The organism is Cumulibacter manganitolerans (assembly GCF_009602465.1).
GTDB classification, from domain to species: domain Bacteria; phylum Actinomycetota; class Actinomycetes; order Mycobacteriales; family Antricoccaceae; genus Cumulibacter; species Cumulibacter manganitolerans.
Genome location: NZ_WBKP01000004.1, coordinates 1 through 113,432, shown reverse-complemented (window position 1 = coordinate 113,432; position 113,432 = coordinate 1). Strand labels below are relative to the sequence as shown.

The 113,432-nt window shown below is 71.7% G+C and carries 110 protein-coding genes and 1 tRNA gene (1 of these 111 running past the window's edge); 55 read left to right on the top strand and 56 right to left on the bottom strand.

The genetic code is table 11. The features are described from left to right. The 5 genes in view from F8A92_RS02695 to tkt are tightly spaced (at most 22 nt apart) and all read right to left on the bottom strand, a layout consistent with a single transcriptional unit that may run on beyond the window. Positions 1-292, bottom strand: the 5' portion of a protein-coding gene (locus F8A92_RS02695) for a glucose-6-phosphate dehydrogenase assembly protein OpcA (protein ID WP_153503084.1). It extends 788 nt beyond the left edge of the window; the window shows 292 of its 1,080 coding nt (coding positions 1-292); it begins with the start codon at positions 290-292; its stop codon lies beyond the left edge, outside the window. 19 nt (positions 293-311) lie between these two features. Beyond that, positions 312-2,117: a glucose-6-phosphate dehydrogenase gene (gene zwf / locus F8A92_RS02690; RefSeq protein WP_228389142.1), complete on the bottom strand. Its 1,806-nt coding sequence runs from the start codon at positions 2,115-2,117 to the stop codon at positions 312-314. Positions 2,118-2,139: 22 nt separating this feature from the next. After that, on the bottom strand, positions 2,140-3,744 hold the full coding sequence (locus F8A92_RS02685) for a glucose-6-phosphate isomerase (protein ID WP_153503082.1): 1,605 nt from the start codon (positions 3,742-3,744) through the stop codon (positions 2,140-2,142). An 11-nt stretch (positions 3,745-3,755) separates the two neighbouring features. Next, positions 3,756-4,859, bottom strand: a complete 1,104-nt coding sequence (gene tal / locus F8A92_RS02680; RefSeq protein WP_153503080.1) for a transaldolase — start codon at positions 4,857-4,859, stop codon at positions 3,756-3,758. Further along, a complete protein-coding gene (gene tkt, locus F8A92_RS02675) occupies positions 4,859-7,045 on the bottom strand; it encodes a transketolase (protein WP_228389141.1) in 2,187 nt (728 codons plus the stop codon). Before tkt ends, tal begins: the two co-directional genes overlap by 1 nt. A gap of 315 nt (positions 7,046-7,360) precedes the next feature. On the opposite strand from tkt, the gene F8A92_RS02670 reads away from it, so the two are divergent. From F8A92_RS02670 to F8A92_RS02655, 4 genes are all read left to right on the top strand, one after another. Continuing rightward, positions 7,361-8,278 (top strand): heme o synthase, encoded by a 918-nt coding sequence (locus F8A92_RS02670; protein WP_153503076.1) that lies wholly within the window; start codon positions 7,361-7,363, stop codon positions 8,276-8,278. A gap of 131 nt (positions 8,279-8,409) precedes the next feature. Continuing rightward, positions 8,410-8,652 (top strand): hypothetical protein, encoded by a 243-nt coding sequence (locus tag F8A92_RS02665; protein ID WP_153503074.1) that lies wholly within the window; start codon positions 8,410-8,412, stop codon positions 8,650-8,652. Between the two features lie 4 nt (positions 8,653-8,656). Beyond that, positions 8,657-9,007, top strand: coding sequence for a hypothetical protein (locus tag F8A92_RS02660; RefSeq protein ID WP_153503072.1), 351 nt, complete (start codon positions 8,657-8,659; stop codon positions 9,005-9,007). Positions 9,008-9,131: 124 nt separating this feature from the next. Next, positions 9,132-9,698 carry a hypothetical protein gene (locus F8A92_RS02655; RefSeq protein WP_153503070.1) on the top strand — a complete coding sequence of 189 codons (567 nt, stop codon included), beginning with the start codon at positions 9,132-9,134 and terminating at the stop codon, positions 9,696-9,698. Here F8A92_RS02655 and F8A92_RS02650 read toward each other — a convergent pair. Further along, complete coding sequence (locus F8A92_RS02650; RefSeq protein WP_228389140.1) at positions 9,644-10,621, bottom strand: COX15/CtaA family protein; 978 nt, start codon at positions 10,619-10,621, stop codon at positions 9,644-9,646. The genes F8A92_RS02655 and F8A92_RS02650 overlap by 55 nt on opposite strands. A gap of 92 nt (positions 10,622-10,713) precedes the next feature. On the opposite strand from F8A92_RS02650, the gene F8A92_RS02645 reads away from it, so the two are divergent. The 9 genes from F8A92_RS02645 to F8A92_RS02605 all read left to right on the top strand — a co-directional run bounded on the left by F8A92_RS02645 (position 10,714) and on the right by F8A92_RS02605 (position 18,636). Then, entirely contained in the window at positions 10,714-11,139 is a 426-nt protein-coding gene (locus tag F8A92_RS02645; protein WP_153503068.1) for a CBS domain-containing protein, read from the top strand. A 73-nt stretch (positions 11,140-11,212) separates the two neighbouring features. Continuing rightward, positions 11,213-11,926, top strand: coding sequence for a helix-turn-helix transcriptional regulator (locus F8A92_RS02640; protein WP_228389139.1), 714 nt, complete (start codon positions 11,213-11,215; stop codon positions 11,924-11,926). Between the two features lie 68 nt (positions 11,927-11,994). Next, complete coding sequence (sufB, locus tag F8A92_RS02635) at positions 11,995-13,428, top strand: Fe-S cluster assembly protein SufB (RefSeq protein WP_153503065.1); 1,434 nt, start codon at positions 11,995-11,997, stop codon at positions 13,426-13,428. A gap of 91 nt (positions 13,429-13,519) precedes the next feature. Continuing rightward, the gene (gene sufD, locus F8A92_RS02630; RefSeq protein ID WP_228389138.1) at positions 13,520-14,692 is read left to right on the top strand and encodes a Fe-S cluster assembly protein SufD; all 1,173 of its coding nucleotides are present in this window, start codon (positions 13,520-13,522) and stop codon (positions 14,690-14,692) included. Positions 14,693-14,735: 43 nt separating this feature from the next. Then, complete coding sequence (gene sufC, locus F8A92_RS02625) at positions 14,736-15,500, top strand: Fe-S cluster assembly ATPase SufC (RefSeq protein ID WP_153503063.1); 765 nt, start codon at positions 14,736-14,738, stop codon at positions 15,498-15,500. Then, positions 15,497-16,762 (top strand): aminotransferase class V-fold PLP-dependent enzyme, encoded by a 1,266-nt coding sequence (locus F8A92_RS02620; RefSeq protein WP_153503061.1) that lies wholly within the window; start codon positions 15,497-15,499, stop codon positions 16,760-16,762. The genes sufC and F8A92_RS02620 overlap by 4 nt, the downstream gene beginning before the upstream one ends. An 11-nt stretch (positions 16,763-16,773) precedes the next feature. Continuing rightward, entirely contained in the window at positions 16,774-17,232 is a 459-nt protein-coding gene (gene sufU / locus F8A92_RS02615) for a Fe-S cluster assembly sulfur transfer protein SufU (protein ID WP_153503059.1), read from the top strand. Continuing rightward, on the top strand, positions 17,233-17,574 hold the full coding sequence (locus F8A92_RS02610) for a metal-sulfur cluster assembly factor (protein ID WP_153503057.1): 342 nt from the start codon (positions 17,233-17,235) through the stop codon (positions 17,572-17,574). Between the two features lie 9 nt (positions 17,575-17,583). Next, on the top strand, positions 17,584-18,636 hold the full coding sequence (locus F8A92_RS02605; RefSeq protein WP_228389137.1) for a potassium channel family protein: 1,053 nt from the start codon (positions 17,584-17,586) through the stop codon (positions 18,634-18,636). A 3-nt stretch (positions 18,637-18,639) separates the two neighbouring features. Here the strand turns inward: F8A92_RS02605 and F8A92_RS02600 are convergent, their stop codons facing one another. After that, positions 18,640-18,924: a hypothetical protein gene (locus tag F8A92_RS02600; protein WP_153503055.1), complete on the bottom strand. Its 285-nt coding sequence runs from the start codon at positions 18,922-18,924 to the stop codon at positions 18,640-18,642. A 44-nt stretch (positions 18,925-18,968) separates the two neighbouring features. Between F8A92_RS02600 and F8A92_RS02595 the strand changes: the two genes are divergently transcribed. Further along, entirely contained in the window at positions 18,969-19,499 is a 531-nt protein-coding gene (locus F8A92_RS02595; protein ID WP_153503053.1) for a hypothetical protein, read from the top strand. A gap of 82 nt (positions 19,500-19,581) precedes the next feature. After that, positions 19,582-21,180 (top strand): ABC-F family ATP-binding cassette domain-containing protein, encoded by a 1,599-nt coding sequence (locus F8A92_RS02590; RefSeq protein WP_153503051.1) that lies wholly within the window; start codon positions 19,582-19,584, stop codon positions 21,178-21,180. A gap of 4 nt (positions 21,181-21,184) precedes the next feature. Here F8A92_RS02590 and F8A92_RS02585 read toward each other — a convergent pair whose 3' ends face one another. Further along, positions 21,185-22,330 (bottom strand): hypothetical protein, encoded by a 1,146-nt coding sequence (locus F8A92_RS02585; protein WP_153503049.1) that lies wholly within the window; start codon positions 22,328-22,330, stop codon positions 21,185-21,187. 105 nt (positions 22,331-22,435) lie between these two features. Between F8A92_RS02585 and F8A92_RS02580 the strand changes: the two genes are divergently transcribed. Then, the gene (locus F8A92_RS02580; protein ID WP_228389136.1) at positions 22,436-24,319 is read left to right on the top strand and encodes an ABC transporter ATP-binding protein; all 1,884 of its coding nucleotides are present in this window, start codon (positions 22,436-22,438) and stop codon (positions 24,317-24,319) included. A 3-nt stretch (positions 24,320-24,322) separates the two neighbouring features. Here the strand turns inward: F8A92_RS02580 and F8A92_RS02575 are convergent, their stop codons facing one another. Together F8A92_RS02575 and acnA are read right to left on the bottom strand one after the other, a co-directional pair. Continuing rightward, complete coding sequence (locus F8A92_RS02575) at positions 24,323-25,042, bottom strand: sulfite exporter TauE/SafE family protein (RefSeq protein WP_153503048.1); 720 nt, start codon at positions 25,040-25,042, stop codon at positions 24,323-24,325. 76 nt (positions 25,043-25,118) lie between these two features. Next, complete coding sequence (acnA, locus tag F8A92_RS02570; RefSeq protein WP_153503046.1) at positions 25,119-27,902, bottom strand: aconitate hydratase AcnA; 2,784 nt, start codon at positions 27,900-27,902, stop codon at positions 25,119-25,121. 188 nt (positions 27,903-28,090) lie between these two features. Between acnA and F8A92_RS02565 the strand changes: the two genes are divergently transcribed. The 7 genes from F8A92_RS02565 to F8A92_RS02535 all read left to right on the top strand — a co-directional run bounded on the left by F8A92_RS02565 (position 28,091) and on the right by F8A92_RS02535 (position 35,382). Further along, a complete protein-coding gene (locus F8A92_RS02565; RefSeq protein WP_153503044.1) occupies positions 28,091-29,623 on the top strand; it encodes an AMP-binding protein in 1,533 nt (510 codons plus the stop codon). Between the two features lie 163 nt (positions 29,624-29,786). After that, a complete protein-coding gene (locus tag F8A92_RS02560) occupies positions 29,787-30,869 on the top strand; it encodes an AAA family ATPase (RefSeq protein WP_228389135.1) in 1,083 nt (360 codons plus the stop codon). Further along, complete coding sequence (locus tag F8A92_RS02555; protein ID WP_153503042.1) at positions 30,866-31,798, top strand: DUF58 domain-containing protein; 933 nt, start codon at positions 30,866-30,868, stop codon at positions 31,796-31,798. Before F8A92_RS02560 ends, F8A92_RS02555 begins: the two co-directional genes overlap by 4 nt. After that, entirely contained in the window at positions 31,795-32,751 is a 957-nt protein-coding gene (locus F8A92_RS02550) for a VWA domain-containing protein (protein ID WP_153503041.1), read from the top strand. The genes F8A92_RS02555 and F8A92_RS02550 overlap by 4 nt, the downstream gene beginning before the upstream one ends. A gap of 48 nt (positions 32,752-32,799) precedes the next feature. Further along, positions 32,800-33,519: a 3-oxoacyl-ACP reductase FabG gene (gene fabG, locus F8A92_RS02545; protein ID WP_153503038.1), complete on the top strand. Its 720-nt coding sequence runs from the start codon at positions 32,800-32,802 to the stop codon at positions 33,517-33,519. 35 nt (positions 33,520-33,554) lie between these two features. Then, positions 33,555-34,328, top strand: a complete 774-nt coding sequence (gene fabI / locus F8A92_RS02540) for an enoyl-ACP reductase FabI (RefSeq protein WP_153503036.1) — start codon at positions 33,555-33,557, stop codon at positions 34,326-34,328. Between the two features lie 10 nt (positions 34,329-34,338). Continuing rightward, positions 34,339-35,382 carry a ferrochelatase gene (locus F8A92_RS02535; RefSeq protein WP_153503034.1) on the top strand — a complete coding sequence of 348 codons (1,044 nt, stop codon included), beginning with the start codon at positions 34,339-34,341 and terminating at the stop codon, positions 35,380-35,382. Positions 35,383-35,399: 17 nt separating this feature from the next. Here F8A92_RS02535 and F8A92_RS02530 read toward each other — a convergent pair whose 3' ends face one another. After that, positions 35,400-36,182, bottom strand: coding sequence for a hypothetical protein (locus F8A92_RS02530; RefSeq protein ID WP_153503032.1), 783 nt, complete (start codon positions 36,180-36,182; stop codon positions 35,400-35,402). Between the two features lie 49 nt (positions 36,183-36,231). Between F8A92_RS02530 and F8A92_RS02525 the strand changes: the two genes are divergently transcribed. The 5 genes from F8A92_RS02525 to F8A92_RS02505 are packed head-to-tail and all read left to right on the top strand — an operon-like array spanning position 36,232 to position 40,630. Then, positions 36,232-37,056: a DUF3097 family protein gene (locus F8A92_RS02525; protein ID WP_153503029.1), complete on the top strand. Its 825-nt coding sequence runs from the start codon at positions 36,232-36,234 to the stop codon at positions 37,054-37,056. Positions 37,057-37,106: 50 nt separating this feature from the next. Beyond that, complete coding sequence (locus F8A92_RS02520) at positions 37,107-37,550, top strand: NfeD family protein (RefSeq protein WP_153503027.1); 444 nt, start codon at positions 37,107-37,109, stop codon at positions 37,548-37,550. A 16-nt stretch (positions 37,551-37,566) separates the two neighbouring features. Then, entirely contained in the window at positions 37,567-38,805 is a 1,239-nt protein-coding gene (locus F8A92_RS02515) for an SPFH domain-containing protein (protein ID WP_153503024.1), read from the top strand. Positions 38,806-38,826: 21 nt separating this feature from the next. Continuing rightward, positions 38,827-39,666, top strand: coding sequence for an aldo/keto reductase (locus F8A92_RS02510; RefSeq protein WP_153503021.1), 840 nt, complete (start codon positions 38,827-38,829; stop codon positions 39,664-39,666). Between the two features lie 4 nt (positions 39,667-39,670). Continuing rightward, on the top strand, positions 39,671-40,630 hold the full coding sequence (locus F8A92_RS02505; RefSeq protein WP_153503019.1) for a DMT family transporter: 960 nt from the start codon (positions 39,671-39,673) through the stop codon (positions 40,628-40,630). A gap of 472 nt (positions 40,631-41,102) precedes the next feature. Here F8A92_RS02505 and tgt read toward each other — a convergent pair whose 3' ends face one another. The 4 genes from tgt to F8A92_RS02490 all read right to left on the bottom strand — a co-directional run bounded on the left by tgt (position 41,103) and on the right by F8A92_RS02490 (position 44,930). Then, positions 41,103-42,323: a tRNA guanosine(34) transglycosylase Tgt gene (gene tgt / locus F8A92_RS18850; protein WP_228389134.1), complete on the bottom strand. Its 1,221-nt coding sequence runs from the start codon at positions 42,321-42,323 to the stop codon at positions 41,103-41,105. Next, entirely contained in the window at positions 42,320-43,021 is a 702-nt protein-coding gene (locus tag F8A92_RS18845) for a queuosine precursor transporter (protein ID WP_228389133.1), read from the bottom strand. The genes tgt and F8A92_RS18845 overlap by 4 nt, the downstream gene beginning before the upstream one ends. Before the next feature lie 68 nt (positions 43,022-43,089). Further along, the gene (gene gluQRS / locus F8A92_RS02495; protein WP_153503014.1) at positions 43,090-44,013 is read right to left on the bottom strand and encodes a tRNA glutamyl-Q(34) synthetase GluQRS; all 924 of its coding nucleotides are present in this window, start codon (positions 44,011-44,013) and stop codon (positions 43,090-43,092) included. Next, positions 44,010-44,930: an EamA family transporter gene (locus F8A92_RS02490; RefSeq protein WP_153503012.1), complete on the bottom strand. Its 921-nt coding sequence runs from the start codon at positions 44,928-44,930 to the stop codon at positions 44,010-44,012. Before F8A92_RS02490 ends, gluQRS begins: the two co-directional genes overlap by 4 nt. A gap of 69 nt (positions 44,931-44,999) precedes the next feature. On the opposite strand from F8A92_RS02490, the gene F8A92_RS02485 reads away from it, so the two are divergent. Continuing rightward, entirely contained in the window at positions 45,000-46,220 is a 1,221-nt protein-coding gene (locus F8A92_RS02485; RefSeq protein WP_153503010.1) for a serine hydrolase domain-containing protein, read from the top strand. Between the two features lie 4 nt (positions 46,221-46,224). Here F8A92_RS02485 and F8A92_RS02480 read toward each other — a convergent pair whose 3' ends face one another. After that, positions 46,225-47,424, bottom strand: a complete 1,200-nt coding sequence (locus F8A92_RS02480) for an MFS transporter (RefSeq protein WP_153503008.1) — start codon at positions 47,422-47,424, stop codon at positions 46,225-46,227. A 78-nt stretch (positions 47,425-47,502) separates the two neighbouring features. Here F8A92_RS02480 and F8A92_RS02475 point away from each other — a divergent pair, with 78 nt between their 5' ends. Then, a complete protein-coding gene (locus tag F8A92_RS02475; RefSeq protein ID WP_153503005.1) occupies positions 47,503-48,264 on the top strand; it encodes a sulfite exporter TauE/SafE family protein in 762 nt (253 codons plus the stop codon). Between the two features lie 15 nt (positions 48,265-48,279). Here the strand turns inward: F8A92_RS02475 and hrpA are convergent, their stop codons facing one another. Beyond that, on the bottom strand, positions 48,280-52,068 hold the full coding sequence (gene hrpA / locus F8A92_RS02470; RefSeq protein WP_153503003.1) for an ATP-dependent RNA helicase HrpA: 3,789 nt from the start codon (positions 52,066-52,068) through the stop codon (positions 48,280-48,282). Positions 52,069-52,170: 102 nt separating this feature from the next. On the opposite strand from hrpA, the gene F8A92_RS02465 reads away from it, so the two are divergent. Next, complete coding sequence (locus F8A92_RS02465) at positions 52,171-53,493, top strand: MFS transporter (protein ID WP_228389132.1); 1,323 nt, start codon at positions 52,171-52,173, stop codon at positions 53,491-53,493. A 65-nt stretch (positions 53,494-53,558) separates the two neighbouring features. Here the strand turns inward: F8A92_RS02465 and F8A92_RS02460 are convergent, their stop codons facing one another. Beyond that, positions 53,559-54,383 (bottom strand): DUF1206 domain-containing protein, encoded by an 825-nt coding sequence (locus F8A92_RS02460; protein ID WP_153502998.1) that lies wholly within the window; start codon positions 54,381-54,383, stop codon positions 53,559-53,561. Then, positions 54,380-56,080, bottom strand: a complete 1,701-nt coding sequence (locus F8A92_RS02455; RefSeq protein WP_153502996.1) for an AMP-binding protein — start codon at positions 56,078-56,080, stop codon at positions 54,380-54,382. The genes F8A92_RS02460 and F8A92_RS02455 overlap by 4 nt, the downstream gene beginning before the upstream one ends. A gap of 193 nt (positions 56,081-56,273) precedes the next feature. On the opposite strand from F8A92_RS02455, the gene F8A92_RS02450 reads away from it, so the two are divergent. Next, positions 56,274-56,951, top strand: coding sequence for a VOC family protein (locus F8A92_RS02450; RefSeq protein WP_194291330.1), 678 nt, complete (start codon positions 56,274-56,276; stop codon positions 56,949-56,951). A gap of 24 nt (positions 56,952-56,975) precedes the next feature. On the opposite strand, the gene F8A92_RS02445 is transcribed toward F8A92_RS02450, so the two are convergent. Together F8A92_RS02445 and F8A92_RS02440 are read right to left on the bottom strand one after the other, a co-directional pair. Then, positions 56,976-57,060, bottom strand: a tRNA-Leu gene (locus F8A92_RS02445). A gap of 58 nt (positions 57,061-57,118) precedes the next feature. Further along, entirely contained in the window at positions 57,119-58,603 is a 1,485-nt protein-coding gene (locus F8A92_RS02440; RefSeq protein ID WP_153502992.1) for a DEAD/DEAH box helicase, read from the bottom strand. Between F8A92_RS02440 and F8A92_RS02435 the strand changes: the two genes are divergently transcribed. The 4 genes from F8A92_RS02435 to F8A92_RS02420 are packed head-to-tail and all read left to right on the top strand — an operon-like array spanning position 58,592 to position 62,742. Continuing rightward, positions 58,592-59,575, top strand: a complete 984-nt coding sequence (locus F8A92_RS02435) for a DUF4573 domain-containing protein (RefSeq protein WP_153502990.1) — start codon at positions 58,592-58,594, stop codon at positions 59,573-59,575. The genes F8A92_RS02440 and F8A92_RS02435 overlap by 12 nt on opposite strands. Positions 59,576-59,579: 4 nt before the next feature. Further along, positions 59,580-60,905: a M20/M25/M40 family metallo-hydrolase gene (locus F8A92_RS02430; RefSeq protein WP_153502988.1), complete on the top strand. Its 1,326-nt coding sequence runs from the start codon at positions 59,580-59,582 to the stop codon at positions 60,903-60,905. A 10-nt stretch (positions 60,906-60,915) separates the two neighbouring features. Further along, positions 60,916-61,740 carry an SDR family oxidoreductase gene (locus tag F8A92_RS02425; RefSeq protein ID WP_153502986.1) on the top strand — a complete coding sequence of 275 codons (825 nt, stop codon included), beginning with the start codon at positions 60,916-60,918 and terminating at the stop codon, positions 61,738-61,740. Beyond that, complete coding sequence (locus F8A92_RS02420; RefSeq protein ID WP_153502984.1) at positions 61,741-62,742, top strand: NADPH:quinone oxidoreductase family protein; 1,002 nt, start codon at positions 61,741-61,743, stop codon at positions 62,740-62,742. An 84-nt stretch (positions 62,743-62,826) separates the two neighbouring features. Here F8A92_RS02420 and F8A92_RS02415 read toward each other — a convergent pair whose 3' ends face one another. Genes F8A92_RS02415 through F8A92_RS02405 form a run of 3 tightly spaced genes read right to left on the bottom strand, consistent with a single transcriptional unit; the run spans position 62,827 to position 65,967 of the window. Further along, positions 62,827-63,042 carry a DUF5703 family protein gene (locus F8A92_RS02415; protein WP_153502982.1) on the bottom strand — a complete coding sequence of 72 codons (216 nt, stop codon included), beginning with the start codon at positions 63,040-63,042 and terminating at the stop codon, positions 62,827-62,829. A gap of 10 nt (positions 63,043-63,052) precedes the next feature. Then, complete coding sequence (locus tag F8A92_RS02410; RefSeq protein ID WP_153502980.1) at positions 63,053-64,993, bottom strand: AAA family ATPase; 1,941 nt, start codon at positions 64,991-64,993, stop codon at positions 63,053-63,055. After that, positions 64,993-65,967 carry an aldo/keto reductase gene (locus F8A92_RS02405; protein ID WP_153502978.1) on the bottom strand — a complete coding sequence of 325 codons (975 nt, stop codon included), beginning with the start codon at positions 65,965-65,967 and terminating at the stop codon, positions 64,993-64,995. Before F8A92_RS02405 ends, F8A92_RS02410 begins: the two co-directional genes overlap by 1 nt. A gap of 66 nt (positions 65,968-66,033) precedes the next feature. On the opposite strand from F8A92_RS02405, the gene F8A92_RS02400 reads away from it, so the two are divergent. The 11 genes from F8A92_RS02400 (at position 66,034) to F8A92_RS02350 (ending at position 77,371) form a co-directional block, all read left to right on the top strand. Next, positions 66,034-67,080, top strand: a complete 1,047-nt coding sequence (locus F8A92_RS02400) for an LLM class F420-dependent oxidoreductase (protein WP_153502976.1) — start codon at positions 66,034-66,036, stop codon at positions 67,078-67,080. Next, positions 67,080-67,916 carry an undecaprenyl-diphosphate phosphatase gene (locus tag F8A92_RS02395; RefSeq protein WP_153502974.1) on the top strand — a complete coding sequence of 279 codons (837 nt, stop codon included), beginning with the start codon at positions 67,080-67,082 and terminating at the stop codon, positions 67,914-67,916. Before F8A92_RS02400 ends, F8A92_RS02395 begins: the two co-directional genes overlap by 1 nt. Positions 67,917-67,918: 2 nt before the next feature. Further along, positions 67,919-68,599, top strand: a complete 681-nt coding sequence (locus tag F8A92_RS02390) for an MSMEG_4193 family putative phosphomutase (RefSeq protein ID WP_153502972.1) — start codon at positions 67,919-67,921, stop codon at positions 68,597-68,599. A 10-nt stretch (positions 68,600-68,609) separates the two neighbouring features. Then, the gene (locus tag F8A92_RS02385) at positions 68,610-69,167 is read left to right on the top strand and encodes a DUF3090 family protein (RefSeq protein WP_153502970.1); all 558 of its coding nucleotides are present in this window, start codon (positions 68,610-68,612) and stop codon (positions 69,165-69,167) included. Next, positions 69,164-69,892, top strand: coding sequence for an SCO1664 family protein (locus F8A92_RS02380; protein ID WP_228389131.1), 729 nt, complete (start codon positions 69,164-69,166; stop codon positions 69,890-69,892). The genes F8A92_RS02385 and F8A92_RS02380 overlap by 4 nt, the downstream gene beginning before the upstream one ends. Before the next feature lie 96 nt (positions 69,893-69,988). Continuing rightward, on the top strand, positions 69,989-71,569 hold the full coding sequence (locus tag F8A92_RS02375; protein WP_153502969.1) for an ABC transporter substrate-binding protein: 1,581 nt from the start codon (positions 69,989-69,991) through the stop codon (positions 71,567-71,569). Between the two features lie 131 nt (positions 71,570-71,700). Continuing rightward, on the top strand, positions 71,701-72,933 hold the full coding sequence (gene mshC, locus F8A92_RS02370; protein WP_153502967.1) for a cysteine--1-D-myo-inosityl 2-amino-2-deoxy-alpha-D-glucopyranoside ligase: 1,233 nt from the start codon (positions 71,701-71,703) through the stop codon (positions 72,931-72,933). Positions 72,934-73,065: 132 nt separating this feature from the next. Next, positions 73,066-73,278, top strand: coding sequence for a hypothetical protein (locus F8A92_RS02365; RefSeq protein WP_153502965.1), 213 nt, complete (start codon positions 73,066-73,068; stop codon positions 73,276-73,278). Positions 73,279-73,707: 429 nt separating this feature from the next. Further along, complete coding sequence (locus F8A92_RS02360; RefSeq protein ID WP_153502964.1) at positions 73,708-75,249, top strand: HNH endonuclease signature motif containing protein; 1,542 nt, start codon at positions 73,708-73,710, stop codon at positions 75,247-75,249. 25 nt (positions 75,250-75,274) lie between these two features. After that, complete coding sequence (locus F8A92_RS02355; protein WP_153502962.1) at positions 75,275-76,216, top strand: 1,4-dihydroxy-2-naphthoyl-CoA synthase; 942 nt, start codon at positions 75,275-75,277, stop codon at positions 76,214-76,216. A 3-nt stretch (positions 76,217-76,219) separates the two neighbouring features. After that, a complete protein-coding gene (locus tag F8A92_RS02350) occupies positions 76,220-77,371 on the top strand; it encodes an AMP-binding protein (protein WP_153502960.1) in 1,152 nt (383 codons plus the stop codon). A gap of 195 nt (positions 77,372-77,566) precedes the next feature. On the opposite strand, the gene F8A92_RS02345 is transcribed toward F8A92_RS02350, so the two are convergent. Continuing rightward, positions 77,567-77,869, bottom strand: coding sequence for a DUF4229 domain-containing protein (locus F8A92_RS02345; protein WP_153502958.1), 303 nt, complete (start codon positions 77,867-77,869; stop codon positions 77,567-77,569). Positions 77,870-77,928: 59 nt separating this feature from the next. After that, positions 77,929-78,405, bottom strand: coding sequence for an Lrp/AsnC family transcriptional regulator (locus F8A92_RS02340; RefSeq protein WP_153502956.1), 477 nt, complete (start codon positions 78,403-78,405; stop codon positions 77,929-77,931). An 84-nt stretch (positions 78,406-78,489) separates the two neighbouring features. Here F8A92_RS02340 and F8A92_RS02335 point away from each other — a divergent pair, with 84 nt between their 5' ends. Continuing rightward, on the top strand, positions 78,490-78,735 hold the full coding sequence (locus tag F8A92_RS02335) for a hypothetical protein (protein ID WP_153502954.1): 246 nt from the start codon (positions 78,490-78,492) through the stop codon (positions 78,733-78,735). A gap of 9 nt (positions 78,736-78,744) precedes the next feature. Here F8A92_RS02335 and F8A92_RS02330 read toward each other — a convergent pair whose 3' ends face one another. The 15 genes from F8A92_RS02330 to F8A92_RS02260 form a co-directional block, all read right to left on the bottom strand. After that, positions 78,745-79,578: a siderophore-interacting protein gene (locus F8A92_RS02330; RefSeq protein WP_153502953.1), complete on the bottom strand. Its 834-nt coding sequence runs from the start codon at positions 79,576-79,578 to the stop codon at positions 78,745-78,747. Beyond that, entirely contained in the window at positions 79,575-81,623 is a 2,049-nt protein-coding gene (locus F8A92_RS02325; protein WP_153502951.1) for an iron ABC transporter permease, read from the bottom strand. Before F8A92_RS02325 ends, F8A92_RS02330 begins: the two co-directional genes overlap by 4 nt. Then, entirely contained in the window at positions 81,623-82,555 is a 933-nt protein-coding gene (locus F8A92_RS02320) for an ABC transporter substrate-binding protein (protein WP_194291328.1), read from the bottom strand. The genes F8A92_RS02325 and F8A92_RS02320 overlap by 1 nt, the downstream gene beginning before the upstream one ends. 72 nt (positions 82,556-82,627) lie before the next feature. Continuing rightward, a complete protein-coding gene (locus tag F8A92_RS02315) occupies positions 82,628-83,455 on the bottom strand; it encodes an ABC transporter ATP-binding protein (protein WP_153502947.1) in 828 nt (275 codons plus the stop codon). 58 nt (positions 83,456-83,513) lie between these two features. Beyond that, positions 83,514-84,425 (bottom strand): transglutaminase family protein, encoded by a 912-nt coding sequence (locus tag F8A92_RS02310; RefSeq protein WP_228389130.1) that lies wholly within the window; start codon positions 84,423-84,425, stop codon positions 83,514-83,516. Then, the gene (locus F8A92_RS02305) at positions 84,422-87,043 is read right to left on the bottom strand and encodes a circularly permuted type 2 ATP-grasp protein (protein WP_153502945.1); all 2,622 of its coding nucleotides are present in this window, start codon (positions 87,041-87,043) and stop codon (positions 84,422-84,424) included. Before F8A92_RS02305 ends, F8A92_RS02310 begins: the two co-directional genes overlap by 4 nt. 12 nt (positions 87,044-87,055) lie before the next feature. Beyond that, the gene (ccsB, locus tag F8A92_RS02300; RefSeq protein WP_153502943.1) at positions 87,056-88,084 is read right to left on the bottom strand and encodes a c-type cytochrome biogenesis protein CcsB; all 1,029 of its coding nucleotides are present in this window, start codon (positions 88,082-88,084) and stop codon (positions 87,056-87,058) included. Next, complete coding sequence (gene resB, locus F8A92_RS02295; RefSeq protein ID WP_153502941.1) at positions 88,081-89,664, bottom strand: cytochrome c biogenesis protein ResB; 1,584 nt, start codon at positions 89,662-89,664, stop codon at positions 88,081-88,083. The genes ccsB and resB overlap by 4 nt, the downstream gene beginning before the upstream one ends. Continuing rightward, positions 89,661-90,431 carry a cytochrome c biogenesis CcdA family protein gene (locus tag F8A92_RS02290; RefSeq protein WP_153502939.1) on the bottom strand — a complete coding sequence of 257 codons (771 nt, stop codon included), beginning with the start codon at positions 90,429-90,431 and terminating at the stop codon, positions 89,661-89,663. The genes resB and F8A92_RS02290 overlap by 4 nt, the downstream gene beginning before the upstream one ends. Then, complete coding sequence (locus F8A92_RS02285) at positions 90,428-91,003, bottom strand: TlpA family protein disulfide reductase (protein WP_153502937.1); 576 nt, start codon at positions 91,001-91,003, stop codon at positions 90,428-90,430. Before F8A92_RS02285 ends, F8A92_RS02290 begins: the two co-directional genes overlap by 4 nt. Next, complete coding sequence (locus F8A92_RS02280; protein ID WP_153502935.1) at positions 91,000-91,629, bottom strand: histidine phosphatase family protein; 630 nt, start codon at positions 91,627-91,629, stop codon at positions 91,000-91,002. The genes F8A92_RS02285 and F8A92_RS02280 overlap by 4 nt, the downstream gene beginning before the upstream one ends. Positions 91,630-91,631: 2 nt before the next feature. After that, the gene (gene hemL / locus F8A92_RS02275; protein WP_228389129.1) at positions 91,632-92,948 is read right to left on the bottom strand and encodes a glutamate-1-semialdehyde 2,1-aminomutase; all 1,317 of its coding nucleotides are present in this window, start codon (positions 92,946-92,948) and stop codon (positions 91,632-91,634) included. A gap of 58 nt (positions 92,949-93,006) precedes the next feature. Continuing rightward, positions 93,007-93,684 (bottom strand): hypothetical protein, encoded by a 678-nt coding sequence (locus F8A92_RS02270; protein ID WP_153502931.1) that lies wholly within the window; start codon positions 93,682-93,684, stop codon positions 93,007-93,009. Positions 93,685-93,701: 17 nt separating this feature from the next. Next, positions 93,702-94,286, bottom strand: coding sequence for a hypothetical protein (locus F8A92_RS02265; RefSeq protein WP_153502929.1), 585 nt, complete (start codon positions 94,284-94,286; stop codon positions 93,702-93,704). A 17-nt stretch (positions 94,287-94,303) separates the two neighbouring features. Further along, on the bottom strand, positions 94,304-94,900 hold the full coding sequence (locus tag F8A92_RS02260; protein WP_153502927.1) for a class I SAM-dependent methyltransferase: 597 nt from the start codon (positions 94,898-94,900) through the stop codon (positions 94,304-94,306). 60 nt (positions 94,901-94,960) lie between these two features. On the opposite strand from F8A92_RS02260, the gene F8A92_RS02255 reads away from it, so the two are divergent. Both F8A92_RS02255 and rocD read left to right on the top strand, forming a co-directional pair. After that, a complete protein-coding gene (locus tag F8A92_RS02255) occupies positions 94,961-95,611 on the top strand; it encodes a TetR/AcrR family transcriptional regulator (protein ID WP_194291327.1) in 651 nt (216 codons plus the stop codon). 14 nt (positions 95,612-95,625) lie between these two features. Next, the gene (rocD, locus tag F8A92_RS02250) at positions 95,626-96,798 is read left to right on the top strand and encodes an ornithine--oxo-acid transaminase (RefSeq protein WP_153502924.1); all 1,173 of its coding nucleotides are present in this window, start codon (positions 95,626-95,628) and stop codon (positions 96,796-96,798) included. Here rocD and F8A92_RS02245 read toward each other — a convergent pair. Next, on the bottom strand, positions 96,795-97,466 hold the full coding sequence (locus tag F8A92_RS02245; RefSeq protein ID WP_228389128.1) for a helix-turn-helix domain-containing protein: 672 nt from the start codon (positions 97,464-97,466) through the stop codon (positions 96,795-96,797). The two genes, rocD and F8A92_RS02245, sit on opposite strands and share 4 nt — an antisense overlap. An 89-nt stretch (positions 97,467-97,555) precedes the next feature. On the opposite strand from F8A92_RS02245, the gene F8A92_RS02240 reads away from it, so the two are divergent. Genes F8A92_RS02240 through F8A92_RS02230 form a run of 3 tightly spaced genes read left to right on the top strand, consistent with a single transcriptional unit; the run spans position 97,556 to position 99,900 of the window. Then, on the top strand, positions 97,556-98,002 hold the full coding sequence (locus F8A92_RS02240) for a hypothetical protein (RefSeq protein WP_153502923.1): 447 nt from the start codon (positions 97,556-97,558) through the stop codon (positions 98,000-98,002). After that, positions 97,999-98,634, top strand: coding sequence for a GTP cyclohydrolase I FolE (folE, locus tag F8A92_RS02235; RefSeq protein ID WP_228389127.1), 636 nt, complete (start codon positions 97,999-98,001; stop codon positions 98,632-98,634). The genes F8A92_RS02240 and folE overlap by 4 nt, the downstream gene beginning before the upstream one ends. A 48-nt stretch (positions 98,635-98,682) precedes the next feature. Beyond that, complete coding sequence (locus tag F8A92_RS02230) at positions 98,683-99,900, top strand: NAD(P)/FAD-dependent oxidoreductase (RefSeq protein ID WP_153502922.1); 1,218 nt, start codon at positions 98,683-98,685, stop codon at positions 99,898-99,900. On the opposite strand, the gene hemB is transcribed toward F8A92_RS02230, so the two are convergent. The 6 genes from hemB to F8A92_RS02200 all read right to left on the bottom strand — a co-directional run bounded on the left by hemB (position 99,883) and on the right by F8A92_RS02200 (position 105,703). After that, on the bottom strand, positions 99,883-100,869 hold the full coding sequence (gene hemB / locus F8A92_RS02225; RefSeq protein WP_153502921.1) for a porphobilinogen synthase: 987 nt from the start codon (positions 100,867-100,869) through the stop codon (positions 99,883-99,885). The two genes, F8A92_RS02230 and hemB, sit on opposite strands and share 18 nt — an antisense overlap. A gap of 73 nt (positions 100,870-100,942) precedes the next feature. Beyond that, on the bottom strand, positions 100,943-102,493 hold the full coding sequence (locus F8A92_RS02220) for a uroporphyrinogen-III synthase (RefSeq protein ID WP_153502920.1): 1,551 nt from the start codon (positions 102,491-102,493) through the stop codon (positions 100,943-100,945). Next, positions 102,493-103,416 (bottom strand): hydroxymethylbilane synthase, encoded by a 924-nt coding sequence (gene hemC / locus F8A92_RS02215; RefSeq protein WP_153502919.1) that lies wholly within the window; start codon positions 103,414-103,416, stop codon positions 102,493-102,495. Before hemC ends, F8A92_RS02220 begins: the two co-directional genes overlap by 1 nt. Then, complete coding sequence (locus F8A92_RS02210) at positions 103,413-104,720, bottom strand: glutamyl-tRNA reductase (protein ID WP_153502918.1); 1,308 nt, start codon at positions 104,718-104,720, stop codon at positions 103,413-103,415. Before F8A92_RS02210 ends, hemC begins: the two co-directional genes overlap by 4 nt. Continuing rightward, the gene (locus tag F8A92_RS02205; protein ID WP_194291326.1) at positions 104,717-105,397 is read right to left on the bottom strand and encodes a redox-sensing transcriptional repressor Rex; all 681 of its coding nucleotides are present in this window, start codon (positions 105,395-105,397) and stop codon (positions 104,717-104,719) included. Before F8A92_RS02205 ends, F8A92_RS02210 begins: the two co-directional genes overlap by 4 nt. A 54-nt stretch (positions 105,398-105,451) precedes the next feature. Then, complete coding sequence (locus tag F8A92_RS02200; protein WP_153502916.1) at positions 105,452-105,703, bottom strand: glutaredoxin family protein; 252 nt, start codon at positions 105,701-105,703, stop codon at positions 105,452-105,454. Positions 105,704-105,765: 62 nt separating this feature from the next. On the opposite strand from F8A92_RS02200, the gene F8A92_RS02195 reads away from it, so the two are divergent. Further along, positions 105,766-106,683 carry an HAD family hydrolase gene (locus tag F8A92_RS02195; protein ID WP_153502915.1) on the top strand — a complete coding sequence of 306 codons (918 nt, stop codon included), beginning with the start codon at positions 105,766-105,768 and terminating at the stop codon, positions 106,681-106,683. Between the two features lie 17 nt (positions 106,684-106,700). On the opposite strand, the gene F8A92_RS02190 is transcribed toward F8A92_RS02195, so the two are convergent. The 8 genes from F8A92_RS02190 to F8A92_RS02155 all read right to left on the bottom strand — a co-directional run bounded on the left by F8A92_RS02190 (position 106,701) and on the right by F8A92_RS02155 (position 112,484). Next, positions 106,701-107,627, bottom strand: a complete 927-nt coding sequence (locus tag F8A92_RS02190; RefSeq protein WP_153502914.1) for a lysophospholipid acyltransferase family protein — start codon at positions 107,625-107,627, stop codon at positions 106,701-106,703. Beyond that, a complete protein-coding gene (locus F8A92_RS02185) occupies positions 107,624-108,640 on the bottom strand; it encodes an NAD-dependent epimerase/dehydratase family protein (RefSeq protein WP_153502913.1) in 1,017 nt (338 codons plus the stop codon). The genes F8A92_RS02190 and F8A92_RS02185 overlap by 4 nt, the downstream gene beginning before the upstream one ends. 20 nt (positions 108,641-108,660) lie before the next feature. After that, entirely contained in the window at positions 108,661-108,759 is a 99-nt protein-coding gene (locus tag F8A92_RS02180) for a 30S ribosomal protein bS22 (protein ID WP_003948845.1), read from the bottom strand. A gap of 122 nt (positions 108,760-108,881) precedes the next feature. After that, the gene (locus F8A92_RS02175; protein ID WP_153502912.1) at positions 108,882-109,103 is read right to left on the bottom strand and encodes a helix-turn-helix domain-containing protein; all 222 of its coding nucleotides are present in this window, start codon (positions 109,101-109,103) and stop codon (positions 108,882-108,884) included. Between the two features lie 171 nt (positions 109,104-109,274). Next, positions 109,275-110,087 (bottom strand): pyrroline-5-carboxylate reductase, encoded by an 813-nt coding sequence (gene proC / locus F8A92_RS02170; RefSeq protein ID WP_228389126.1) that lies wholly within the window; start codon positions 110,085-110,087, stop codon positions 109,275-109,277. Further along, complete coding sequence (locus F8A92_RS02165) at positions 110,080-110,712, bottom strand: TetR/AcrR family transcriptional regulator (RefSeq protein WP_153502911.1); 633 nt, start codon at positions 110,710-110,712, stop codon at positions 110,080-110,082. Before F8A92_RS02165 ends, proC begins: the two co-directional genes overlap by 8 nt. Before the next feature lie 33 nt (positions 110,713-110,745). Next, on the bottom strand, positions 110,746-111,546 hold the full coding sequence (locus tag F8A92_RS02160) for a sugar phosphate isomerase/epimerase family protein (RefSeq protein ID WP_153502910.1): 801 nt from the start codon (positions 111,544-111,546) through the stop codon (positions 110,746-110,748). Positions 111,547-111,548: 2 nt separating this feature from the next. After that, positions 111,549-112,484 carry a Ppx/GppA phosphatase family protein gene (locus tag F8A92_RS02155; RefSeq protein WP_153502909.1) on the bottom strand — a complete coding sequence of 312 codons (936 nt, stop codon included), beginning with the start codon at positions 112,482-112,484 and terminating at the stop codon, positions 111,549-111,551. 64 nt (positions 112,485-112,548) lie between these two features. On the opposite strand from F8A92_RS02155, the gene F8A92_RS02150 reads away from it, so the two are divergent. Further along, positions 112,549-113,343, top strand: coding sequence for a hypothetical protein (locus F8A92_RS02150; RefSeq protein ID WP_153502908.1), 795 nt, complete (start codon positions 112,549-112,551; stop codon positions 113,341-113,343). Positions 113,344-113,432 lie beyond the last annotated feature (89 nt).

Here is a 113,432-nt window from a genome sequence, read left to right as displayed (position 1 = left end):
CGTACATCCGCATCACGATCGCCTCGCCGGGACCGAGCCGGCCGCCGACCAGGATCTCGGCGTCCAGCCGCGGCTGCGGGGCGTCGAGCTCGCGACGGACGACGATCAGCAGCCGGCAGGGGTTGGTGGCGGCGGCCTGGGCGGCGGCCCGCTCCGCGTCGGCGATGTACTTCTCGTCGACGACCACCACGAGGGTGAGCGCATTGCCCGAGGTCACGGCGCCGCCGGTGCGGCGCTCGGCAGCGAGCGCCTTCACGACAGCGGTTCCGGTGGTGTCCCACAGCGTGGTCATGGCTTCTCTCCTGGTGCGCTCAGGGCCGGCGCCAGGCGCGGCCGTCGCGGGCGAGCATCTCGTCGGATTCCTTGGGTCCCCACTCGCCGGCGCGGTAGGGCGCGGGCGGCTGCGAGGCCCAGAAGGCCTCGAGCGGGTCGATGACCGCCCAGGACGCCTCGACCTCCTCGTTCAGCGGGAACAGGGTCGCGTCCCCGAGCAGCACGTCCAGCAGCAGCCGCTCGTACGCCTCGGGGCTGGACTCGGTGAACGTCTCGCCGTACAGGAAGTCCATCGCCACGTCGCGGACCTCCATCACCGTGCCGGGGACCTTCGAGCCGAAGCGCAGCGTCACCCCCTCGTCGGGCTGCACCCGGATCACGAGCTGGTTGTGCCCGAGCTCCTCGGTGTCGGTCGGCGCGAACGGCAGGTGCGGCGCCTTCTTGAAGTTGAGCGCGATCTCGGTGACCCGGCGGGGGAGCCGCTTGCCGGTGCGCAGGTAGAAGGGCACGCCGGCCCACCGTCGCGTCTCGACGTGCAGCTTGACGGCGGCGTACGTCTCGGTCGTCGAGTCCTTGGGAATGCCGGGCTCCTCGGTGTACCCGACGACACGCTCACCGGCCAGCCAGCCTTGCTCGTACTGGCCCCGGATGGCGTGCCCGGCCAGCTTCGACGGCAGGCTGATCGCCCGCAGCGCCTTGAGCTTCTCGGTGCGGATCGCCGATGGGATGAACCGCACCGGCTCCTCCATCGCGGTGAGCGCGAGCAGCTGCAGCAGGTGGTTCTGCAGGACGTCGCGGGCCGCGCCCGTCGTGTCGTAGAACGCGGCGCGACCGGCGATGCCGACGTCCTCAGCCATCGTGATCTGCACCGAGTCGACGTAGTTGGAGTTCCAGATCGGCTCGAACATCATGTTCGCGAACCGGAAGGCGAACAGGTTCTGGACCGTCTCCTTGCCGAGGTAGTGGTCGATGCGGTAGACGTCGCGCCACCCGAACACGTCGTCGACGAGGCGGTTGAGCCGCTTTCCCGACGTCAGGTCGTGGCCGAACGGCTTCTCCACGACCACCCGGCGCCAGCCGCCGGACCGGTCGTTGTCGGCCATCCCGGTGCGGTGCAGCTGCTGCAGCACCGTCTCGAAGAACGCCGGGGGGATCGAGAGGTAGAACGCCGCGTTGCTCTGGATGCCGTGGGTGACGCTCAGCTGGTCGAGCGTGCGCGCGAGCCGGTCGAACGCCGCGTCGTCACCGAAGTCGCCGGGCACGAACTTGATGTTGTCGGCGAGACGGGCCCACACGCTCTCGTCCCAGGGGGTGCGGGCCGCCGCCTGCGCCGCGTCGTGCGCGAGCTGCGCGAAGTCGCCGTCGCCCCAGTCGCGGCGGGCGAACCCGAGCAGCACGAAGTTCGCCGGCAGCAGCCCGCGGTGCGCCAGGTCGTAGATCGCCGGGATCAGCTTCTTGCGGGCGAGGTCGCCGGTGATGCCGAAGACCACGAGCGCGCACGGCTCGGGGACCCGCGGCAGCCGCCGGTCCTGCGGGTCGCGCAGCGGGTTGGCGGGGCGGTACACCGAGGTCGCGGCGACGTACTGCTCGGACTCGCTCGGCGTGATGACCGGCATGGGCTCGTCCGCGTCGACGAGTCCGGGGACCGGATGCGCGTCGACCGGAGCGGTGAGCGGCGCCTCGGTGGGCGTGCTCTTCGCGGCGGAGCGCTTGGCCGGGGTCTTGCGGACGCGCTTCTTCGTCTCGGCCGTGCTCCCCGCGGCCTTCTTGGCGTCGGGCTTCCGGGCGGCCCCGGTGGGCTTCCGGGCCGTGGACTTCTTCGCGGGGCTGGGGGACGAGCTCACGAACGGCCTCCTGGATTCGGCTTCAGCGAGTGTGGACGGCGTCGAGCAACGCGCGGATGCCGGCGGCGCGGTCCTTCAGGTGCACCCTCAGCACGGGGCGGTCCCTGGCCGCGAGCACGGCACCGTCCCCGGAGGCCTGGGCGAGCTGGAGGGTGTGGAACGAGTACGGCCGGCCCGGCACCTGGAGGTCGACCGGCGCGTCGGCGGTGACCTGCAGGAACACCCCGTTCTGGTGGCCGCCCTTGTGGTACTGCCCGGTGGAGTGCAGGAACCGCGGGCCCCACCCGAAGGTGGTCTGCAGCCCGGTCCGGCGGGCGATCTCGTCACGCAGCGGCACGATCGCGGTGTCCGCGAGCCGGTCCAGGTACGCCATGATCGCGACGTACCCGTGCTGCGGCGCGGCGGCGAGCAGGGTGCCGATCGCCTCGGCCAGCGAGCCGGAACCGGCGAACCGGTCATCGGCGGAGTAGAGCGCGACCAGGTCGTCGGCGTACACCGGGGGCGCCTGGCCGTCGCCGGACGGCGCGTCGAGCAGCTCGCGCGCCATCGCCTTGGCCTCCTCGACATCGGGCTGGTCGAACGGGTCGATCCCGATCACCCGGCCGGCGACGGCCGTGGCGGTCTCCCACAGCAGGAACTGGGCGCCGAGCGGCCCGTCGCTGGCCACGGAGAACTCCGCGCCGCCGTCCGGGGCGGCGCCGGTTCCCAGGGCCACCTTGACCGCGTCCGGGCCGGCGTCCGCGAAGCCGGGGGAGTCCGGGCCGTGCACCGCGACCGGGAGGATGCCCAGCGAGTCCTTGCCGGTGGACTCGGCGATCAGCTGCTCCACCCAGTCGGCGAAGCCGTGGTTGGCCGTGCCGGACGGCGCGAACACCATCTTCTCCGAGCCGGCCGTCTCGGCCGCGCCCATGAGGGCGCCGAGCCGCAGCGCGGGGTTGTCCGGCGCGTCCTCGGCCAGTCGGGCGGCCACGTCGGCGGCGTCGTCCAGCAGCGCCGCGATGTCGGCGCCGGCGAGCCCGGCCGGGACCAGGCCGAACGCGGTCAGCGCGCTGTAGCGGCCGCCGACGTGCGGGTCGGCGAGGAACACCTTGCGGTAACCGGCGTCCTCGGCGAGCGTCTCCAGCGGCGACCCGGGATCGGTCACGACCACGATGCGGCGGGCCGGATCGATGCCGGCCTCCTCGAAGGCGCGCTCGGCCGCGCGCCGGTGCGAGTCGGTCTCGACGGTGCCGCCGGACTTCGAGGACACCACGACGACGGTGCGCTCGAGGTCCTCGGCGAACGCCGCGGCGACCTGCTGGGGATCGGTCGTGTCGAGGGTGACGAGCGGGACGTCGTCGGTGGCGCAGATGACCTCGGGGGCCAACGAGCTGCCGCCCATCCCGGCCAGCACGACGCGGCTGAGCCCCTCCTCGCGCAGCTCCGCCTGCAACGCCTCGATCTCCGCCAGCAGCGGGCGCGAGGTCTGCGGCAGGGTGACCCAGCTCAGCCGGCGCGCCGCCTCCTCCTCCGCCTCGGGCCCCCACAGCGTCGGGTCCTGCGCGGCGAGCTTGCCGGCGACGCCGTCCCCGACGAGTCGCTGCAGGGTGGTGCCCATCGCGGCCGGTCCACGGCACTCCAGGTGCATCGCGCTGCTCCCTACTTGTCGTCCAGCTCGGCGGCCACGGTCTCGTACAGCTCGGCCCACGCCTTCTCGAACTTCTCGACGCCCTCGCGCTCGAGGACGGCGAACACCTCGTCGAGGTCCACGCCGGCCGCCGCGACCGCGTCCAGCTGCCGGCGCGCCTCGCCGTAGGACTCCGTCACCGGCGTGCCGAGCTCGCCGTGGTCGGCGTAGGCGTCCATCGTCTTCTCCGGCATCGTGTTGACGGTGCCCGCGGCGACCAGCTGCGAGATGTACAGCGTGTCGCTGTAGTCGGGGTTCTTCACGCCGGTCGAGGCCCACAGCGGCCGCTGCCGGCGCGCGCCCTGCTTCTCCAGGCGCGCCCACCGCTCCGACCCGAAGACCTCCTCGTAGGCCTGGTAGGCGAGCTGGGCGTTGGCCACGCCGGCCTTGCCCTTGAGGGCGGTCGCGTCGCCGCCGATCTTGTCGAGCCGGGCGTCGATCTCGGTGTCCACCCGGCTGACGAAGAACGAGGCGACGGACTCCAGCGACGCGACCGAGCCGCCGGCGGCGAGGCGCCGCTCGATTCCGGTGAGGTAGGCGTCCATCACCTGCTCGTAGCGGCCGAGGGAGAAGATCAGCGTGACGTTGACGCTGATGCCCTCCGCGATCGCGTCGGCGATCGCCGGAATGCCCTCGTCGGTGGCGGGGATCTTGATGAACAGGTTGGGCCGATCGACCATCCACCACAGCAGCTTGGCCTCGGCGGTGGTCTTGGCCTCGTCGTGCGCCGAACGGGGATCGACCTCGATCGACACGCGGCCGTCGACCTCTCCCGAGGCGTCGTAGACCGGCCGCAGCACGTCGCAGGCCGACCGCACGTCCCGGGTGGTGATGAAGCGGACCGCCTCGTCGACGCTCATCCCGAGGGCCTTGCTGTCGGCCAGCTGCTCGTCGTACTGGTCCGAGCCGCCGATCGCGGCCTGGAAGATCGACGGGTTGGTGGTGACGCCGACGACGGACTTCTCCTCGATCAGCCGCCGCAGGCCGCCGGAGACGATACGTTCGCGGGACAGGTCGTCGAGCCAGACGGCGACACCCTTGCCCGACAGCTCCGCGAGATTCCGATTCGTGCTCATCACGCCTTCTCTCCTTCTGCGGTCTGGTACGAGTGGGCGTCCTGCTCCGGCTCGTTCACGACGTGATGCCCGGTGCCCGGTCCGCTGCCGGCGGCAGCGATGCTCTGGCGGGCCGCCTCGATCACCTTCTCGGTGGTGAAGCCGAACTCCTCGAACAGCACCGCCGCCGACGCGGAGGCGCCGAAGTGCTCGATCGCGATCGCGCGCCCGGCGTCGCCGAGGAAGCGGTACCAGGACTGCGCGACACCGGCCTCGACGGTGACCCGGGCCCGCACGGACGGCGGAAGCACCTCGTTGCGGTACTGCTCGTCCTGCGCGTCGAACCACTCGACGCACGGCATCGAGACGACCCGCGCCCGGGTGCCGGCGGCCTCGAGCTGCTCGGCCGCGTCGACGGCGAGGTGCAGCTCGGAGCCGGTAGCGATCAGGATCACGTCGGGGGTGCCGTCGGTGTCCTTGAGGACGTACCCGCCGCGGGCCACGCCGTCGGCCGAGGCGTACCTGGCGCGGTCCAGGGTCGGCATCGGCTGGCGGGACAGCGCCAGGCCCGCCGGACGGTCGGTGTGCTCGAGGATGGTGCGCCACGCGATGGCGGTCTCGTTGGCGTCACCCGGCCGGACGACGTCCAGGCCGGGGATGGCCCGCAGCGCCGAGAGGTGCTCGATCGGCTGGTGCGTCGGACCGTCCTCGCCGAGCCCGATCGAGTCGTGCGTCCAGACGTAGGTCACGGGCAGCTGCATCAGGGCCGCGAGCCGGACCGCGGCGCGCATGTAGTCGGAGAACACCAGGAACGTGCCGCCGTACACGCGGGTCCCGCCGTGCAGCGCGATGCCGTTCATGATCATGCCCATGGCGTGCTCGCGAATGCCGAAGTGCAGGGTCCGCCCGTACGGGTTGCCGGCCCACGCCTCGGTCTGGTTCTGGACCGGGATGAAGGAGGGCTCGCCCTCCATGGTCGTGTTGTTGGACTCGGCGAGGTCCGCCGAGCCACCCCACAGCTCCGGCAGCGGCTCGGCCAGGGCCGCGAGCACCTTGCCGGACGCCGCCCGGGTCGCGAGCCCCTTGGCGTCGGCCTCGAAGACCGGCAGGGCGTCGGTCCAGCCGTCCGGCAGCCGCCGGTCGCGCAGCCGGTCGTACAGCGCGGCCCGCTCCGGGTCGGCCGCTCGCCACGCCTCGAAGCGCTCGGTCCACTCCGCGTGCGCCCGCCGGCCGCGCTCGGTCACCTCGCGGGTGTGCGCCAGCACCTCGTCGGGGACGTCGAAGGTCTTGTCGGGGTCGAGCCCGAGAAGCTCCTTGGTGGCCTTGACCTCGTCGTCGCCGAGCGCGGAGCCGTGCGCCTTGCCGGTGCCCTGCTTGTTCGGTGCCGGCCACGCGATGATGGTCCGCAGGTTGATGAACGAGGGCTTGTCGGTGACGGCCTTGGCCTGCTCGATCGCCGCGGCGAGCACCTTGAGGTTCTCCTCGTACCCACCGTCGGTGATCCAGTCGACGTCGCTGACGTGCCAGCCGAGCGCCTCGTAGCGCTTGGAGACGTCCTCGGTGAACGCGATCTGCGTGTCGTCCTCGATCGAGATCTTGTTGTCGTCGTACAGCACGACGAGGTTGCCGAGCTGCTGGGTGCCGGCGATCGAGCTCGCCTCGTTGCTGACGCCCTCCTGAAGGTCGCCGTCCGAGGCGATCACGAACACGTGGTGGTCGAAGATGCTCTCGCCCTGCGGCGCGTCCGGGTCGAGCAGACCACGCTCGCGGCGGGCGGCCATGGCCATGCCCACCGCGGCAGCCAGCCCGGAGCCCAGCGGCCCGGTGGTGATCTCGACGCCGCGCGTGTGGCCGTGCTCGGGGTGGCCGGGGGTCAGCGACCCCCAGGTCCGCAACGCCTCGAGGTCGCTGAGCTCGAGGCCGTAGCCGCTGTAGAAGAGCTGGATGTAGAGCGTGAGGCTCGAGTGCCCGCAGGACAGCACGAACCGGTCGCGGCCGGCCCAGTCCGGATCGGAGGGGTCGTGCCGCATCGCCTGCTGGAACAGGTAGTACGCCGCGGGCGCCAGGCTCATCGCGGTGCCCGGGTGGCCGTTTCCGACCTTCTGCACGGCGTCCATGGCGAGTGCCCGAGCGGTGTCGATGGCCTTCTGGTCGATCGCCGACCAGCCATCGGGCAGGACCGTGAGGGGAACGCTGCGGTCGGTCACGAAAGAAGCTCCTTTGGTCGGCACAGATCCAGCGGGCCCGAGAGCGGGCCGTCGGGTCAAGCCTAGTAGCAGGCAGACCGCTCCCGGCACCGAGCGGCTCGGGTACGAGCGGTGCCGCACGGTGGTCTCACGGCGCTCGCGATCCGTGAGGCGAGCCACCCCGGCCGCGGGCTCCGTCCATGGACGGCGGCGCTAAGATGGGGTGTCGCCGCGCCGTTCGCGCGGCCACCGCCCATCGTCGATAGAAACGCGGCCTCTCGTGCTCGTCCCGGTCCATGCTCGCCCTCGGTGCGCTGCGCCGTCGAGGTGCGGCCGATGAGCTCAGGGACCCTGCACCGCGCCTCGGAGCGGCCCTCGCAGGCCGGCGCGCTCGACGTCGTCAAGGCCTACGTCGCGCTCACCAAGCCGCGCATCATCGAGCAGCTGCTGATCACGACGGTGCCCGCCATGCTGCTGGCCGCCGGCGGCGTCGGCTCGGTGTGGCTGATCGTCCAGACCCTCGTCGGCGGCATGCTCTCCGCGGGATCGGCGAACTCGCTGAACTGCTACGTCGACCGCGACATCGACTCGGTGATGCACCGCACGCGGCGCCGGCCGCTGGTGCGGCACGTGGTCGAGCCGCGCAACGCTCTCGTCTTCGGCATCGTGCTGGGTGCCGTGTCGACCGCGGTGTTCTGGTACTTCACCACGCCGCTGGCGACCGTGCTGAACCTGCTGGCGATCCTGCTGTACGTCGTTCTGTACACGATGGTGCTCAAGCGGCGTACTGCGCAGAACATCGTGTGGGGCGGTGCGGCGGGCTGCATGCCGGTGCTGATCGGCTGGGCCGCGGTCACCGGGTCGCTGGCCCTGGCCCCGGTGATCATGTTCCTGATCATCTTCTTCTGGACGCCGCCGCACTTCTGGGCGCTGGCCATCAAGTACCGCGACGACTATGCGGCGGCCGGGGTACCGATGCTGCCCGTGGTCGCCCGCCCGGCCACCGTCACCGCGCAGATGCTGGGGCACGCGATCGCGATGGTCGGGTGCTCGGTGTGGCTGTGGCCGGTGGCCCTGGGGCCGCTCTACGGGGTCACCGTGCTGGTCCTCGGCAGCTGGTTCCTGCTCGAGACGGTGCTCCTGCACGTGCGCACCCTGCGCGGCGCCCCGATCCGGCCGATGCGCGTCTTCCACATGTCGAACACGTACCTGACCTTGGTGTTCGTGCTCATCGCCGTCGACGCCGTCCTCTGACGTCTCGCCGGTCCGCGCCGGCCGCCAGTCTTGCGGCGCCGGTCATCTGCGCGACACGCGGCATTAACCGTCCGCACCACCGGCCCCGGCAGCATCGTCGCCATCAGCGCGACCAGGGACGGGGGCGGGGCGTGACCGAGGGACGAGGCCCGCGCGGCGGCACGGCCGACGGCCTGCTCGAGGCGCTGGCCGGGCTGGTCGCCGGCACGCTGCCGCTTCCGCCGTGCGCGGGGTCCGCGCGGCTGCGTGCCGTCCACGCGTCCGCGGCGCGGGGGGTGCAGGCCGCGGTCGCCGACCTGCTCGCCGCCCTGGAACGTCTCGGGCCGCCACCGCCCGGGGGTCACCGTCGGCGGGGCAGCGCCGGTCTATCCTGATCGCATGACCGACCCTGCCGACGACGTCCAGGCCACTGCCGCACCCGAGAGCGACCACTCCGAGGAGGCGGCGACCGCCGCGAAGCGGCTGTCCGCGTTCGCCGCTCGCCACGGGGGACCGGCGCACGTCTACCTCGAGCACGTCTCGGCCAACCGCACGCGGATCGTCGTGGTGGCCCAGGACGGCCGCTACGGCGACCAGGTCCTGCGCTCCCAGCAGGCGGCGATCGACGCGTGCGCGACCGCCGGCTTCACGGTGTCCGAGGGGGATTGGGAGCGCGAGGCCGTCGGCGCGGTGCGCACCACGGCGTTCGAGTGGGGCCTGATGGGCCACGGCCGGCCCGCCGGGAAGTAGCGCCGCCGGCGAACTCTGCGCGGCCTCCCGGTGAACTTCGCCGTCGCGCAGCGCACCGGGCTGCTCGCTGGACCTACGCTCGCGAGGAACCGTATCGGCGACGCACGGAACCGAGGTGTCCGACGTGAGCCCTCTGAGCAGCGGGTCGGTGCAGCCCGGTCGCGGCGGCCCGCCGCGGCCCCCGCAGATCGGCGCGCAGCGCGACGCGCTGGCGGCCGCCCGGCCGGCGCGTACGGCGCAGGTCGGTGAGCAGTGGGAGCTGGTGGCGGACCTGCTCGACGAGCTGGTCAGCCGCTACGACGACCTGCTCGAGGACGGCCCGTCGGCGCAGACCGCAACGGCGGCCGGCGCCGCTCTGCAGGACGTCATGGACGCGTTCGACGTGCTCGGCGCGGTGTCCCGGCACAACTCCGAGGTGCTGGACGACGTCGCGACCGAGCTCACGATCGCGCAGGCGCGGATGACGACCATCTGGAGCGACTACGAGGCCGAGCGGGCGGCAGGGGAGCTCGCTCAGCGCGCCGGCTCGATCGAGCGCCGCTATACCGCCCGGGCCGCGCGCGAGGTGTGGTACCCCCTCGACGGACACATCGCCGACGCGGCCCGCCGGCTCCGGCAGGCGCCGGCGCGGCCGGGTCAGCCGGCGACCGGCGCGTCGTGCTCGAGCGTCGTCCCGCTGCCCCGCCGCTGAGCCGCGGGCCGCGTGCCCACCGGCCGGTCGGCGCGCAGCGCCGGGACGTAGCGCAGCTCTTCCGCGACCACGGTCGAGGTGGCCATCACGAGGGCGGCGAGCACCAGGTGCGCGGCGACGAGCGCGAGCGGCAGCCCGGTGAAGTACTGCGTGTAGCCGACCACGGCCTGCCCGAGCTCGACGGCCATCAGCAGGGTGGTCGCGACGATCAGCCCTCGCCGGCCGACGATGCGGGCGTAGATCGTGACGCCCACCGACAGCCCGACGAGCAGGAAGACCGCGTCCGCGTGCAGCTGGGAGACCAGCGCGGGATCGAAGCCGGTGCGCCCGGCGTCCGGATCACCGGCGTGCGGCCCGGCGCCGGTCGCGAACGTGCCGAGCGCGAGGGTCAGGTAGGTGGCGATGAGCAGCGCGCGCGCCAGCCAGTGCGCGGCGCGCCCGCGGTAGTCCACGACCACCCGATCGAGGTGCCGGGCGCGGTGGTAGCTGACCGCCGCCCAGTAGATGAGCACCATCGTGATCATCATGTGCACCATGACCGTGTACGGGTTCAGGCCGGTGAGAACGGTGATGCCGCCGACCACGCCCTGGGCCGGGATGCCCATGCCGATCAGGAACGCCAGCCGGGTCAGGTCGGGGCGCCGCGGGCTCAGCCGGCGCAGCACCAGCCAGGTGGTCAGCGCGACCACGATCAACGCGAAGGTCAGGGTGCGATTGACGAACTCGATGTAGGTGTGGATCGGCGCCTCGGGCGTCGGCACGATGTTGCCGTCGTTGCACGTGGGCCATTCCGCGCAGCCGAGACCGGACCCGGTGAGCCTGACCAGGCCCCCGGTCAGCACGAGCGCGATGTTCGCGAGCAGGTTCGCCAGCGTCAGCCGGCGGGCGTTCTGGGCGGTCGGGGCGGGCAGGGTGAGGCGCACTCCTCCAGGGTAGCCGCGGCCCCGGCGGATCCTTGTGCCGCGTTCGTCACCGGACCTACGATGACGCCACCTCGAGCGAACGGGAGCGCGTCATGAAGATCAGCGACATCCTGCACCACAAGGGCGGCGACATCGTGACGGTGACGCCCGAGACGACGGTTCGCGAGCTCGTCACCGTGCTGGCCGAGCACAACATCGGCGCGGTCGTCGTCAGCGCCGACGGTGAGCGCCTGGACGGCATCGTCTCCGAGCGCGACATCGTGCGCAACCTGGTGACGCTCGAGCCGCTCAGCGGCCGTCCGGTGTCCGACATCATGACCGCCGACGTGCACACCTGCCGGCCGGAGGCCGAGGTCGACTCGCTGCGCACCCAGATGACCGAGCGCCGCATCCGGCACGTGCCGGTCACCGACGGCGAGCGGCTGGTCGGCATCGTCAGCATCGGGGACGTCGTGAAGTCGTCCATCGGGCAGCTGCAGTTCGAGCGCGACCAGCTCTCGAACTACCTCAACCAGTAGCCTCGCCGGGGTGGCCCAGGTCACGCGGCAGCCCTGACGCGCGCGGCGCCCCGAATTAGGTAACATGGGTGTTGTGAAATTCGGAGCGCCGGCAACCGCGCCCGACGCGCACGGCGCGTCGGGGGACGGCCGTACGCGCGCACGGATCACCACGCTGCTGCTCAACCACGGCTCGCAGTCCGTCGCCGAGCTCGCCGAGGCGCTGTCGCTTGCGCCGAACGGCGTCCGTCGGCACCTCGACGCGATGCTGGCCGAGGGCCTCGTCACCGAGACCGCCGGGCGGGCGGCCGGCCGTGGACGACCGGCCCGCCGCTACGGGCTCACCGACATCGCCCGCGACCAGCTGCCGCACACCTACGACGACCTGGCGGTCGCCGCCCTCCGCCAGCTGGTCGCGATCGGCGGGCGCGAGGCGGTCCGCGCGTTCGCCGACCAGCAGGTGCACGGCCTGGAGTCGCGGTGCCGCACCGCGATCGACGGCGCCGGCGACGACCCCGTCGCCCGCGCCGAGGCGCTGGCCGCCGCCCTCAGCGGCGAGGGCTATGCTGCCTCGGCGGAATCGCTCGCCAGTGGCGGCCAACTGTGCCAGCGGCACTGCCCGGTCGCCCAGGTGGCGGCCGAGTTCCCCGAGCTGTGCGAGGCCGAGACCGAGGTCATCGGGAGACTCGTCGGCAGCCACGTACAGCGGCTCGCGACCATCGCCCGCGGCGACGGCGTGTGCACCACCCACGTACCGGCCGGGGGAGTGCGCGCCGCGCACCCTCCCCTCGAGCGCCGGATCTCCTAGCCCACCGACCACCACCACGACCACGTCCCCCCGACGTACGCCGATAGAGAAGGATCAGAGGTTCTGATATGACCACGACCGATGGCGCGCCGATCGTCACGCAGGACGAGCACATCGAGGCTCTGAGCCGCTACAACTACGGCTGGCACGACAGCGACAACGCCGGCGCGATCGCCAAGCGGGGCCTGTCCGAGCAGGTCGTCCGCGAGATCTCGGCCCTGAAGAACGAGCCCGAGTGGATGCTCCAGACGCGGCTGAAGGCGCTGTCGCTGTTCGAGAAGAAGCCGATGCCGACCTGGGGCGCCGACCTGTCGGGCATCCACTTCGACCAGATCAAGTACTTCGTCCGGTCGACCGAGAAGCAGGCGACCACCTGGGACGAGCTGCCCGACGACATCAAGAACACCTACGACAAGCTCGGCATCCCGGAGGCGGAGAAGCAGCGGCTCGTCGCGGGCGTCGCCGCGCAGTACGAGTCCGAGGTGGTCTACCACCAGATCCGCGAGGACCTCGAGCAGCAGGGCGTCATCTTCGTCGACACCGACACCGGGCTGCGCGAGTACCCGGAGCTGTTCGAGGAGTACTTCGGCAGCGTCATCCCGGCCGGTGACAACAAGTTCTCGGCGCTGAACACGGCCGTGTGGTCCGGCGGCTCGTTCATCTACGTGCCGAAGGGCGTGCACGTCGACATCCCGCTGCAGGCCTACTTCCGGATCAACACCGAGAACATGGGCCAGTTCGAGCGCACCCTCATCATCGTCGACGAGGACGCGTACGTGCACTACGTCGAGGGCTGCACGGCGCCGATCTACTCGTCGGACTCGCTGCACTCGGCCGTCGTCGAGATCATCGTCAAGAAGGGCGCGCGCTGCCGGTACACGACCATCCAGAACTGGTCGAACAACGTCTACAACCTGGTCACCAAGCGCGCGAACGCGCACGAGGGCGCGACCATGGAGTGGATCGACGGCAACATCGGCTCCAAGGTCACCATGAAGTACCCGGCGGTGTTCATGCTCGGTGAGCACGCCCGCGGCGAGGTGCTCTCGGTCGCGTTCGCCGGCGAGGGGCAGCACCAGGACGCCGGCTCGAAGATGGTGCACCTGGCGCCGCACACCTCGTCCTCGATCATCTCCAAGTCGGTGGCTCGCGGCGGCGGCCGTGCCTCCTACCGCGGCCTCGTGCGGGTCAACCCCCGCGCGCACGGCTCGTCGTCGGTGGTCAAGTGCGACGCGCTGCTGGTCGACCAGATCAGCCGCTCGGACACCTACCCGTACGTCGACATCCGCAACGACGACGTCTCCATGGGCCACGAGGCCACCGTGACGAAGGTCAGCGAGGACCAGCTGTTCTACCTCATGTCGCGTGGCATGGAGGAGGACGAGGCGATGGCGATGATCGTGCGCGGCTTCGTCGAGCCGATCGCCAAGGAGCTGCCGATGGAGTACGCCCTCGAGCTCAACCGGCTCATCGAGCTGCAGATGGAAGGTGCTGTGGGATAACCGGCCGGCGCGGCGCCGCGGCCGGATCGGCCGGCTGCCGCGGAGGGCAACGAGCAACCACATCGAGCCAAGAATCGACGAAAGAAGAGAAGTGACTGTTACCGAGACCCCTGCCGTCGCCGGGGCGATCGAGACCACCGACAAGGTGCTCTCGCACCTGCACCCCGCCGGATCGCGCGACCTCGCCGACCACCCGGTGCCCAGCGGGCACGAGGAGATCTGGCGGTTCACGCCGATGCGGCGGCTGCGCGACCTGCACAAGGACGCGCCGTTCGGTGGCAAGCTGCGGCTCGACGTCGAGGCGCCCCCGGCCGTGGAGATCTCCGAGTCGGGCGCCGACGACCCGGTGCGCGGCAGCAGCGGCTTCCTGCCGACCGACCGCATCACCGCCCGGGCGTGGGACGCCGCCGCCGGCGTCACCGCCGTGCGGATCCCGACCGACACGGTCGTCGACGAGCCGGTCGTGCTGCGCCACCGCGGCGGGACCGCCGACGGGCCCGCCATCGCTGCGCACGGTGTCGTGGTCGCCGGAAAGTTCAGCAAGGCCACCGTGGTCCTCGACTTCGCCGAGAGCGGCAGCGTCGCCGACGTCATCGAGTTCGTGCTCGAGGACGGCGCGGAGCTGACCGTCGTCACCCTCGACGACTGGGCCGACGACGCGCTGCACCACTCGTCGCAGCACGCCCGGATCGGCCGCGACGCCCGGTTCAAGCACATCGCGGTGACCTTCGGCGGCGACCTGGTGCGGACCAACACGTCCGTCTCGTACGCCGGCAGCGGCGGCGAGGCCGAGCTGCTCGGGATCTACTTCGCCGACGCCGGCCAGCACATCGAGCACCGGCTGTTCGTCGACCACGACGCGCCCAAGACCAAGAGCAACGTGGACTACAAGGGCGCGCTGCAGGGCCAGGACGCGCACACCGTGTGGATCGGCGACGTGCTGATCCGCAAGGTCGCGGAGGGCATCGACACGTACGAGTCCAACCGGAACCTGGTGCTCACCGCCGGCTGCCGCGCCGACTCGGTGCCCAACCTCGAGATCGAGACCGGCGAGATCGAAGGCGCGGGACACGCGTCGACCACCGGACGGTTCGACGACGAGCAGCTGTTCTACCTGCAGTCGCGAGGCATCCCGGCCGACGAGGCACGCCGCCTGGTCGTCCGCGGCTTCTTCGCCGACATCATCCGCAAGATCGGCGTCCCGTCGATCGAGGAGAAGCTCATCGACGCCGTCGAGGCCGAGCTCGCCCGATCCAACGCCTGATCGACCCGAATCCTTCACCTACCAGAACTCCAGGAGCAGCACAGTGGCAACGCTTGAGATCCGCGACCTGCACGTCAGCGTCAACACCGGCACCGAGGACAAGCCGATCCTCAAGGGCGTCGACCTCACGATCGACCAGGGCGAGACGCACGCGATCATGGGCCCCAACGGCTCGGGCAAGTCGACGCTCGCGTACTCGATCGCCGGGCACCCGAAGTACACCGTCACGCAGGGCTCGGTCCTGCTCGACGGGCAGGACGTCCTGGGCATGACCGTCGACGAGCGCGCCCGCGCCGGCATGTTCCTCGCGATGCAGTACCCGGTCGAGGTCCCCGGCGTCTCCAACGCCAACTTCCTGCGCACCGCCGCCACCGCCGTCCGCGGCGAGGCGCCGAAGCTGCGCCATTGGGTCAAGGAGGTCAAGGAGGCGATGGAGGGCCTGAAGATGGACCCGTCGTTCTCCGAGCGGGCCGTGAACGAGGGATTCTCCGGCGGTGAGAAGAAGCGCAACGAGATCCTCCAGATGGAGCTGCTGCGCCCGAAGCTGGCGATCCTCGACGAGACCGACTCCGGCCTGGACATCGACGCTCTGCGGGTCGTCTCGGAGGGCATCAACCGGGTGCACGCGGCGACGAACAACGCGACCCTGCTCATCACCCACTACACCCGCATCCTGCGTTACGTGACGCCGGACTACGTGCACGTCTTCGCCGGCGGCAAGGTCGTCGAGTCCGGTGGCCGCGAGCTCGCCGACGAGCTCGAGGAGAAGGGCTACGAGCGGTTCACCAAGGCGGGCGCTTCCGCGTGAGCAAGCTCCTCGCGCCGTACGACGTCGAGACGGTCCGCGCCGACTTCCCGATCCTGACGCGCACCTTCGACGACGGTGCCTCGCTGGTGTACCTCGACTCCGCGAACACCTCGCAGAAGCCGCAGGTCGTCATCGACACGATGAGCGACCACTTCGCGCACCACAACGCGAACGTCGCCCGCGCGATGCACCGGCTCGGCGCCGAGTCCACCGAGGCCATGGAGGCGGCCCGCGCCAAGGTGGCCCGCTTCATCGGGGCCGCGCGCCCCGAAGAGATCGTGTTCACCAAGAACGCCTCGGAAGCGCTGAACCTGCTCGCGCGGGTGATGGGTGATGCGACCGGCGAGCTGCGGATCGGCGAGGGCGACGAGGTCGTCATCTCCGAGATGGAACACCACTCCAACATCGTGCCGTGGCAGCTGCTGTGCGAGCGGACCGGCGCCACGTTGCGCTGGTTCGGCCTCACCGACGAGGGCCGGCTGGACCTGAGCAACATCGACGAGCTGATCAACGAGCGCACGAAGGTCGTCTCGGTGGCGCACGTGTCGAACACGCTCGGCACGATCAACCCGATCAGCATGCTCGCCGAGAAGGTGCACGCGGTGGGCGCGTTGCTGTTCGTCGACGCGTCGCAGGCGGTGCCGCAGATGCCGTACGACGTCTCCACGCTCGGCGCGGACGCGGTCGTCTTCACCGGCCACAAGATGGTCGGCCCGACGGGGGTCGGCGTGCTGTGGGGCCGCTACGACCTGCTCGAGAAGCTGCCGCCGTTCCTCGGCGGCGGCGAGATGATCGAGATCGTCAAGATGAGCGGCTCGACGTACGCCCCGCCGCCGGCGCGGTTCGAGGCCGGTACGCCGCCGATCGTGCAGATCATCGGGCTCGGCGCTGCGGTGGACTACCTGCAGGGCATCGGCATGGACAAGATCGCCGAGCACGAGCAGCAGATCGCCGGCTACACCCTGGCGCGGCTGCAGGACGTCTCCGGCGTCCGCATCATCGGCCCGGCGAGCACCGAGGACCGCGGGGGAGCGATCAGCTTCGACCTCAAGGACGTGCATCCGCACGACGTCGGCCAGGTGCTCGACTCCTACGGGATCGCGGTACGCGGCGGCCACCACTGCGCGCGGCCGGTGCACGAGCGGTTCGGGATCGGCTCCTCGAGCCGGGTGTCTCCGTACCTGTACACCACGACGGCCGAGATCGACGCGTTCATCGACGGGCTGGAGAAGGTCAAGGCCTTCTTCCGGGTCGACTACTGAGGGGAGCCGCGGTGCAGCTCGAAGCGATGTACCAGGAGATCATCCTGGACCACTACAAGAACCCGCAGGGCAAGGGCCTGCGCGAGCCGTTCGACGGCGAGGCCCACCACGTCAACCCGACCTGCGGCGACGAGGTCACCGTCCGGGTGAAGATCTCCGACGACGGCCAGCGCATCGAGGACGTCTCGTACGACGGCATGGGCTGCTCGATCAGCCAGGCCTCGGAGTCGGTGCTCTACGAGCTGGTGCACGGCCGGCCGGTCGCCGACGCGTTCGCCAAGCTGGACGCGTTCGCCGAGCTCATGCAGAGCAAGGGCGCGGGCGAGCCGGACGAGGAGCTGCTCGAGGACGGGGTAGCGTTCGTCGGGGTCTCGAAGTTCCCGGCGCGCATCAAGTGCGCGCTCCTGGGCTGGATGGCGTTCAAGGACGCGGCGGCGCGCGCCGGCGTCGCGGTACCGGAAGGAAAGTAGATGACTGAGGACACCAAGGCGGCCGCCCTCGACGACCTCGAGGAGGCCATGCGCGACGTCGTCGATCCCGAGCTGGGCATCAACGTGGTCGACCTCGGGCTGGTCTACGGCCTCGACATCGACGAGAACAACGTCGCCACGATCGACATGACGCTGACGTCGGCGGCGTGCCCGCTGACCGACGTGATCGAGGACCAGACCCGCCAGGCCGTGACCGGCGGTCCCGGGCCGGGGCTGTGCAAGGACGTCAAGATCAACTGGGTGTGGATGCCCCCCTGGTCGATGGACAAGATCACCGACGACGGCCGCGAGCAGCTGCGCGCGCTCGGCTTCAACGTCTAGCCGACGCAGGTGGACACCGCGCCCACCGATCGCTCCTACCTGAGGCTTCCGGAGCGGGTGCTCTCGCCGGTCCGCTCGCTGTCCGCGCGGATCGGCGTCGCGTTCGTCCTGGTGGCGGTCGTCGTGATCGCCGTGTACACGGGACGGGGCGGGTACCGCGATGCCGACGGCTCGCCGCTGACCCTGCTCGACTCGATCTACTACACGACGGTCACGATGACGACGACCGGCTACGGTGACATCACCCCGGTCTCGCCGTCCGCGCGGTTCGTGAACGTCGTGCTGATCACGCCGTTGCGCATCCTGTTCCTGATCCTGTTGGTCGGGACGACGCTCGAGGTGCTCGCGAGCCAGGGACGCGAGCGGATGCGCCTGGCCCGGTGGAGGAAGAACATGCACAAGCACGTCGTCGTCGTCGGGTACGGCACGAAGGGCCGCTCGGCCGTCGCGACCCTCGTCGGGTCCGGCGTCGACCGCGACCACATCCTGGTGATCGACCCGTCCGAGCCCGCGACGCACGAGGCGCAGGCGGCGGGGTTCGCCTCCATCGTCGGGGACGCGTCCCGGCGCGACGTGCTCGAGCGGGCGCACGTGGAGGACGCCGAGAAGATCATCGTCACGGCGAACCGCGACGACACGGCGGTGCTGGTCACGCTCACCGCCCGCCAGCTCAACGCCGACGCGCACATCATCGTCGCGGTGCGCGAGCAGGAGAACGTGCACCTGCTGCGCCAGAGCGGCGCGAACAACGTCGTCACGTCGTCCGAGTCGATCGGCCGGATGCTCGCCATCGCGTCGGTCAATCCGTCCCTGGCCGACGTCCTCGACGACCTGCTCAGCCCCGGCGAGGGGCTCGAGGTGGCGCAGCGGGCGGTCGACCCCGACGAGGTCGGCCGGTCCCCGAAGTGGTGCAGCGACCAGGTCATCGCCGTCCAGCGCGGCGGCCGGAGCTACCGGTTCTACGACGACGAGGTCGCCGCCCTGCAGAAGGGCGACACGCTGGTCGTGGTGCGCGACAGCGACCGCGGCTCCGGCAGCGGCCCGCTGCGCGACTACGCGTAGCGGCTACCCGAGCAGGGTGCCCACGAGGTAGCCCGGGGGCAGCATCACCAGCGCGATGGCGACGATCATCAGCGCGGCGGTGAAGTAGCCCTGCGCCTGCGTGGTGCGCAGCACCTCGGCGCGGCGCAGGTACCACAGCAGGCCCGCGATGACGGCCGCGCCGACGGCGAGCACCACCGTCGTCCGGCCGGCGCCGGCGTCCAGCACCAGATGCAGCGGGACGAACACGGCGAACGCGACGCACAGCCCCAGGACGGCGGCCCACAGCGGCAGCAAGCGATCGCGCACCTCGGCCTCCGTTCGTGTCGCGCGAGAGTCTACGCTGGGCGCCGATGTCACTCTTCGACGGTGCCGTCGCGGGCGATCGGGACCCCGACGAGCAGAACCCCCTGGTCCTCTGGTCCCTGGTCGCCGCGCTGGTCGGCTGCACCGTGCTGTGGGTGTTCTTCGGCCAGGCGCCGGTCACCCGGTTCCTGCTGGCCGCGCCGGTCGTGGGCCTGGTCGTGATGATCGGCACGTACGGCGTGCGGCAGGTGCGTCCCGACGACGCCCCGCCGGTGTACCGCGCGGCCGCGGCCAGCGCCATGTCCGGTCCCGCCCAGTGGCAGGCGGCTCGGTTCCGGCACGACGAGCTGGCCCGTGACTACCTGCCGTACCAGGAGAACCCGGCGCTCCGCCGGCGCCTGCCCGGCCTCGGCAGCGCGGCGGACCCGGCGACCGCGGCGTTCCGCGAGGCGCTGCAGCGCGCGACGCTGTCCCGCACGTCGATCTACCCGGGCGCCGCGATGACCGCGACGTACGCCGAGGCGGTACGCCGGCTGGCCCACGAGTGGGCGCTGCTCAAGCGCACGATCGAGCGCTGAGTGGCCCGGCTCACGGCGGGGACAGTGCCGGGTACGCCGTAGAATGGGTGAGTTTGCCTTCGACGAGTGAGTGAGCCGCCCTGTGATCAATGCCGAAAAGGTCGAGCTGCGTGCCGGTGCGCGCGTTCTCATCTCGGACGCGACCATGCGGGTGCAGCCGGGTGACCGCATCGGGCTCGTCGGCCGCAACGGCGCCGGCAAGACCACCTCGTTGCGGATGCTGGCGGGGGAGACCCTGCCCGCCGACGGGCGGGTGGAGCGCAAGGGCTCGATCGGCTACCTGCCGCAGGACCCCAAGAGCGGCGACCTGACGGTGACCGCGCGCGACCGGGTGCTGGCGGCCCGCGGGCTCGACGAGCTCATGCACCAGATGACCGCCCTCGCGGAGAGGATGGCCGAGGCCGACGGCGCGGAGCGCGACAAGCTGATCGCCCGCTACTCGCGGCTGGAGGACCAGTTCGCCGCCAACGGCGGGTACGCGGCCGAGAGCGAGGCGGCGCAGATCTGCGCGAACCTCAGCCTGCCGGACCGGGTGCTCGCCCAGCAGCTCTCGACGCTGTCCGGCGGCCAGCGCCGCCGCGTCGAGCTCGCCCGCATCCTGTTCTCCGGCGCCGACACGCTGCTGCTCGACGAGCCCACCAACCACCTGGACGCCGACTCCATCGGCTGGCTGCGCGACTTCCTCAAGCGTCACGACGGCGGCCTGATCGTGATCAGCCACGACGTCGACCTGCTCGAGGCGGTCGTCAACAAGGTGTGGCTGCTGGATGCGAACCGCTGCGTGATGGACGTCTACAACGTGGGCTGGAAGGACTACCTCAAGCAGCGCGAGGTCGACGAGAAGCGGCGCAAGCGCGAGCGGGCGAACGCCGAGAAGAAGGCGGGCGCGCTGCTCGGCCAGGCGGACAAGATGCGGGCGAAGGCCACCAAGGCGGTCGCCGCGCAGAACATGATCCGGCGCGCGGAGGCGCTGCTCGCGGGTCTCGAGGAGGAGACGGTGCACGACCGGGTGGCGCGCGTCCGCTTCCCGGACCCGGCACCGGCCGGCCGGACGCCGCTGACCGCGCGCGAGCTGTCCAAGTCGTACGGCTCGCTGGAGATCTTCACCGACGTCGACCTCGCCGTCGACCGCGGCGCCCGCGTGGTCATCCTCGGGCTCAACGGCGCGGGGAAGACGACGCTGCTGCGGATCCTCTTCGGCGCCGAGCAGCCGGACACCGGCGAGGTGGTGCCCGGGCACGGCCTGCGGCTCGGCTACTTCGCCCAGGAGCACGACACCATCGACGGATCGCTGAGCGTGCTGGAGAACATCACCCGCGCGGCCCCGGAGGCGGCGTCCACCGACCTGCGCAAGATCCTCGGCGCGTTCCTGTTCTCCGGCGACTCGGTCGAGCAGCCGGCCGGCACGCTGTCCGGCGGGGAGAAGACCCGGCTCGCCCTCGCCAGCCTGGTCTCCAGCGGCGCGAACGTGCTGCTGCTCGACGAGCCCACCAACAACCTGGACCCGGCGTCCCGCGAGCAGGTGCTGGACGCGCTGCGCGGCTACACCGGTGCCGTCATCCTGGTCTCGCACGACGAGGGCGCCGTCCGGGCGCTCAACCCGGAGAAGGTGATCCTGCTGCCCGACGGCATCGAGGACAACTGGTCCGAGGACCTCGCCGACCTGATCTCCCTCGCCTAGCCGGTCAGCCCAGCGGCAGCGCGGCGACGGCCACCCCGCACAGCGCGGTGAGCAGCACCGCGACCGGCTCGGGTCCGTCCGGCGTCCCGGCGGACCGCGGCGGGGCGGACGCCGCCACCACCAGCAGCGGCAGCCAGATCACCGCGGCCGGGACGATGCCCAGCGCGGCGGGGCGGGTCAGCACGTCGACGACCGCGGCCACCAGCCCGGTCAGCATCACCGGCCACGCCGGCGTGCCGCGCAGCTTGCGCCACGACGCGCGGTGCACCGGGCCGCCGATCACCGCCACGGCCAGCGTGGCCACCACGACGCCCGCGGCCAGCCCGGCCGGGTCGGCGAGCCGCAGCGCCGAGGCGGCACCGAACTCCACCGGCCACGACCAGCCGATCGCGGCCGCCGACAGCAGCGAGACCAGGACGCCGAGGCCCGCGACGAAGATCATCAGCGAGCGGCGGCGCAGGAAGTAGATGCACAGCAGCCCGACGCCGGCCGCGGACGCCGCGAAGCCGGCGAGGGCGCCGACGACGAGCAGCACGCCCGACAGCAGCCCCAGCACGGTCGAGGAGAGCAGGCCGCGGCCGCGCTCGCTCGCGAGCGCGCTGAGCGCCAGCACGCCGCACACCGCGACCACGCCGCCGACCGCCAGCCCGTCGACGCCGAAGCCCAGGCCGGGGCTCAGCGCGACGGCGGGCATCAGCCGGCCGGCCTGCACCTCACCGGACAACGACCGTACGGCGGCGTTCAGCAGCACCACCGCGAGGCCGCCGCCCAGACCGAGCACGACGGCCGGCAGCGTGCCGGGCAGCGCGGCCAGCAGATCGCTGATCCCGTTGCCGAAGAAGCTGCCCACCTCGCGGCCGTCGAACACCGGCTCACGAGCCAGCACCAGCGCCGCGGTCCACACCGATGCGCCCACCGCCGCGACCGCCTGCACCGCCACCCAGGACCCGCCGGCCCGGGGGGCCAGCAGCAGCACGCCGAGCGCCGCGGTCGCCGCGAGCAGCACGGGGGCGACCGCGGGCGGGCGCGGATCGGCCACGCCGACGATCGCGGCCCGCGTCGCGTCGGGCAGCAGCACCGCGACGACGAGGACCGTGATGATCGCCAGCGACAGCCACACGACGAGATCGGCACGTGCCGGTCTGGGCACCCCGCACCTCCGTCTGGCCGTCATGCAGCAGAATGGTCTGTCGTGGCCGCGCGCGGCGCGTCGGCACCGCATCATGGTACGAGCAGCCGCACGAGGGGAGAAACGATGCAGCCCATGTCCGGCGGCTACTGGCAGACGATGCGGTCCTTCCGGGGCGCCGACCACGACTCGAGGTCCCAGAAGCTCGCTCCCGGCACGTTCCGACGGATCGTGGCCTTCGCCCGGCCGTTCCGCCGCGAGCTCACCTGGTTCCTGCTGCTGACCGTCGTGGCATCCGTCGTCGCGGTGCTCACGCCGTTGCTGGCCGGGGACGTCGTCAACCAGATCACCGGCACCGCGCCCGACCGGCGCGCCACGATCGTCTGGCTGTCGATAGCGATCGCCGGGCTGGCGCTGCTGGACGCCGGGCTGTCCCTCGTGAGCCGGTACTACTCGGCGCGGATCGGCGAGGGGCTGATCTTCCACATGCGCTCGCTGGTGTTCGCGCACGTGCAGCGCATGTCGATCGCGTTCTTCACCCGCGCCCAGACCGGCGCGCTGGTGACCCGGCTCAACAACGACATCAACGGCGCCCAGCAGGCCTTCACCTCCACGCTGGCCGGCGTGGTCTCCAACGTCATCGGTCTGATCCTGACGATCGGCGTGATGCTGACGCTGTCGTGGCAGGTGACCGTGCTGTCGCTGATCCTGCTGCCGATCTTCATCGTGCCCGCGCGCCGCGTGGGCAACCGGCTCGCGAGCATGACGCGGGAGAGCTTCGCGCTCAACGCGAGCATGAACACCACGATGACCGAGCGCTTCAACGTGGCCGGCGCGCTGCTGGTCAGCCTGTTCGGGCGGCCCGCCGACGAGCGCGAGTACTTCCAGGCGCGCGCCGGGCGGGTTCGCGACATCGGGATCCGGTCGGCGATGTACAGCCGCGCCTTCCTCGTCGCGCTGACGCTCGTCGCCGCCCTCGCGCAGGCGCTCACCTACGGGGTCGGCGGCGTGCTCGCCGTCGAGGGGGCGCTCAACGCGGGCGCCGTGGTGTCCCTGGCGCTGCTGCTGAGCCGGCTGTACGGACCGCTGACCGCGCTGTCGAACGTGCGCGTCGACATCATGAGCGCGCTCGTCTCGTTCGAGCGGGTCTTCGAGGTGCTCGACCTCGAGCCGGCCATCACCGACCGCCCGGGGGCGGTGACGCTGCCGCCGGAGGCCTCCAGCGTCGAGCTGGACGACGTGCACTTCACCTACCCGTCGGCCCGCGAGGTGTCCCTGGCTTCCCTGGAGGACGTCGCGCTGCCCGACTCGTCCTCCAGCCAGCCGGTGCTGCGCGGCGTCACGCTGTGCGCGGCGCCCGGCCAGATGATCGCGCTGGTCGGCCCGTCGGGCGCCGGCAAGACGACGATCTCGCAGCTCGTGCCGCGCATCTACGACGTCACCTCCGGCACGGTGCGGGTCGGCGGCGTCGACGTGCGCGACGTGCGGGTGCAGTCGCTGCGCGACCACATCGGCGTCGTGTCGCAGGACTCCCACCTGTTCCACAGCACCATCCGCGAGAACCTGCTCTACGCCCGCCCGGACGCGACGCACGAGCAGATCGTCGACGCCCTCGTGGCCGCGCAGATCTGGCCGCTGATCGAGAGCCTGCCCGAAGGTCTCGACACCGTCGTCGGCGATCGCGGCTACCGGCTCTCCGGCGGGGAGAAGCAGCGGCTGGCCATCGCGCGGGTGCTGCTGAAGGCACCGGCCATCGTCGTCCTCGACGAGGCGACCGCGCACCTCGACAGCGAGTCGGAGGTCGCCGTCCAGCGGGCGCTCGCCGCCGCGCTCGTCGGCCGTACGTCGCTGGTCATCGCGCACCGGCTCTCGACGATCCGCCGCGCCGACCAGATCATCGTGCTGGACAAGGGCCGCGTCGCGCAGCGCGGCACGCACGACGAGCTGATCGCCCAGGGCGGGCTGTACGCCGAGCTGTACCACACCCAGTTCGCCGGCAGCGGGCAGTAGCCGCTACAGCAGCCCGCGAACGACCAGCACCAGCGAGCTGAGCGCCGACACGGCGAGGACGCCGGCGCGGACCCGGGCCGCGTCCACGCGGCCGCGCAGCCACACCGCGATGCCGAAGCCGGCGATCACGAACGGCACGAGCCACAGGCCCACGGTCACCTGGTGACCGCTGAGCCGGCCCACCAGGGCCAGGCTCGTCAGAGAGACGAGGCTGCCGACGCAGAAGTAGACCGCGAGCGTGCAGCGCAGCATCGACGGCCGCTGGTGCTGGTAGACCAGCGCCATCGGCGGGCCGCCGATGGAGGTCGCCGTGCCGCCGACACCGGACACGAACGCGCCGATGCTGAGCGCGACGGGGCTCGGACGTGGCTTCCAGCGCACCACGCTGAGCACGACGGCGCCCAGCACGAAGCCGCCGATCAGGACGCCGAGCAGGCCCGGGGAGATCACCACGACCAGCCAGGCGCCGACGGCGGTGCCGGCGAACCGCCACGGGAACGCCCAGAGCAGGCCCTTCCAGTCGACATCGTGATGCTCGTGCACGAGGGTGAGGACCGGCAGCACCGCCGAGGTGACGATGAGCGTGCCCGGCACGAGCGAATGGTCGATCAGCGCGATGAACGGCGATGCGACCAGGGCCATGCCGAGCCCGATGATGCCCTGGACCATGGCACCGAGGAGGATCAGCGCACCGCAGGACAGCACGAGGGCCCAGGTGCTCACGTCGCCTCCTGTTCGGCACAGAACACGTCGGGGCCCTCTCACGAGCGTGAGAGGGCCCCGACGTGGCGTGCGGTGCTTACTTGTTGCGCAGCGACCGCAGGACGTACTGCATGATGCCGCCGTTGCGGTAGTACTCCGCCTCACCGGGGGTGTCGATGCGGACGACGGCCTCGAACTCGGTCGGCGCGCCCTCGCCGGTCACCTTCACGGTGACCGTCTTGGGGGTCTGGCCCTCGTTGAGCTTGTCGATGCCGACGATGTCGAACGTCTCCGAGCCGGTCAGGCCGAGGTCGTCGGCGGTCTTCCCCGCCGGGAACTGCAGCGGGATGACGCCCATGCCGATCAGGTTCGAGCGGTGGATGCGCTCGTAGGACTCGGCGATGACCGCCTTGACCCCCAGCAGCGCGGTGCCCTTGGCCGCCCAGTCGCGCGACGATCCGGACCCGTACTCCTTGCCGGCCAGCACGACCAGCGGGATCCCGGCCTCCTGGTAGGCGACCGAGGCGTCGTAGATCGTCGTCTGCTCGCCGTCGGCCAGCCAGTTGCGCGTGAAGCCGCCCTGGACGCCGTCCAGCAGCAGGTTGCGCAGCCGGATGTTGGCGAACGTGCCGCGGATCATGACCTCGTGGTTGCCGCGGCGCGAGCCGTAGCTGTTGAAGTCGAGGCGCTTGACGCCCTTCTCCTGCAGGTACTTGCCCGCGGGGGAGTCGGCCTTGATCGCGCCGGCCGGGGAGATGTGGTCGGTGGTGACCGAGTCGCCCAGCTTGGCCAGCACCCGCGCCCCGGTGATGTTCTGCACCGGCGCCGGCTCGGCCGGCATGCCGTCGAAGTAGGGCGGCCGGCGAACGTAGGTGGAGTCCTCGTCCCACTCGAACAGGTCGCCCTCGGGGGTGTCGAGGCCCCGCCAGCGGTCGTCCCCGGCGAACACGTCGGCGTAGTCCTTGGTGAACATCTCCGACGAGATGGCCGCGTCGATGACCTCCTCGATCTCCTGCGGCGACGGCCAGATGTCGCGCAGGTACACCGGGTTGCCCTCGGTGTCGTCGCCGAGCGAGTCGTTCTCGAAGTCGAAGTCCATCGTGCCGGCCAGCGCGTACGCGACCACCAGCGGGGGCGAGGCGAGGTAGTTCATCTTCACGTCCGGGTTGATCCGGCCCTCGAAGTTGCGGTTGCCCGACAGCACCGAGACGACGCTGAGGTCCTGCTCGTTGACCGCCGCCGAGATCTCGTCCGGCAGCGGGCCGGAGTTGCCGATGCAGGTCGTGCAGCCGTAGCCGACCAGGTAGAAGCCGGTCTTCTCAAGGTACGGGGTGAGCCCCGCGCGATCGTAGTAGTCCATGACGACCTGCGAGCCCGGCGCGAGGGTGGTCTTGACCCACGGCTTGCGGGTGAGCCCGCGCTCGACGGCCTTCTTGGCCAGCAGCGCCGCGCCGATCATCACCGACGGGTTGGAGGTGTTCGTGCACGAGGTGATCGAGGCGATCGCGACCGAGCCGTGGTCGATCTCGAAGGAGGTGCCGTCCTCGAGGGTGACCTGGGTCTTCTTCGACGGACGGTCGCTCGGGTCGCCGTCCTCGATCGGCGCCTGGACGGCCTCGTTGTCGGACGACGGCGGGTCGGAGGCGGGGAAGCTGCCGTTGGACTGCGGCTGGTCGGGGTCGACCTCGCGGTCCTCGGCGTACGCCGGGAGCGCCTCGCGGAAGGCCTCCTTGGCCTGCGAGAGCACGATGCGGTCCTGCGGGCGCTTCGGCCCGGCGATCGACGGGACGACGTCGCCGAGGTCGAGGGAGAGGTACTCGGAGTACACGGCCTCGTTGGAGGGGTCGTGCCACAGGCCCTGCGCCTTGGAGTAGGCCTCGACCAGGTTCACGTGCTCCTCGGAGCGACCGGTGAAGCGCAGGTAGCGCACCGTCTCCTCGTCGATCGGGAAGATCGCGGCGGTCGAGCCGAACTCGGGGGACATGTTGCCGATGGTCGCGCGGTTGGCCAGCGGTACCGACGCCACGCCGTCGCCGTAGAACTCGACGAACTTGCCGACGACGCCGTGCTGGCGCAGCATCTCGGTGATGGTCAGCACGAGGTCGGTGGCGGTGGCGCCGTCCGGCAGCGCGCCGGAGAGCTTGAAGCCGACGACCCGCGGGATCAGCATGGACACCGGCTGGCCGAGCATGGCCGCCTCGGCCTCGATGCCGCCGACACCCCAGCCGAGGACGCCGAGGCCGTTGACCATGGTGGTGTGCGAGTCGGTGCCGACCAGCGTGTCGGGGTAGGCCTGCCCGTTGCGCGCGAACACGCCGCGGGCGAGATGCTCGATGTTGACCTGGTGCACGATGCCGGTCCCCGGCGGGACGACCTTGAACTCGTCGAACGCGGTCTGGCCCCAGCGCAGGAACTGGTAGCGCTCCTTGTTGCGTTCGTACTCGATGTCGACGTTGCGCTCGAAGGCGTCGGCGCGGCCGAACACATCGGCGATGACCGAGTGGTCGATGACGAGCTCGGCGGGCGCGAGGGGGTTGATCTTGGACGCGTCGCCGCCGAGGGCGGTCATCGCCTCGCGCATGGTGGCGAGGTCGACCACGCACGGGACGCCGGTGAAGTCCTGCATGATCACGCGCGCCGGCGTGAACTGGATCTCGATGGAGGGCTCGGCCTCCGGATCCCACTTGCCCAAGGCCTCGATCTGCGCGGCCGTGACGTTGGCGCCGTCCTCGGTGCGCAGCAGGTTCTCGAGCAGAACTTTGAGGCTGTAGGGCAGCTTCGCGGACCCCTCGACCTTGGCGAGATCGAAGATCTCGTAGTCGGTGCCGCCGACATTCAGGGTCGTCCTGGCATCGAGGCTGTTCTTACTCGGGTTCGTCACACCGTTCTCCTCACGACTCACGGACGCACATGCGCCCACCCGCGTCATCTTTCCAGTCTCCCTATACGAGGTGTACTCCGGGTTGACCCGCCTCGCCACCGAGGTGGCGTGCTGGGCGCGAGACAGCGATAATCGGCGCACACCTGTGGGTCGCGCGGCCGGCCCCGACGCTGACTGGGAGGAACCAAATGCGGGTCCCGTTGACATTGCAGCACTTCATCGACCGTGCCGAGGCGGTGTACCACGACCGTCCGGCCATCATCGACGAGCCGAACCAGCCCGCGCCTCCGCTGAACATCACCTACGGCGAGCTGGCCCGGCGGGCCCGCGCGATCAAGGCCGGCCTCGACGAGCTGGGCATCGGCCAGGGCGAGCGGGTCGGGATCGTCAGCCACAACGCCGGCCGGATGTTCGAGCTGTTCTACTCGGTGCCGACGTCCGGGCGGATCTACGTCCCGATCAACTTCCGGCTGCGCCCCGAAGAGGTGCAGTTCATCGTCGAGCACGCCGGCTGCAGCGTGCTGCTGGTCGACGAGGAGCTGGAGCAGTCGCTGCGTCCCGTCTACGCCAAGCACAAGCTCGTCATCGGCAAGGAGTCCGACGAGGCGCTGCTGCGCTACGAGCGGGAGGCCGTGCCGTGGGAGCCGGACGAGGACGCGCCCGCGGTCATCAACTACACGTCGGGCACGACGTCCAACCCCAAGGGCGTCGTGCAGACCCACCGGTCGCTGTGGGTGAACGCGACGACGTTCGCGATGCACATGGGCGTCACCGACCGCGACGTCTACCTGCACACCCTGCCGCTGTTCCACTGCAACGGCTGGGGGATGGGCTTCTCGACCACGGCGTTCGGCGTCCCGCAGGTCATGCTGCGCAAGGTCGACGGCGGGGAGATCCTGCGTCGCGTGCAGCAGCACGGTCTGACCCTGGCCTGCGGCGCCCCCGCGGTGTGGAACGCGGTGCTGGACGCCGCGGGCGACTGGGACGGCGAGGTACCGGGCCGTGACGAGATGCGGCTGGTGGTCGCCGGCGCCGCGCCGCCCACCCGCACCATTCAGCGGATCATGGACGACCTCGGCTGGGAGTTCAACCAGATCTACGGCCTCACCGAGACGGCCCCGCTGATCACGATCAACCGGCTGCGCCGGGAGGATCTGGACAAGACGTCCGAGGAGAAGGCCACGCTGCTGGCGAAGGCCGGCTCGCCGGCCCTGGGCGTGGAGCTGGCCATCGACGACTCCGGCGAGGTGCTCACGCGCGCCAACGTGGTCCTCGACCGCTACTGGAACAACCCCGACGCGACCGCCGAGGCGCTGGAGGGCGGCTGGTTCCACACCGGCGACGGCGGCAGCATCGACGAGCACAGCTACCTGACCATCTCCGACCGCAAGAAGGACATCATCATCACCGGCGGCGAGAACGTCTCCTCGATCGAGGTGGAGGACACGATCTTCAGCCACCCGGCCGTCGACGAGGTCGCCGTGATCGGCGTCCCGGACGAGAAGTGGGGCGAGACGATCAAGGCCCTGGTGGTCGCCAAGCCCGGCGCCGAGGTGAGCGCCGAGGAGATCATCAAGCTGTGCAAGGAGAAGCTGGCCGGCTACAAGGCGCCGACGAGCGTGGAGTTCCGGGACGAGATCCCGCGCACCGCGACCGGCAAGATCCAGAAGTTCAAGCTGCGCCAGCCGTTCTGGGAGGGGCGCGAGCGGCAGGTGAACTGACGGGCCGCGGTCACGGGCGGGGAACCTCCGCCGGTCGCTGTACGTCGTCCTTGAGCACCCACCGTCACCCGACGATGTGGGGCGATAATGTCTCTCGGACGTCAACCGCCCGTGACCACGCGCTGCGCCGGAACCGCCGCGCGGCCAGCCCCGAGGAGGATGGGTGACCAACCCGACCCCAACGACCACCGGTACGACGAACGCGCTCGACCGCGCGATGCTCGAGGTCAAGAAGGTGATCGTCGGCCAGGACCGGCTGATCGAGCGGATGCTCGTCAGCCTGCTGGCCAAGGGGCATCTGCTGCTCGAGGGCGTTCCGGGCGTCGCCAAGACGCTCGCCGTGGAGTCCCTGGCGCGATCGGTCGGCGGGACCTTCGCCCGCCTGCAGTTCACCCCCGACCTGGTGCCCGCGGACATCGTCGGCACCCGCATCTACCGGCCCGGCTCCGACGAGTTCCACACCGAGCTCGGGCCGGTGTTCGCGAACTTCGTGCTCACCGACGAGATCAACCGGGCGCCGGCGAAGGTGCAGTCCGCGCTGCTGGAGGTGATGGCCGAGAAGCAGGTGTCGATCGGCGGGGTCACCCACGAGATGCCGCAGCCGTTCCTGGTGATGGCCACCCAGAACCCCATCGAGTCCGAGGGCGTGTACCCGCTGCCCGAGGCGCAGCGCGACCGCTTCCTGATGAAGGTGAACGTCGACTACCCGACGGTCGAGGAGGAGCGCGAGATCATCTACCGGATGGGCAGCGAGCCGCCGGTGGCCGAGCCGGTGATGAGCATCGACGAGCTGCTCGAGCTGCAGCGGCAGGCCGGCAAGGTGTTCGTGCACCACGCCCTCGTCGACTACGTCGTGCGGATCGTCTTCGCCACCCGCACGCCCAAGGACCTGGGCCTGGACGACGTCGCCACCTGGATCACCTACGGTGCCAGCCCCCGCGCCTCGCTGGGCATCATCTCCGCCGGCCGGGCCCTCGCGCTCGTGCGCGGACGCGACTACCTGCTGCCGCAGGACGTCCTGGACGTGGCCGGCGACGTGCTGCGCCACCGGCTGGTGCTGTCGTACGACGCGCTGGCCGACTCGGTACCCGCCGACCACGTGGTGAGCCGCATCCTCAGCGCGGTACCGGTGCCGCAGGTGACCGCGCGACCCGCGCGCAACCAGGGCCCGCGCCCCAGCGGCTGGCAGCAGCCGCACGGCCAGCCGCCGCTCGCGCGCCACCAGCAGCCGACCGCGTCCCCATGAGCCGACGTACCACCGCCCCGCCGAGCGTGCGCGACGAGAAGGCCGAGGTCGTGCTGCGCAAGCTCGAGCTCACCGTCCGGCGCAAGCTCGACGGGCTGCTGTTCGGCAACCATCTCGGGCTGGTGCCCGGCCCGGGGAGCGAGCCGGGGGAGTCCCGGCTCTATCACCCGGGTGACGACGTCCGGCGGATGGACTGGTTCGTGACGGCCCGCACGACGACCCCGCACGTCCGCGAGACGGTGGCCGACCGGGAGCTCGAGACGTGGCTGGTGATCGACCTGTCGCCGTCGCTGGACTTCGGCACCGCCGACTGCGAGAAGCGCGACCTGGCTGTCGCCGCCGCGGCGTCGTTCGTCTACCTCACCCAGCACGGCGGCAACCGGATCGGTGCGATCATCTCCACCGGTGACACGACGATCCGGATCCCGGCGCTGCCGGGAAAGGCGCACGGCGACTGGATCATCCGCAAGATCATCGCCACCCCGCCGGCCGCGGAAGGCACCCGCGGCGACCTCGGTGCCTCGCTGGAGGAGCTGCGCCGTCCGGAGCGCAAGCGGGGGCTGATCGTGGCGATCAGCGACTTCCTGGGCGAGCCGACGTGGGTGCGGCCGATGACCGGGCTGCAGGCGCGCCACGACCTCATCGCCGTCGAGGTCGTCGACCCACGCGAGCTGACGCTGCCGGACGTCGGGCTGGTGATGCTCACCGACCCCGAGACCGGCCGGCAGATCGAGGTGCAGACCGCCAGCCGCGCGGTGCGCGAGCAGTTCGCCGCCGAGGCGACCGCCCAGCGCGCGGAGATCGCCACCGGCCTGCGCCGCGCGGGAGCGTCGCAGCTGCGGTTGCGCACCGACCGCGACTGGCTGCACGACATCATGCGTTTCGTCGCCCACCGGCGCCGGGGCACCGTCGGAGGAGTAGTTCGATGAAGTTTCTCGAGCCCATGTGGCTCCTGCTGTTCGTCGGCGTGCTCGCGCTCGCCGCGCTGTACCTGCTGATGCAGCTGCGGCGCAAGCGGTACGCCGCCAAGTTCACCAACGTCTCGCTGCTGGAGAAGGTCGCGCCGCGGCGTCCGGGGTGGCGGCGCCATCTCGCCTTCGCCCTCATGGCCGCCGCGCTGGTGTGCTTCACCACCGCGATGGCGAAGCCGGCGACCAAGGTGAAGGTGCCGCGCAACGAGGCCACGGTGTGCATGGCGCTGGACGTCTCGCTGTCCATGGAGGCCAAGGACATCAAGCCCGACCGGTTCACCGCCATGAAGAACTCCGCGACCGACTTCGTCGACAAGCTGCCGCAGGGCATCAACCTGGGTCTCGTGTCGTTCGCCGGAGCCGCGCAGATCGTGCAGCCGCCGACCATCGACCGCAACGCCATCAAGGTGGCGATCGACGGGCTCGAGCTCGACCAGGCCACCGCGACCGGCGAGGCGATCTTCGCCTGCCTGCAGGCCATCAAGACGTTCCAGAGCAGCCTGAAGGACCAGCAGAGCAAGATCCCTGCGGCCCGCATCATCCTGCTGTCCGACGGCTTCAAGACCGTGGGCCGCGACGTCGGGACCGCCGTCGAGGCCGCGAAGCAGGCGAAGATCCCGGTGTCGACCATCGCCTTCGGCACCAACGGCGGGACCATCGAGCACGAGGGCGAGCAGATCCCGGTACCGGTCGACAACGACACGATGAAGCAGATCGCCCAGGACACCGGCGGCTCGTACTTCAACGCCGAGTCCGCCGGCGAGATCGCGAAGGTCTGGCAGGACATCGGAGAGCAGATCGGATACACCTACAAGTTCCAGGAGGTGCCGACCCGGTTCGTGGGCTGGGGGCTGGTGCTGGCATTCGCCAGCGCCGTGGCCAGCCTGCTGTGGTCCAACCGCCTGTTGTAGGTACGTTTGAGCGGACCACATCCGCCCGACCCACCTGAGGTGCTGCCCGTGTCTGATTCGTTCGTCGCCCGCTCCGTACTCGTCACCGGGGGAAACCGCGGCATCGGCCTCGCGATCGCCCAGGCCTTCAGCGCCGCCGGACACAAGGTGGCGGTGACGCATCGCGGTTCCGGCGCCCCCGAGGGGTTGCTGGGGGTGCGGTGCGACGTCACCGACGAGGCCTCCGTCGACGCGGCGTTCAAGGAGGTCGAGCAGGCGCACGGCCCGGTCGAGATCCTGGTCAGCAACGCCGGGATCACCGACGACACGCTGCTGCTGCGGATGAAGGAGGACCAGTTCTCCGGCGTCCTCGACGCCAACCTCACCGGCGCGTACCGCGTCGCAAAGCGCGCCTCGTCCAAGATGCTCCGGGCGCGCTGGGGGCGGCTGATCTTCATCGGATCCGTCGTGGGCCTGATGGGCAGCCCCGGGCAGGCCAACTACGCCGCCAGCAAGGCCGGGCTGGTGGGTCTGGCGCGGTCCATCGCGCGCGAGCTCGGCTCGCGCGGCATCACCGCCAACGTGATCGCCCCGGGCTTTGTCGAGACCGACATGACCGCGGAGCTGAGCGAGGCGCGCCAGCAGGAGATCCTCGGGCAGGTGCCGCTCGGCCGGTACGCGAGCCCCGCGGAGATCGCCGACGTGGCGCTCTTCCTCGGCGGCGACGCGGCCGGGTACGTGACCGGGGCAGTGATCCCGGTGGACGGCGGCCTCGGGATGGGCCACTAGGCTCGCAGACGATCCACAGCGATAGGAGACCAGCCATGCCCGGACTGCTCGAAGGCAAGCGACTGCTGATTACCGGAGTGCTCACGGAGGCGTCCATCGCCTTCGCGGCCGCCCGCATCGCCCAGGAGGAAGGCGCGCAGATCGTGCTGTCGAACTTCGGCCGCGGGCTGTCGCTGACCAAGCGGATCGCCAAGCGGCTGCCGACCGAGCCGCCGGTCATCGAGCTCGACGTCACCGACGACGAGCAGCTGGCCTCCCTCGCCGACCGGGTCCGCGAGCACGTCGACGGCCTGGACGGCGTGCTGCACGCCATCGGCTTCGCGCCGCAGGAGGCGCTCGGCGACGACTTCGCGGCCACCGGCTGGGAGCACGTGCAGACTGCCTTCCACGTCTCCACGTGGTCATTCGCCGCGCTCGCGCACGCCTGCCTGCCGTTGTTCGGCGAGAAGGCGAGCGTGGTGGGCCTCGACTTCGACAACTCGACCACCGCCTGGCCGGTGTACGGGTGGATGGGCGTGGCGAAGGCCGGACTGGAGAGCTGCTCGCGGTACCTGGCCCGCGAGCTCGGCCCGAAGGGGGTCCGGGTCAACCTCGTCGCGGCGGGACCGCTGCGCAGCATGGCGATGAAGTCGATCCCCGGCTCGGTGGCCTTCGAGACGGCCTGGGAGCAGCGCGCGCCGCTGGGCTGGGACGTGACCGACACCGAGCCCTCGGGTCGGGCGTGCGTCGCGCTGCTGTCCGACTGGTTCCCGGCGACGAGCGGCGAGCTCCTGCACGTGGACGGCGGCTACCACGCCGTCGGCGCCTGAGGTGACCGGCATGGACGGCGCCGTCGACGCCGTCGTCCTGGCCTCGTTCGGGGGCCCGGAGGGCGTCGACGAGGTGATGCCGTTCCTGCGTCGGGTGACGGCCGGGCGCAACATCCCCGACGAGCGGCTGCGGGTGGTCGGCGAGCACTACTTCCACTTCGGTGGCGTGTCTCCGATCAACGAGATCAACCGCGGGATCCAGCGGCGGCTGCAGGCGGAGCTCGACCGACGCGGCCACGACCTGCACGTCTACTGGGGCAACCGCAACTCCGAGCCGTTCCTGGTGGACACGGTCGCCGCCTGCGCGGCGGACGGCGTGCGCTCCGCGCTGGTGCTGGCCACCAGCGCGTACGGCGGCTACTCCGCCTGCCGGCAGTACCACGACGACATCGCGACGGCGGTGGCGGCGGCGCAGCACCGCGTGCGCCTGGAGAAGCTGCCGCAGATCTACCACACCGATGCGTTCGCGGACATCAACGCGGACGCGGTCCGCCGCGCCCTCGCCGAGCTGGGGCGGCCCGGCCTCGACGAGCGCACGCGCCTGGTGCTCACCGCGCACTCGGTGCCGGTCAAGGCCAACGACGAGAGCGGCCCAGACGGCGACCTGTACCGCAGCCAGGTCGAGCTGGTCGCCGCCGAGGTCGCGTCCCGGGTCGGCGCCGCCACGTGGGACGTGGCCTGGCAGAGCCGTTCGGGGGCACCGCACGTGCCGTGGCTGGAGCCGGACATCTGCGACCATCTCGAGACGCTGCCCGGCCAGGGGATCGAGGCCGTCGTCGTCGCGCCGATCGGGTTCGTGAGCGACCACATGGAGGTGGTGTGGGACCTCGACACCGAGGCGCGGGGCGTTGCCGAGCGGCTGGGGCTCGCCATGGCGCGGGCCGGGACCGCCAGTGACGACGACCGGTTCATCACGCTCTACGCCGACCTGATCGAGGAGCGCATCGGCGTCGACCGCCAGGTGTCCAGCTACTGCGCACCGCTGCAGGGGGCCACCGGCGTCGGCGTCGACGGCTCGGGCTGCTTCGCGGGCTGCTGCCGCCCGCGCGGCTGAGCGCGGCTCGCGACCCGCTACTCGTGCGGCAGGCTGTTGTACGCCGCGGTGAGCGCCCTGGCGATCTGCCGACGCAACGGCGCGAGGGCGCGGTCGCGCGCCGCGGCCTCGTGACCGCTGACCGCGCCGCCACCCGGGTCGGCGGCCGCCGCGTTCAGCAGCACCTCGAGCTGGTGGGCACGCACCAGCAGGTGGCTGGCCCGGGGCGGACAGCCCGCGGGCAGGGGATGGGCGCCCACCTCGTCGAGCGCGCGCCGCGACACCCGCCCCAGGCGCGGGTCCCACGAAGCGACATCGAGATCGGTCAATATCGCCGTAGATCGATGAATGGCCTCGGTGAGCTCGGCGGCGGCCTCACTGACCGACACGTACTGGACCCTCGAGCGGCTGGTGAAGAGCGTCAGCTCGATGGCGTCCTCGGTCTCCTGCGTCACGACGGCCACCAGGCCGAGCGGCTCGAGCAGGACGGCGCTGCCCGCTGCGTAGGCGGGAGCCAGCGCCGCCCCGGGACCGACACCCGCGGCGTCGCCGGCCATCGGGAACGCGGCGTCGAGCCTGCGCACCCCCCGGTCGCGTAGCGCGATGAGCAGCTCGGACAGGGTCAGCGCGTCGCCGGGCGGCACCAGCACGACCGTCTCGCCGGGCTGCTCCCAGGGCGCGCGCTCGATGGTCGCGGCCTGCTGGCGCACGGCGGAGGACTTGTGGCCGAGCACGTGCTCGAGCACGTCGTCGAGGGGGACGGCGCCCTGCAGGTAGGCGGTTGCCCACGCGGCGAGCAGTCCGGCGGTAGAGCCTGGCACGACGGCGAGCCTAGCCCAGGGACGCCGCGCGAGAACGTAGCCTCGCGGGGTGCGTTCACATTCCTACTCTCGCGACATCACCGCCAAGAAGGCGATCACCGCGCCGCTGTCGGTCCCGGTGGAGATCGACCTGGTCCTCGAGGATCGGGTGAGCGGGTTCTGCGGTGCGGTGATCGAGTTCGGCAAGGAGACCGTGACCCTCGAGGACCGCGACGGGAAGCGGCGGGTGTTCCCGCTCAAGCACTCCGGGTTCATGCTCGAGGGCGCGTCGGTCATGCTGCGCCGTCCACAGGCGCCGAGCGCACCGGCCGCCCCGCGCACTGCTTCCGGGTCGCGTGCCGAGCCGCGGTCGCGGGCGAAGGTCGCCCAGGCCGGCCGTATCTACGTCGAGGGCGTGCACGACGCCGCGCTGGTGGAGAAGATCTGGGGCGCCGACCTGCGCGCAGAGGGGATCGTCGTCGAGCCGCTGCACGGCGTCGACGACCTGGCTGCGGTGGTGGCGGAGTTCGCGCCCACGCCGCGCAGGCGCCTCGGCGTGCTGGTCGACCACCTGGTCCCGGGCTCCAAGGAGTCGCGCATCGTGGCCGCGGTGCGCGACCCGAACGTGCTCGTGCTGGGCCACCCGTACGTCGACATCTGGCAGACCGTCAAGCCGCACATCGTCGGCATCGACGCGTGGCCGGTGATCCCCAAGGGGCGGCCGTGGAAGCAGGGGGTGTGCGAGGCGCTCGGCGTACCGGAGGAGTACCTGCTGTGGAAGCGCATCCTCGGCGCGGTCACCAGCTACAAGGACGTCGAGACGCCGCTCATCTCGTCGATCGAGCGGCTGATCGACTTCATCTTCGAGACCGGTGACGCGCACCTCGCCCGGTAGCGCCGCACGCCTTCCGTGCGGGCGCGAGGGGAAGCGGGCAGGATAGAGCCATGTCACCGTGGGCGATCTGGCTGGTCATAGCGGCGTCGAGCGCCGGGCTCGAGGTGCTCAGCGGCGACTTCTTCCTGCTGATGGTCGGCGGGGGCGCGGCGGCGGCGGCGATCGCCGCGGCGGCCGGGGCGGCGCTCTGGCTGCAGCTCGTGCTGTTCGGCGTGGTCTCGCTGCTGCTCGTGCTCGGCGTGCGTCCCTGGGCCAAGCGGATGCTGCTGCGCGGCCAGCCGGAGATCGCCGACGGCGTCGACGCGGTCATCGGCCATGGAGGAGTGGTCACCCAGACGGTCGACACGCACGGCGGACGGATCAAGGTCGGCGCCGACGAGTGGTCGGCGATCGCGCAGCTGCCGTACGACGTCTACGAGGTCGGCGCCAACGTCATGATCGTGGAAATCAGGGGCGCGCACGCGGTGGTCACCGCCGATGCGCGCGACATCTAGAGGAAGAGGGCGCCAGATGAACGCCGGAGTCGTCGTGCTGATCGTGATCGCCGCACTGATCGTGCTGATCATCGCGCGGGCCATCAGGATCATTCCCCAGGCGCGCGCCACCGTCATCGAGCGGCTCGGTCGCTACAACCGCACGCTGACCCCGGGGCTGCACTTCCTGGTGCCGTTCGTGGACCGCGCGCGCTCCACCATCGACCTGCGCGAGCAGGTGGTCCCGTTCCCGCCGCAGCCGGTGATCACCAAGGACAACCTGATGGTCGGCATCGACACCGTCATCTACTACCAGATCACCGAGCCGCGGATGGCCACCTACGGCATCGCCGATCTCGGCGGGGCGCTCGAGCAGCTCACCGTCACCACGCTGCGTAACCTGGTCGGCACCATGACCCTGGAGGAGGCGCTGATCTCCCGTGACGAGATCAACGCGCAGCTGCGGTCGGTGCTGGACGGCACCACCGGCAACTGGGGCGTCCGCGTGGCGCGCGTCGAGATCAAGGCCATCGACCCGCCGGCCTCGATCCAGGACTCCATGGAGAAGCAGATGCGGGCCGACCGCGACAAGCGGGCGGTCATCCTGGGCGCGGAGGCCAACCGCGAGTCGCAGATCCGGACCGCCGAGGGCCAGAAGCAGGCCGCGATCCTCTCCGCCGAGGGCCAGAAGCAGGCCGCGATCCTGTCCGCCGAGGCGGAGCGGCAGTCCCGGATCCTGCGCGCGGAGGGTGAGCGGGCCGCGCGGTATCTGCAGGCGCAGGGCCAGGCGAAGGCGATCGAGACCGTCTTCCAGGCCATCCACGACGGCAACCCCGATCCGCGGCTGCTGGCCTACCAGTACCTGCAGACGCTGCCGCAGATCGCCCAGGGCGACGCCAACAAGGTGTGGATCGTGCCCAGCGAGTTCTCCAACGCCCTGAAGGGGCTCGGCAAGATGACCGGCGTCGACGAGGCGGAGCTGTCGTCGTTCGCGAACCTGCCGGACAGCGAGGGACCCCGCACGACGTCCACCATCGACACCGGCGACTGGTTCGAGTCGCAGCTCAAGGACCAGGTGGCCAGCGCGACCGAGGCGGCCGACATCAAGCTCGAGCCGGTCGACAAGATCGCGCCGGCGATGCCGCAGCTGCCGAACCTGTCGGGCAATCCCGGCTTCACCTCGCCGCCGGCGCCGTTGCCCGAACCCGGCGAGCAGCCCGAGGAGTACGGTGGACAGCCGCCGTCGGCGCCGCCACAGGGGCCGCAGCGACCGTAGCCACTTCACCAGAGGAGCACCGTGCCGAGCACGAACGTACCGAGCATCACCCTCAACAACGACGTCGCCATCCCGCAGGTCGGCTTCGGCGTCTTCCAGGTTCCCGCGGAGGAGACCCGCCAGGCGGTCACCAACGCCCTCGACGCCGGCTACCGGCATATCGACACGGCGAAGATCTACCAGAACGAGGCCGCCGTCGGGGAGGCGATCCGCGAGTTCGGGATCGACCGCGACGAGGTGTTCATCACGACCAAGTGCTGGAACTCCGACCAGGGGTACGACGAGGCGTTGCGCGCCTTCGACACGAGCCTCGAGCTGCTCGGCGTGGAGCACCTCGACCTGTACCTCATCCACTGGCCGGCGCCGCAGCTCGACCGCTACCTGGACACCTGGCGGGCGTTCGAGAAGCTGTACGCCGACGGCCGCGTCCGGGCGATCGGCGTGTCCAACTTCCACGTGCCGCACCTCGAGCGGCTGCGCAAGGAGAGCGACGTCGTCCCGGCGGTCAACCAGATCGAGCTGCATCCGTGGCTGCCGCAGAACACCCTCCGCGACTACCACGCGGCGAACGGCATCGCCACCGAGGCGTGGAGCCCGATCGCGCGCGGCGGCGAGCACCTGAACAACGCGATCCTCAAGGGCGTGGCCGACAAGCACGGCCGCACCGTCGCGCAGGTCATCCTGCGCTGGCACGTGCAGCTCGGCAACATCGTCCTGCCGCGCACGGTCAAGGCGGCGCGCGCCACCGAGAACATCTCGATCTTCGACTTCGACCTCGACGAGGCGGACCTCGGCACGATCGCCGGCCTGGCCTCCGGCATGCGCGTCGGGCCGGACCCCGACGAGTTCAACGTCGCGTAGCCGCATGCCCACTCCGAGCCGCGCCGCCGGCGCGCCCACCCGCGCGCCGGCGCCGTGGCTCGTGCTGCTCCTGCAGCTCGCCTTCGTGCTGCTGTTCAGCAGCGGGTTCATCGTCGGCCGCATCGCCACCGACGCGGCGCACCCGTTTGCGATCCTGTTCTGGCGGTTCGTCGTCGCCGGCTCGCTGCTCAGCGTGCTCGCGGTCGCCATGCGGGCGCCGTGGCCGCGGACCCGCCGGGAGTGGCGCGACCTCGCCGCGACCGGTCTGCTGCTGCAGACGATGCAGTACGCGGGCACCTACCTCGCCTTCGAGTACGGCATCTCCGCGAGCCTGTCCGCGATGATCATGGGGATGATGCCGCTGCTGGTGGCGCTCGGCTCGTGGCGGCTGCTCGGCGAGCCGCTGACCCGGATGCAGACCGTCGGGACGGTCCTGGGCTTCGTGGGGCTGCTGCTGGCGACGGTGCTCGGGTTCGGCGGCGGGGACGGCTGGGCGTCCATCGTCTGGACCGTGGTGGGCACGCTGGGCATCGCCGCCGGGACGCTGTACCAGCGCCGCTTCGGGATGCGCATGGACCTGCGCTCCGGCGGCGCGATCCAGCTGTTCGTCGGCGCCGCGGGCATGCTGCCGATCGCGCTGCTCAACGGTGGCATCGGGTTGCCGATGAGCGCGCCGGTGGTGTTCAGCGTGTCGTGGTTGGCGACCATGAACACCCTCGGCGCGATCACCCTGCTGCTGTACTTCCTTCAGAACCAGTCGGCCGGTGAGGCATCGAGCCTGTTCTATCTGATGCCGGGCGTCACGGCGGTCGCGGCCTGGCTCATCCTCGACCAGCCGATCCACTGGTACACGCTCGTCGGGCTGGCGATCACCGGGGCCGGGCTGGTGCTGGTCACCCGGTACACCCACGAACGGCGCGCGCGGCGTGACCTGGACCTCGCCCTCGGCGAATCGATGACCTAGTCGCGGATCCTTCGAGAGACGACCGTCCCCGCTCGAGCGTCGTCGGTCAACCCCACGGCCATCGGGCCCCCACGGTCGTCGAGCGAGCGAGGAACGAGCGACGTCGAGACGCCGCGAGCCGGCAATCCACCGCACCACGTCTCGACGTCGCCTCCGCTGGCGCTCCGGCTCGCTCGACGACCGTGGAACGGAGCCCCTCGCGCTCGACGCCCGTGGAACGGAGCCCCTCGCGCTCGACGACCGGCTCCGCGGCCGGTCGCGGCGACCCAGCCACCCGTACGGTCGTCGGGCCCACTGATCGTCGGCCCCACACGGTCGTCGAGCGAGCGAGGAACGAGCGACGTCGAGACGCCGCAAGCCGGCAATCCACCGCACCACGTCTCGACGTCGCCTCCGCTGGCGCTCCGGCTCGCTCGACGACCGGGGGAGAGCCACGCTGCTGGAGGACTGCGACGGCGGCGGTCGCGAATGGTCAGGTCGCGTAGTAGCGGCCGAGGGTGTCGGCCTTCAGGTCCTCGTAGCGGCCGTCGGCGATGCTCGCCCGGATGTCGTCGACCAGGCGGCAGATGAAGCGCTCGTTGTGGATCGTGCACAGCGTGAGGGCGAGCATCTCCTTGGCCTTGAACAGGTGATGGATGTACGCCCGCGAGTAGTTCTGGCAGGTATAGCAGTCGCAGCCGTCGTAGATGGGCGCGAACGCGCGCTTGTGCCGGGCGGTGTTGATGTTGAACCGGCCGTCGGGGGAGTAGACGGCGGCGTTGCGGGCGACCCGCGACGGCGAGACGCAGTCGAAGGTGTCGGCGCCGTTCTCGATCGCGGCGAACAGGTCGTCGGGCTCGCTGATGCCGAGCAGGTGCCGCGGCTTGTCCTCGGGAAGCTCCTCGTTCACCCACCGGACGATCGTCCCGAGATTCTCCTTCTCCAGCGCGCCGCCGATGCCGAACCCGTCGAAGCCGAGGTGGGTGAGGTCCCGCGCGGCCTTGCGCCGCAGATCCTCGTACTGCGCTCCCTGGACGACGCCGAACAGTGCCTGGTACGGGTGCTGGGCGCGTACCGCGGTGAGGCGCTCGTGCTCGGCCACGCAACGCTGCGCCCACGCGTGGGTGCGCTCGAGGGACCGCTCCTGGTAGCTGCGGGTGTTCATCAGGGTGGTGCACTCGTCGAAGGCGAAGATGATGTCCGCGCCGAGCCGATGCTGGATCTGCATCGACACCTCGGGGGTGAACCGGTGCATGGATCCGTCGAGGTGGGACTTGAACGTCACCCCGTCGTCGTCGACGTGCGCCAGGCGATCGCGTCCTTCGGCGATGACGTCGTCGTCCGCGATGCCCTTGGCGTCCATCGCCAGGACCTTCTTGAAGCCCACGCCGAGGGACATCACCTGGAAGCCACCGGAGTCGGTGAACGTCGGGCCGGGCCAGTTCATGAACGCCCCGAGGCCGCCTGCCTCGTCGACGACCTCCGGGCCGGGCTGCAGGTACAGGTGGTAGGCGTTCGCCAGGACGGCCTGGGCGCCGAGCCCGGTGACCTGCTCGGGCGTGACGGTCTTGACGGTGGCCTTCGTGCCGACCGCGATGAACGCCGGGGTCCGGATCTCGCCGTGCGGTGTCCGGATGGTGCCGGTGCGCCCGAGCCGCCCGTGCTCGAGGCGCGCGCCTACCTCGAAGCCGAACTCGGAGGGCTCGGCACTCACGACTCCACGGCCGGGCGATACGACGGCTCGTGCCGCTTCATGAAGGCGATCACCCGGTAGGTGACCGGCAGCATGACGATCTCGACCGCGCACTTGAACAGGTAGCCCACGAGGAAGTAGTTCCAGAACTCCGCCCAGATGAACGGGCCGATCGCGGTGGCGATGAGGCAGAAGATCGCCGTGTCCGCCAGCTCGCCCACCACCGTCGAGCCGACCAGCCGGCTCCACAGGCTCCGCTCGCCGGTGCGCTCCTTCATCTTCACCAGCACCCACGAGTTCAGGAACTGGCCGGCGAGGTACCCGCACAGCGAGGCCAGCACGATGGCCGGCACGAACCCGAGCACCAGGTGGAACGCGTCGCCGTTCGGACGTCCCCAGTCGGGCGCGGGCAGCGCGTCGACGGCCCAGAAGCACGCCGAGGCCAGCGCGCCCAGCGCGAACCCGAGCCAGATGGTCCGCTTGGCGCGACCGAAGCCGTACACCTCCGAGAGGACGTCGCCCAGCACGTAGGTGAGCGGGAACAGGATCGCCCCTCCGTCGAGGATGAGCCCGCCGATCTCCAGCGGCTTGGTCGCTGCGACGTTCGAGATCAGCAGCAGCGCGCAGAAGACGGTGGTGACCACGGCGTAGTACCCGGTGCGCGACGTGGTCGCGGCGACCCGGCCTGGGCGGTCCGACGGGAGGGTTGGGGCACTCATGTGTGCGGTGTCCTTCGGTACGAGCGCGGTTCGCGTTGCTGCCCCAACGCGTCATGACGCCGGAGATTCTAGCAACCCACCGGCGGCACGAAGACCCACGGCGCACGGGGCAGCGCCGACACGTCGAAGCCGGCCACTGCGGCATCGAGGGTGCGCGCGCCCTCCGGGACGGCGCGGCCGCACGAGGCGAGGATGCGCCGGACGACGTCCGCGACGGGCACCCCCGCGGCGGCCAGATCCGCCAGCGTGACGGCGCCGTCCCGCTTGGCCAGCCGCGACCCGGCGGTGCTGACCACCAGCGGGACGTGGCCGTACTCGACCGCGTCGGCGGCCGTGCCGCCGCCCAGCAGGCCGGCCAGGTGCAGCTGGGTCGCCGTCTGCTCGGCGAGGTCGTCCCCCCGCACGATCTGGTCGACGCCCTGCCAGAGGTCGTCGACGACGACCGCCAGGTTGTACGAGACGGAGCCGTCGGCGCGGGCGAGCACCACGTCGTCGACGACCCCGCGGCACGGCCCGAGGACGAGGTCGTCCCACCGGTGCCCGACGTCCGCGCCGCGCAGCCGCAGCGCCGGGCGTCGCCCGGCTGCGCGCAACGCCGCCCCGTCGGCGGCGGACAGGGTGCGGCAGGTGCCGGGATAGCGCCCCGCGCCGGCGTGCGGAGCCGACTGCGCCTCCCGGATCTCCCGGCGCGTGCAGTAGCACTCGTACGTGTCGCCGCCGTCGCGGAGCACGGCCAGGGCCGCGGCGTACGCCGCGTGCCGGCTCGACTGCAGCACCGGCTCGGCGTCCCACGTCAGGCCGATCGCCCGCAGGTCATCGAGCTGCCGGGCGGCCACGTCGGCCCGGCTGCGCTGCGCATCGAGGTCCTCGACGCGCACGAGGAAGCGGCGGTGCGTGGCGCGCGCGGCCAGCCACGCCAGCGCCGCCGTGCGGAGGTTCCCGACGTGCAGGTCGCCCGAGGGGCTGGGCGCGAAGCGTCCGGCAGCGCTCATCCGCGCGGGTCCCCGACGGCCGCGGGGGTGGGCCGGTCCCGGGTGCGCCGCCGCCCGGGCAGCCGCATGCCGCCGGCGGAGGCCACGAGGATGCCCAGCAGGACGATGGCGGCACCGACCCACTCGACGGGCTGCGGAAGCTCGTGCAGCACGATCGCTCCCGCGAGCATCCCGACCGGCGGGGTGCACAGCGACCACGGCGTGACCGCGGCGGTCGGGTAGCGCTTCATCAGGTTCATCCAGATGGCGAAGCAGCCCAGCGTCGCGATCCACGAGGTGAACACGAAGCCGCCGACCATCGGCCAGTCGATCGACGTGACCTGCGCCCGCACCCCGTCCGCCCCGTCCAGCGCGAACGCGGCCAGCAGCATCGGGACGATCGGCACCAGGGCGGACCACACCGAGATGGCCAGCCCCGACTGCTCGCCGGACTTGCGGACCGTCACGTTCGCCGCGGCCCAGCCCAGCGCGGCGACCAGCACCATGAAGAACGGCAGCATCGACGCCGAGCCCTGCCGCGCGACACCGATCAGCGCGAGGCCCGCGAGGCCCACCAGCACGCCGAGCAGCTGCAGGCGGGTCGGCCGCTCCTTGAGCACGAGGACGCCGAGGATCAGCGTGAAGACGGTGACGAACTGGATGAGCAGCGACGCCAGCCCGGCCGGCAGGCCGAGGCGGATCGCCCAGAACATCAGGCCGAACTGCAGGCAGCCGATGAACAGCCCCACGAGCACGGTCGGCTTCCAGCCGGCGGTCGGCCGACCGACCAGGAAGATCGCCGGGACGGCGACGAGGAAGAACCGGATCGCGGTGAACAGGAACGGCGAGAGGTGGCGCAGCATCAGCGCGGACACGACGAAGTTGATGCCCCAGACGGCGGCCACGAAGGCGGCGAGCAGGGCATCGCGACGCGTCATTGCCACACCGTACGTTGACTGGCACGATCAGGAAACTACTGCGCACTACTAACGGCCTCGGAGGATGCGATGGGCGCGACCGATCCGAGCACGCTGGGTTTCGATGCCAAGCGGCTCACCAGAATCGATGACCACCTCAAGAAGTACGTCGACGACGGCCGGCTGCCGGGCTGGCAGGTCCAGGTCGCCCGGCACGGCGAGGTCGCGCACTTCTCGTCCTACGGGCAGCGCGACGTGGAGGCGGGCACGCCGGTGGAGGACGACACCATCTTCCGCATCTACTCGATGACCAAGCCGTTGACGACGGTCGCCGCGATGATGCTCTACGAGGAGGGCGCGTTCGAGCTGACGACCCCGGTCGCCGAGCTGATCCCGGCGTTCGCCGAGCCGCAGGTCTACCTCGCCGGCAACGCGCTGAAGCCGGTGACCCGGCCGGCCGGCACCAAGATGGAGATCCGGCACCTGATGAACCACACGTCGGGCCTGACCTACGGGTTCCACCACATCCACGTGCAGGACGAGATCTACCGCAACAACGGCTACGAATGGGGCACGCCGCCGGGCGTCGACCTGGCCGGCGCCTGCGACGCCTGGGCGTCGATGCCGCTGCGGTTCGATCCGGGCACCCGGTGGAACTACAGCGTCTCGACCGACGTGCTCGGGCGGGTCGTCGAGGTGGCCTCCGGGAAGTCGCTCGACGTGTTCATGCAGGAGCGGATCTTCGACCCGCTCGGCATGACCGACACCGCCTTCCAGGTGGCCGACGACAAGCTCGACCGGCTCGCGGCGCTGTACAGCCCGGGCCCGGACGGCAAGGCGGCTCGGCTGGACGCGTTCGGGGACGCCATCAAGAAGCAGCCGGAGTTCCTCTCCGGTGGCGGCGGTCTGAGCTCCACCACGGCCGACTACTCGCAGTTCTGCGAGATGCTGCGCCGCGGCGGCGAGCTCGGCGGGGAGCGCCTCCTGGGCAGCCGCACGCTGGACTTCATGGTGCAGAACTCGCTGCCGGGCGACCAGGACCTGGAAGAGGTCGGCATCAAGCTGTTCGCCGAGACCCGCTACGACGGCGTGGGCTTCGGGCTCGGCTTCTCCGTGGTGATGGACCCGGTCAAGTACGGCGCCGTGTGCTCGGTCGGCGAGTTCGCCTGGGGCGGTGCCGCGAGCACCGCCTTCTGGATCGATCCGTTGGAGGACCTGACGGTGGTCTTCATGACCCAGCTGCTGCCCTCGAGCACCTACCCGATCCGCTCGGAGCTGAAGGGTCTGGTCTACCAGGCGCTCGTCGACTGAGCGCTCAGCGCGTCACGAGGTCGCGGCGGAGGGCCGTCTGCACCAGCGCGATGGCGCACAGCAGGACGACCCAGCCCGCCGCGATCTCGCTCGCGTGCTGCAGGCCCAGCCGCGCAGTGAGGAAGCCCGCCACCACCGCGGGCGCGCTGAACGCGACGTAGTTGATCACGAAGAACGTCGAGACGACCGCGCCGCGCTCACCGCCGCGGATGTGGCTGGCCACCGTGCCGTAGGACGACGTCTGCAGGATCCCGAAGCCGAAGCCCATGAGGGCGGTGCTGATGAAGTACGGCACCGGCGCCACGGCGCGGAAGGACAGCACCATGCTGACCATCCCGGCCCCCAGGCAGGCCGCCCCGAGCCACATCATCCGCAGGTAGGTCCAGCTGCGCGCGATGAACGGCGCCGCGATTCCCGGCACCCACAGGGCGGCGATGGCGAGTCCGCCGACGAGGGCGTTGTCGATGCCCAGCACCGACTTGACCATCGACGTGCCGAGCGCCAGGTAGATCCCGCCGGTGCCCCAGCAGGCCGCCCAGCACGGCGCCGCCACCAGGAAGCGCGAGCGCAGGTGCGCCGGGATGCCCACCCGTGGCCGCAGCGACGCCAGCGCGCCGGGGCGCAGCGCGGAGGTCTCGGTGACGCCGAGCATCGCCAGGGCGCACAGCAGCAGCACGCCGAGCAGCACCCACCACACGAGCTGCAGCGGCGCGGGGAAGGCCTCGACGAACACGCCCGCGAGCAGTCCGCCGGTCGCCAGGCCCACCGACGGCACCACGTTGCTGGCCACGGCCGCCGCGCCGGGATGCTCGGGCGGGTTGGTGTCCAGCGTGCCGGCGCTCGCCGTCGCGCTGACCAGCCCGGTGCCGACGCCCTGGACGGCGCGCGCGACGAGCAGCCACGCGGTCGACCCGGCGGTCGCGAACACGACGGTGGCGACGGCGACCAGCCCGATGCCCAGCAGCATCACCGGACGACGTCCGATGTGGTCCGACAGCGACCCGGCGGTCAGCATCGTGACCAGCATCCCCACGACGTAGATCGCGAAGACCATGGTCAGGACGGCGGCGGAGAACCCGAACTTCTCTTGGTACAGGGGATAGAGCGGGCTCGGTGTGCTGGCTACGACCATCACGAGCGTGAAGACCGCCGAGTAGGTCCAGAAGCCGTGTGCGGCGGAGCGCTCCCGTCGGGAGTTGGGCATGGTGGCTCCGTTCCCGGTGTCATTTGCACTGCTAACTTAACGCCACGACGATCGCGCACGGAGGAGGCCCCTGCACCGATGTCCCTGCTCGCCGTTCTCGGGCTCGCGATGGCCGGTCTCGGCGCCGGGCTGCTGGGCTCCACCGCCGGGCTCGCCTCGCTCGCGAGCTACCCCGCGCTGCTGGCGTTCGGGCTGCCCCCGGTGCTGGCGAACGTCACGAACACGACGGCGATCATGACCTTCACGATCGGCTCGCTGGCCTCGACCCGGCCCGAGCTCGGCGGGACCTGGTCCCGGCTGTGGCCGCGCATCGGAGTATTCCTGGTGTTCGGCGCCACCGGCGCGTGGCTGCTGGTGCACAGCCCGCCGGGAAGCTTCGAGTCCGTGGTGCCGTGGCTGATCGCCGGGGCGTCGATCCTGCTGATGGCCCGCGATCGCGTGCAGGGCTGGGCGATCTCCAGCGGCCGCAAGCTGCACTCCGCCGGCCCGGCGTTCTGGATCGTGCTCGCCGCGATCGCCGTGTACGGCGGCTACTTCGGCGCCGCCGCCGGTGTCGTGCTGCTGGCCTGGCTGATGCTGACCACCGACGACGGGCTGGCGTACAGCGCGGCGGAGAAGAACGTCCTGCTGGGCGCGTCCAACTTCGCGGCCACGATGGGCTTCGTGCTCATCAGCCACATCCACTGGGGCGCGGCCGCCTGCGTGGCGGTGGGCGGCATCATCGGCTCATATCTCGGACCGAAGCTGGTGCGCCGGACGCCGGAGCGGCCGCTGCGGATCGTCATCGGCATCCTGGGGCTGGGGCTCGCGGTCAAGCTGTACCTCGACAGCCTCGGCTGAGACCCCGGCGGCGGATCAGATGCGGTCCATCGCCTTGCGCACCCGTGCCGCGGACACCGAGTACCTCGGCTTGATCACCTGCGCGAACAGCGACAACCGCAGCTCCTCGATCATCCACCGGATCTCGGTGAGGTCGGCCGGCAGCGGCTCGTCGGCCGGAAACGCCGCGGCCAGCTCGGCGTACTCGGTGAGCAGATCGTGCACCTCGAGCATCGAGAGCCGGTCACGCGGCGGGTTCTCACGCAGCCGCCCGACGCGGACGGCGACGCCGCGCAGGTACCGCGTGATGTCCGGCAGACGGGCGATGCCGTGCCGCGCGACGAACCCCGGCGGCACGAGGAACTCCAGCTGGCGATCGATGTCGGCCACGGCGACCGCGACGCTCGCGACGCGGCGGACGCCGTCGAGTGCGGTGTCGGCGGCCATCTTCGCCTCCAGGACGGCCGCCGTGCGCTCCATCGCGGTGAGCGTGTCGGCGACCTGGTGGGAGCGTGCGTCGGCGCGCAGGGCGGCGTACGCCGGCTCGTCCCACGGCAGGCCGGCCCGGTCGATCGCCGCGCGCGCCACCGCCCGCTGCACGTCGGCGTACAGCGCGGCGGCCGAGGCGTGCGGCGCCTGCGTGAGCGCCACCTTCTGCTGAGGGCTCAGGGCCCGCGTCACCTGGCTGCCGACCGACGGCAGCTCGCGCACGAGCAGCCAGCCGACCGCGCCGCGCATCGCGTCCTCCGCGGACGCGGGGGAGTGCCGCACCCGCAGCGCCAGCTGGTCGCCCTCGACGACCAGCGCCGGGTAGCCAGGGACGGGCCCGTGCTTGGTCTGCAGGTCGACGGACCGGTCGATCGTCCCGACGCTCCACGACGTGAGACCGGTCCGCTCCGCGCTGCGCGCCACCACCGCCACCTGGGCGCGCTGGGCGCCGCCGAGGCGCTCGCGCAGCGCGTCCAGGTCCTTGCCGGCGCCGACCACCTGGGCGGTCTCGTCGACGACACGAAAGGTCATTCGCAGGTGGTCGGGCACCTTGGACCAGTCGAAGTCGCTCTCGTGCACCGCGGCTCCGGTCAGCCGGCGGAGCTCGGCGGCCAGCTGAGGAAGCAGCGGCCCGTCGTCCGGCGAGATGGTCTCGAGGGCGGCGCGGGCGCGGTCGGGGGCCGGCACCACGTTGCGACGGATGGCCTTGGGCAGCGACTTGATCAGCGCGGTCACCAGCTCCTCGCGCCGTCCCGGCACCAGCCACTGGAAGTCCTCGGGGGCGGTCTGCGGCAGGGACACCAGCGGGATGTCGATCGAGATGCCGTCGGCGACTTCGCGCTCGGCGGGGTCGATCGCGCCCGGCTCGAAGCTGTAGGTGAGCTCCAGGGGCCGTGCGCCGTCGCGCCAGACGTCCGGGAAGTCCGCCTCTCCGGGCCGGTCGACGCCGTCCCGCAGCACGTCGGCGGCGGTGAAGTCGAGCAGCTGCGGCGTTCGGTGGCGCTCGTGCTTCCACCACTTGTCGAAATGCCGTCCCGAGACGATGTCGCCGGGCAGGCGGGCGTCGTAGAACGCGAACAGCGACTCGTCGTCGGCCACGAGGTCACGGCGGCGCGCCTTGTCCTCGAGCTCGCCGACCTTCGCCAGCAGATCGCGGTTGCGCTGGAAGAACTGGTGCCGGGTCTCCCAGTCACCCTCCACGAGCGCCTGCCGGATGAAGATCTCCCGCGCGGCGACCGGGTCGATCCGCCCGTAGTTGACCTTGCGGTCGGCGACGATCGGCACGCCGTACAACGTCGCGCGTTCGGTGGCCACGACGGCCGCGCGTCGCCGCTCCCAGTGCGGCTCGCTGTAGGAGCGCTTCAGGACGTGTCCGGCCACCTCCTCGACCCACGCCGGGTCCAGCCGGGCGTTGTCGCGGGCCCACAGCCGCGAGGTCTCGACGAGCTCGCCGGACATCACGTACGGCGGGTTCTTCTTGAACAGCGCCGATCCCGGGAAGATCGCGAACCGGGTCCCGCGCGCCCCGACGTACTCCCGCTTGTTGCGGACGTCCTGCATGCCGATCTGTGACAGCAGCCCGGTGAGGATCGACTTGTGCACCTCGTCGTCGCCGGGACGGCTCGACGAGGTGTGGATGCCCGCGGTCGCCCCGATCTCGCGGAGCTGAGCGACGAGGTCCTGCCATTCCCGGACGCGGACGTAGTTGATGTAGTCGGCCTTGCACATGCGCCGGAAGGCCGACGACGACAGCTCGCGCTGCTGCTCGCGCAGGTACCGCCACAGGTTGAGCAGACCGAGGAAGTCGGAGGTCTTGTCGACGAACCGGGCGTGCTTCTGGTCCGCCTGGGCCTCGTGGTCGGCGGGCCGCTCCCGGGGGTCCTGGATCGACAGGGCCGCCGCGACCACCATCACCGCCAGCGTGGCGTCGCGCCGAGCGGCCTCGACGATCATCCGCGCGAGCCGCGGGTCGATGGGCAGGGCCGCCACCTGCCGCCCGATCGCCGTGAGCGTCACCGCGCCGTCGGCGCGCCGGATCGCGTCGATCTCCTGCAGCAGCGCCATCCCGTCGTTGATGTTCCGCTTGTCGGGCGGCTCGATGAAGGGGAACGTCTCGATGTCGCCCAGGCGCGCGGAGATCATCTGCAGGATGACCGCCGCCAGGTTCGTGCGGGTGATCTCCGGGTCGGTGAAGACCGGCCGCGAGTCGAAGTCATCCTCGCTGTACAGCCGGATGGCGATGCCGTCCGCGGTGCGGCCGCACCGGCCGCTGCGCTGCATCGCCGAAGCCTGGGAGATCCGTTCGATCGGCAGCCGCTGGACCTTCGTCGCGTGCGAGTAGCGAGAGATGCGGGCGGTTCCGGCGTCCACGACGTACTTGATGCCGGGCACCGTCAGGGACGTCTCGGCCACGTTGGTCGCGAGCACGATGCGGCGACCTCTGTGGGCGCCGAAGACCCGGTGCTGGTCGGCGGCCGACAACCGCGCGTACAGCGGCAGCACCTCCGTGCGAGGCAGGTCCAGCTCGCGCAGCGCGTCGGCGACGTCCCGGATCTCGCGCTCCCCGGACAGGAACACCAGGACGTCTCCCGGGTCCTCGCCCGACAGCTCGTGGCAGGCGTCGATGACGCCCTGGACCAGATCACGTTCCGGCGCCTCCGGACGGTCCGGGTCGACCAGCGGGCGATACCGGATCTCGACCGGGTAGGTGCGGCCGGACACCTCGATGACCGGAGCGTCGCCGAAGTGCCGGCTGAAGGCCTGCGGGTCGATGGTCGCCGAGGTGATGACGACCTTGAGGTCCGGCCGGCGGGGCAGCAGCATCTTGAGGTAGCCCAGCAGGAAGTCGATGTTGAGGCTGCGTTCGTGCGCCTCGTCGATGATGATGGTGTCGTAGCGGCTCAGCAGCCGGTCGCGCTGGATCTCCGCCAGCAGGATCCCGTCGGTCATCACCTTGACGTAGCTGTCGCGGCTGACCTTGTCGGTGAAGCGGACCGCGTAGCCGACCTCCCGGCCGATCTCGACGTCGAGCTCCTCGGCGATCCGCTCGGCGACGGTGCGGGCCGCGAGCCGGCGCGGCTGGGTGTGCCCGATCTGGCCGTGGACTCCCCGGCCGATCTCGAGGCAGATCTTCGGGATCTGGGTGGTCTTGCCGGATCCGGTCTCGCCGGCGATGACCACCACCTGGTGGTTTCGGAGCGCCTCGGCGATCTCATCCTTGCGCGCCGTCACCGGCAGCTGCGGGGGATAGCCGATCGCAGGTACGCCGATACGCCGCTGCTCGACCTGGGATTCGGTGAGCCGGTGCGGCGTTCGGCGGGCACGACGACGGGACATGGCCCTCCAGCGTATGCCAGCGTGTTCACCACACGCGCTTCATACCTGTGCTAAACATTTCCTCTATCAGTGCGGTCAGGCCCCCCTATGCGAAGGACTCCTGTGACTACTGGCAAAGAGCATCACCTCCTGCACGACCTGGACGTCGTGGACCATGAGGGGGTCAAGCACAAGCTGCCGCTGCGCACGCTGATCGCGGCGAGCGTCGGCAACGCGGTCGAGTGGTACGACTGGACGGTCTACGCGACCTTCTCCATCTACTTCGCGACGCAGATCTTCCCCGCGGAGAACGAGGCGGCGGCCCTGCTCGGCACCTTCGCCACCTACGCGCTGGCCTTCTTCTTCCGCCCGCTGGGCGGGTTCATCCTCGGCCGGTACGCCGACCGTCGCGGGCGCAAGCAGGCCATGATGCTGACCATCCTGCTGATGGCCGGCGGCTCGCTGCTCATCGCCATCCTGCCGACCTTCAGTGCGGTCGGCTGGCTCGCGCCGATCCTCCTGCTGCTCGCCCGCATCGGGCAGGGCATGTCGCTCGGCGGCGAGGTCTCCAACGCCTCGGCCTATCTGGCCGAGATCGCGCCGCCGGAGCGCCGCGGGCGCTACTCCGCCTTCTTCTACATCTCCACCGGCTCGTCGGTGCTCATCGCCTCGCTGCTGGGCACCTGGTTCGCCAAGACGCTCTCCGCGGACCAGCTGGACTCGTGGGGCTGGCGCATCCCGTTCGTCATCGGTGCCGCGCTCGGCCTGGTCGGCCTGTGGCTGCGTCGCGACATGGCCGAGACCGAGCAGTTCGAGGAGAACAAGGAGATCGCGGCGAACACCAAGTCCCCGCTGATGATGACGCTGCGCGAGCACCCGAAGCAGGTCATGCAGATCATCGGCTTCACGCTGCTGTCGACGCTGTGCTACTACACGTTCTTCTCGGCCGTCACGCCGTACGCCGTGAAGGTCAAGGGCGCGGACGCCGGCGACGTGTTCTGGGCGCTGTCGATCGCCACCATGGTGTTCATCGCCGCCCAGTACCCGTTCGGCTGGCTGTCGGACCGGATCGGGCGCAAGCCGCAGCTGCTGTTCTGGTCGGCGGCCACGGCGGTGGTCATCGTGCCGCTGTCCACGCTGATCGGTCCCGGCTTCGGCAACATGCTCGTCGTCTTCACCGTCGGGCTGTTCCTCTACTCGATGCTGTCGTCGATCGCGCCGGCGATCATGAGCGAGCTGTTCCCGACGCATCTGCGCGGGCTCGGCATCGGTGCCTGGTACAACCTCACCGTCGCCGTGTTCGGCGGCACCGCACCCCTGGTCATCCAGTTCCTCGGTGACCGCGGCCAGGGCCATCTGTTCTTCTGGTACGTCGCGATCGGCGCGGTCATCGCGTTCATCACAGTGCTGACGCTGACGGAGTCCAAGGGCAAGGTCCTCGACTAGGACGATCTCATACGCGAGAAGGGGGCGGCCGTCGTCGACGGCCGCCCCCTTCGTCGTTCGCGACGCTATCGGCGGGCGTGCCTCGACCAGCCGAAGCAGTACAGCCCGTACGCGATGAGCCCGGCCGCGATGAGGGTCAGCATGATGGGCCCGGCGGTCTGCTCCTTGACCAGCCGCAGCGAGCCGTCGAGGCCGGCGGCCTTCTTCGGGTCGTAGCTCCACGCCGCCCAGCCGAGCAGCACGCCGATCAGGCCGACACCGATCCCCTTGGCGATGAACCCGACCTGGCCGAAGCGCTTGACGGCGTCCGAGGGGTGGCCCTCGTAGTCGTCGAGGAACGACGCGCTCACCCCGCGCTTGATCAGCACTATCCCGTAGCCGACGACGGCGGCGGCGACCACCACGGCGACGACCTGCCCGAACGGCTTCGAGAGCAGCTCACCGACTCGGGTCTGCTGCTGCTGGTCACTGGACTTTCCCGAGTCGCCGACGCTGAACCGGATGGCGGTGATGGCCAGGACGAGGTACATGACCGCGGCGCCGCCCGCACCGATCCGCTTGCGCACCCGCTTGCTCTTCTTCGGCACGTATCCGTAGCCCCACCACGCCTGCGTGAGCTTCCAGAGCACCAGCCCGATCAGCGCGATCGCGACGATCCACAGCAGCACGCCGCCCACGGGGTTGGACGCGATGGCGCTCAGCGCGCCCTTCTGGTCGGCCTGCTTGTCCGGCGAGCCGGTCCACGCCATCTGCAGCGCGAGCACGCCGATGAGGCAGTGCACGATCCCGACGGCGACCAGCCCGGCCATCACCAGCACCCCGAACCAGGCGCTGTCGCTGACCCGCTTGGCGGTGCCCTCGGCCTCCCGCCCGGCGGTGCCGGCGTTCACGTCCGGTCCTGGGTCTGCGCGGCCAGCTCGGCCTTCTTGATCTTCCCCGTGGTGGTCATCGGGAACTCGTCGACGACGCGCATCTCCGGGACCTTGTAGGTGGCCATCTGCGTCTTCGCCCAGGCGCGCAGCGCGTCCGGGTCGATGTCGCGGCCGGCGACCGCCTTCACGAAGGCGACCGGGACCTGGCCCTTGTCGGGATCCGGTCGGGGCACGACGGCGGCGACCTCGACGTCGTCGTGGCGGCACAGGTACGCCTCGACCTCCGCCGGGAAGACGCTCATGCCGTTGACCTTGATCATGTCCTTGTTGCGCACGAGATAGTGCAGGCAGCCGGCCTCGTCGATGAACCCCGTGTCGCCGGTGTGCAGCCAGCCGTCGCGGATCGCGTCGTCGGTGGCGTCCGGCCGCCGCCAGTAGGCCGTGAGGATCGAGGGGCTGCGCAGCACGATCTCGCCGCGCTCGCCCAGCGGGAGGATCTCCGCGGTGGCGGGGTCGACGACCATGATGTCGGTGCCGGGCACCGGCAGGCCGCACTGGCCGGGCTCGCCGAGGATGTCCCAGTCGTCGTCCTGCAGGCCGTAGGTGCTGGTGTCCATCGTGTGCGTCTCGGTCATCCCGTACGCCGCCTCGCGCAGGACGCCGTCGGTGCGCGACGTCTCGCGCCAGCGCTGCCGCACCTCCGGGTCCACGCGGGCCACGAAGGACATCGCGAGGGGAGTGGTGAGGCTGGAGAAGTCCGTCCGCTCGGCATCCGGGTGCTCCATGATCTCGACGTAGTTGTCGACGGTGGCGATCCAGATGCTGACCCGGTAGCGCTCGATCGAGCGCATCACCGCCTCGGCGTCCCACCGGGCGAGCAGCACGCAGGTGCCGCCGGTGAGGATCGGGGACAGGATGCCCATGTCCTCGCCGGCGATCCAGAACACCGGGACGTGGCACAGGAACGCCGGCCGGCCGGTGACGCCACTAGCCGTCATCCAGGCCGCCACGGCGTACAGCATGTGGCGCTGGCTGTGCTCACAGCCCTTCGGCATCCCGGTGGTGCCGCCGGTGTAGTTCAGGGCGGCGAGCGCGTCGAGGTCGACCTCGCGCGGCGCCGCGGGCGACGCGGTGGCCAGGTCGCGCCAGGTGGCGGTGGGCGTGACGTTCGGGCTCGTCGTCGCCGGGGGAGCGGCGGGCGCCGGGAGGGCAGGGTCGTCGCCGGCCAGCTCCATCGCCGACGTGACGAGCACCGACTCGACCGCCGTCTCGCCGATGACGTTGCCGAGCACGTCGAGCATCGAGTCGACGCAGAACAGCACCTTCACGTCGGCGTCCGTCAGCTCGTGGTGCAGCTCGTGCTCGCGGAACATCACGTTGATCGGCACGTGCACCGCGCCGAGCTTCATGATCGCGATGAACGCGATGACGAACTGGGGCGAGTTGGGCAGCAGGACGCCGACGCGGTCGCCGGCCTGCACCCCCTGCGTCTCAAGCCAGCCGGCGGCGCGGTCGCTGAGGTCGTCGATCTCCCGCCAGGTCAGCTCGCGGCCGTAGAAGGCCAGCGCGATCGCATCGGGCGTCTCTCGCGCCCAGCCGCGCACGTACTCGCCGATCGGTACCTCGCCGCGCGGATACACGACCTGGCGCGGGACGTCCGGGCGGACCGACTCGCGTCGCCGCTCTGCCTCGGCCAGGTATTCGTCGACGTCCATCGAGCCTTCTTTCTCACAGATGAGGGATTCTCCTCGCATTCTGCACCACCGGAACCGGTGGCTGCGGACGAGCGGCCGGTCTGCGGCGACCGACCTCCGTGCGGGGCCGATCGTCGCAGGCGCGATGATCGTGGTTCGGATCCGACGGCCGCCGGCGGTCGTCGTGGTGGCCCTGCGACGAAGGAGGATCGGAATGATCGACGGCGTAGCGAGGCTGGAGATCGAGGGCGCGTCGCACGACGTATACGCCGCTCTGCTCGGCCCGGGCCTGCGCGCCCGTGGCCTGCGTGTGAGCCCGGCGCCGTCGACCCGCGTCGTTCTGGCGACCGGCGATCCCGAGGCGACCCGATCGCGGCTGCGGCGTCGCGGCCTGGCCGTGGGCGAGGACGGCGACGTGGCGGTCAACGGCCTGCGGTTCGGGCTCGAGCGCCCCGCGGATGCCGAGCCGGAGGGGCCGGACGCGGTGGAGCTGGACCACGTGGTCGTGCACACCGCCGACGCGCAGTCCGCGGTCGCCGGGTACGCCGGCCGGCTCGGCCTCGATCTGCGCCTGGAGCGGCACGCCCCGCAGTGGGGTTCGCACATGCTGTTCCTGCGGTGCGGCAGCGCGGTGCTCGAGGTGGTCCAGCCCCTGGGAGAGCAGCCGCACGAGGGAGCCGACGCCGTCTGGGGTGTCGCGTGGCGGGTCCCGGACGTCGCCCGCGCTGCCGAGCGGCTCACCGCCGCCGGGATCGAGGTGAGCGAGGTGCGCACCGGCCGCAAGCCCGGCTCGCGGGTGTGCACGCTGCGCGACGACCGTTTCGGCGTACCGAGCCTGCTGATCCAGCACGGTCGGCGGGACGACGGCGGCAGGCACGAAAAACCCCGCTGACCTGGAAGATCAGCGGGGTAAGCGTGTCCAGAGGGGGACTTGAACCCCCACGTCCGATAAAGGACACTAGCACCTCAAGCTAGCGCGTCTGCCATTCCGCCACCTGGACAAGGTGCGCAGGAAATACTACCTCAGCATCTCCTGCGCCCGCGGAGGGGGGACCCTCCTTACCGCTCGTCACGGCTCCGGCGGGGCCGACCGTACCCACGGTCGCCCGAGGGTCCACGCTCGTCCCGGCGTCCGCCGGGACGCGGCCCGCGGCGGAATCCGGTGCCCTGGCCGCCGTCCCGTCGAGCGCCCCGGCGCGGGTTGGTGCGCACCGGCGGACGGAACTCCTCGACGGGCTCGCCCGACGGCGTCGCGCCGCCGGTGATCGCCGTGATCGGCCCGTCGCCGGGCTCGACGTACACGCCGCGGATATCCAGCCCGGCCAGGCCCGTGAGCCGTTCGGTGCTGCGCCGCTCGCGCGGCATCGCCAGTGTCACGACGGTTCCCTCGTCGCCAGCGCGTGCGGTGCGCCCCGCGCGGTGCAGGTACGTCTTGTGCTCCTGCGGCGGGTCGGCCTGGATCACGAGCTCGACGTCGTCGATGTGGATGCCGCGGGCCGCGACGTCGGTGGCCACGAGGACCGGGACGTCGTTGCCGCGGAACGCGTTCAGCGCGCGGGTGCGCTGGCCCTGGCTGAGGCCGCCGTGGATGGCCAGCGCGTTGACGCCGACCTCGCGCATCTTCTCGGCGACCCGGTCGGCACCCATCTTGGTGCGCACGAAGACGATGGAGCGGCCCGGCCGCGACGCCAGCTCGGCCACGACCGAGGCCTTGCGGGCCGGGTGCACGACGAACAGGTGGTGCTCCATCGATTCGATGGATGCGCCGACGTCGGCGGTGGAGTGCAGCACGGGGTTGTGCAGGAACCGCTTGACCAGCACGTCGACGTCCCCGTCGAGGGTGGCCGAGAACAGCATCCGCTGGCTGCGTTGCGGGGTCTCCTGCAGGATGCGGGTCACCTCGGGCGCGAAGCCCATGTCGCACATCTGGTCGGCCTCGTCGAGGACGCTGATCTGCACGGCCGACAGGTCGGCGGCGCCGCGCTCGATGAGGTCGATGAGCCGGCCCGGCGTGGCGATCAGCAGGTCGACGCCGTTGGACAGCGCGTCGAGCTGCTTCTTGTACGGCATGCCGCCGGCGATCAGGATCGACCGCAGCCCGACGGACTTGCCGAGCGGCGCCAGCGCCTCGACGACCTGCATGGCCAGCTCGCGGGTCGGGGTCAGGATGACCGCGCGCGGCTGGTTGGGCATCCGCTCGCCGCCCTTGAGCAGCGCGAGGGTGGGCAGGCCGAACGCGAGCGTCTTGCCCGAGCCGGTGGCGGCCCGCGCGAGGACGTCCTGGCCCTCCAGGGCGGAGGGGATCGCCTCGCCCTGGATGGCGAACGGTGCCTCGATGCCGCCGGCGGCGAGCGCCGCGACCAGCTCGGCCGGGATGCCCATCGCGGCGAAGCCGTTGTTCTCGCCGACCTCGACCGCGGCCCGCGCATTGACCGGCGCCAGCTCGTCGAAGGCGCCCTCGACGGCCGCTTCCTGGTCCGCGCGGCTCAGGTACGCGCTGCGGTCCTCGCGGTTCTGGCGGCGGTAGTCCGAGTGACCGGCCACGTGCTGGTGGCGCGGCGCACGGCGGTCGTCACCGTCGAAGCGCCGCGGACGGTCATCCCGCTCGAAACGACGCGGACGGTCGTCCCGCTCGAACCGACGGGGACGGTCGTCCCGCTCGAACCGCTGCGGACGGTCGTCACGCTCGAACCGACGCGGACGGTCATCGCGCTCGAAACGACGGGGACGGTCGTCACGCTCGAAACGACGCGGACGGTCATCGCGCTCGAAACGACGCGGACGGTCGTCCCGCTCGAACCGCTGGGGGCGATCGTCCCGCTCGAACCGACGGGGGCGGTCATCGCGCTCGAACCGCTGGGGGCGGTCATCGCGCTCGAACCGCTGGGGGCGGTCATCACGCTCGAAGCGACGGGGGCGGTCATCGCGCTCGAACCGCTGGGGGCGATCGTCCCGCTCGAAGCGACGGGGGCGGTCGTCCCGCTCGAACCGCTGCGGACGGTCGTCGCCGAACTGCTCGCCGCGGCGGGCCGCGCGGTTCAGCTGGCCGTGGCGCGGCTTGCGACCGGCGTCCTGCTGGGCGCTCGGTCCCTTGCGGTGGGTCTTCTTCTTGACGCCGGCGGCCGGAGCCGGTCCGCCGCGCTTGCCGGGCTTGCCCGGTCCGGACTTCTTCTTGGTATCGGGCACGGAGCCACGATGGGTTGCCATGGGGCGGTTCCTCACTGGGAATCACGCAGGACGACGCACCACAACCCGGGAACAGTGCCCGGGAGAGCATCGGATCGAGCCGATGGGGAAGGTCGTCGCAGTGCATCCTGCGCTCGCGTACACCAGCAAGCGGTTGCTTGCGATGCCAGGCTGAGCGCTTACACCTACCGCAGCGGGGGAGTCAGGCCCGCATGCTCACACTGCGCACATGCCGTATGCAACCAGGATAGGCCACCGCGCCCGGCCGCCGGGTCGCTCGTGACCGGGGTCTCCGCCGGTGTGACGCAACAGACCGTGCGGTATGAATGAGCACGTGACTTCGAACGAGACCGCCGACAGCCCCGACTTCAGCGAGGTCGTCGACCTGTGCTCGCAGCTCATCGCGATCGACTCGACGAACACCGGTGACCCGGCGACCGTGGTCGGCGAGCGGGAGGCCGCGCAGTGGGTGGTCGACCGCCTGGAGGAGGTCGGCTACCGGACGACGACGCTCGAGTCCGCAGACCGGCGGGCCAGCGTCATCGTGCGCGTCGAGGGCACCGACGCCGCGAAGCCTCCGCTGCTCATGCACGGTCACCTGGACGTCGTCCCCGCCGAGGCACACGAGTGGAGCGTCGACCCGTTCGCCGGGACGGTCAAGGACGGCTACGTCTGGGGCCGCGGCGCGGTCGACATGAAGGACATGGTCGCGATGATGATCGCGGTTCTGCGCTTCTGGAAGCGCGCCGGCGTCCAGCCCGAGCGCACCGTCGTCTTCGCGTTCCTCGCCGACGAGGAGCACGGCGGGAACTTCGGCGCGCACTGGCTGGTCGACAACCATCCGGAGCTGTTCGAGGGCTGCACCGAGGCGGTCGGCGAGGTGGGCGGGTTCTCGTACAGCGTCGACGAGGACACCCGCGTCTACCCGATCATGACCGGCGAGAAGAGCCTCGCCTGGATGAAGATCACCGCGACCGGCACTCCCGGCCACGGGTCGATGGTGCACGCCGACAACGCGGTCACCAAGCTCGCGACGGCGGTGGCCCGGATCGCCGCACACGAGTTCCCGATCGTGTGGACCGACACCCTCACCCAGTTCGTGGGCGGCCTCGGCAAGCTCATGGGCACCGACCTGGCCAGCGTCGACCCGGAGGTGCTCATCGACAAGCTGGGCGGCTTCGGCAAGATCATCGGCGCGACGCTGCGCAACACCGCGAACCCGACCGGGCTCGCCGCCGGCTACAAGGCGAACGTGATCCCGTCGTCGGCGAGCGCCACCCTCGACTGCCGGGTGATCCCCGGCCAGGAGGAGGAGTTCGAGCGGCAGATCGACGAGCTGCTGGGTCCCGACGTCACTCGGGAGTGGATCGTGCACGACAAGGCCCTCGAGACGCCGTTCGGCACGCCGATCGTCGAGGCGATGACGGCGGCGTTGAAGGCCGAGGACGCGGGCAGCCACACGCTCCCGTACCTGATGTCCGGCGGTACGGACGCGAAGGCGTTCTCCGAGCTCGGCATGACCTGCTACGGCTTCTCGCCGCTGAAGCTGCCGCCGGACCTCGACTTCGCGGCGCTGTTCCACGGCATCGACGAGCGCGTCCCGGTGGAGGCCCTCAACTTCGGCTCGCGCGTGCTCAACCGTTTCCTGCTAAGCCTCTAAGGAGCCCCACATGACTGATGCACCGAACCTCGACGGAAAGGTCGCCCTCGTGACCGGCGGCGCCGGCGGCTTCGGCCGCGCCGCCACCCAGATCCTGCTGGAGCACGGCGCCCAGGTCGCCCTGACGGACGTCGACGAGGAGCGCACGCGCGCCGCAGCCGAGGAGCTCGGCGCCGTGCCGTTCACCCTCGACGTCACCGACTGGGAGGCCAACCAGCGCTGCGTCGCCGCCGTCGAGGAGCACTTCGGAGGCCTGGACATCGCGTTCCTGAACGCCGGCATCGGCCTCGGCATGGGGGCCCTCGCGTTCGACGTCCAGAAGTACCGCTCGATCATGGCGGTCAACGTGGACGGCGTGTCCTTCGGCATGCAGGCAGCGGTTCCCGCGATGCGCCGCCGCGGCGGCGGGCACATCGTCGCCACCGCGTCGATGGCGGGCCTGGTCTCGATGCCCGGTGACCCGTACTACACGATGACGAAGACGGCCGTCGTGGGCCTGGTCCGCGGGGCCGGCCCGGAGCTGGTGCGCGAGAACATCCGGCTCAACGGCATCTGCCCCGGCTTCGCGGACACCCCGATCATCGACAGCTTCCGCGACAAGCTGGAGAAGGACGACTTCCCGGTCATCCCGGCGCGGACCGTCGCCGAGACGTTCCTGAAGGCGGCCACCGCCGACGAGAGCGGCGTGTGCTGGCTGATCCAGGCGGGCATCGAGCCGGCTCCCTTCAAGTTCCGGGGCGTGCCGGCCGCCCGCAAGCCCGACGGCACGCCGTTCGGCGTCCCGAAGGACATGGACCCCGATGCCCAGAAGCCGACCGAGCAGGCGGGGCGATAGATGCGCGCCTGGCTCGTCGAGCGCAACGGAGATCCCAGCGATGTCCTCGAGCTGAGGGACGACGTCCCCGAGCCGGTGCTGCACCCGGGCACCGTGAAGGTGCGGGTGCTCGCCGCCGCGCTGAACTTCCCGGACATCCTGCTGTGCCAGGGGAAGTACCAGGTCACGCCGACGATGCCGTTCACGCCCGGCGTGGAGGTGTGCGGCGAGGTCATCGAGGTCGGTGAGGGGGTCGACCAGTGGCAGGTCGGTGACCGCGTGTACGGGGGTCCCCAGAGCGACGCGGGCGCCGGAGGCGGCTACGCCGAGGTGGCCATCATGGCCGCCGACGGCATCTTCCGGGTGCCCGAGGGCATGCCCGCGGAGGAGGCCGCCGGCTACGTCGTGACCTACCAGACCTCCTGGGTCGCGCTGCACCATCGCGGCAACATCCAGGCCGGGGACGTCGTCCTCGTGCACGCCGGTGCCGGCGGCGTCGGGTCGGCCGCGATCCAGATCGCCAAGGCGGCCGGCGCCACCGTGATCGCCACGGCGGGCGGCCCGGACAAGAAGCAGATCCTCACCGACCTGGGCGCCGACATCGCCGTCGACTACCACGCGGAGGACTTCGTCCAGGTGGTCAAGGACGCGACGGACGGCCGGGGCGCCGACCTCGTCTACGACCCGGTCGGCGGCGACGTCTACGACCGGTCGACCAAGTGCATCGCGTTCGAGGGCCGCATCCTGATCATCGGGTTCACCTCCGGGCGGTTCGCCCAGGCCGCCACCAACCACGTGCTGGTGAAGAACTACAGCGTGGTCGGCCTGCACTGGGGGCTGTACAAGAAGATGCGGCCGGAGATCATCCCCGTCGCCGACCAGGCGCTCACCGAGCTGTACGCCGCGGGCAAGATCCGCCCGTACATCTCGCAGGTCTACCCGATGGAGCAGCTGCCCGAGGCGCTCGAGGCGCTCGGGGCCCGCCGGACGACCGGCAAGGCCGTGCTGCGGATCGCGGGCTGACCGCCCGTCCCGCCGCTCGCGGTGGGTTTTGCCCCGCTGTCGCGCCGATAGCGGGGTAGAACCCACCGCATCCCGGAAGCCCGGCTAGAGGATCGGGCGGGGCAGGTGCTCGTGCCGGCGCCGCCGGCGCATGACGGCCTTGCGGCTGCCGTCGGAGTACTTCAGCAGCCGCGCCAGCTCCCAGCCCCCGACGCCCGCCTGCGCCGCGAGCATCTGGGCGGCGCTGCGGACCCCGGTGCCGTGCGGGATGCGCACCGGCGCGTACTCCCACTGGTCCTCGTACCCGAGCTCAGCGTCCATGGCGGGCATTCTATGCACGCGTCCGGCGTCCCGGACCGCGCGCGGTCCGCTCGACGCGCGTCCGCAGCCGGTCGACCAGCGACGTCCGCCGCGGACGCGCGGCCTTCTCGCGGACGGCGTACGCCAGCGCCGGGCCCGATCCGTGCACGATCGACAGGTGCCGCTGGGCCCGGGTGAACGCGGTGTACACGAGGGCGCGCACCAGCAGCCGCCCGGCCTCCGGCGGGACGACGGCGACGACCGCGGGCCACTCCGAGCCCTGCGCGCGGTGCACCGTGATCGCCCAGCCGTGCAGCAGGTCGCCGAGGGCCTTGCCGGAGATCTCGGCGATCCCGGAGGAGAACTCGACGGTCAGCGACTTGTCGCCGGTCCCGACGACGGTGCCGACCTCGCCGTTGGCGTACCCGAACGGCGCGGCGTCCAGGTGGTTGGCGGTGGCGACCACCCGGTCGCCCAGGTCGAAGCCCGACACGGCGCCGCGGCCCGGGTTGAGCCGGGCCTTGAGCGCGAGGTTGAGCTCCTTGGTGCCGGCCGGCCCGCGGTGCACCGGCGTCACGACCTGGATGTCGGCGGCGTCCAGCCCGAACACCCGCGGGATCGAGTCCGTCACCAGCTGCACGGTGCGGTGCGCCGCCTCCGCCGATCCTCGTGCGCCGACGACCACCACCTCGCGCGTCGGGTCGTCGACGACCGGCAGGGTGCCCTGGCGGACCTCGGCGGCCAGCGCGGCGATCTGCCCGCCCTCGGCCTGCCGGTACAAGGTGGTCAGCTCGGTGACCGGGACGACGCCGGAGCAGATCAGGTCCGCGAGCACGCGGCCCGGGCCGATCGACGGCAGCTGCGCGACGTCCCCGACGACGAGCACGTGCGCGCCGTCCTCGACCGCGTCCAGCAGCGCCGCCGCGAGGAGGACGTCGAGCATCGACGACTCGTCGACGACGATGATGCTCGCCGGGATGGGATCGTCCCAGCCGCGGGTGAACCCGCCGTCCCGGCCCTGCGCGCCGAGCAGCCGGTGCACCGTGACCCCTTCGCTTCCGGCCAGCTCGCCGAGCCGCTTGGCCGCGCGCCCGGTCGGTGCGGCGAGCGCGACCTCCTTGTCGTGCACCCGAGCCAGGTCGACCACCGCCCGCACGGTGCGCGACTTGCCGGTGCCCGGGCCACCGGTGAGCACGCTGACGCCCTCGGTCATCACCAGGGCGACGGCGGCGGCCTGCTTCTCGTCGAGGCCGGCGACGGCGTCCTTCAGCGAGTCCGAGCGGCCCCACTTCTTCGCGGACGCCGCGATCCGGGCGACGTCCGCCGCGATGGAGTCCTCGGCGTCCGCGTACTCCTTCAGCGCGATCAGCTCGGCTGTACGACGCACCACCAGGTCGTCGTCCACGGCGGCGGCGATGGCCGCCTCCGAGTCGGTGATCCCGGCCGCCCGGACGGCGTCCAGGACATCCTCGAGGGGCGCCTCGGTGTGCCCGTCGGCCGCCTCGGCGCGCAGCGCCTCCGTCACCACCGCGCGCGCCCGCCGCGGGTCCTGCCGGTCCATCGAGCCGAGCTCGTTCCTGGCGACCTCGTCGGCGGACGCCACGTCGATGCCGCGGACGCCGACGATCCGCCACGGGTCGTTCTCGATGAGCCGGACGGCGTCGTCCCCGACGTCCTCGAGGACCGCCTGGGCCGCCCGCGCCGGGATCCCGGCCGGCACCAGCAGCCGCACCACGTCGTAGACCGGCTGGGCGCCGAGCCACCCGGACAGCAGCCGATCGGCGCGCTTGCCTGCCGTGCGCGGCAGCCGCAGCAGGGCGTCGCGGGTGACGAGGTCGGCGCGGACGATGCCCGCCTTCGGCAGGTCGGCGGCGCTGGAGATGCCGAGGCCCGGCCACAGGCCGGCGTCGCAGAACGCCGCGAAGACGCGGTCGGCGTCCGGCGGCCAGGACGCGCGGCTGGGTGCGGCCACTAGCGGCGGCGCTCCGGGTAGCCGAAGGCCGGGGCCGCAACCTCGTCGAGAGCCTGGTAGATCTCGGCGGGCAGGCTGAGGTCCTCGATGGACAGCGACGCCTGCAGCTGGCCGGCGGTGCGCGCGCCGAGGATCGCGGACGTCACGCCGGGACGGTCGCGGACCCAGGCGAGCGCGACGGCCAGCGGCGAGACGCCGAGCCCGTCGGCCGCGGTCGCGACCGCCTCGACGATGCGGGTCGACCGGCTGCCGAGGTAGCGCCGGACGAACTCACCGAGGTGCGGCGACGCGGCGCGGGAGTCCGACGGCGTGCCGTGCCGGTACTTGCCGGTCAGCACGCCGCGGCCCAGCGGCGACCAGGCGAGCATGCCGACGCCGAGCGAGCGCGCGGCCGGGACGACCTCGCGCTCGACGCCGCGCTCGACGAGGGAGTACTCCACCTGCGTCGTCACGATCGGGGCCGACGCCTGGTGCAGCGACTGGATCGTCGCCGCCCGGGCGAGCTGCCAGCCGGCGTAGTTGGACACGCCGACGTACCGCACCCGCCCGGAGGTCACCGCGGTGTCGAGCGCCGCGAGGGTCTCCTCGAGCGGTACCAGCGGATCCCACGCGTGCAGCTGCCACAGGTCCAGATAGTCGGTGCCGAGCCGCTTGAGCGACGCGTCGAGCGCCGAGAGCAGATGACCGCGCGACGCACCTCGCCCGAGCGGGCCGGGGCCGGTGCGGCCGACCGCCTTGGTGGCCAGCACCACCTGGTCGCGGCGGACGACGGTGCGCAGCAGCCGCCCGATCACCTTCTCGCTCTCGCCGTCGACGTACACGTCCGCGGTGTCGATCAGGTTGCCGCCGGCCTCGACGAACGCCAGGAGACAAGCGGTCGCCTCGTCGCGGTCGGTGTCGCGGCCCCAGGTCATCGTCCCCAGACCGAGACGAGAGACGACTAGACCACTTCTGCCTGCAACACGCTGCTCCACGCAGACGAAACTACCCGGTGTGTGCCACGGTGGACCCGAGGCTCGCGGGGCCAGGAGAGGACGCACATGAAGCTCGGGGTAAACCTCGGATACTGGGGGAGCGGGAACGACCGGACGAACATCGACCTCGCCGTGGAGGCCGACCGGCTCGGCTTCGACGTGGTGTGGGCGGCGGAGGCCTACGGCAACGACGTCGTGTCGACCCTGGCGTACGTCGCGGCCCGCACCGAGCGGATCGACATCGGCTCCGCCGTGATGCAGATCCCCGGCCGGACACCGGCGATGACGGCGATGACGGCCGCGGGCCTGGACTCGCTGTCCGGCGGCCGCTTCCGGCTGGGGCTCGGCGTCTCCGGCCCGCAGGTCTCCGAGGGCTGGCACGGCGTCCGCTACGACAAGCCCCTCGGGCGCACCCGGGAGTACATCGAGATCGTCCGGATGGCGCTGCAGCGCAAGCGGGTCCGCTACGACGGCAAGCACTTCCAGCTGCCGCTGCCGGACGGCCCCGGCAAGGCCCTGATGCTCGTGACGCCGCCGTTGCGCGCCGACGTGCCGATCTACCTCGCCGCCGTCGGGCCGAAGAACCTCGAGCTCACCGGCGAGATCGCCGACGGATGGCTCGGCGTGTTCACCGCGTACGACGACCTGCAGCCGGTCCTCGACCGGCTCGCTGCCGGGGCGGCGAAGGCGGGCCGCTCGCTGTCCGACCTCGACGTGGGCATCAGCGCGGGACTGGCGATCGGCGACGACCTGGACGCGATGGCCGACCGGATCCGCCCGCACCAGGCGCTGTACGTCGGCGGCATGGGCAGCCGCGAGGCCAACTTCTACAACCGGGCCGCCGTCCGTCTCGGCTACGAGGCCGAGGCGGCGCGGATCCAGGACCTGTACCTGCGACGCGAGTACGCCCAGGCGCAGGCCGCCGTCCCGCTGGCGCTCGTCGACCGCACGGCGCTGATCGGCCCGGTGCCCCGGGTGGCCGACCGGCTCAGGGCGCTCCGCGACAACGGGGCGACGACCGTTAACGTGTCCCCGACCGGTGCAGACAGCGCCGAGAAGGTCACCCAGCTGCGGCAGCTCATCGAGGCCGCGGAGAAGGCAGGTATCGGCTAGTGGATCTCTGGCAGTCAGTCGTCCTCGGCATCGTCGAGGGGCTCACCGAGTTTCTCCCCGTCTCCAGCACCGGCCACCTGACGATCGCCTCGGGGCTCATGGGGCTCGACGTCAGCGATCCATCCGTCACCGGCTACACCGCGTTCATCCAGATCGGCGCCATCGCCGCGGTCCTGATCTACTTCTGGCAGGACATCGTCCGCCTGGTCGGCGGCTGGTTCCGCGGGCTGTTCAACGCGCAGGCCCGCACCTCCGCCGACTGGCGGGAGGCGTGGGTGGTGATCTTCGGCTCGGTGCCGATCGTGATCGTCGCCGTGCTCGCGAAGGACTTCATCAAGGGCTCCTTGCGCAGCCTCTGGGTCGTCGCCATCGCGCTGGTCCTCTGGTCGGTCGTGATGTGGCTGGGCGACCGGCTCGGCCGGCAGACCCGCGGCGAGAAGGAGATGACCTACCGCGACGGCATCGTCCTCGGCCTCGCGCAGTGCCTGGCGCTGATCCCCGGCGTCTCCCGGTCCGGCGCGACCATCAGCACCGGCCTGCTGATAGGCATCGACCGGGTGACCGCGACCCGGATCTCCTTCCTGCTCGGCATCCCGGCACTCGTCGGCGCGGGGGTGTACGAGGCTCCGGACGCCTTCCACGGCGGCGTCGGGGTGCTGCCGTCGATCGTCGGGCTCGTGGTCGCCTTCGTCGTCGCGTACGCGTCCATCGCGTGGCTGCTGAAGTTCGTCCAGAGCAACAAGTTCACGTCGTTCGTGATCTATCGGATCGCCCTCGGCGTCCTGCTGATGATCGCGCTCGGCACCGGGTGGATGTCCGCGACTGGCAAGGTGTAGCCATGACGACCCTGCTGCTGCTGCGTCACGGCCGATCCAGCGCCAACGTCAAGGGCGTCCTGTCCGGCCGGCGCCCGGGGGTGCACCTCGATTCGGTCGGTCGCGAGCAGGCCGCGAGCGCGGGCGACCGGCTGCGCGACGTGCGGCTCGACCTCCTGGTCTCCAGCCCCCTCGAGCGGTGCGTGGAGACCATCGAGGCGGTGGCCGCCGGACGGCGACGGAAGGTGCAGCTGGACGACGGGCTGATCGAGGCCGACTACGGCACCTGGTCGGGCAAGAAGCTCAGCGACCTGGCCAAGGACCCGCTGTGGTCGGTGGTGCAGAGCCACCCGTCGGCGGTCACCTTCCCCGGCCGCAGCGGCGAGGCGATGACCGGCATGGCGGCGCGCGCGGTCGGCGCCGTCCGCCGGCTCAACGCCAAGGTCGGCGCCACCGGCACCTGGCTCGCGTGCAGCCACGGCGATGTCATCAAGGCCATCGTGGCCGACGCGCTCGGCCTGCACCTCGACCAGTTCCAGCGCATCGTGATCGACCCCGCCTCGATCACGGTCATCCGGTACACCAAGCACCGCCCGTTCGTCGTCGTGACCAACTCGACCAGCGGCTCGCTGGCGCCGTACCTCACGACGGAGCAGTCCAGCGACGCCGCCGTCGGCGGGGGCGCCGGTCACGCAGGCGGGTAGGGTCGCCGATATGCCACGCAAGGTCTACGACTTCACCAACCCGCGGCGCTTCGTCGCGGGAACCGTCGGCCAGCCGGGCGAGCGCACCTTCTACCTGCAGGCCTCCGACGGCGTGAAGACGGTCAGCGTCGCCCTCGAGAAGGAGCACGTCCAGGTCCTCGCCGACCGCCTCGAGGACATCATCGACGAGGTCGTGCGCCGCGGCACCGTACCGCCCATCGAGTCGCCGCCGGAGGACCTCGAGCCCCTCGAGATGCCGGTCGACGAGGAGTTCCGGGTGAGCGCGCTCGGGCTGGCGTGGGACGACGAGAAGAAGGCGGTCGTGATCGAGGCCGTGTCCGGCGAGGCCGGCAGCCTCGACGAGGACCAGATCTTCTCCGACGACGACGAGGGACCCGACGTCCTGCGGGTAACCCTCGACGCCTCCGCCGCGCGGGCGTTCGCCCACCGCGCGAGCGCGGTGGTGCAGGCGGGGCGCACGCCGTGTCCGCTGTGCGGCATCCCGCTCGACCCCTCGGGGCACATCTGCCCGCGGCAGAACGGCTATCACCGCGCCGTCCTCACGTGATCGACGACCTGCAGCTGCTGCGCACCGGTGACATCGAGGTGCTCGGCCGGATCGTCGAGGCCAGCAACGCGACCCTGCTGTGCGTCATCACCGCGGGGGAGCGGACGGCGCACTGCGTGTACAAGCCGGTCGCCGGAGAGCGACCGTTGTGGGACTTCCCGGACGGCACGCTGGCCGAGCGGGAGGTCGCCTCGTACGCCGTGTCGGAGGCGACCGGCTGGGGGATCGTCCCGCCGACGGTGCTGCGGGAGGGACCGGCCGGTACCGGCATGGTGCAGCTGTGGATCGACGGCGACGAGGACGTCGACCTGGTGGAGCTGATCAACTCGCGACCGCCCGCGTTGCGCCGGATGGCGGTGCTCGACGCGGTCATCAACAACTCCGACCGCAAGGGCGGCCACCTCATACCCGGCGCCGCCCCGAAGGGCACCGCGCTCGCCGACCGGCACGTGTGGGGAGTCGATCACGGGGTGACCTTCAGCGTGGACGACAAGCTGCGCACCCTGCTGTGGCAGTGGGCGGGGGAGCCGCTCACCGGCGAGGCCCTCGACGTGCTCGCCCGGCTGCGCGAGCAGCTCGACGGCGCGCTCGGCGAGCGGCTCCAGGAACTGCTCACCGTCGCGGAGGTGCGGCGTACGGCCGAACGGATCGAGGAGCTGCTGAGGCGCAGGCGGCACCCGATGCCGTCGGAGGGCTGGCCGTCGGTCCCGTACCCCCCGTTCTGAACGTCCGCTACATTTCCCGGCGCGGGGCAGTGACACGTGTCTCACCCATTGTTACGGTCGGTGAACCTAACGGCGAACTAACCGAATGGATGGCAGATGCGTAGACGACCACGGCTTTTCACCACCGCCATTTCCGTGATGCTGCTGGCCGCGGCGTGCGGGGACATCGAGAAGAAGGACCCCGGCGCCGCCACCAAGGACATCGAGAGCTCCATTCCGCTGGCGAAGGGCGCGGACCCGAACGGGCACTTCGACTGGGCGTGGAGCACCCCGGTCACGCACTGGGACCCGACGCACAGCGTCACCGGCGGCGACCTGAACTTCTACAACCCGGTGTACGACCGGCTGCTGCGGATGAAGCCCGACGGCAGCATCGTGGCGATGCTCGCCGAGAAGTGGGAGCCCGGCGACGACGGCAAGTCGCTCACCATGACCATCAAGAAGGGGCTCTCGTTCACCGACGGGACGCCGTTCACCGCCGACGCGGTCAAGTTCAACCTGGACCGCGCCGCGCAGAAGGGCAGCACCATCGCCGGCGAGGTCGAGCAGATCAGCTCGGTGGAGGTGATCGACGACCACACGGTGAAGATCAACGTCGACAACGCGCTCGGCGCGCTGATCTCCGCGCTGGCGGTGCGCCCGGGAATCATGGTCTCACCGACGGCGGTGCAGTCCGGCTCGGTCGCGAGCATTCCGGTCGGGATCGGGCCGTACACGGTCACCGAGTCGATCCCCGGCGACAAGGTGTCGTACGCCAAGACACCGGGCTACTGGGACCCGGACGCGCAGCGCGTGGCGACGATGACGTACTTCGGCATCACCGACGACCAGACGCGGCTCAACGCGCTGGAGTCCGGCGAGATCGACGGCGCCTACCTCAACCCGAGCTTCGTCGACTCGGCGAAGAAGGCCGGGCTCAACGTCATCTCGGCACCGACGTCCACCTTCGTCTACTTCATGCTCAACGAGGCCGTGGAGCCGTACGACGACCCGAAGGTGCGCAAGGCGGTCAATCTCGCGATCGACCGGGAGGGGATCGCGAAGGGGCTGTACGAAGGCTTCTGCACCCCGGAGATCCAGCCGTGGCCGTCGACCAGCTTCGCGTACAACAAGGACATCGGCGACGGCAGCGACAAGTGGGGATACGACCCGGACGAGGCCAAGAAGCTGATGAAGGAGGCCGGAGTCACTGCGCCGGTCGAGATGACGGCGGTGACCACGAACATCACCCAGTACCAGCAGCTCGCCGAGGTCCTGCAGCAGAACTTCAAGGAGATCGGCATCAACATGACGATCAAGCCCGGACCGCCGGCCGACGGCGTCCAGCTGTTCGCCGTGGACAAGACCGCACACGGCAACATCAACCCCTACACGGGCATCCCGGACCCGCACGGCCCGATCGTGCGCTACCTGATCCCGGGCGCGCTGTACAACCCGGGGGAGAAGACGCCGCAGGACATGCTCGACAAGGCCTACGAGGCCGCGGGGCCGGTCGACCCGGAGAAGCGGGCGCCGATCTATGCGGAGTTCATGGACATGTGGATGAAGAACCCGCCGCACATGATGCCGATCTGCATGGTGAACAGCGCGGCCGCGTTCAATGACAAGGTGTCGAACGTCGCGATCTCGGTCGCCGGCGGGACCGAGTCACGAGGCGTGGCGGTCGCGAAGGAGTAGCCGGCACCGCGCGCGGACGGCCCGGTCGCGGATGCGGCCGGGCCGTCCGCGCGGCAACCCCGGCGGGCTATGGTTGACCGTTCATCGACCGGGCCGCGAGCGGGCCGCTGCTCGCGGGTAGCCTTTCTCGCATGCGTTCCTGGCCCGAGGTTTCCGTCCCGACCGTCGCCGGCAACGGCCCCCGGCTCAGGCTCTACGACAGCGCCGCAGACGAGGTGCGCCCTGTCGAGGTCGACGATCGAGCGACGATGTACGTCTGTGGGATCACCCCGTACGACGCCACCCATCTCGGGCACGCCGCCACCTATCTGACGTTCGACCTCGTGCAGCGGGTGCTGCGCGACCAGGGCACCGAGGTGCGTTACGTCCAGAACGTCACGGACGTCGACGACCCGCTCATCGAGCGCGCCGAGCGGGACGGGATCCGCTGGGAGGATCTCGCCGTCCGCGAGACCGACCTGTTCCGCTCCGACATGGAGGCGCTGCGCATCATCCCGCCCGCCCAGTATCTCGGGGCGGTGGAGACCATCGACCTCGTCGTCGACGCCGTCTCGAAGCTGCTCGACTCGGGCGCGGCGTACCGCCTCGAGGACGGCACCGGCGACATCTACTTCGACATCTCGGCCGACGAGCGCTTCGGCTACGTCAGCCGGTACGACGTCCCGACGATGCTCGCCTACTCGGCGGAGCGTGGCGGCGACCCGGACCGGACCGGCAAGCGCAACCAGCTGGATCCGCTGCTGTGGAAGGGAAAGCGGGACGGCGACCCGTCGTGGCCATCGGCGATCGGCGAGGGCCGTCCGGGCTGGCACATCGAGTGCGCCGCGATCGCGCTCGCGCACCTGGGCGAGCAGATCGACATCCAGGGCGGCGGCGAGGACCTGCGGTTCCCGCACCACGAGTGCTCCGCCGCCCACGCCGAGGCGCTCACCGGCGCGGCGCCGTTCGCCGGGCACTACACGCACGCCGGCATGGTCGGCTACCAGGGCGAGAAGATGTCGAAGTCCCTCGGCAACCTCGTGAAGGTCTCCGAGCTCACGGCGCAGGGTGTCGATCCCATGGCGATCCGGTTGGCGCTGCTGCACGGCCATTACCGCGAGTACCGCGAGTGGACCGACGACTACCTGCACGTCTCGGAGAAGACGCTGTCGCTCTGGCGCGAGGCCGTGCGGCGGCCGATCGCCCCGTCCGCCGATTGCATGCTCGCCAAGGTGCGCGAGTGCCTGAGCAACGACCTCGACACCGACGGCGCGGTCGCCGCGGTGACCGAATGGGCGACCGCAAAGCCGCTGCACAACGATTCCGGGATGTCCGTGCAGGTCGTCAAGCATGCGGTCGACGCCCTCCTCGGCATCGCCCTGTAGCGCGCTCCTGCACCGACGACCGGCGGGTTCGCCGGTGTGCCGAAAAACTTCTGTGCCGGTGCCAATCCGCCTGCGCTCGGCGAGCGAAGCACCTTCGGGTGAACCCGCACCCGCCACGAGGAGGGAAACCACATGAAGCGCATTCTCATCGCAGGGTCGATCGCCGTGCTGGCCGGTCTCGGCTTCGCAGGTCCCGCCAGCGCCGAGCCGGCCGATGCGGCCTGCTTCGGCCAGGTGCACAAGACCGTCAACCAGGGCGGCCTCGCCGGGTTCGACAACGTCGGCGACCTGGTCAAGGCGCTCGGGGGCCAGGGGAAGAACGCCGCCGCGCGAGGGCTCTGCTAGCGCGCTCACGAACGGCGGCCCGGTTCGGGCGAACCGGGCCGCCGTCCACCCTCGCGCACGCCGCGGCACCCCTCGTCCGCAGGCCGCGAGGCGCGTGATCCCCGGGCGGCGTGGCTCTCTTCCACGGTCGTCGACCGATTCGGGGAGCACTCTCAACGGTCGTCGAGCAAGGTCACGTCCCATCCGGACGCCGCGGCACCTTCCCGCGGTCGTCGACCGGCTTGGGGAGCACTCTGAACGGTCGTCGAGCGAGCCGGAGCGCTAGCGGAGGCGACGTCGAGACGCAGCGATCTGAAGAAACACGCCGCTCGGATGCCCGCCGCGCTCGTCTCATCAAGAGTGATCGTTGTTCTTGTGGACAGCCTCGGGGCTTGTGGACAGGCAGGTCGTGTCGGGTTTCTGGTCGGTGCCGGGTCGTAGATTGCAGGCATGACAGCGATCGGGTGGGTGAGCACCGCCGGGGACGACGAGCACCGCGAGCGTGCCCGCGCCACCGCGCCCAGCCCGGCGCAGCGGGTAGTGGGCGGCGTGATCGCCCGCGCCCTCGACCTCGCCGACACCCTCGACCCGGGCGACGGCGCAGGCTACGCGGCCGCGATCGCGGGCCTGGACGTGCTGGAATCGCTGGCCTCGGCCGTGGAGGCGGCGAAGGCGCGGCTGATCGTCGAGGCGCACGCCCACGCCCACCAGATGCTCGCCCGCGACGACGTCACGCCCGGGCAGCGCCGCACCCACCCCGACGGGACGACCGAGAGCGTGCTGAGCCGCACCCAGATCACCGCCATCGACGTCGCCACCACGCTGAAGGTCACGACCGGCTGCGCCACCGCGAAGGTCGAGGACGCCGTCCGGCTGGTGCGCCACCTGCCCGGCGTCCTCGCCCGCCTCGAGGACGGCACCCTGACCGGGTACCAGGCCACCTACCGCATCGCGCGGGCCTGCACCGACCTCAGCCCCGACCAGCTCGCCACCCTCGACGAGCAGCTGTGCGAGCGGTCCTTCACCCCCGGCACGGCGACCGGGCCCGGCGCGCACCGCGCCCGCACCACCAACCTCGGACGGTGGCTCGACGCCGCCCGCGCCGCCGCCGGCGCCCCCACCGACACCACCCGCACCCGCCGCTCCGGATTCGCCGGACGCCGCCTGGACTTCGGGCCGACCGGCCCGGACGGCATGACCGCCCTGTTCGCCTCGATGCCCGCCACCTACGCCACCGCCCTGGACCGCCTGCTCACCGACCTCGCCCGCGCACACGCCCACCCCGACGACCCGCGCACCGAGACCCAACGCAAGCTGGACGCGTTCCTGACCCTGTTCACCGGACCCATCGCCCTCTTCGGCAACCACAACGACGACCCCGACCGGCCGCCCGCCACCAGCGCCGAGTGGGACGACGACGGCCAGTACGCGCTCATCGACGACGAGGACCAGTACACCGACGCCCGCGCCGCGTGGGAGGCGATCAAGACGCTCGCCGCGAGCCTCGACCTCACCCTCCCGGACCTGCCGCCGGCCACCATCACCCTCGACGTCCCCCTCGACGCCCTCACCGACCCCGACGGCCGGCCGGTGCGGCTGCGCGGCGTCGGCGAGGTCCCGTCGAGCATGGCCGCACGGCTGCTGCCGTGGGCCGACCTGCAACGCATCCTCACCGACCCGCTCACCGGACAACCGCTCGACGTCGGACGCCGACGACCCTCCGAACGACTGCGCACCGCGATCGCCGCCCGCGACGGCACCTGCCGATTCCCCGGCTGCCACCGGCCCGCCGGCCCCGGCACCGACCTCGACCACCTCCAGCCCTACCGCGACGACCAACCACCCGACGGCCAGACCGTCCCGGCGAACCTGCACGTCCTGTGCCGCCGCCACCACCGCGCCAAGCACCAGCTGCACTGGCAACCGCACATGCTCGAGACCGGCCACATCCACTGGACCAACCCCATCACCGGCACCACAGAACTGACCTAGGCCCGCGACTTCGTAGACTCGGACCGTGACCGACAACGCTGCGAGCAACCCCGTCTCCGAGATCTTCGACCCGTCGTCCTGGGAAGAGGTGGCCGGTTTCGACTTCACCGACATCACCTACCACCGCAGCGTCGGTGACGCGGAGGCCAAGTCGCGGGGCGTCGTCCGCATCGCGTTCAACCGGCCCGAGGTGCGCAACGCTTTCCGCCCGAACACCGTCGACGAGCTGTACCGCGCGCTCGACCACGCGCGCATGTCGACCGACGTCGGCGCCGTGATCCTCACCGGCAACGGCCCGTCACCGAAGGACGGCGGCTGGGCGTTCTGCTCCGGCGGCGACCAGCGGATCCGCGGCAAGGACGGCTACAAGTACGCCGAGGGCACCACCAGCGACTCCATCGACCCGGCCCGCGCCGGCCGCCTGCACATCCTCGAGGTGCAGCGGCTGATCCGCACCATGCCCAAGGTCGTCATCTGCGTCGCGACCGGCTGGGTCGCCGGCGGCGGCCACTCGCTGCACGTCGTCTGCGACCTCACCCTCGCCTCCGCCGAGCACGGCAAGTTCAAGCAGACGGACGCCGATGTCGCGTCGTTCGACGCCGGCTACGGCTCGGCGTACCTCGCCCGCCAGGTCGGCCAGAAGTTCGCCCGCGAGATCTTCTTCCTCGGCTCGGAGTACTCCGCCGAGGACGCGCACCGGATGGGCATGGTCAACAAGGTCGTCCCGCACGCCGAGCTCGAGAAGGTCGCGCTCGAGTGGGGCCGGGAGATCACCCGCAAGTCCCCCACCGCGCAGCGGATGCTCAAGTTCGCCTTCAACATGATCGACGACGGCCTCATGGGCCAGCAGGTCTTCGCCGGCGAGGCCACCCGCCTCGGCTATATGACCGACGAGGCCGCCGAAGGCCGCGACTCGTTCCTGCAGAAGCGCGATCCCGACTGGTCCGCCTTCCCCTACCACTTCTAGCCGGTGCGCCGCATCGAGCCGCTGGTCGTCGACCCGATCCCCACGTCGGCGCAGGTCGCGGCACTCGGCCGCGTGCTGGACGACGACCACCGCGGCGGTTGCCTCCTGCCGGTTCCCGCCGGGCCCGAGGGTGACCGCCTGGCATCGGAGGTCAGCGGCCGGGCCGTGCCGGACGACGCGGTCCTTGCCGTCGCCACTACCGGATCGACCGGCACCCCGAAGGTCGTCCTGCACTCCCGCGCCACGCTGCTGGCCTCGATCAACTCCACCGCGACCCGCGTCGGCGGCCACGGCGCGTGGTTGCTGTGCCTGGGGATCAACCACATCGCCGGCATCCAGGTCGTCCTGCGCGCCAAGGTGGCCGGCACGGCGCCCGTCGTCGCGCCGGCCGGAGGTCCGTCGTTCGCCGACGACTTCGCGGCCGCGGCCGCCCGGCCCACCGCCGCCCGCCGCTACGTCTCGCTAGTCCCCACCCAGCTGCAGCGACTGCTCGACTCACCGGCACGCGAGGCGCTCACCCGCTTCGACGCCATCCTGCTCGGGGGCGCGGCCGCCGACCCGCAACTGCTCTCCCGCTCGCGGGACGCCGGAGCCACCGTCGTCACGACGTACGGCATGAGCGAGACCGGCGGCGGCTGCGTGTACGACGGCGTCCCGCTCGACGGCGTCGAGATCGGCACCGGCGACGACGGCGTCGTGCGGCTCACCGGTGATCTCGTGGCCCTCGGCTACCTGCAGGCCCCGGATCCGGACCCCTTCGACGGCCGCACCTTCACCACGTCCGACCTCGGCGAGATCGTCGACGGCAGGCTGCGCATCGTCGGCCGCGCCGACGACATCATCAACACCGGCGCCAAGAAGGTCGCGCCGCTCCGGGTCGAGCAGGCGCTGCGCGCCCTGCCCGCCGTGGCCGACACCATCGTGGTCGGCGTCCCGGACGACAACTGGGGCCAGCGCGTCGTAGCCCTCGTCGTCCCCGCCTCCGATGCGACGCTGCCGCTCGACGAGGTGCGCGACGCGCTGCGCGGCCGGCTCGCCGATCACGAGCTACCCCGCGAGGTGATCACGCTCGATGCGCTGCCATACAAGGGAATCGGCAAGCCGGACCGCGCGGCCGCCCTGGAGCTTGCGACGTCTCGACGTCGCCTCCGCTAGCGCTCCGGCTCGCTCGACGACCGTGGAAGAGGCCGCTCGACGAGCGTGGAAGAGGCCGCTCGACGACCGTGGGAGAGGGGTCGCTCGACGACTGTGGGGGGGGGCTCGCTCGACGACCGTGGAAGAGGCCGCTCGACGACCGTGGGAGGGGCCGCTCGACGAGCGTGGAAGAGGCCGCTCGGGGCCTGGGGCTGGCTACGGCTTGTCGGTCTTGCCGGCGTCGCGGAACTCGTCCTTGATGCTCTGCTGCTCGGCGCGACGCTCGTCCATGCGGATCGCGACGCTCTGGCGCATCCGTCCGAGCGTGAAGAACGACACCGGGATCGACAGGATGGCCGCGGCGAGCGCGCCCGGCAGGCCGCGGAACCCGATCACCCAGAAGATCGCCAAGATCGCGAGGAACACGCCGAGCCGGGCCACGAAGTACGCCGCCGCCAGCGACGCGGCGGGCTGCCGCTTGGGCAGCTTCGCAGCGGGGGCCTCGGGCTTCTTGGTCATCAGACGATTATCGCACCGCGGGCTCGTGCCGGCCCGTTGCCTTCAGCACACCCGCTCGGCTACTCGGAGTCGTCGACGTCGGCGTCCAGGCCGCTCTTGCCGCCGGCGCGGCCCTCCCACTTGGTGGAGATCGCGATGGTGGTGCGCGTGCGGGTGACGCCCTTGAGCTCCCCGATCGCCAGCAGCAGCCGCTCGAGCGCCAGCATGTCGGTGACCCGGATCTTCACGAAGTACGACTCGTCACCCGCGACGTACATGCAGTCCTCGATCTCGGGCATCTTGCGCAGCTCTTCCAGCAGGACGCTCTCGTCACCGCTTCCGCCGGTGTAGATGCCGACCAGCGCCGTCACGCCCAGACCGATCGCCGTCGGGTCCACCGAGGCGTGATACCCGGTGATCACCCCTTGGGCCTCCAGCTTGTTGACCCGCTCGTGCACCGCCGGTGACGACAAGCCCACCTCCTTGCCGAGCGCTACGTAGCTCGTCCGTCCGGCCTCCCGAAGCACCTGGATGATCTTGCGGTCGACGTCGTCCACACACGCTCCTCCGTAGGATTCCGGGCACCGCCAACTGTACGACCCGACTACAGTTGAGTGGAGAAGTTCACTTAGGGGGCCGCCATGTTTCCGCTGCTCGCAGCCGTGATCGCCATCGCCGTCATCGTGTGGATGTGGCGCTTCCTGGACAACGAGGTCTCACGCCGCGACGACGACCACGGCGACGTCCCTCGGCCTGCCCACCGCTCGGTCATCACGCGGCGTCCCACCGCGCCCACCAAGGCGGTCGCCCCCGACGACGACCCCGAGTTCCTGCGCGAGCTGGGCCGGCGCATCGGCAAGAACCGCGACGACAAGAACCCCGCCTGAGCCCGCGGTTCACGCCGACACCGCTCCCCTGCGCCAGTACCCCATGAAGGACGCCGCCCCCCGGTCCACGCCGGTCCGCTTCGCCGCCGCGCGCACCGCCCTGACCAGCCCCGCCTCCCCGGCCGCCCACAGATAGCTGCCGCCGCTCACGTCCTCGGCCTCGTCCCACAGCAACGCACCGTCCCCGGGCGCAGCATCCCCCGCGGCGGCGTGCGCGAACGGCGCGACGTCGAGCACCGACTCACCGCGTGACCGCACCCGCCAGGTGAGCCGGTCGGCCGCGAGCGCGCGGACGTCGTCCCGCTCCGGCACCTCCAGCACCGCCTCGTAGCGCACGCCGGGCCGCCGGTCGGCCAGGATGTTCGCGACGGCGGGCAGCGCGGTCTCGTCGCCCACCAGGACCACCCGCTCCGCACCACCGGGGCGGAACGCGACCCCGACCTCCTCGTGCCCCGCACGCGACCGGTCCGCGGCGACCAGCAGCAGCCGCTCGCCCACGGCCGCCGACTGCGCGAACGTCGAGGCCGGGCCAGCGCCGGCGCCCGGCCGGCCGTGCAGCACGACATCGACGTCGACCTCCCCGGCGGCGGCCCGGACGGCGGTCAGCGTGTACGTGCGGATCGCCGGGCGCTCCGCCGCGGCCTGCCACACCGAATACCAGTCGTCGCCGCGCAGCGGGTCGAGCAGCCGGCTCTCGCCGAGCACCAGCTTGACCCGCTGGTCCAGCAGCGTCGGGCTGCAGCGGGCCAGATCGCCGCCGCGCAGTGTGATGCGCATGAACGAGGCGCTGAGCCGCTCGCGCGCGACCAGCCGGACGTCGAAGGGGCGGTACGGGCTCGTCACGTGTCGGCTCTCATTCGTCGCATCAACCAGATGAAGTACGGCGCGCCGATGAGCGCGCAGACGAGCCCGACCGGCAGCTGCGCCGGCGCGAGCGCCGTCCGGCCGACGGCGTCGGCCACGATCACCACCAGCGCGCCGAGCGCGGCCGACAACGGGGCCACGACTGCGTGCCGCGGACCGGCCAGCAGCCGGGCCAGGTGCGGCGCGGCCAGCCCGACGAACCCCATCACCCCGACCAGCGCGGTCGCGAGCGCGGCCAGCACGACCGCGAGCAGCACGGTGCCGACCCGCGTCCGGCGCAGCGGCACCCCGAGCACCCGCGGCAGGAGGTCGTCGACCTGCAGCAGGTCCCACGCGCGGTGCAGCCGGACGACGGCGGCCGCGCACAGCACGAGCAGCACCGCCAGCAGCCAGGTGCGCTCCACGGCCGCGCCGTACGTCGAGCCGCCGAGCCAGGTGATCGCCTTCGCCTGGTTCCACGGATCGGAGCGCACGATCACGAGGGTCGTCAGGGCGGTCGTCCCCGCCGAGATCCCGAGACCGACGAGCACCAGCCGGACGCCGTCCGCACCGTCGGACGCGGTGAGCCCCAGGAGCGCGGCCGCGGCCAGCGCCGCGCCGACCAGCGCGCCGGCGGTCACCATCCCGTACCCCGACGCGATGCCGAACGTGCTCGCGCCGTTCAGCGCGACGATCGCACCGAGCCCCGCGCCGCCGGTCACCCCGAGGATGCCCGGGTCGGCCAGCGGGTTGCGGGTCACCGTCTGGGTGAGCACCCCCGCCAGACCCAGGGCCGCGCCGGCCAGGGACGCGCTGAGCACCCGGGGCAGCCGCGCGTCCAGGACGACCGTCAGTCGGCTCGACGCCCGGCCGCCGAGCCAGTTCACGACGTCCCCGAGCAGCAGGAACCGGTCGCCCGCGAGCAGCGCCAGCACGCCGGCCACGCCCGCGAGACCGACCGCGGCGGCGAGCGTCCACCCCGGGTGCCGTGCCGTCAGCCGCCCGGGCGTCGCGACGCCGGCCGGCGACGACTCGGCCGCACCGGTGCGCATCCTGCGCGACAGCAGGACGAGGAACAGCGCACCGAGGACGGTCGTCGCCACGCCGGTCGGGATCTGCACCGCGTCCAGCGAGCCGAACAGGGCGCGCACCGCGATGTCCGACGCGACGACCAGGAGCGTCCCGGCGACCGCCGCGGCCACCAGCAGCGCCCGCTGCCGGCGCAGCGCCGGAAGCCACCGGCGCAGTCCCCGCGCCAGCGCCGGCGCGCACAGCCCGACGAAGCCGAGCGGCCCCGCGAGGCTGACCGCGCAGGCGGACAGGACGACGGCCAGCCCCACCGTCCCGACCCGCGTCGACAGCACCCGCACCCCGAGCGAGCGGGCCTGGTCGTCGCCGAGCTGCAGCAGGTCGAGTCGCCCGCCGAGCAGCAGCAGGCCGGCCACCGCCGCGGCCATCACCAGCGCGGTGGGCAGCAGTCCCCTCGTCGTGCCCAGGCCGAGCGAGCCGGAGCCCCACGCGAACAGGCCGCTCGTCTCCTGCGCGTACAGCAGCAGCAGCACCGACGTGATCGAGTGCAGCGCCAGCGCCAGCACGGTGCCGGCCAGGATCAGCCGCACCGAGGAGCGCGACCCCGCCGAGAGCGCGAGCGCGGCCCCCGCGGCGAGCAACCCGCCGACCAGCGCGATCGCCGCCCCGGAAAGGAATCCGACGCTCACGCCGAAGGCGGCACACGCCGTCAGCGTCAGGTACGCCCCGGCGTTGACCGCCAGCGTGTCCGGCGCCGCGAGCGGGTTGCGGGTCACCGCCTGCAGCGCGCATCCGGCTGCGCCGAGCGCGCCCCCCACCAGCAGGCCCACCACCAGCCGCGGGAGCCGGCTGCCGACCAGCACCGCGACGGCACCGTCCGAGCCGGAGCTTCCGAGCGCCCTCAGGATGTCGGCCGGCGCGAGCGCGGCGGTGCCCTGCGACAGGTGCGCGAGGCAGAGCGCGACCAGCGCGAGGGCCGAGGCCGCGGCGACCACCGCGGTCCGGGTGCGGAGCACTAGCCCGCGAAGACCGCGACGTACGCGTCGACGAGCTGCTGCATCGCCTTCGGACCGCCGTACATCCAGATCCCGCCGCCGAACTCCTCGATCGCCCCGGCCTGCACGAACGGCAGACTGCTCCACAGCGGGTTCGTCGCCAGGACGTCCTGCACCGGGTCGCTCTTCGGGTCGGCCCAGTACAGGAAGCGGGTGTCGGCCGGCAGCTTCGTCAACGCCTCCAGGTCGTAGCTCTCCAGACCCCACGCATCGTCGCCCGCCCCCGTGAACGCGTTCGTCAGACCGAGCTCCTTCGCCACGGCACCGGGGATCGAGCGGTCGGCGTGCATCCGGAACGACACCTGGCTGCCCTCGGCGTAGACGTAGGCGAAGGTGTACGGCGCGGGTGATGCCGCGGCGATCTGCTGCTTCGCGCCGGCGATCGAGTCGTCGAGGCCGTCGAGCACCTTCGCGGCGGCGTCCTGCTTGCCCAGCAGCGTCGCGGTCGTCTCGAAGTTCTCCCGCACCCGGTCCAGCGGCGCGGTCGCGTCGGCCGCCTTCAGCAGCACGACCGGGGCGATCTTCTCCATCTGCGCCAGGGCGTCGGCGGGGATCGACTCCTCGACGCCCAGGATCAGATCGGGGTCGGCGTCCGCCACCGAGTCGATGCTCGGCTCCGCCCGCAGCCCGACGTCCACCGGGTCACCCGGCACGTCGACCGCGGTGTCCCAGACCTGGAATCCCTTGATGTCGGCAATCCCGACCGGGGTGACGCCGAGGGCGATCACGTCCTCCGTCTGCGCCCACTCGAGGGTCACGACCCGCTTCGCCGGACCGTCGATCGTGACGGCGCTGCCGCCGGCGTCGGTGACGGTGATCTTCTCGCCGGACGTCGTTGCATCGCCGGAGACCGCGTCGTCGGTGGTGCCGCAGGCGGTCAGCGGCACCGCCACGATCGCGATGAGAGCAGGCAAAAGCCTACGCATGGAGCGCATATCTGGTTTCTTCCTTCGTTTTCGGGGACGTCAGCCGGCGAGCGCCGCGCTGGTGGGTGCGCGCAGCGAGCCGAGCGCACAGAGCCGACGACGGCCGTGGCCGTCGTCGAGCAGATCGATGCCGACCTCGTACGCCGCGCTGAGCACGTCGGGTCGCAGGACGTCGTCGGCAGCGCCGTAGGCGGTGATCTCGCCGTCGACCAGCAACGCGACCTCGTCGGCGACCGCCGAGGCGTGGTTGAGGTCGTGCAGCACGATCCCGACCGCGACCCGGTGCGCCTCCGCGAGCTCGCGCACGAGCGCCAGCAGCGCCCGCTGGTAGCGCAGGTCCAGGTGGTTGGCCGGCTCGTCGAGCAGCAGGACGGGGGTCTGCTGAGCGACGCAGCTCGCGAGCCAGACGCGCTGCAGCTGGCCACCGGACAGCCGGTCGACGAGGCTGCCGGCGAGCCCCTCCAGCCCGGTGAGGGCGAGCGCCGCCGCGATCGCGGCGGCGCCCTGCCGGTCACGGCCGGTCCACCGGTGGCGGTGCGGGAACCGGCCGTAGCCGACGACGTCCGCGACGGTGGCGCCGAGCGGCGTGGGCCGCTGCTGGCTGAGCAGGGTCAGGTCGCGGGCCAGCTCGCGAGGGCGCCGCCGCGCGATCGGCTCGCGCCGGCCGTCCCGGACGACGGCGACGGTCCCGCTGTCCGGGCGATGCAGCCCGGCCAGGGCCCGCAGCAGCGTCGACTTGCCGCTGCCGTTCGGCCCGATCAGCGCGGTCACCCGGCCGCGCCGCAGCCGCAGGCTCGCGCCGCGTACCACCGCCCGCCCGTCGTAGGACAGGGTCGCCCGCTCGGCGACCAACTCGGTAAGGCTCACCTCAGTAAGGTAAGGCTTACCTACAACTCAGGACAAGCACCGCAGCGAGCGGCGCCGGTCACACTCCCGGGCTGGACGGCGCCACGGTCATCTCCGACACCGGTGCCATGTCCACCGACACGGTGAGCTTGGAATCCCGTGCCTCGGTGAAGACGACGCCCCGCACGGGCGGGACGTCGCGGTAGTCGCGGCCCCAGGCGGTCGTCGCGTGGGTGTCGTTGCAGCGCTTGTTGTTGGTGGGATCGACCGCCAGCCAGTCCGTGCCGGGGATCCACGCGGCCGCCCACGCGTGCGTCGCGTCGGCGCCGATCAGCCGGGGCTGGCCCGGCGGCGGGAAGGTCCGCAGGTAGCCCGACACGTACCGGCCGGCGAGGCCCTGGCTGCGCAGGCACCCGATCAGCACCTGCGCGAAGTCCTGGCAGACGCCCGCCCGCTTCTCCAGCGCCACCGCGGCCGGGGTCGATACGCTCGTCGCCTTGTGCGAGTAGGTGAAGTCGTCGTGGATCCGGGTCGTCAGCTCGTCGACGGCGGCGCCGATGGGCCGGCCCGGCGTGAACGTCTCCGCGGCGTACGCCCGGATCTCCGGGGTGACCTCGATGAGCGAGGAGTCGAGGGTGTAGTCGACGGCGCGCCACGCCTCGGGGTCGTCGCTGTCGTCCGGGCGGGCCTGCTCCCACGGCATCGCCAGGGCCTGCGCGTCGTACTCCGGGTCGCGGACCTCGACGACGCTGACGCCGGCCACCACCAGCTCGCGGTGCGGCGTGGTGACGTGGAAGTAGGTCTGCACGTTGCCGTGCAGGTCCTCGAAGCGGTACTGGTCGGCCGGGCTGGGCGAGAGCCGGGTCTCGTGCGCGAGGCAGGTCTGGGACGGCAGGTCACGGGGGCGCATGAAGGTCGCGCCGTACGAGTCGGTGACGTCGTCGTCGTAGGTGTACGTGGTCTTGTGCTCGATGCGGTAGAGCTGGGTCACCGGGCCACCTCCGCCCCGTAGTGCCCCTCCGACATCGCCCGCTGCTCGCCGCCCTGCGACAGGTGCACGGTGTGCACCGTGCGGCCGATCCCCGACACCGCGCCGTACAGCTCGCCCAGGAACGCGTGCAGCTCGGGACGCCCGCCCTGTGCGTCGACCCGCGCGAAGCCGACCACGTCGACCTCCCCGAGCAGCGTGCGGGCCCGCTCGACGGCGTCCTTGACGGCGCCGTCGGGGTCCCCGGCGGCCAGCTGCTCGGCGCTCTCGGCGAGTTTGTTCAGCGCGAAGATCACCGACCGCGGGTTGCGCTGGTCGAGCAGCAGCAGCTGCAGCACGCCCTCGATGTGCGCCCGCCCCCGGTACCGGCGCCGGTACGTCACGATGCTCTCGGCCGCGGTGAGCACCCCGTCGATCACCAGGGCGTCGGCGTACGGCGTACGGCGCAGGCAGATCGTCGATCGCAGCAGCGCCAGGACATGCAGCGCGCGCTCGGTGGCGCGTCCGCTGTCGAGCAGGTGCCAGCCCGGGTCGGTGATCATGTTGTCGTAGAAGATGCCGGACAGGCTCAGCATGCCGGCCAGCGCGTTCTCGCAGGCCCGCACCAGCTGGTTGCTGGTGACGGTGGCCTGCCGGCCGGAGCGCAGTCCTCCGAGGGCGCGCTCGATCGTGCCGAGCGCCAGCCAGACGTCGCCCGAGAACTGGTCGCGGACCTCCTGCAGCCCACCGCCGAGCCGGTGCACCGACTGCGCCACCGACCCGGCCCGGTTGCGCTCGAGCAGCAGCGAGCGCAGCTCGGCCTCCGCGTCGACGTCCTCGTCGAGGAAGCCGGGGTACGTCGTGCTGACCTGGGTCATCGCCTGCCGCAGCGCGCGCATCGCGACCCCGTTGCCGCCGCGCGGCGTGCCGGCGAGGTCGGCGCTGATCTCGCGCGCGGACAGCACGAGGCGCACCAGGTCCTCCGCCCGCGCGGAGTAGCGCCCGATCCAGAACAGGTCCGACAGCACGCGCGGGGAGAGGGCGAAGAACGGATCCGGCGGCTCCAGCGACGGGCCGTCGTGCACCCAGCCCGTCGACGCCGGATCGGCGTCCTCGTCCATCAGCACCCAGACGTCCTTGCTGGTGCTCGGCATCGCGCGGCCCACGAACGGCGAGGCCGGCCGGACGCCCTCCAGGTCGTCCATGCCGTGCCCCGCGGACGGCACCCGCGCCAGGCCGCCGCGCATCACCGCGAAGCCGTCGTCGGCGCCGACCGCGAACGTGCGCAGGATGATCGGGCGCGGCACCACCTCGCCGCGGCTGTAGACCGGGGCGTGCGAGAGGGTGAGCAGCTCCTGGCCCACCCACGCGCCCGGGTCGGCCTCGATGCGGGCGGCCAGCTCGGTGCGCTGCCGGCTGCTGAGGTCACCGCCGTACACGCTCTGCGCGCGATCGCGGTCGATCGGCCGGACGACCAGCTGGTCGAGGTGGGCGAGGACGTGGGAGCGGCTCGCGCGATCGCCGCACCACCACGTCTGCACCGACTCCAGCAGCAGGTCCTCCCCCAGCAGCTCGCGGCACAGGTCGGGCAGGAACGGCATCAGCCCGGGGTTCTCCAGGACGCCGCTGCCCAGGCCGTTGAGCACCGCGACGGTCTGCCGCCGCGCCGCGTCGAGCAGGCCGGGCACGCCCAGCCGTGAGCCCGAGCGCAGGAACAGCGGGTCCGTCCAGGCCGCGTCGACCCGCCGGACGATCACGTCGACCTCGTCGAGACGCCCCGACGCCCGGATCCACACTCGGCCGTCGCGCATGGTCAGGTCGGAGCCCTCGACGACCGGATAGCCGAGCATCGAGGCGAAGTAGGTCTGGTCGAACGCGGTCTCGCTGTTGCCGCCCGGGCTGAGCAGCACGACCTGGGGCGCGTCGACCGTCGGTGCCGCGGCCGCCGCGGCCTTGCGGCACGCGTTGAAGAACGGCAGCAGCCGGTCGATCTGCACGTGCTGGTGCACCTCGGGGTACAGCCGCGACAGCACCCGGCGGTTCTCCATGGCGTACGCGAGGCCGGACGGGGCCTGCGTGCGGTCGGCGAGCACCCGCCACGACCCGTCCGGCGCCCGGCCGAGATCGGCCGCGGCCACGTACAGCTGGTGCGGGCCGGGCGTGACGATCCCGTGGGCCAGGCGCAGGTAGCCGCCGTGCTCCATGACCACCCGCGCGGGAATCTGCCGGCCGGCCAGCAGCCGCTGCTCGCCGTAGACGTCGGCGAGCACGGCCTCCAGCAGCCGGGCGCGCTGCGCGACCCCGGCGTCGATGCGCTGCCATTCGGCGCCGCCGAGCACCAGCGGCAGGACGTCGAGCTGCCAGGGCTCCGCGTGCGAGCGGGTGCTCGGCCGTCCGTCGCCGTCGGTGCCCTGCTCGATGCGGTTGTAGGTGACCCCGTCGTCCTCGAGGAACCGGGTCGCCTGGTCGGCGTAGCGCGCCAGGTCGGCGCCGCTCCTGCGGAACGCGGCGAGCACCGGCGCCCAGTGCTCGCGCGGGACGCCGTCGAGGGCGACCTCGTCGTACGGCACGACCCCGGCGGCCTCGCCGGAGGCGAGGACGTACTGGGCCGAGCGACGGAGGTACCCCTCGAGCGAGCTCACGGAGGCCGCGTCCTACAGGCCGCTGTAGGAATGCAGTCCCGAGACGACCGTGTTGACCACGATGAAGTTGAAGGCCATCGTCCCGGCGCCGAGCAGGTTGATGTACGCGGCGCGGTTGCCCTTCCAGCCGGCGGTGGCGCGGGCGTGCAGGTAGACCGCGTAAACGACCCAGGAGATGAACGCCCAGGTCTCCTTGGGGTCCCAGCCCCAGTAGCGACCCCACGCCGACTCGGCCCAGATGGCGCCGGTGATGATCGCGAACGTCCAGATCGGGAACGCGAACGTCATGGTGCGGGCGGCCAGCCGGTCCAGGCTCGCGGACGACGGCAGGTTGCCGGCGATCCGCGACGCGACGTACCCGCCCTCGGCCGCCTCGCGAGCCTCGTGCCGCCGCTTGACGAGGTACAGCGCGGAGCAGACCGCGCTGACCAGCAGGATGCCGGAGGCGATGGTGGCGGCCGTGACGTGGATACCCAGCCAGTAGGAGCGCAGCGGGGCGACGACCGGGCCGGCCTTGGCGTAGAACCGCAGGCCGATGAGCACCAGGATGAAGATGACCGGGGGCAGCACGAAGACGCCGAGGAACCGACGCGAGCGCTTGGGGACCGCCATCACCAGGTAGGTGCCCACGGCGACGATGCAGATCGCCGAGGCGAACTCGAACATGTTGCCCCACGGCAGCCGGCCGGTGGCGATGCCGCGGCCGGCCAGCGCGGCCACCTGCAACGCGAACCCGAGGGCCGCCAGCACGACGCCCACCAGGCCGAGGCGCGGTCCCCACACCGACGGCGTCACCGGCTCGGCGTGCTCGACGGGCGGCAGCGCGTCGATCGGGGCCGCTCCGGACGCGTCGCCGCCGCCGACGGTGGCCAGCTCACGCTCGGGGGTGCGCTCACGCGCGGCCAGCTTGGCGCGCTCGCGACGCTCGCTCTTGCCGAAGGCGTAGTCGCCGCACAACGCGAACAGCCCGAGGGAGTAGGCGATGATCGATCCGGAAAACAGGTGGTCGGACACTGCCGCCAGCGACTCGTTCACGCTCATGGGCTCTCCTCATCATCGGGCTGTGCTCGGCCTAGGATACGCGGGCCGATCGCGGCGAACTCCTCGGAGAACGCGTGCTGTCCCGAGTGGGCCAGCCCGCCGATCTCGATCGAGCGGGAACCGCCCGAGTCGACCACCCGCACCCACAGCCGCCGGCGGCGCAGCAGCAGCGTGGTCATCAGCGACACCAGCAGCACGACCGAGGAGACGAGCACCCAGACCTGCCCCGGGTCGTGGCTGACCTGGAACGCGGCCCACTCGACGACACTGTCGAGCTGGATCTTGGTGCCGTCGGCCAGCACCGTGGATGCGCCCGGCTTCAGATTCACCGAGTCGACCTTCTTCAGCAGCCCGGAGTCGATGACCTCCTGGTCGAGGGTGTAGACCGACTGCGGCGTGCCGGTGTCCAGGCCGGTGTAGCCCTGGTAGACGAACAGCGCCACTTCCGGGTTGATGAGGCGGGGGTCGGTCGAGACGATGCCGTTGGACGAGTCCTGCGCGGTGGGCGCGAGGAAGCCCTGCAGCGCCAAGGACTTCTCCGCGTTGCCGGTGTCGATCTTCAGCGCACCCTCGGAGGCGAAGGTCTTCTGGTCGACCGGCAGGAACGGCGCCTGCTCGGTGCGCACCGTGCCGTCCGGCAGGGTGATGGTGAAGACCGGCGCGTACCCGTGGCCGGTGACGTAGGCGCGGACGCCGTCCACCCGCAGCGGGTCGTTGCTCTCGATCGTCGCGCCGCTGGTGCGGCCGCCGACCGATGTGGAGTAGTCGATCTTGGACACGAAGCGGGCCGGGGTCAGGTCGGCGTCGTACACCGTGTCGAAGGACTTCAGGTCGATGCACACCGGCGCGAGGTCCGAGCCGTCAACCAGCGGACCGCCGGTGAACGAGTCGTAGGACATCTGGGTGTTGCAGAAGCCCTCCCCCTCGACGGCGATGCGGGAGGCCTCGTACCCGTTGAGCTTGCCGACGGCCAGCGCGATCAGCAGCGCGAGCAGGCTCAGGTGGAAGACCAGGTTGCCCGCCTCCTGCAGGTAGCCCTTCTCGGCGCTGAGGGTGCCGTCCCGGCGCACGACCCGCCAGCGCCGCTTGCGCAGCAGCGCGGCGGCGTCGTCGAGAACCGCGTCGACGGTGCGGTCGGTGCGCCCCGCGAGGTGGTCGCTGAACCGCGACAGCCGGCGGGGCGCCTTCGGCGGCTGCGCCCGGACGGCGCGCAGGTAGACCGAGATCCGCGGGATGAGGCAGCCGATCAGCGAGATGAACAGCAGCAGGTAGATCGCGGCGTACCACGGTGAGGAGAAGACGTTGAAGAAGCCCAGCCGCGACAGCCAGGGCGCGATGCCGGGATGCTCGGTGAAGTACTGGCGCACCTTCGAGGGGCTGAGGTTGCGCTGCGGCAGCAGCGACCCCGGCACGGACGCGAGCGCGAGCAGGAACAGCAGGATGAGGGCGGTCCGCATGCTGGTGAGCTGGCGCCACCAGTACCGGGCCAGCTCCTTCAGCGAGGCGCCGATCGGACGGCGGACCGGCTTGTCCTCGCGCCACAGCAGGTCGTCGGTGGCCGGGTCCTTGGTGGTCGTCACAGCGGCAGTCCTTCCGCCGGCAACCAGCCCTGCATCACCGCGACGATGCTGGTCCACCAGCCGGTGAGCAGCAGGACGCCGAGCACGATGAGCATGACACCGCCGACCTTCATCAAGGTGCCGGCGTGCCGGCGGGCGAACGCCGACGCCTTCAGCGCCCAGCCGAGCCCCGCCGCGACGAGGATGAACGGCAGCCCCAGCCCGAGGCAGTAGAGGGCCGTGAGCAACGCGCCGCGTCCGGCACTGCCCTCCTGGTACGACAGCCCCAGGATCGCCGCGAGAGTCGGGCCGATGCACGGCGTCCAGCCGATGCCGAAGAACGCGCCCAGCAGCGGGGCGCCGGCCAACCCGGCGACCGGCAGCCGGTGGATCCGCCACTCGCGCTGCATCCAGGGGAAGCGGCCGAGGAAGATGACGCCCATCGCGATGATCAGCACGCCCATCACCTTGGTGATGACCTCCTCGTGCTGGCGCAGCGTCGCGCCGGCCTGGCCGAAGAGGGCGCCGTAGGACACGAACACCGCGGTGAAGCCGAGCACGAACAGCACGGCCCCCAGCAGCACGCGGCGGCGGGCGGGCGCCCGGCGGGTCGTGGGCTCGCTCCCGGACTCGCCGGCCACGGATGCGACGTACGACAGGTATCCGGGCACGAGCGGGAGCACGCACGGCGAGAGGAAGCTGACCAGCCCGGCGGCGAGGGCGAGCAGGCCGGCGAGGATCAGCGAGCCGGACGTGACGGTGGCGTCGATGGAGGCGAGGGCGGTCATTCGGCGAGCAGCTTCTCGATGGTCTTGGTGAGGCTCGCGAGGTCCACCTGCGCCACGTAGGCCGCGGCGACGCGGCCACGCTTGTCGACGACGATGGTCGACGGGATCGCGGCCAGCGGGTAGCCCGGGAACTGCAGCGCGATCTCGGTCTTCGGGTCGAACAGGCTCGGGTAGGTCAGCCCCGCCTGCTTGCTGTAGGTCTCGCCCTGCCCCTTGGTGTCGCGCACCAGGACGCCGAGCAGCTCGACGCCCTTCCCCTGGTAGGTCTGATAGGTCTTCTCCAGGTCGGGCGCCTCGACGCGGCACGGCGCGCACCAGGAGGCCCAGAAGTTGATGACGACGATCTTGCCGTGGTGGTCCGCGAGCGCGTACTTCTTCCCGTCGAGCAGCTCGCCGGTGACCGTGGGCGCCTGCTTGCGGTCCGACGCGGCGATGACCTCGCCGGAGGGCGTGCCCTCCACGAACCGGAACTCGCTCCCGGCGTTCTCCGGGGCGCCCTTGCTCGCCGAGCATCCGGCCAGGACGCCGACCGCGACCAGGACGAGCACCACGGCGTACGCGACGCGTCTCATGCCCCGACCCCGGAGCCGACCTGCCCGCAGGGCTCGGTGTAGGCGACCCGGACGAGCCGCTCGTCGTCGAAGTGCAGGGAGGTCACGGAGGCGAGGGCGCACTCGCGGCGCCGCGGATCGTGCCACAGCCGGTGGCCCGCCACGGCGCAGCGCAGCGTCCAGATCGGCAACTGGTGGCTGACGCACACCGCCTCGTGCCCGAGGCCGCCGAGCCGGGCGGCCTCGACCGCCATGCTCATCCGCACCGCGATGTCGAGGTACGGCTCGCCCCAGGACGGGCGCAGCGGGTTGCGCAGCTTGGGCCAGTTGTCGCGGCGGCTCATGATGCCGTCCTTGCCGCCCCACCGCTGGCCCTCGAAGTCGTTCGCGGCCTCGATGAGCCGGTCGTCGGTGGCGATGTCGAGCGACAGCGCGGCGGCGATCGGTGCGGCCGTCTCCGTCGCGCGCTGCAACGGGCTGGCGACCAGGTGCCGGACGTCGGTGCCGGCGAAGTGCGCGGCGAGCCGGTCGGCCATCTGCCGGCCGGCGTCCGAGAGCCCGTAGCCGGGCAGCCGCCCGTAGAGGATGCCGTCCGGATTGTGCACTTCCCCGTGCCGCACGAGGTGGACGACCGTGTGCGCGCCCATTCCTAGCCGACCGCCGCCGCCGCGCCGGCAGCGTACGGCAGCGCCTCGTCGATGCGGTCCAGGATCTGCTCGTCGTGCGCGGTGGAGACGAACCAGCACTCGAAGCCGGACGGTGGCAGGTAGATGCCGCGCGCCAGCAGCTCGGTGAAGAACGCGGCGAACCGGGCGGCGCTCTGCGTGCGGGCGGCGGCGTAGTCGGTGACCTGGGCAAGCTCGACGCCGTCGGCGAACAGGAACACCGAGAACATCGTCCCGGCGGTCTGGATGCGGTGCGGGACGCCGGCGTTGTAGAGGGCGGCCGCCGTCATGCCCTGCAGCGTGGTGCTGGTGGTCGCGAGCTTCTCGTACGCCTCGGGCGTGGACAGCGTCAGGTTGGCCAGGCCCGCGGCGGTGGCCAGCGGGTTCCCGCTGAGCGTGCCGGCCTGGTAGACGGGTCCGGCGGGCGCCAGGAGGTCCATGACGTCGGCGCGGCCGCCGAACGCGGCGGCGGGCAGCCCGCCGCCCATCACCTTGCCGAAGGTGTACAGGTCGGCCTCGACCGGGTCGATGCCGTACCAGCCGGCCGCGGAGGCCCGGAAGCCGGTCATCACCTCGTCGCTGATCATCAGCGCGCCGTGCCGGGCCGTGAGGTCGCGGATGAGCTGGTTGAAGCCGTCGACCGGCGGGACGACCCCCATGTTGCCCGGCGCGGCCTCGGTGATCAGGCAGGCGATCTCGTCGCCGCGCTGCGTGAACAGCTCCTCCAGGGCCTGCGGGTCGTTGTACGGCAGCACGACCGTCTCGGCCGTCTGCGTCGCGGTGACGCCGCGGGTCTCCGGGATCGCCAGGGTCGCGACGCCGGAGCCGGCCTCGGCGAGCAGCGCGTCCACGTGCCCGTGGTAGCAGCCGGAGAACTTCACGACCAGGCTGCGCCCGGTGAAGCCGCGGGCCAGCCGGATCGCCGACATGGTGGCCTCGGTGCCGGAGTTGACCAGCCGGATCCGCTGCGCGGGCGTCCGGGCGACGATCTCCTCGGCGAGCAGCACCTCGTTCTCGGTCGGGGTGCCGAAGCTGGTGCCCTTCTGGGCGGCCTTCGTCACCGCCTCGACGATCGCGGGGTGCGCGTGGCCGTGCAGCAGCGGGCCCCAGGAGCAGATGAGGTCGACGTACTCGCGGCCGTCGGCGTCGGTCATGAGGGCGCCCTTGCCCGAGGTCATGAAGCGCGGCGTGCCGCCGACCGACCGGAACGCGCGGACCGGCGAGTTGACGCCTCCGGGGATCACCTCGCTCGCGCGCGCGAAGAGGTCTGCGGACTGGGGAGCATCAGACGGGTACAGCACGTGTGCCATTGTCCCATCCCGCGCGCTGCGCGCAGGTGAGTCTCCCGCCACGTTAAGGCTATGACTCGATCTCGGCCGCGGCCCGGCGCTCGACGGCCGCGACGGCGCGACGCGGCAGCACGATCAGGCCATCGATCTCGACGCGCGCGCGGGCCAGCGCGCGCTGGCGCTCGGCGACGGTGGCGCCCCGGTCCGCGGCGGTGGCGAACAGCTTCTGGGCACGGGCCACCCGCGTCCGTTCGGCGTCGTCGAGGTCTATCCAGCCGCGCCGCCGGGCCTCGGCCTCGGCGGCGTCGAACGCGGTGGACAGCGCGTGCACGGCGTCGCGGTACTCCACGACCGCCTCGCGCGTGTCGAGCTCGGCCGCCCGGCTGGGCCGCAGCGAGTCGGCGGTGAGCATGGCCCGGTGGAACTGCGCGACGAGCGGTTCGCGGACGTCGGCGATCAGCGGGTACTGCAGGATCAGCCCGGGATCCAGCTCGTACGCCGCCCACCGGTCGATCACCGACTGGTGGGTCTCGACCAGCCGCCGCACCTCTCGCTCGCGGCCCTCGGCGCGTTCGCCGGCCGCGGCGCCGGCCCGGACGGACGCGAGCTTGACCTGCTGCTTGAGCCGGAATCGCTCCTGGGCGCGCTCCGCGCGCCGCTCGTTCGCCTCCTGCAGGGCCTTCAGCCCCGCGGCGATCGATCCGCCGAACACCAGCACCAGCCAGCCGAGGTTCCACATCCAGTGCATGCGATCCAGTATCGGCCCTAGATGTCGTAGGGCGCGTAGAAGTCGTTCGCCGGCCGAGGCGGCGGTGGAGGGGTCGGCGCGGCGGCCGGCGTCGGCTGCGGCGGATAGAGCTGTGGGTAGCGCCGCGCGAGCTGCGCGCGGGCCTCGGCTCGAGCGGTCTCGTCGCGCTGCCGGATGCCGCGGGCGGCGGACCACACGCCGACGGCGCCCGCGGCCAGCGACAGCGGGACGAGGAACCAGCTGAGCACCTTGACCGGGGTGCTCACGCCGGGGTGCAGCAGCGCGTAGATCGACCCGTCCTCCGGCGCGGAGACGCGCACCTGCTGGCCGGCCCGGTAGGTGCCCAGCAGCAGGCCGGTGTGCGGCGAGCCGTCGATCTCGTAGTCGACCTTCCACGCGCCGTACTGGCCGTCCGCGATCTGCTCGTCGCCGGACTGCGCATCGGCGCTGATCCCCCACTGCACGGTGCCGACGGCCTCGACCCGGCCACTGAGCCGGTCGGCGAACTGGGCCGGGCCGAAGGCCAGCAGGATGCCGGCCAGGCCGACGAGCACGAGCACGGCGCCGAGGGCGATCGATCGTCGAGGGGTCGGCGGGCGCATGCCCTCAGCGTATTCACTCAGGAAGCCAGCCGCAGTCGGTACCACTGCGGCTCGGTGCGCCGCAGCGGACGCGGCATGCCTGCGGTGTCCGCCGGGCCGGTGGACTCCAGCCGCCACGCCGGGAAGGTGGACTCGACGTCCGCCCGGGTGAGGCCCTTGGGCAGCAGCGGCAGCGGGTGCGGGCGGAACGCCAGCAGCAGCATGGTCGCGCCCGGGTTGGCCAGCTCGGTGATGCCGCCCGCGGCCGCCGCGCGGGCCGCGGCGTCGAGGCCGTGCAGGCAGCCGATGTCGAGGAAGAAGTCGAAGCCGCCGAGCTTCGCGCGCCGCAACGCGGTCACGTCGGCCTCGACGAACGTCGCCCCGTCGCCGGCGGCGCGGGCCTGCGCGAGCGCGCGCGGGATGTTGTCGATCCCGACCGCCTCCCAGCCGCGAGCCGCGAGCTCCCGGGTGTGCCGGCCACGCCCGCACCCGAGGTCCAGCGCCCGCCCCAACGGTCGTCCGCGCTCGTTCTCCTCCCGCTCCAGGAGCGCCTCGAACGAGGCCTGCCCTCCGGCGCCGGCCCGCTCCCAGGGCCGGATGCCCAGCCGATACGCCATCGCGTAGCCAGTGCTCATGTCCCCTCCTCAAATTGGTTCGGGTGGTTACCGAACGAATTAATCACTAGAGTGAGCCCGGTGAGCGAACCTGTCAAGAAACGCGCGTACCGGTCCGCGGTGCGTGAGGAGCGGGCGCGCGCCAACCGGACGGCGGTGCTGCGGGCCGCCGAGCGGCTGTTCGTCGCAAACGGCTATCCCGCGACGTCCGTCGCGGCGATCGCCGAGGCGGCCGGGGTCAGCGAGGACCTCGTGTATCTGCAGTTCGGCACCAAGCGCCAGCTTCTGGTCGAGGTGCTCAACTACGACGTCACCGGGGCCCCCGACAGCGCGCAGGTGCTCGATCAGCCCGGCCCGCGCGCGGTGCTGGCGCAGCCCGATCAGCGGGCGCAGATCGCGATGTTCGCCGCCGACATCGCGCGGCGGACCACCCGCGCGCGCCCCATCGACGACGTCATGGTCTCGGCCGCCCTGGTGGACGACGAGGTGGCCGCCAAGCACGGCGAGATGCATCGCATCCGCCTGGCGAACCTCACGCAGTTCGTGCGCAGCCTCGCGGCGCACGGCGGGCTGCGCCCAGGGCTGGGCATCGAGGAGGCGGCGGCCACCGTGTGGGCGCTCACCGGTCCACCGATGCACCGGCAGCTGGTCGGCGAGCTGGGCTGGAGCGAGCAGCGCTTCGCCGGCTGGATCGACTCGACGCTGCAGGCCGCGCTGCTGCCCGAGCGGTGATTACGATCTGAGCCATGTCCGAGCGCTCGCCCTTCGTCGCCACGAACTACCACCCGCTGCCGGTCACCCTGGCGCGCGGCGAGGGCTCCTGGGTGTGGGACGTCGACGGCCGGAGGTACCTGGACCTGCTGGCCGGGTACAGCGCGCTGAACTTCGGGCACCGGCATCCCGCGCTGATCCAGGCGGCCAAGGACCAGCTGGACCGGCTGACCCTCACCAGCCGCGCGTTCAACAGCGCCAACCTCGCCGAGTTCTGCCGGCGGCTCGCCCGCTTCTGCGGCAAGGAGGTCGTGCTGCCCATGAACACCGGGGCCGAGGCCGTCGAGACCGGGATCAAGCTCGCCCGCAAGTGGGGCTACCGGGTCAAGGGGGTGCCCGACGGCCGGGCCGAGATCATCGTGATGAAGGGCAACTTCCACGGGCGCACCTCGACCATCGTCTCCTTCAGCGACGACCCCGATGCGCGCGACGGCTACGGCCCCTACATGCCCGGGTTCGTCAGCGTCCCGTACGGCGACGTCCAGGCCGTGCGCGCGGCGATCACCCCGCACACGGTCGCGGTGCTCTTCGAGCCGATCCAGGGCGAGGGCGGCGTCCTCATCCCGCCGGACGGCTTCCTGCGCGACCTGCGCGGGGTGTGCACCGAGCACGACGTGCTGATGATCGCCGACGAGATCCAGTCCGGCCTGGGCCGCACCGGGTTGCCCTTCGCCTGCGACCACGAGGACGTCGTCCCCGACGTGTACCTGCTGGGCAAGGCGCTCGGCGGCGGCATCATGCCGGTCTCCGCGGTCGTCTCCGACGCCTCGGCCATGCAGGTCTTCACGCCCGGCACCCACGGCTCCACGTTCGGCGGCAACCCGCTGGCCGCGGCCATCGGCATCGCCGTCCTCGATCTCCTGGAGGACGGCGAGATGCTCGAGAACACCAAGCGGCTCGAGCCGGTGCTCCGGGAGGGGCTGGAGGCGCTGCCCGCCGACAAGGTGACCGGGGTGCGGGTGCGCGGCCTGTGGGCCGGCGTGGACCTCGCCGACCGCACCGGCCGGGCGTACTCGGAGGGGCTCATGGCCCGCGGTGTCCTGTGCAAGGACACCCACGGCCGCACGGTCCGGTTCGCGCCGCCGCTGACCATCGCGGAGGAGGACCTGCGCTGGGCGCTGGGCGAGCTGGCGGCCGAGCTCGGCTAGGCCGGGGTCTCCGGTCCGGTCCGAATGGTAACGCAGCAGTGCCCCGCGCGCGGCGCGAGCTCGGCGGTGCCGGGGTCCTCGCCGCGGGCCGAGAGCAAGCCGCGCAGCAGCGCGAGATTGAGCCCGCACACCAGCTCGACGTGCCGCTGCGCCAGGTGGTGGAACGGGCAGTTGTGCAGGTCGATCTCGTCGGCGAGCTGCTCGGGCTCGTAGCCGCGGTCACGCAACGTGCTCAGCAGGTCGCGCCCCGGGTCGGCCGCGCGGCGCCCTTCCCCGTCGGCGGCGGCCAGCAGGGCCGTGCGCACGCTGCCGGACGCGTCGGCGGCGACGGCGTCCGCCAGCACGCCGGCCAGGACGTCGTACGAGCGCGGCGGGAGGGTGATGGCCACCTCGTCCCGGGTCGGCCGGTAGAGCTTGGCCGGGCGGCCCGCTCCGGGACCGCCGCGCCCCGGCGGCCGCGCGTAGCTGACCGACAGCAGGCCCGCCTCGACCAGCCGGTCGAGGTGGTACGCCGCCAGCGTCCGGCTCACCCGCGCGCCGTCGGCGGCGGCATCCCGACGGACGGGCTCCTGCGCCGCGGCGACGAGCTCGTACAGCCGGCGCCGCACGGGATCAGCCAGTGCGGCCAGCTCGGGCGCGGCGGGAGGCTCCTCGCGGTTCGCGGTCACGGCGGAATTCTATCACCAACAGTCATTGACAAACTCGCCTCGGCGGTCGACTCTAAAAATTGTCCTTACTGTTGATAGAGGAGGCCGTCATGGTCGCTCACCTGACCGAGAGCTCGCACCGGCATCAGCCGGTGTGGGACCGGACGCGGCGGCGTGAACCGGCGTACGCCGCGTTCTGGCTGCTGCGCGTGGGGTTCGTCGTGCTGCCGCTGTGGATGGGCATCGACAAGTTCGTGAACGCCCTCACGGACTGGCCGGGCTACCTGGCACCGTGGATCGTCGGGCTGCTGCCGTTCTCGGCGCAGACCGCGATGTACATCGTGGGCGTAATCGAGATCGTGGCGGGCCTGGCGGTCGCGTGGAAGCCCCGGTACGCCGGCTACGTCGTCGCGCTGTGGCTCGCGGGCATCATCGTGAACCTGCTGACCTACCCCGGCTTCTACGACGTCGCGCTGCGCGACTTCGGGCTGCTGATCGCGGCACTCGCCCTGGCCCTGCTGTCCGCGACGTACGACCGCGGACGGGCCCGGCGATGACCACGATGGACGCCGTGCCGGTCGCCTGCGCCGTCCGCGATCTGCGGCCGGACGCCGGCTGGGCCGAGCCGGCACATCCCGGCATGAACCTGCTCGCGGCCGAGAACGCGGCGGCGGCGTTCCTGACGGCGCTCGGCGTGGGGCTCGATTCCGAGCACCTGCGCGCGACGCCGGGGCGGATGGCCCGCGCCTGGGCCGAGATGCTCACCCCGCGCCGGTTCGAGATGACCACCTTCCCGAACGAGGAGGGCTACGACGAGCTGGTGCTGGCGCGCGACATCCCCTTCCGGTCCGTGTGCGAGCACCACCTGCTGCCGTTCACCGGCCGGGCCTGCGTCGCCTACCTGCCGGGTGAGCGCATCCTCGGGCTGTCGAAGCTGGCGCGGGTGGTGGAGCACTTCGCCTGCCGCCCGCAGACCCAGGAACGGCTGACGAAGCAGGTCGCCGACTGGCTGCAGGAGCAGCTCGCCCCGCGCGCGGTCGGCGTGGTGATGGCGGCCGAGCACTCCTGCATGACGCTGCGCGGCGTGCAGGCCACCGGGTCCAGCACCGTCACCTCCACGGTGCTGGGTGCGCTGCGCACCGATTCCCGATCCCGCGCGGAGTTCCTCTCCCTGGCCGGTGTCACCTAGGTTCGAAGCACGCACGCCCCGACCACCTCGTCCCCGAAGGAGACCCTGATGAGCACACCGCGACACGTAGCGATCGTCGGCGGCGGCCTCGCCGGCGCGAAGACCGCCGAGGCCCTCCGCGACCAGGGCTTCACCGGCCAGGTGAGCCTCCTGGCGGCGGAGAGCCACCCACCTTACGAGCGTCCTCCGCTGTCGAAGGACTACCTGGCCGGCGGCGCGGCCTTCGACGACGCGATCGTGCACCCGTTGTCGTGGTACCGCGACAACGACGTCGATCTGCAGCTCGGGGCGCGCGCCACCGGCGTCGACGCGGCCGCGCACCGGCTGCACCGCGCCGACGGGTCGGCGCTCGACTACGACAAGCTGGTCCTGGCGACCGGCTCGGTCCCCCGACGTCTGCCGCTGCCGGGCGCCGACGCCGCCGGCGTGCTCACGCTGCGCACCCGGGAGGACGCCGACGCCATCCGCGCGCACTTCGGGGACGGCAAGCACCTGGTCGTCATCGGGGGCGGGTGGATCGGGCTGGAAGTCGCCGCGACCGCCCGCGGAGCGGGCACCGCGGTGACCGTGCTGGAGGCGGCGGAGCTGCCGTTGATCGGCGTCGTGGGTCCGGAGCTGGCCCCCGTGTTCGCCGCGCTGCACCGCGACCACGGCGTGGACCTGCTCCTCGGCGCCCAGGTCGCGGCGATCACCACCGAGGACGGCGCCGCGACCGGCGTACGGCTGGCCGACGGCACGGTAATCGCCTCGGACGCGGTCGTCGTCGGCGTCGGTGTGGCCCCGGACCTCGCGGTGGCCGAGTCCGCCGGGCTGGCGATCGACAACGGCGTGCTCGTCGACGCGTCGCTGCGCAGCAGCGACCCGGACATCTACGCCGTCGGGGACATCGCCAACCACGACCATCCGGTGCTCGGCCACCGGGTGCGGGTGGAGCACTGGGCGACCGCGCTGAACCAGCCGGCCAGCGCGGTGGCGGCGTTGCTCGGCCAGGACACCGTCTACCGGGAGCTGCCGTTCTTCTACAGCGACCAGTACGACCTGGGCCTGGAGTACATCGGCCACGCCCCGCCCGGCTCGCACGACCGGCTGGTCGTGCACGGCGACCTGGAGGCGCGCGAGTTCGTGGCGTTCTGGCTGCGGGAGGAGCGCATCCTGGCCGCGATGAACGTCAACGTCTGGGACGTCGTGGACAAGGTCAAGCCGCTCATCACGAACCGGACCCGGGTCGATCCGCAGCGGCTCGAGAAGCTAGGCCCGGACGCGTAGCCGGTTCGCGACCTCGACGGCGTAGTAGGTCAGGATGATCGACGCGCCGGCGCGGTGGATCGCGGTGAGCTGCTCGTCGATCAGGCGGTCGCGGTCGATCCACCCGTTGGCGGCCGCCGCCTCGATCATCGCGTACTCACCGGACACCTGATACGCGGCCACCGGAAGATCGGTGGCCTGGCGGGCGTCCCGGATGACGTCGAGGTAGGTCGAGGCCGGCTTGATCATCACGATGTCGGCGCCCTCGGCGATGTCGAGCTCGAGCTCACGCATGGCCTCGCGGCCGTTCGCCGGGTCCTGCTGGTACGTGCGCCGGTCGCCCTTGAGCTGGGAGTCGACCGCCTCGCGGAACGGCCCGTAGAGCGCCGAGGCGTACTTGGCCGAGTAGGCGATCAGCGACACGTCATCGTGGCCGGCCGCGTCGAGCGCCTCGCGCATCACGCCGATCTGGCCGTCCATCATCCCGCTCGGGCCGATCATGTGCGCGCCGGCCGCGGCCTGCGCGACCGCCATCGCGGCGTACACCTCGAGGGTGGCGTCGTTGTCGACGCGCCCGTGGCCGTCCAGCACCCCGCAGTGCCCGTGGTCGGTGAACTCGTCGAGGCAGCCGTCGCTCATCACGACCGTCGCGTCCCCGACCTCGGCGACGAGGTCGGCGATCCCGACGTTGAGGATGCCCGTCTCGCAGACCGCCGCCGAGCCGGTGGCGTCGCGCTCGGCGGGGACGCCGAACAGCATCAGGCCGCCGACGCCGGCCTCGACCGCCTCGACCGCGGCCCGCTTGAGCGAGTCGCGGGTGTGCTGCAGCACGCCCGGCATGGAGGCGATCGGCTGCGGCGCGTCGATGCCCTCCCGCACGAACATCGGCAGCACCAGCCCGGCCGGGTCGATGCGGGTCTCCGCGACCAGCCGGCGCACCGCCGGGGTGGTGCGCAGCCGCCGGGGACGGGAGTGCGGGTAGAGGCTCATCGGGATCTCCTCGGATGCGGTGGGTCATCCCACGCTATCGGCCGATCAGCGGGGTGCAACCCACCGCGTGACGTCAGGACTTGCGGGCGCGGGCCTTGGTCTTGCGCGGCGGACGGTCGAAACCCTCGACCTCGCGCAGGTTGATCGCGTAGTCGGCGAGCGCCTCGATCAGCGACGGGACGTCGGCGGTCTCCGGCTGGACGTCGACGCGCAGGCCGAACTCCGTGGCGGTGCTCGCGGTGGCCGGTCCGATGCACGCGACCACGGTGCGCGCGTGCGGCTTGCCGGCGATCCCGACCAGGTTGCGCACCGTCGAGCTCGAGGTGAAGCAGACCGCGTCGAAGCCGCCGCCCTTGATCGACTCGCGGATGTGCGCGGCCGGCGGTGCGGCCCGCACCGTGCGGTACGCGGTGACGTCCTCGATCTCCCAGCCGCGCTCCTTCAGGCCCTCGGCGAGGGTCTCGGTCGCGATGTCGGCGCGCGGCAGCAGGATCTTGTCGATCGGGTCGAGGATGTCGTCGTACGGCGGGAAGTCCTCGAGCAGGCCGGCGCTGGACTGCTCCCCCGTCGGGACCAGCTCGGGGGTGATGCCGAAGGCGCGGACGGCGTCCGCGGTGGCCTCGCCGACGCAGGCGATCTTCACGCCGGCGAACGCCCGCGCGTCGAGCCCGAACTCGGTGAACTTCTCCCAGACGGCCTTGACCGCGTTGGTGGAGGTGAACACGATCCACGAGTAGCGGCCGTTGACCAGACCCTTGATGGCGCGCTCCATCTGTGCGGGGGTGCGCGGCGGCTCGACCGCGATGGTCGGCACCTCGACCGGGATGGCGCCGTGCTCGCGCAGCTGGCTGCTCATGCCGGCGGCCTGCTCCTTGGTGCGCGGCACCAGGACCTGCCAGCCGTACAGCGCGCGCTTCTCCCACCAGGAGAACTTGTCGGTCTGCGCGGCACCCGGTCCGACGGTCAGCTGGGCGGGACCCTCGAGCGCCTTGACGGCCGGGTTGCTGCCGGTGAGATCGCCGAGCACGCCGGCGACCGTCTTCTGCGCGAGCGACGTGCCGTTGACGGTGACGGCGGCCGGCGTGGACTCCGCCAGGCCGGCTTCGATGAGCGCCTTGGCGATCGCCTTCACGTCTGCGAGGTCGAAGCCGAGCATCAGCGTGCCGCCGGCGCCGGCCAGCGCGGCGAGGGAGGTGCCGGCGGTGAACCCGCGCAGGTCGGCGGTGACGACCGTGCCGGTCGCGGGGATGCCGGCGTACGACGCGATGGCCGGGCGAGCGTGCGCGGCCGCGATGACCTGGTACGGCGCCGAGGACCGGCTGACCGCGGAGATCTCCTTGACCATGCGCTCGCTCGACAGGACGTCGCCGGTGACGACCCGCGCCACGTTCTTGCCGGCCTTGGCCTCGGCGACGAGGAGCTTGGCGACGGCCGCGGCGTCCTCGTCGGTCTCGATCACCTCGCCGGTCGCCATCGCCCGCACGTCGTCGATCACGTCGGTGTCGACGACCACCTCGTCGGCGGCGTGGATGGCGTCGTAGGCACGACCGGTGGTCAGGCCGGCGTCCGCCGGGCCACAGCCGACGAATCGGATGCGGCCGATGTTCTTGCGCGCGCGCGTCATCACGTGCTCCCCATGAGCTCGTTCGCGCCGTCCTCGAGCATCACGCGGGCGAGCCGCGCTCCGAGTCCGGCAGCATCGGTAAGTGGTCCGCTGGCCGAGAGCCGGATGGCATCGCTGCCATCCTGCGCCGTCACGGCCGCGCGGAGTGATAGCTCGAGACCGTCCTCGGCCTCGACTACCTCGGCGAGGGCTCCCACCGGTGCTGAGCAGCCGGCTTCGAGCTCGGCGAGCAATGCCCGCTCTGCCTCGACGCAGATACGACTGTAGTTATCGTCCAGCGTTCTGACCAAATCGGCGAGGTCGGTTCGTGACGCGAGGCACTCGATCGCCAGCGCACCCTGCCCGGGCGCCGGCAGCATCTGGATCGGGTCGAGCAGCTCGGTGATCCGCTCGCGCAGCCCGAGGCGGGTCAGGCCGGCGGTGGCCAGCAGGACCGCGTCGAGCTCGCCGCTGTCCACCTTCGACAGCCGGGTGTCGACGTTGCCGCGGATCGGCACCGGCTCCAGCCCGAGCCCGAGCGCGCGCAGCTGGGCGACCCGCCGCAGCGATCCGGTCCCGATGCGCGAGCCCGGCGGCAGCTCTCCGAGGGTCAGCCCGTCGCGCGCGACGAGCGCGTCCCGCGGGTCGACCCGGGTGGGCACCGCGGCGATGACGATGCCCTCCGCCGGGGTCGTCGGCAGGTCCTTCAGGGAGTGCACGGCGATGTCGATGGTGCCCGCGAGCAGCTCGTCGCGCAGCGCCGAGATGAACACGCCCTGGCCGCCGAGGGTGTGCAGCGGGGCCGAGGTGACGTCACCGTGCGTGGTGACCGTGACGAGCTCGACGGCGCGGCCGGTGGCCGCGGTCAGCGAGTCGGCGACGATCTGCGACTGCCCGGTCGCGAGCGCGGAGCGTCGCGTGCCGAGCCGGATCGGTGCGCTCATGCGCCCCCGCCCGGGGCGATCCGGCGGGCGGACTCCTGCACGTCGGGCGCCATCGCATCCCCGACCGGCTGGTCCCCGCCGTCGAACAGCATCCGCAGGGCCTCGGCGTACGCCTCGCCGGACGGGGTGCCGGCGCTCTCGCGGACGCGCACCTGCGGCGCGTGCAGCATCTTGTCGACGACGCGCTCGACGGCGTACTCGATCTCGGCCATCGCGCGGGCGTCGATGTCCGGGAGCCGCCCGCGGAGGCGGGCGAGCTCGGCGTCGATGACCTCCTTGGCGCGCGTCTGCAGCGCGGCGATGGTGGGCGCCACCACCGAGCGGCGCTGCCGCGCGACGAAGGCGGCGACCTCCTCGGCGACCAGCGCGTCGGCGCGGGTGCCGTCGACGGCGACGTCGAGCGCCTCGGCGCGCTGCCGGATCTGCTCCATGCCGACGTACGTGACGGACTCGAGTGCCGCGGCCTCGGCGGTCACGTTCTTGGGGAGCGCCAGGTCGACGACGGTCACCGGTCCGGCCTCGCGCAGGAGGTCGGCGTCCAGCACGCCGGGCGAGGACCCGAGGGCGGTGACCACGATGTCGGCCTCGGCCAGCGCGGCGCGCAGGTCGGTGACCACGCGCGCGTCGTGCTTGCCGGCCAGCGCCTGCGCCTTCTCGAGCGAGCGGTTGATCACCTGCAGGCCCGCGACGCCCTCGGCGCGCAGCGCACCGGCAGCGAGCGTCGCCATCGCGCCCGCACCGACGATCAGCGCCTTGCGGCCCGCGAGGCCGCCGCCGATCTCGCGGGCGGCGTCCACGGCGACCGAGGCGATGTTGCGGCCGACCGAGTGCATCCCGAGCTCGGAATGCATGCGCTTGCCCACCCGCAGCGCGTGCTGCGCGAGCGCGTGCAGCCGGCGGCCGACGGCGTCGCGGTCGGCCGCCTCGAGGTACGCCGTGCGCAGCTGCCCGAGGATCTGCGGCTCACCCACCACCATGGAGTCCAGGCCGCTGGCCACCCGCATCATGTGCTCGACGGCGTCCTCGTCGTAGGCCACCTGCAGGTAGTCGGCGAGCTGGTCGCTCGGGATGCCCAGCCGTTCGGAGAGCCACCCGACCACGGCGTCCAGGCCGGGGTGGAACTTCTCGACGACGGCGAACACCTCGACCCGGTTGCAGGTCGACAGCAGCATCGCCTCGCTGACCGGCTCGTGGCCGAGCACCTGGACGAGCGCCTCATCGAGGGCCTCCGGCGTGATCGCGGCCCGCTCCAGGACGTCCACCGGAGTCTGACGGTGGGAGAGCCCTACGACGAGATAGCTCATGAGGCACCTTTCGTTGACGACGCGGACTTGAGCCGCTCGTGGAAAGCGAGGATCTGCAGCTCGCTGGCGAGGTCGACGCGGCGGACGTCGACGCCCGGCGGCGCCTGCAGGGTGGTCGGGGCGAACGACAGCACGCCGGTGATGCCGATCTCGACCAGCACGTCGAGCGCGGCCTGGGCGGCGTGCGCCGGGGTGGCGATGACGCCGATGCTGTCGCGGTACTCGCCGGGGCCGGCCCGCAGCTCGTCGATCGCGCGGACCTCCAACCCGGCGACGACCTCGCCGACGTGGTCGACGTCGAAGAGGCCGACGACCTGGAAGCCCCGGGCCGGCAGCCCGGCGTAGCCGGCGAGAGCGTGCCCGAGGTTGCCGACGCCGATGATCACGACCGTGCGGCGCTCACCGACGCCGAGCACCTCGCTCAGCCGGCCCTCCAGCGCGGCGACGTCGTACCCCACGCCGCGGGTGCCGACCGAGCCGGCCCAGGACAGGTCGCGGCGCAGCATCGCGGAGTTGACGCCGCTCAGCGCGGCGAGCTCGTCGGAGCTGATCAGCGCGCGGTTCTGCAGGTTCTCGAGGACTCGCAGGTACAGCGACAGCCGGCCGAGGGTGGCCTCCGGGATCCGCCGGCCATCGCTGGTGCGGGCGGCGATCCGCGAACCGGAAGCTGTCGTCACGATGGTCCAGACTACCTGCTTGTGCACGTATGCACAAAGTGACGGTGGCCGCGGCTACCGGCCCATGAGCGCGTCGAGCGCGGGGCGCAGCCGGTGCTCGTCGACGGTGAAGTAGCCGTGCTCCTTGCCGTTGAGCAGCAGCACCGGCACCCGGTCCCCGTACTCGGCGCGCAGCTCGGGCGCCGTGTCCACGTCCACGACCTCGGCCTGCAGCCCGTAGTCCGGCAGGATCCGGGCCAGCTCGGCCTGCGCCACCTCGCACAGGTGGCACTCGCGGCGGGACATGAGCGTGACATCGGGCTGCATGCCCTTCACGATATCCGGCGGCTCAGTAGGCTGGTCCCACGAGCGAGAAGGGAGTCGACCGGATGCGCCTGCCCTGGAGCCGTGCGGCCCTTCCCGGCGAGGCGCGGGCCCGCGCCCGCGAAGCAGGTCGCGCGTCGGCGGCCGTCGCCGCCAAGGCGACCAAGCAGCTGCCCATCCCCCTCGACCCGAACGCCGCGGCGTTCTTCGACGTCGACAACACGATGATGATGGGCGCGTCGATCTTCCACTTCGCCAAGGGCCTCGCCGCACGCAAGTTCTTCACCAGCCGCGACATCGCGCGGATGGTCTACCAGCAGGCGAAGTTCCGGGTCATCGGCGCCGAGAACACCGACGACATCCACAGCTCGCGCGACCGGGCCCTGGAGTTCGTCAAGGGCGCCGACGTCGAGGAGATCCGCCGCCTCGGCGAGGAGATCTACGACGAGGAGATGGCTCAGAAGATCTACTCCGGCACCCGCTCGCTCGCGCAGATGCACCTCGACGCCGGGCAGCGCGTCTGGCTGGTCACCGCCACCCCCGTCGAGCTGGCCAGCGTGATCGCCGACCGGCTCGACCTCACCGGGGCGCTCGCGACGGTTGCCGAGCAGGCGGACGGCAAGTACACCGGGCAGCTGGTCGGCGAGATGATGCACGGCAGCGCCAAGGCCGAGGCCATCTCGGCGCTGGCCGCGCGCGAGGGGCTGGACCTCGCGCGCTGCACGGCGTACAGCGACTCGATCAACGACCTGCCGATGCTGTCGCTCGTCGGCAAGGCCGTCGCGGTGAACCCCGACCCGGATCTGCGCCGCGAGGCGATCGAGCGGGGCTGGGAGATCCGCGACTACCGCACCGGGCGCAAGGCGGTGAAGGTCGGCGCGCTGACGACGCTGGCCGGCGCGGCCGCGGCGGGCTCGGTGGTCGGCTCGCTCGCGCTGTGGCGGGCGGTGCAGCGCTACCGCTCCCGCGGCGGGCGACGCTAGCCGGGGGCGCCGCGCGGTCAGAAGAACGTGCGGCGACGCTCGCGCAGCAGGGCGTACAGCCGCGACTGGATCTTCTCGCGGACCACGTCGGTGAGCTCGAAGACCTCCATCGGGTCCTCGGCCGCGTCGGCGCCGAGGTGCGCGGTGTCGATCGGCTCGCCGATCTCGATCACCCAGCGGCTCGGCAGCGGGACCAGCCCGAGCAGCCCGAGCAGCGGAAAGGTCGGCGTGACCGGGAAGTACGGCAGCCCGAAGGTGCGCGCCAGCGGCGAGATGTCGGCGATCATCGGGTAGGCCTCCTCGGCGCCGACAATCGAGACCGGGATGATCGGGACACCCGCCCGGATGGCGGTGGAGACGAAGCCGCCGCGCCCGAAGCGCTGCAGACGGTACCGCTGCGACCAGCCTTTGCCGACGCCCTTGAACCCCTCGGGGAAGACGCCGACCAGCTCGCCGTCCCCGAGCAGCCGCGCGGCGTCGTCCGCGCTGGCCAGCGCGCTGCCGGAGCGGCGCGCGAGGTCGCCGACGACCGGCAGCCCGAACACGAGGTCGGCGGCCAGCAGCCGCAGGATCCGCCGCTCGGCGGTGTTGCGGTGGACGGCGTACGACAGGATGACGCCGTCGAGGGCGATGGTCCCCGAGTGGTTGGCGACCAGCAGGGCCGGCCCGTCGGACGGGATGCGCTCCGCGCCGACGACGCTGACGTGGAACCACTTGTCGTAGAGCACCTTGACCAGCGGGTGCAGCACGCCCTCGGTGAACTCCCGGTCGAGGCCGAACTCGTCGATGTCGTACTCGCCGGTGACCCGGCGGCGGATGAAGCTGACCAGGCGCGCGAGCGCCCGCTCGATCTCCGGGTGGGTGCGCGCGAGCCGCTCGGCGCCGTCGACGGCCGCGCCGAGCAGCGCGAGCGCGGGGTCCAGACCCGGCCCCCGGCCGCTCACCGCTTTACCCCGAGCGCGCTGCGCAGTGCGCGCAGCGGCAGTGTCGGCCGGATGCCGCGGCCGGCGAGGTAGTCGTCGAACGCCTCGCGCGTGGAGTACTCGGTGCGGAAGCCGAGCCGCTCGGCCGCCAGCGAGGTGTCCATCGCGCGCCCGTACCGCAGGAACTGGATGTGGTCGGGAGTGAAGTCGCCGAACCCCAGCATCCGCACGGCCCGCCCGAGCACCGAGGCGGCGGGGCCGACGACCGGCAGCGGCAGCCGGCCCGCGCGGGTCACCGCCTGCGAGAGCCGCATGACGTCGGGGGCGGCGATGTTGAACACGCCGTCGACCGGGTCCGCGACGGTGGCGCTGCGCACCAGCGCCGCCACGGCGTCCTGCTCGTGCACGAACTGTAGGCGCGGGTCGTAGCCGGCGAGGATCGGCACCAGCCGCATCGCGAAGTACGGCGCCAGCACCGAGTCGACCGACGGCCCGATGAGGTTGGCGAACCGCAGCACCGTCACCGACACGTCGGAGCGGCGGCGGTGGAAGCTGCGCACGTACGCCTCGACGTCCTGCGCGTCCTTGCCGTAGCCCCCGGACAGCGTGCGCGGCTGCATCTGCTCGGTGAACATCGCCGGGTCGCGGTGGCTGGAGCCGTAGACGGCACCGGTCGACTTCACGACCAGGCGGGTGACCAGACGGGCGTGCTGGCAGGCGGCCAGCAGGCGCATCGTGCCCATCACGTTCGCCTCCTTCATGGAGGCGCGGCCACCGGAGGCGCTGGCCGAGGCGTTGATGTCGGTGTGTACGACGGCGTCCACCCCGGCCGAGTCGATCACCTTCGCGATCAACGGGCTGCGGATGTCGGCGCGGACGAACTCCGCCCGGCTGTGGCCGGCGAGCGCGGGGTGCGCCGAGGTGATGTCGACGCCGATGACGCGCTCGATCCGCGGATCCTGCGCGAGCGCGTGCGCAGTCGCGCCGCCGAGAAACCGGCTGACACCGGTGACGAGTACGACGCGGGGGGTCACGGCGGCGCCTGGATCCGCGCTTACTTCTTGTTGCGCCGCTGCACGCGAGTGCGCTTGAGAAGCTTGCGGTGCTTCTTCTTCGCCATACGCTTGCGACGCTTCTTGATGACTGAACCCATGGAAATCCTTCACAGTTGCTGTCCGTGGCGCAGCTGCACCCGGAAAATGCTGAGCCGGACAAGTCTACCTGTCCGGCTCGGCGGCTATGCGGCCCGCTCGGACGGTTCCGAGCGGGTTGCTGCTAGGCGGTCTCGATGAACGCGCCGTCGAGATAGTCGTGCACCGCCTTCTCCGGGACCCGGAACGAGCGGCCGACGCGCACCGCGGGCAGCTCCCCGGAGTGCACGAGACGGTAGACGGTCATCTTCGACACGCGCATCATCGCCGCGACCTCCGCCACGGTCAGGAACGTGACCTGCGAGACGCCTGCGGCGGCGTCCTTGGGCGTTGCCTTCTTGGACATAGTTCACCATTTGTCTTCCGGCACGCGTCGCTCGTCGGCTTCCCCACCGACGCATGACACGCACGTGCTTAGGGCACATTAGCGTGGCTGGTGTGGCTTGGCGAGTTGAGAATCGAGTGATCGACACAACGTTTTCATCACAACTCGGCGTGTCGCCTGGCCTGTCGTCGATTATGCCCCGGATCCGAGCTCTGCCGAGCGGTCCCGCGCGGCCCGGACCGCCGCCGCGACGATCTCCCGCGCCCCCCGGTCCTCCAGGACGCCGATGCCGGCCGCCGTCGTGCCGCCGGGGGAGGTGACCGCCTGGCGCAGGTCGACCGGCTCCCTGCCCGACTCGCGCAGCATGGTGGCCGCGCCGACCGCGGTCTGCACGACGAGCCGCGCGGCGACGTCGCGCTCGAGCCCGACCGCCACGGCCGCGTCGACGAGCGCCTCGGTGAGGTAGAAGAAGTACGCCGGGCCGGTGCCGGAGACGGCGGTGACGGCGTCCAGCAGGTCCTCGGGCAGCTCGAGCACCTTCCCGGCGGTGGCCAGGATGGCCCGCGCGTAGCCCAGGTGGTGGTGCTTCGCGGTGGTCCCGGGCGCGATCACCGACATGCCCTCGCCGACCAGCGCGGGCGTGTTCGGCATGACGCGGACCACCGGCAGCGCCGGGAAGTCCCGCTCGAACCGGGAGGTCGGGATGCCGGCGGCGACGGAGACGAGCAGCACCTCGTCGTGCAGCCGGCCGGCGAGATCGGCCAGCACCTCGTCGATCACCTGCGGCTTGACGGCGAAGACGATGATGTCCGCGCGTTCGGCGAGCTCCTCCGCGCTGAGCGTGGTGACGCCGTACCGCGTGCGCAGGTACTCGGCACGGTCGGGATGCTTCTCGGTGACGAGCACCGATTCCGGGGTGACCGCGCCGCCGCGGAGGATGCCGGCGATCAGCGCCTCCGCCATGTTGCCGCCGCCGATGAATCCGATGGTGTTGCCGTCAAGCACTCGCGTTCTCCTCCGCGTGGGTCCGATAGGCAACCGTATCGAGGGCGACCTGCACGATGTCGCTCGCGACCTGCTCCGGGCTCATCTCGCCGCCCGCGTCGTACCACTGGCCGGTCTGGATGCACATGCCGACCACGGCACGGACGGCGTCCTTCGGATGCGCGGTCCGGAACAGCCCGCGGCTGACCGCGAGGTCGACGTCGTCCTGGATGTGCCGCTGCAGCTCGGCGCGGCGCGCGACGATCGCACCGCGGTTGTGCGGCGCCAGCGCGCGCATCTCGGTGGACCCGATCGCGGCCTGCTTGAGCCAGTACATGTGGCTCAGCGCGAGCGTCTCGATCTGGTTGCAGAACCGGGCGACGGGATCGTCGCCACCGGCGCGGCGGGCAGCCTCGTTGCGCCACATCAGCTCGTCCATCGTGGACGCGAGGATCGCGACGAGCATCTCCTGCTTGCCGGCGTGGTGGTGGTAGATGCCCGCGACCGACAGGCCGCAGCGGCGCGCGATGTCGCGGACCGTCGCGCCGTGGTAGCCGACCTCGTTGAACGCCTCGACCGCCGCCGTCAGGACGGGGTCGAGGTGCGGGCGGTCGTAGGATCGCCACGCGGTGCTGCTGTCGGCCATGGCGCTAACCGTACGAGCGCCCGCTCGGTAGCGTCAACTTGGCGGCGGGGCCGCCAGATGGGTGCGCGCGAACCGCAACGCCTCGGCCAGGTCGGCCGCCCGCCGCTCCCGGTCCAGGTTCCGCGTGCTGACCTCGACGACCACGTCCCCGGTGAAGCTCGCCGGCAGCGCGTGCAGGACCCGATCGCAGCCGCTGGAGCCCCGGCCGGGGACGAGGTGCTCGTCCGTCCCCTTGCCGGTGCCGTCCGCGAGGTGCACGTGCGCCAGCCGCTCCCCCATCCGGGCGAGCATCTCCGCGGAGTCGCAGCGCGCGACCGACGTGTGGGAGGTGTCCAGCGTGAGGTGCTCGAACGGTCCTCGGGTGACGTCCCAGTGCGGGGCGTACGCCGAGACGCCCCGCGCGCCGACCCGCGCGGGGAACATGTTCTCGACGGCGATCACCCGGCCAGACTGCCGCTCGAGGGCGCGGACGCCGGCTGCGAACTCGCGCGCGTACCGGCTCTGCCACCGGAACGGCGGGTGCACGACGACGGTGCGCGCGCCGATCTGGTGAGCCAGCCGCACGGACTTCGTGAGCTTGGGGCCCGGCTCGGTGCCCCACACCCGCGCGGTGATGAGCAGGCAGGGGGCGTGCACCGAGCCGACCGGCAGCTGGGCGACCTGGATCAGCTCGGCGATGGCGGCGGCGTCCTGGCTCGCGGGGTCGCCCCAGATCATCACCTCGAGGCCGTCGTAGCCGAGCTCGTGCGCGAGCTCGAACGCCGCGTCGAGGGGTTCGGGGAACACCGACGCGCTGGACAGCAGCACCCGCCGGCGCGGCTTCGCGGTGCGCATGGCTAGTCGGCGCCGTCGATCATGTCGAGGCGGCGCAGGATGACGCCTTCGCGCAGCGCCCACGGGCAGATCTCCAGCCGCGGCACCCCCAGGTTGCGCATCGCGGACTCGGCGACGATCGCGCCGGCGAGCAGCTGATGGGCGCGGGTCGCGCTCACCCCCTCGAGGTTGGCGAGGTCCGCGCTGGACATGTGCGAGATGAACCCGATGAGCTGGCGCAGTCCGGCGAGGGTCAGCTCGCGCGGCACCCGGATGCCCTCCGACGACGGCGCGGCGCCGGTCAGCCGCGCCAGCGACCGGAACGTCTTGGAGGTGGCGACGGCGCGGTCGGGCCGGTCGGTCTTCTGGAACGCCTTGACCTCCGAGGCGAGCGTCTCGTCGACGTACTCCCGGAGCGCGGCGATCTCGGACTTCGTGGCCGGGTCCCCGCTGAGCCACTCGCGCGTGAGCCGGCCGGCGCCCAGCGGCACCGAGCTGGCCACGTCGGGCACCTCGTCGATGCCGATGGCCAGCTCCAACGATCCGCCGCCGATGTCCAGGCACAGCAGCTGCCCGGCGCTCCAGCCGAACCAGCGACGGACGGCGAGGAAGGTCAACCGCGCCTCGTCCGGTCCGGACAGCACGCGGAGGGCGACGTCGGTCCTCGCGCGCACCCGAGAGAGCACCGCCTTGGAGTTCGTGGCGTCGCGGACGGCGCTCGTCGCGAACGCCAGCAGGTCGTCGCAGCCCTGCTCGGCCGCGACCTCCTTCGCGTCGGCGACGGCCTGCACGAGCGAGCTCTCGCCCGCCTTGGTCAGCGCGCCGGACTTGGTGAGCGTCTCGGCCAGCCGCAGCTCGACCTTGTGCTTGTGCATCGGGGTGGGGTGGCCGCCGCGATGCGCGTCGACGACGAGCAGGTGCACCGTGTTGGATCCGACATCGAGGACTCCCAGACGCATGGGCTCAACGCTAGCGGCCGGGTGCGGCGCCGCGGGCGGCGCCCGGGCGCCTACGCTTTCGGGCATGTCCCGCTCCCCGTCCCCGCACCCGGGCGAGGTCGGTCTCGACTTCGCCCGCGAGTGGATCGAGTTCTTCGACCCCGCCGACGACGACCACCTGATCCGCGCCGACCTGACCTGGCTGGGCTCCCGCTGGATGTGCATCTTCGCCGCGGGCTGCCACGGGATCGACCGGCGCAAGCCCGACCTCGGCTGCTGCGTGCACGGCGCGTTCTTCAGCGACGACGACGATCGCCGGCGGGTGCGCGGCTTCGTGCAGCAGCTGACGCCCGAGGACTGGTACCGGCACCCGGGCCGCAAGGTCCGCAAGAGCGACTGGGTCGAGGACGACGAGCTGGACGGCGAGACCCGCCAGCGCACCCGCACGGCCGGTGGGGCGTGCGTCTTCCAGAACCCGCCGGGCTCGCCGATGGGGGTGGGGTGTGCGCTGCACGGCCTCGCGCTCCGCATCGGCAAGCATCCGCTGGAGACGAAGCCGGACGTCTGCTGGCAGCTGCCGATCCGCCGCGAGCAGGACTGGCACGAGCGGCCGGACGGCACGCAGATCCTCGTCACCCGCATCGAGGAGTACGACCGCCGCGGCTGGGGCGAGGGCGGCCACGACCTCGACTGGTACTGCACGTCGTCCCCGGAGGCACACGTGGCGAGCGAGCCGGTGTACGTCTCCTACGCCCCCGAGCTCACCGCACTGATCGGCGCGCCCGCGTACGCCGAGCTCAAGCGGCTCGCCGACGCCCGCCTGGACCAGGGGCTCGTCGCCCCGCATCCGGCGACCGTCGCGCAGGGCGAGGTCGACTAGCCGCCCGCCGCCCACCCGGTGGCCGCGGTGCCGTCGTCGCCGAGGGCGCCCGCCGCCTGCAGCCGCTGCGCGACTGCGGCCAGCGCGCC

Bases quoted from the DNA above. Each gene is read 5' to 3' on its own strand.
- F8A92_RS02335 (WP_153502954.1), top strand. From the start codon at position 78,490: ATGTTTCCGCTGCTCGCAGCCGTGATCGCCATCGCCGTCATCGTGTGG.
- F8A92_RS02265 (WP_153502929.1), bottom strand. From the start codon at position 94,286: ATGCGCCCGCCGACCCCTCGACGATCGATCGCCCTCGGCGCCGTGCTC.
- F8A92_RS02150 (WP_153502908.1), top strand. From the start codon at position 112,549: ATGTCCCGCTCCCCGTCCCCGCACCCGGGCGAGGTCGGTCTCGACTTC.
- rocD (WP_153502924.1), top strand. From the start codon at position 95,626: ATGTCCGAGCGCTCGCCCTTCGTCGCCACGAACTACCACCCGCTGCCG.
- F8A92_RS02180 (WP_003948845.1), bottom strand. From the start codon at position 108,759: ATGGGTTCAGTCATCAAGAAGCGTCGCAAGCGTATGGCGAAGAAGAAG.
- F8A92_RS02285 (WP_153502937.1), bottom strand. From the start codon at position 91,003: ATGAGACGCGTCGCGTACGCCGTGGTGCTCGTCCTGGTCGCGGTCGGC.
- F8A92_RS02450 (WP_194291330.1), top strand. From the start codon at position 56,274: ATGATCGACGGCGTAGCGAGGCTGGAGATCGAGGGCGCGTCGCACGAC.
- hrpA (WP_153503003.1), bottom strand. From the start codon at position 52,068: ATGTCCCGTCGTCGTGCCCGCCGAACGCCGCACCGGCTCACCGAATCC.
- F8A92_RS02160 (WP_153502910.1), bottom strand. From the start codon at position 111,546: ATGCGCACCGCGAAGCCGCGCCGGCGGGTGCTGCTGTCCAGCGCGTCG.
- F8A92_RS02660 (WP_153503072.1), top strand. From the start codon at position 8,657: ATGACCGACCCTGCCGACGACGTCCAGGCCACTGCCGCACCCGAGAGC.
- F8A92_RS02375 (WP_153502969.1), top strand. From the start codon at position 69,989: ATGCGTAGACGACCACGGCTTTTCACCACCGCCATTTCCGTGATGCTG.
- F8A92_RS02260 (WP_153502927.1), bottom strand. From the start codon at position 94,900: ATGAGCACTGGCTACGCGATGGCGTATCGGCTGGGCATCCGGCCCTGG.
- F8A92_RS02685 (WP_153503082.1), bottom strand. From the start codon at position 3,744: ATGCACCTGGAGTGCCGTGGACCGGCCGCGATGGGCACCACCCTGCAG.
- hemB (WP_153502921.1), bottom strand. From the start codon at position 100,869: ATGAGCCTCTACCCGCACTCCCGTCCCCGGCGGCTGCGCACCACCCCG.
- F8A92_RS02280 (WP_153502935.1), bottom strand. From the start codon at position 91,629: ATGGGCGCGCACACGGTCGTCCACCTCGTGCGGCACGGGGAAGTGCAC.
- F8A92_RS02230 (WP_153502922.1), top strand. From the start codon at position 98,683: ATGAGCACACCGCGACACGTAGCGATCGTCGGCGGCGGCCTCGCCGGC.
- ccsB (WP_153502943.1), bottom strand. From the start codon at position 88,084: ATGAGCGTGAACGAGTCGCTGGCGGCAGTGTCCGACCACCTGTTTTCC.
- sufB (WP_153503065.1), top strand. From the start codon at position 11,995: ATGACCACGACCGATGGCGCGCCGATCGTCACGCAGGACGAGCACATC.
- F8A92_RS02200 (WP_153502916.1), bottom strand. From the start codon at position 105,703: ATGCAGCCCGATGTCACGCTCATGTCCCGCCGCGAGTGCCACCTGTGC.
- F8A92_RS02550 (WP_153503041.1), top strand. From the start codon at position 31,795: ATGAAGTTTCTCGAGCCCATGTGGCTCCTGCTGTTCGTCGGCGTGCTC.
- F8A92_RS02175 (WP_153502912.1), bottom strand. From the start codon at position 109,103: ATGTCCAAGAAGGCAACGCCCAAGGACGCCGCCGCAGGCGTCTCGCAG.
- F8A92_RS02595 (WP_153503053.1), top strand. From the start codon at position 18,969: ATGTCACTCTTCGACGGTGCCGTCGCGGGCGATCGGGACCCCGACGAG.
- F8A92_RS02165 (WP_153502911.1), bottom strand. From the start codon at position 110,712: ATGGCCGACAGCAGCACCGCGTGGCGATCCTACGACCGCCCGCACCTC.
- fabI (WP_153503036.1), top strand. From the start codon at position 33,555: ATGCCCGGACTGCTCGAAGGCAAGCGACTGCTGATTACCGGAGTGCTC.
- F8A92_RS02610 (WP_153503057.1), top strand. From the start codon at position 17,233: ATGACTGAGGACACCAAGGCGGCCGCCCTCGACGACCTCGAGGAGGCC.
- F8A92_RS02520 (WP_153503027.1), top strand. From the start codon at position 37,107: ATGTCACCGTGGGCGATCTGGCTGGTCATAGCGGCGTCGAGCGCCGGG.
- F8A92_RS02220 (WP_153502920.1), bottom strand. From the start codon at position 102,493: ATGACGCGCGCGCGCAAGAACATCGGCCGCATCCGATTCGTCGGCTGT.
- F8A92_RS18845 (WP_228389133.1), bottom strand. From the start codon at position 43,021: ATGAGTGCCCCAACCCTCCCGTCGGACCGCCCAGGCCGGGTCGCCGCG.
- F8A92_RS02290 (WP_153502939.1), bottom strand. From the start codon at position 90,431: ATGACCGCCCTCGCCTCCATCGACGCCACCGTCACGTCCGGCTCGCTG.
- F8A92_RS02155 (WP_153502909.1), bottom strand. From the start codon at position 112,484: ATGCGTCTGGGAGTCCTCGATGTCGGATCCAACACGGTGCACCTGCTC.
- F8A92_RS02240 (WP_153502923.1), top strand. From the start codon at position 97,556: ATGGTCGCTCACCTGACCGAGAGCTCGCACCGGCATCAGCCGGTGTGG.
- folE (WP_228389127.1), top strand. From the start codon at position 97,999: ATGACCACGATGGACGCCGTGCCGGTCGCCTGCGCCGTCCGCGATCTG.
- F8A92_RS02195 (WP_153502915.1), top strand. From the start codon at position 105,766: ATGCGCCTGCCCTGGAGCCGTGCGGCCCTTCCCGGCGAGGCGCGGGCC.
- F8A92_RS02515 (WP_153503024.1), top strand. From the start codon at position 37,567: ATGAACGCCGGAGTCGTCGTGCTGATCGTGATCGCCGCACTGATCGTG.
- gluQRS (WP_153503014.1), bottom strand. From the start codon at position 44,013: ATGAGCGCTGCCGGACGCTTCGCGCCCAGCCCCTCGGGCGACCTGCAC.
- F8A92_RS02385 (WP_153502970.1), top strand. From the start codon at position 68,610: ATGCCACGCAAGGTCTACGACTTCACCAACCCGCGGCGCTTCGTCGCG.
- F8A92_RS02365 (WP_153502965.1), top strand. From the start codon at position 73,066: ATGAAGCGCATTCTCATCGCAGGGTCGATCGCCGTGCTGGCCGGTCTC.
- F8A92_RS02270 (WP_153502931.1), bottom strand. From the start codon at position 93,684: ATGCACTGGATGTGGAACCTCGGCTGGCTGGTGCTGGTGTTCGGCGGA.
- F8A92_RS02455 (WP_153502996.1), bottom strand. From the start codon at position 56,080: ATGGACGTCGACGAATACCTGGCCGAGGCAGAGCGGCGACGCGAGTCG.
- F8A92_RS02580 (WP_228389136.1), top strand. From the start codon at position 22,436: ATGCAGCCCATGTCCGGCGGCTACTGGCAGACGATGCGGTCCTTCCGG.
- F8A92_RS02505 (WP_153503019.1), top strand. From the start codon at position 39,671: ATGCCCACTCCGAGCCGCGCCGCCGGCGCGCCCACCCGCGCGCCGGCG.
- F8A92_RS02555 (WP_153503042.1), top strand. From the start codon at position 30,866: ATGAGCCGACGTACCACCGCCCCGCCGAGCGTGCGCGACGAGAAGGCC.
- F8A92_RS02480 (WP_153503008.1), bottom strand. From the start codon at position 47,424: ATGCCCAACTCCCGACGGGAGCGCTCCGCCGCACACGGCTTCTGGACC.
- F8A92_RS02490 (WP_153503012.1), bottom strand. From the start codon at position 44,930: ATGACGCGTCGCGATGCCCTGCTCGCCGCCTTCGTGGCCGCCGTCTGG.
- F8A92_RS02400 (WP_153502976.1), top strand. From the start codon at position 66,034: ATGAAGCTCGGGGTAAACCTCGGATACTGGGGGAGCGGGAACGACCGG.
- F8A92_RS02485 (WP_153503010.1), top strand. From the start codon at position 45,000: ATGGGCGCGACCGATCCGAGCACGCTGGGTTTCGATGCCAAGCGGCTC.
- F8A92_RS02425 (WP_153502986.1), top strand. From the start codon at position 60,916: ATGACTGATGCACCGAACCTCGACGGAAAGGTCGCCCTCGTGACCGGC.
- F8A92_RS02210 (WP_153502918.1), bottom strand. From the start codon at position 104,720: ATGAGCTATCTCGTCGTAGGGCTCTCCCACCGTCAGACTCCGGTGGAC.
- F8A92_RS02390 (WP_153502972.1), top strand. From the start codon at position 67,919: ATGACGACCCTGCTGCTGCTGCGTCACGGCCGATCCAGCGCCAACGTC.
- F8A92_RS02360 (WP_153502964.1), top strand. From the start codon at position 73,708: ATGACAGCGATCGGGTGGGTGAGCACCGCCGGGGACGACGAGCACCGC.
- hemC (WP_153502919.1), bottom strand. From the start codon at position 103,416: ATGAGCGCACCGATCCGGCTCGGCACGCGACGCTCCGCGCTCGCGACC.
- tal (WP_153503080.1), bottom strand. From the start codon at position 4,859: ATGAGCACGAATCGGAATCTCGCGGAGCTGTCGGGCAAGGGTGTCGCC.
- F8A92_RS02345 (WP_153502958.1), bottom strand. From the start codon at position 77,869: ATGACCAAGAAGCCCGAGGCCCCCGCTGCGAAGCTGCCCAAGCGGCAG.
- mshC (WP_153502967.1), top strand. From the start codon at position 71,701: ATGCGTTCCTGGCCCGAGGTTTCCGTCCCGACCGTCGCCGGCAACGGC.
- F8A92_RS02670 (WP_153503076.1), top strand. From the start codon at position 7,361: ATGAGCTCAGGGACCCTGCACCGCGCCTCGGAGCGGCCCTCGCAGGCC.
- F8A92_RS02475 (WP_153503005.1), top strand. From the start codon at position 47,503: ATGTCCCTGCTCGCCGTTCTCGGGCTCGCGATGGCCGGTCTCGGCGCC.
- F8A92_RS02565 (WP_153503044.1), top strand. From the start codon at position 28,091: ATGCGGGTCCCGTTGACATTGCAGCACTTCATCGACCGTGCCGAGGCG.
- F8A92_RS02415 (WP_153502982.1), bottom strand. From the start codon at position 63,042: ATGGACGCTGAGCTCGGGTACGAGGACCAGTGGGAGTACGCGCCGGTG.
- F8A92_RS02535 (WP_153503034.1), top strand. From the start codon at position 34,339: ATGGACGGCGCCGTCGACGCCGTCGTCCTGGCCTCGTTCGGGGGCCCG.
- F8A92_RS02645 (WP_153503068.1), top strand. From the start codon at position 10,714: ATGAAGATCAGCGACATCCTGCACCACAAGGGCGGCGACATCGTGACG.
- F8A92_RS02420 (WP_153502984.1), top strand. From the start codon at position 61,741: ATGCGCGCCTGGCTCGTCGAGCGCAACGGAGATCCCAGCGATGTCCTC.